The sequence below is a fragment of the Vibrio sp. A1-1 genome (assembly GCF_021728175.1).
In the GTDB taxonomy this organism is placed as follows: Bacteria; Pseudomonadota; Gammaproteobacteria; order Enterobacterales; family Vibrionaceae; genus Vibrio; species Vibrio diabolicus.
Window position 1 is genome coordinate 1 of sequence record NZ_JAKKCL010000012.1, and the last position, 115343, is coordinate 115343.

The 115343-nt window shown below is 45.1% G+C and carries 102 protein-coding genes, 2 tRNA genes and 1 rRNA gene (1 of these 105 running past the window's edge); 59 read left to right on the plus strand and 46 right to left on the minus strand.

The features are described 5' to 3' along the window. Positions 1-4 precede the first annotated feature (4 nt). The 4 genes from rrf to L3V30_RS16435 all read left to right on the plus strand — a co-directional run bounded on the left by rrf (position 5) and on the right by L3V30_RS16435 (position 2486). Positions 5-121: ribosomal RNA gene (rrf, locus tag L3V30_RS16420) — 5S ribosomal RNA — on the plus strand. A gap of 100 nt (positions 122-221) precedes the next feature. After that, positions 222-312 (plus strand) — tRNA-Ser (locus L3V30_RS16425). A gap of 277 nt (positions 313-589) precedes the next feature. Beyond that, positions 590-1351, plus strand: a complete 762-nt coding sequence (locus tag L3V30_RS16430; protein WP_237309322.1) for a cytosolic protein — start codon at positions 590-592, stop codon at positions 1349-1351. 103 nt (positions 1352-1454) lie between these two features. Next, on the plus strand, positions 1455-2486 hold the full coding sequence (locus L3V30_RS16435) for a cytosolic protein (protein WP_203342659.1): 1032 nt from the start codon (positions 1455-1457) through the stop codon (positions 2484-2486). 156 nt (positions 2487-2642) lie between these two features. Here the strand turns inward: L3V30_RS16435 and L3V30_RS16440 are convergent, their stop codons facing one another. After that, positions 2643-2999: a YibL family ribosome-associated protein gene (locus L3V30_RS16440; RefSeq protein ID WP_005374274.1), complete on the minus strand. Its 357-nt coding sequence runs from the start codon at positions 2997-2999 to the stop codon at positions 2643-2645. Between the two features lie 85 nt (positions 3000-3084). Next, positions 3085-4080 carry a 2-hydroxyacid dehydrogenase gene (locus L3V30_RS16445; RefSeq protein WP_047007948.1) on the minus strand — a complete coding sequence of 332 codons (996 nt, stop codon included), beginning with the start codon at positions 4078-4080 and terminating at the stop codon, positions 3085-3087. A gap of 289 nt (positions 4081-4369) precedes the next feature. Here L3V30_RS16445 and L3V30_RS16450 point away from each other — a divergent pair, with 289 nt between their 5' ends. Further along, on the plus strand, positions 4370-4852 hold the full coding sequence (locus L3V30_RS16450) for a L,D-transpeptidase family protein (protein WP_041853100.1): 483 nt from the start codon (positions 4370-4372) through the stop codon (positions 4850-4852). Between the two features lie 35 nt (positions 4853-4887). Here L3V30_RS16450 and L3V30_RS16455 read toward each other — a convergent pair whose 3' ends face one another. After that, positions 4888-5598 carry a glycerophosphodiester phosphodiesterase family protein gene (locus L3V30_RS16455; protein WP_237309323.1) on the minus strand — a complete coding sequence of 237 codons (711 nt, stop codon included), beginning with the start codon at positions 5596-5598 and terminating at the stop codon, positions 4888-4890. 239 nt (positions 5599-5837) lie between these two features. Here L3V30_RS16455 and L3V30_RS16460 point away from each other — a divergent pair, with 239 nt between their 5' ends. The 10 genes from L3V30_RS16460 to L3V30_RS16505 all read left to right on the plus strand — a co-directional run bounded on the left by L3V30_RS16460 (position 5838) and on the right by L3V30_RS16505 (position 16235). Continuing rightward, complete coding sequence (locus L3V30_RS16460) at positions 5838-6791, plus strand: L-lactate dehydrogenase (RefSeq protein ID WP_237309324.1); 954 nt, start codon at positions 5838-5840, stop codon at positions 6789-6791. A 147-nt stretch (positions 6792-6938) separates the two neighbouring features. Beyond that, positions 6939-7604: a response regulator transcription factor gene (locus L3V30_RS16465; protein ID WP_006741214.1), complete on the plus strand. Its 666-nt coding sequence runs from the start codon at positions 6939-6941 to the stop codon at positions 7602-7604. Further along, positions 7604-8977, plus strand: a complete 1374-nt coding sequence (locus L3V30_RS16470; protein ID WP_237309325.1) for a sensor histidine kinase — start codon at positions 7604-7606, stop codon at positions 8975-8977. Before L3V30_RS16465 ends, L3V30_RS16470 begins: the two co-directional genes overlap by 1 nt. A gap of 207 nt (positions 8978-9184) precedes the next feature. Next, a complete protein-coding gene (locus tag L3V30_RS16475) occupies positions 9185-11281 on the plus strand; it encodes a TonB-dependent siderophore receptor (RefSeq protein WP_237309326.1) in 2097 nt (698 codons plus the stop codon). 74 nt (positions 11282-11355) lie between these two features. Next, positions 11356-12123, plus strand: a complete 768-nt coding sequence (locus tag L3V30_RS16480) for a DUF3450 domain-containing protein (RefSeq protein WP_053807981.1) — start codon at positions 11356-11358, stop codon at positions 12121-12123. Then, positions 12124-13491: a MotA/TolQ/ExbB proton channel family protein gene (locus tag L3V30_RS16485; protein ID WP_048624654.1), complete on the plus strand. Its 1368-nt coding sequence runs from the start codon at positions 12124-12126 to the stop codon at positions 13489-13491. Beyond that, entirely contained in the window at positions 13491-14045 is a 555-nt protein-coding gene (locus tag L3V30_RS16490) for a MotA/TolQ/ExbB proton channel family protein (protein ID WP_006741219.1), read from the plus strand. The genes L3V30_RS16485 and L3V30_RS16490 overlap by 1 nt, the downstream gene beginning before the upstream one ends. After that, positions 14042-14446, plus strand: a complete 405-nt coding sequence (locus L3V30_RS16495; protein WP_005374257.1) for a biopolymer transporter ExbD — start codon at positions 14042-14044, stop codon at positions 14444-14446. Before L3V30_RS16490 ends, L3V30_RS16495 begins: the two co-directional genes overlap by 4 nt. Next, the gene (locus L3V30_RS16500) at positions 14446-15066 is read left to right on the plus strand and encodes an energy transducer TonB (protein WP_005393542.1); all 621 of its coding nucleotides are present in this window, start codon (positions 14446-14448) and stop codon (positions 15064-15066) included. The genes L3V30_RS16495 and L3V30_RS16500 overlap by 1 nt, the downstream gene beginning before the upstream one ends. Continuing rightward, positions 15063-16235 (plus strand): hypothetical protein, encoded by a 1173-nt coding sequence (locus L3V30_RS16505; protein WP_237309327.1) that lies wholly within the window; start codon positions 15063-15065, stop codon positions 16233-16235. Before L3V30_RS16500 ends, L3V30_RS16505 begins: the two co-directional genes overlap by 4 nt. A gap of 67 nt (positions 16236-16302) precedes the next feature. Here the strand turns inward: L3V30_RS16505 and L3V30_RS16510 are convergent, their stop codons facing one another. Then, positions 16303-16791, minus strand: coding sequence for a hypothetical protein (locus tag L3V30_RS16510; RefSeq protein WP_237309328.1), 489 nt, complete (start codon positions 16789-16791; stop codon positions 16303-16305). 378 nt (positions 16792-17169) lie between these two features. Between L3V30_RS16510 and L3V30_RS16515 the strand changes: the two genes are divergently transcribed. The 10 genes from L3V30_RS16515 to L3V30_RS16560 all read left to right on the plus strand — a co-directional run bounded on the left by L3V30_RS16515 (position 17170) and on the right by L3V30_RS16560 (position 24802). Continuing rightward, positions 17170-17799, plus strand: a complete 630-nt coding sequence (locus tag L3V30_RS16515) for a PepSY-associated TM helix domain-containing protein (RefSeq protein WP_139060115.1) — start codon at positions 17170-17172, stop codon at positions 17797-17799. Between the two features lie 21 nt (positions 17800-17820). Further along, complete coding sequence (locus L3V30_RS16520; protein ID WP_237309329.1) at positions 17821-18360, plus strand: DUF2271 domain-containing protein; 540 nt, start codon at positions 17821-17823, stop codon at positions 18358-18360. 15 nt (positions 18361-18375) lie between these two features. Next, on the plus strand, positions 18376-19206 hold the full coding sequence (locus L3V30_RS16525; protein ID WP_237309330.1) for a DUF4198 domain-containing protein: 831 nt from the start codon (positions 18376-18378) through the stop codon (positions 19204-19206). A gap of 42 nt (positions 19207-19248) precedes the next feature. After that, positions 19249-19569, plus strand: coding sequence for a hypothetical protein (locus tag L3V30_RS16530; RefSeq protein ID WP_065645581.1), 321 nt, complete (start codon positions 19249-19251; stop codon positions 19567-19569). Next, on the plus strand, positions 19566-20120 hold the full coding sequence (locus tag L3V30_RS16535; RefSeq protein WP_237309331.1) for a DUF6162 family protein: 555 nt from the start codon (positions 19566-19568) through the stop codon (positions 20118-20120). The genes L3V30_RS16530 and L3V30_RS16535 overlap by 4 nt, the downstream gene beginning before the upstream one ends. Before the next feature lie 22 nt (positions 20121-20142). Then, positions 20143-21069 (plus strand): zinc ABC transporter substrate-binding protein, encoded by a 927-nt coding sequence (locus L3V30_RS16540; protein ID WP_005393555.1) that lies wholly within the window; start codon positions 20143-20145, stop codon positions 21067-21069. After that, positions 21069-21797: a metal ABC transporter ATP-binding protein gene (locus L3V30_RS16545; RefSeq protein ID WP_104972215.1), complete on the plus strand. Its 729-nt coding sequence runs from the start codon at positions 21069-21071 to the stop codon at positions 21795-21797. Before L3V30_RS16540 ends, L3V30_RS16545 begins: the two co-directional genes overlap by 1 nt. After that, the gene (locus L3V30_RS16550; protein ID WP_104972216.1) at positions 21797-22672 is read left to right on the plus strand and encodes a metal ABC transporter permease; all 876 of its coding nucleotides are present in this window, start codon (positions 21797-21799) and stop codon (positions 22670-22672) included. The genes L3V30_RS16545 and L3V30_RS16550 overlap by 1 nt, the downstream gene beginning before the upstream one ends. Positions 22673-22694: 22 nt before the next feature. Beyond that, positions 22695-23564, plus strand: a complete 870-nt coding sequence (locus L3V30_RS16555) for a zinc ABC transporter substrate-binding protein (RefSeq protein ID WP_124007443.1) — start codon at positions 22695-22697, stop codon at positions 23562-23564. A 215-nt stretch (positions 23565-23779) separates the two neighbouring features. Further along, the gene (locus tag L3V30_RS16560; protein WP_150917201.1) at positions 23780-24802 is read left to right on the plus strand and encodes a porin; all 1023 of its coding nucleotides are present in this window, start codon (positions 23780-23782) and stop codon (positions 24800-24802) included. 214 nt (positions 24803-25016) lie between these two features. On the opposite strand, the gene L3V30_RS16565 is transcribed toward L3V30_RS16560, so the two are convergent. The 4 genes from L3V30_RS16565 to speA all read right to left on the minus strand — a co-directional run bounded on the left by L3V30_RS16565 (position 25017) and on the right by speA (position 31942). Next, positions 25017-27182 (minus strand): S9 family peptidase, encoded by a 2166-nt coding sequence (locus L3V30_RS16565; RefSeq protein WP_237309332.1) that lies wholly within the window; start codon positions 27180-27182, stop codon positions 25017-25019. A gap of 310 nt (positions 27183-27492) precedes the next feature. Further along, the gene (gene emrD / locus L3V30_RS16570) at positions 27493-28698 is read right to left on the minus strand and encodes a multidrug efflux MFS transporter EmrD (RefSeq protein ID WP_237309333.1); all 1206 of its coding nucleotides are present in this window, start codon (positions 28696-28698) and stop codon (positions 27493-27495) included. A gap of 411 nt (positions 28699-29109) precedes the next feature. Beyond that, positions 29110-30030 (minus strand): agmatinase, encoded by a 921-nt coding sequence (speB, locus tag L3V30_RS16575; RefSeq protein ID WP_005393578.1) that lies wholly within the window; start codon positions 30028-30030, stop codon positions 29110-29112. Between the two features lies 1 nt (position 30031). Further along, positions 30032-31942 carry an arginine decarboxylase gene (speA, locus tag L3V30_RS16580; RefSeq protein WP_237309334.1) on the minus strand — a complete coding sequence of 637 codons (1911 nt, stop codon included), beginning with the start codon at positions 31940-31942 and terminating at the stop codon, positions 30032-30034. A 323-nt stretch (positions 31943-32265) separates the two neighbouring features. On the opposite strand from speA, the gene L3V30_RS16585 reads away from it, so the two are divergent. After that, on the plus strand, positions 32266-32991 hold the full coding sequence (locus L3V30_RS16585; RefSeq protein ID WP_046873896.1) for an MBL fold metallo-hydrolase: 726 nt from the start codon (positions 32266-32268) through the stop codon (positions 32989-32991). A gap of 66 nt (positions 32992-33057) precedes the next feature. On the opposite strand, the gene L3V30_RS16590 is transcribed toward L3V30_RS16585, so the two are convergent. The 4 genes from L3V30_RS16590 to L3V30_RS16605 all read right to left on the minus strand — a co-directional run bounded on the left by L3V30_RS16590 (position 33058) and on the right by L3V30_RS16605 (position 36439). Then, on the minus strand, positions 33058-33486 hold the full coding sequence (locus tag L3V30_RS16590; RefSeq protein WP_005393584.1) for a RimK/LysX family protein: 429 nt from the start codon (positions 33484-33486) through the stop codon (positions 33058-33060). Between the two features lie 62 nt (positions 33487-33548). Continuing rightward, the gene (gene rimK / locus L3V30_RS16595; protein WP_005393586.1) at positions 33549-34454 is read right to left on the minus strand and encodes a 30S ribosomal protein S6--L-glutamate ligase; all 906 of its coding nucleotides are present in this window, start codon (positions 34452-34454) and stop codon (positions 33549-33551) included. 301 nt (positions 34455-34755) lie between these two features. Next, positions 34756-35664, minus strand: a complete 909-nt coding sequence (locus L3V30_RS16600; protein WP_065645588.1) for a LysR family transcriptional regulator — start codon at positions 35662-35664, stop codon at positions 34756-34758. A 529-nt stretch (positions 35665-36193) separates the two neighbouring features. Continuing rightward, positions 36194-36439, minus strand: a complete 246-nt coding sequence (locus L3V30_RS16605) for a hypothetical protein (protein ID WP_237309335.1) — start codon at positions 36437-36439, stop codon at positions 36194-36196. A gap of 167 nt (positions 36440-36606) precedes the next feature. Between L3V30_RS16605 and L3V30_RS16610 the strand changes: the two genes are divergently transcribed. Further along, positions 36607-37473, plus strand: coding sequence for an AraC family transcriptional regulator (locus L3V30_RS16610; protein WP_237309336.1), 867 nt, complete (start codon positions 36607-36609; stop codon positions 37471-37473). Between the two features lie 631 nt (positions 37474-38104). Here L3V30_RS16610 and L3V30_RS16615 read toward each other — a convergent pair. Beyond that, complete coding sequence (locus L3V30_RS16615; RefSeq protein WP_005393599.1) at positions 38105-38443, minus strand: 50S ribosome-binding protein YggL; 339 nt, start codon at positions 38441-38443, stop codon at positions 38105-38107. A gap of 266 nt (positions 38444-38709) precedes the next feature. On the opposite strand from L3V30_RS16615, the gene L3V30_RS16620 reads away from it, so the two are divergent. Continuing rightward, complete coding sequence (locus L3V30_RS16620) at positions 38710-40746, plus strand: PhoX family phosphatase (protein ID WP_237309337.1); 2037 nt, start codon at positions 38710-38712, stop codon at positions 40744-40746. Positions 40747-40884: 138 nt separating this feature from the next. Here the strand turns inward: L3V30_RS16620 and L3V30_RS16625 are convergent, their stop codons facing one another. The 3 genes from L3V30_RS16625 to L3V30_RS16635 form a co-directional block, all read right to left on the minus strand. After that, a complete protein-coding gene (locus tag L3V30_RS16625; protein WP_237309338.1) occupies positions 40885-42237 on the minus strand; it encodes a family 1 glycosylhydrolase in 1353 nt (450 codons plus the stop codon). Between the two features lie 191 nt (positions 42238-42428). After that, the gene (locus L3V30_RS16630; RefSeq protein ID WP_006741246.1) at positions 42429-43556 is read right to left on the minus strand and encodes a conjugal transfer protein TraF; all 1128 of its coding nucleotides are present in this window, start codon (positions 43554-43556) and stop codon (positions 42429-42431) included. A 213-nt stretch (positions 43557-43769) separates the two neighbouring features. Further along, positions 43770-45842, minus strand: coding sequence for an ATP-binding protein (locus L3V30_RS16635; protein ID WP_237309339.1), 2073 nt, complete (start codon positions 45840-45842; stop codon positions 43770-43772). A gap of 169 nt (positions 45843-46011) precedes the next feature. On the opposite strand from L3V30_RS16635, the gene L3V30_RS16640 reads away from it, so the two are divergent. Continuing rightward, positions 46012-47361, plus strand: coding sequence for a sigma-54 dependent transcriptional regulator (locus tag L3V30_RS16640; protein WP_237309340.1), 1350 nt, complete (start codon positions 46012-46014; stop codon positions 47359-47361). Positions 47362-47406: 45 nt separating this feature from the next. Here the strand turns inward: L3V30_RS16640 and L3V30_RS16645 are convergent, their stop codons facing one another. Then, entirely contained in the window at positions 47407-48615 is a 1209-nt protein-coding gene (locus L3V30_RS16645; RefSeq protein ID WP_006741249.1) for a diguanylate cyclase, read from the minus strand. 103 nt (positions 48616-48718) lie between these two features. Then, positions 48719-50029: a branched-chain amino acid transport system II carrier protein gene (gene brnQ / locus L3V30_RS16650; RefSeq protein WP_237309341.1), complete on the minus strand. Its 1311-nt coding sequence runs from the start codon at positions 50027-50029 to the stop codon at positions 48719-48721. Between the two features lie 836 nt (positions 50030-50865). Here brnQ and L3V30_RS16655 point away from each other — a divergent pair. From L3V30_RS16655 to lhgO, 3 genes are all read left to right on the plus strand, one after another. After that, a complete protein-coding gene (locus L3V30_RS16655; RefSeq protein WP_005374185.1) occupies positions 50866-51876 on the plus strand; it encodes a TAXI family TRAP transporter solute-binding subunit in 1011 nt (336 codons plus the stop codon). Between the two features lie 88 nt (positions 51877-51964). Then, positions 51965-54088 (plus strand): TRAP transporter permease, encoded by a 2124-nt coding sequence (locus L3V30_RS16660; protein ID WP_047007972.1) that lies wholly within the window; start codon positions 51965-51967, stop codon positions 54086-54088. Between the two features lie 8 nt (positions 54089-54096). Continuing rightward, complete coding sequence (gene lhgO / locus L3V30_RS16665) at positions 54097-55323, plus strand: L-2-hydroxyglutarate oxidase (protein ID WP_237309342.1); 1227 nt, start codon at positions 54097-54099, stop codon at positions 55321-55323. 47 nt (positions 55324-55370) lie between these two features. Here the strand turns inward: lhgO and L3V30_RS16670 are convergent, their stop codons facing one another. The 3 genes from L3V30_RS16670 to L3V30_RS16680 form a co-directional block, all read right to left on the minus strand. Continuing rightward, complete coding sequence (locus L3V30_RS16670; protein WP_237309343.1) at positions 55371-55775, minus strand: cystatin; 405 nt, start codon at positions 55773-55775, stop codon at positions 55371-55373. A gap of 174 nt (positions 55776-55949) precedes the next feature. Beyond that, a complete protein-coding gene (cydB, locus tag L3V30_RS16675) occupies positions 55950-56948 on the minus strand; it encodes a cytochrome d ubiquinol oxidase subunit II (RefSeq protein ID WP_005393631.1) in 999 nt (332 codons plus the stop codon). An 11-nt stretch (positions 56949-56959) separates the two neighbouring features. Beyond that, positions 56960-58348 carry a cytochrome ubiquinol oxidase subunit I gene (locus tag L3V30_RS16680; RefSeq protein WP_237309344.1) on the minus strand — a complete coding sequence of 463 codons (1389 nt, stop codon included), beginning with the start codon at positions 58346-58348 and terminating at the stop codon, positions 56960-56962. 162 nt (positions 58349-58510) lie between these two features. On the opposite strand from L3V30_RS16680, the gene L3V30_RS16685 reads away from it, so the two are divergent. Further along, positions 58511-59755 (plus strand): NADH:ubiquinone reductase (Na(+)-transporting) subunit B, encoded by a 1245-nt coding sequence (locus L3V30_RS16685; protein ID WP_047007977.1) that lies wholly within the window; start codon positions 58511-58513, stop codon positions 59753-59755. A gap of 298 nt (positions 59756-60053) precedes the next feature. Continuing rightward, positions 60054-61454, plus strand: a complete 1401-nt coding sequence (locus tag L3V30_RS16690; RefSeq protein ID WP_048624681.1) for a tryptophanase — start codon at positions 60054-60056, stop codon at positions 61452-61454. 74 nt (positions 61455-61528) lie between these two features. Here L3V30_RS16690 and L3V30_RS16695 read toward each other — a convergent pair whose 3' ends face one another. Beyond that, positions 61529-62140 (minus strand): DUF2913 family protein, encoded by a 612-nt coding sequence (locus L3V30_RS16695; protein ID WP_237309345.1) that lies wholly within the window; start codon positions 62138-62140, stop codon positions 61529-61531. 32 nt (positions 62141-62172) lie between these two features. Then, positions 62173-62256 (minus strand) — tRNA-Leu (locus L3V30_RS16700). A gap of 562 nt (positions 62257-62818) precedes the next feature. Between L3V30_RS16700 and L3V30_RS16705 the strand changes: the two genes are divergently transcribed. Beyond that, entirely contained in the window at positions 62819-64027 is a 1209-nt protein-coding gene (locus L3V30_RS16705) for a NupC/NupG family nucleoside CNT transporter (protein WP_005393641.1), read from the plus strand. A gap of 54 nt (positions 64028-64081) precedes the next feature. On the opposite strand, the gene L3V30_RS16710 is transcribed toward L3V30_RS16705, so the two are convergent. Both L3V30_RS16710 and L3V30_RS16715 read right to left on the minus strand, forming a co-directional pair. Beyond that, a complete protein-coding gene (locus L3V30_RS16710) occupies positions 64082-65170 on the minus strand; it encodes a DUF3541 domain-containing protein (RefSeq protein WP_237309346.1) in 1089 nt (362 codons plus the stop codon). Between the two features lie 69 nt (positions 65171-65239). After that, positions 65240-65845: an alpha-ketoglutarate-dependent dioxygenase AlkB gene (locus tag L3V30_RS16715; RefSeq protein ID WP_104973364.1), complete on the minus strand. Its 606-nt coding sequence runs from the start codon at positions 65843-65845 to the stop codon at positions 65240-65242. Positions 65846-65976: 131 nt separating this feature from the next. Between L3V30_RS16715 and L3V30_RS16720 the strand changes: the two genes are divergently transcribed. Next, entirely contained in the window at positions 65977-67332 is a 1356-nt protein-coding gene (locus L3V30_RS16720) for a diguanylate cyclase (protein WP_237309347.1), read from the plus strand. Between the two features lie 388 nt (positions 67333-67720). Here the strand turns inward: L3V30_RS16720 and L3V30_RS16725 are convergent, their stop codons facing one another. Beyond that, positions 67721-69277, minus strand: a complete 1557-nt coding sequence (locus tag L3V30_RS16725) for a DUF3612 domain-containing protein (protein ID WP_237309348.1) — start codon at positions 69275-69277, stop codon at positions 67721-67723. A gap of 175 nt (positions 69278-69452) precedes the next feature. Here L3V30_RS16725 and L3V30_RS16730 point away from each other — a divergent pair, with 175 nt between their 5' ends. After that, positions 69453-70031, plus strand: a complete 579-nt coding sequence (locus L3V30_RS16730) for a malate synthase (RefSeq protein ID WP_005393653.1) — start codon at positions 69453-69455, stop codon at positions 70029-70031. A 104-nt stretch (positions 70032-70135) separates the two neighbouring features. Here the strand turns inward: L3V30_RS16730 and L3V30_RS16735 are convergent, their stop codons facing one another. Then, positions 70136-71149 carry a GGDEF domain-containing protein gene (locus L3V30_RS16735; protein ID WP_005393654.1) on the minus strand — a complete coding sequence of 338 codons (1014 nt, stop codon included), beginning with the start codon at positions 71147-71149 and terminating at the stop codon, positions 70136-70138. A gap of 366 nt (positions 71150-71515) precedes the next feature. Here L3V30_RS16735 and L3V30_RS16740 point away from each other — a divergent pair, with 366 nt between their 5' ends. Genes L3V30_RS16740 through L3V30_RS16750 form a run of 3 tightly spaced genes read left to right on the plus strand, consistent with a single transcriptional unit; the run spans position 71516 to position 75105 of the window. Beyond that, positions 71516-72850, plus strand: a complete 1335-nt coding sequence (locus L3V30_RS16740; protein ID WP_237309349.1) for a DASH family cryptochrome — start codon at positions 71516-71518, stop codon at positions 72848-72850. Positions 72851-72853: 3 nt separating this feature from the next. Further along, positions 72854-74398 (plus strand): cryptochrome/photolyase family protein, encoded by a 1545-nt coding sequence (locus tag L3V30_RS16745; RefSeq protein WP_237309350.1) that lies wholly within the window; start codon positions 72854-72856, stop codon positions 74396-74398. Then, the gene (locus tag L3V30_RS16750) at positions 74398-75105 is read left to right on the plus strand and encodes an SDR family oxidoreductase (RefSeq protein ID WP_237309351.1); all 708 of its coding nucleotides are present in this window, start codon (positions 74398-74400) and stop codon (positions 75103-75105) included. The genes L3V30_RS16745 and L3V30_RS16750 overlap by 1 nt, the downstream gene beginning before the upstream one ends. Positions 75106-75176: 71 nt before the next feature. Here L3V30_RS16750 and L3V30_RS16755 read toward each other — a convergent pair whose 3' ends face one another. Beyond that, positions 75177-75323, minus strand: a complete 147-nt coding sequence (locus L3V30_RS16755; protein WP_237309381.1) for a DUF2256 domain-containing protein — start codon at positions 75321-75323, stop codon at positions 75177-75179. Positions 75324-75374: 51 nt separating this feature from the next. Further along, positions 75375-76517: a peptide-methionine (R)-S-oxide reductase MsrB gene (gene msrB, locus L3V30_RS16760; protein ID WP_237309352.1), complete on the minus strand. Its 1143-nt coding sequence runs from the start codon at positions 76515-76517 to the stop codon at positions 75375-75377. Positions 76518-76720: 203 nt separating this feature from the next. Here msrB and L3V30_RS16765 point away from each other — a divergent pair, with 203 nt between their 5' ends. The 5 genes from L3V30_RS16765 (at position 76721) to L3V30_RS16785 (ending at position 84177) form a co-directional block, all read left to right on the plus strand. Next, the gene (locus tag L3V30_RS16765; RefSeq protein WP_005393675.1) at positions 76721-77119 is read left to right on the plus strand and encodes an OsmC family protein; all 399 of its coding nucleotides are present in this window, start codon (positions 76721-76723) and stop codon (positions 77117-77119) included. A 129-nt stretch (positions 77120-77248) separates the two neighbouring features. Beyond that, positions 77249-77803: a sugar O-acetyltransferase gene (locus tag L3V30_RS16770; protein WP_005393677.1), complete on the plus strand. Its 555-nt coding sequence runs from the start codon at positions 77249-77251 to the stop codon at positions 77801-77803. 87 nt (positions 77804-77890) lie between these two features. Next, positions 77891-78124 carry a hypothetical protein gene (locus L3V30_RS16775; RefSeq protein WP_005393681.1) on the plus strand — a complete coding sequence of 78 codons (234 nt, stop codon included), beginning with the start codon at positions 77891-77893 and terminating at the stop codon, positions 78122-78124. A 1033-nt stretch (positions 78125-79157) separates the two neighbouring features. Further along, positions 79158-80027, plus strand: coding sequence for a hypothetical protein (locus L3V30_RS16780; protein ID WP_005393683.1), 870 nt, complete (start codon positions 79158-79160; stop codon positions 80025-80027). 31 nt (positions 80028-80058) lie between these two features. Beyond that, the gene (locus L3V30_RS16785; RefSeq protein WP_225460828.1) at positions 80059-84177 is read left to right on the plus strand and encodes a M66 family metalloprotease; all 4119 of its coding nucleotides are present in this window, start codon (positions 80059-80061) and stop codon (positions 84175-84177) included. Between the two features lie 70 nt (positions 84178-84247). Here L3V30_RS16785 and L3V30_RS16790 read toward each other — a convergent pair whose 3' ends face one another. The 4 genes from L3V30_RS16790 to L3V30_RS16805 form a co-directional block, all read right to left on the minus strand. Then, complete coding sequence (locus tag L3V30_RS16790) at positions 84248-84430, minus strand: hypothetical protein (protein WP_005393690.1); 183 nt, start codon at positions 84428-84430, stop codon at positions 84248-84250. 164 nt (positions 84431-84594) lie between these two features. Continuing rightward, positions 84595-85281, minus strand: a complete 687-nt coding sequence (locus L3V30_RS16795) for a YafY family protein (protein ID WP_023583886.1) — start codon at positions 85279-85281, stop codon at positions 84595-84597. Between the two features lie 47 nt (positions 85282-85328). After that, positions 85329-85643, minus strand: a complete 315-nt coding sequence (locus L3V30_RS16800; protein ID WP_225460829.1) for a hypothetical protein — start codon at positions 85641-85643, stop codon at positions 85329-85331. 115 nt (positions 85644-85758) lie between these two features. Continuing rightward, a complete protein-coding gene (locus tag L3V30_RS16805) occupies positions 85759-86682 on the minus strand; it encodes a LysR family transcriptional regulator (protein ID WP_005384329.1) in 924 nt (307 codons plus the stop codon). A gap of 138 nt (positions 86683-86820) precedes the next feature. Here L3V30_RS16805 and yjjG point away from each other — a divergent pair, with 138 nt between their 5' ends. Next, the gene (yjjG, locus tag L3V30_RS16810; protein ID WP_029800868.1) at positions 86821-87495 is read left to right on the plus strand and encodes a pyrimidine 5'-nucleotidase; all 675 of its coding nucleotides are present in this window, start codon (positions 86821-86823) and stop codon (positions 87493-87495) included. A 51-nt stretch (positions 87496-87546) separates the two neighbouring features. Beyond that, positions 87547-88086 carry an NUDIX hydrolase gene (locus L3V30_RS16815; RefSeq protein ID WP_005393699.1) on the plus strand — a complete coding sequence of 180 codons (540 nt, stop codon included), beginning with the start codon at positions 87547-87549 and terminating at the stop codon, positions 88084-88086. A gap of 78 nt (positions 88087-88164) precedes the next feature. Here the strand turns inward: L3V30_RS16815 and L3V30_RS16820 are convergent, their stop codons facing one another. The 5 genes from L3V30_RS16820 to L3V30_RS16840 all read right to left on the minus strand — a co-directional run bounded on the left by L3V30_RS16820 (position 88165) and on the right by L3V30_RS16840 (position 93345). Continuing rightward, positions 88165-88599 carry a hypothetical protein gene (locus tag L3V30_RS16820; protein ID WP_005393700.1) on the minus strand — a complete coding sequence of 145 codons (435 nt, stop codon included), beginning with the start codon at positions 88597-88599 and terminating at the stop codon, positions 88165-88167. A gap of 20 nt (positions 88600-88619) precedes the next feature. After that, complete coding sequence (locus L3V30_RS16825; RefSeq protein ID WP_005393701.1) at positions 88620-89171, minus strand: YtfJ family protein; 552 nt, start codon at positions 89169-89171, stop codon at positions 88620-88622. 79 nt (positions 89172-89250) lie between these two features. Beyond that, on the minus strand, positions 89251-89970 hold the full coding sequence (locus L3V30_RS16830) for a carbonic anhydrase family protein (RefSeq protein ID WP_225460830.1): 720 nt from the start codon (positions 89968-89970) through the stop codon (positions 89251-89253). Between the two features lie 78 nt (positions 89971-90048). Beyond that, entirely contained in the window at positions 90049-91377 is a 1329-nt protein-coding gene (locus L3V30_RS16835; protein WP_237309353.1) for a porin, read from the minus strand. A gap of 711 nt (positions 91378-92088) precedes the next feature. Beyond that, the gene (locus L3V30_RS16840) at positions 92089-93345 is read right to left on the minus strand and encodes a type 2 secretion system lipase (protein WP_145534286.1); all 1257 of its coding nucleotides are present in this window, start codon (positions 93343-93345) and stop codon (positions 92089-92091) included. Between the two features lie 466 nt (positions 93346-93811). Here L3V30_RS16840 and L3V30_RS16845 point away from each other — a divergent pair, with 466 nt between their 5' ends. Both L3V30_RS16845 and L3V30_RS16850 read left to right on the plus strand, forming a co-directional pair. Then, complete coding sequence (locus L3V30_RS16845; protein WP_006741281.1) at positions 93812-95845, plus strand: S8 family serine peptidase; 2034 nt, start codon at positions 93812-93814, stop codon at positions 95843-95845. Between the two features lie 9 nt (positions 95846-95854). After that, positions 95855-96202, plus strand: a complete 348-nt coding sequence (locus tag L3V30_RS16850) for a hypothetical protein (protein WP_005395359.1) — start codon at positions 95855-95857, stop codon at positions 96200-96202. A gap of 109 nt (positions 96203-96311) precedes the next feature. Here L3V30_RS16850 and L3V30_RS16855 read toward each other — a convergent pair whose 3' ends face one another. The 3 genes from L3V30_RS16855 to L3V30_RS16865 form a co-directional block, all read right to left on the minus strand. Continuing rightward, positions 96312-97568: a PTS ascorbate transporter subunit IIC gene (locus L3V30_RS16855; RefSeq protein ID WP_075984400.1), complete on the minus strand. Its 1257-nt coding sequence runs from the start codon at positions 97566-97568 to the stop codon at positions 96312-96314. Between the two features lie 9 nt (positions 97569-97577). Next, on the minus strand, positions 97578-97865 hold the full coding sequence (locus L3V30_RS16860) for a PTS sugar transporter subunit IIB (RefSeq protein WP_046873863.1): 288 nt from the start codon (positions 97863-97865) through the stop codon (positions 97578-97580). A 67-nt stretch (positions 97866-97932) separates the two neighbouring features. Next, positions 97933-98376, minus strand: a complete 444-nt coding sequence (locus L3V30_RS16865; RefSeq protein ID WP_005463973.1) for a PTS sugar transporter subunit IIA — start codon at positions 98374-98376, stop codon at positions 97933-97935. Positions 98377-98625: 249 nt separating this feature from the next. Here L3V30_RS16865 and L3V30_RS16870 point away from each other — a divergent pair, with 249 nt between their 5' ends. Next, positions 98626-99654, plus strand: a complete 1029-nt coding sequence (locus L3V30_RS16870) for a LacI family DNA-binding transcriptional regulator (RefSeq protein WP_025501411.1) — start codon at positions 98626-98628, stop codon at positions 99652-99654. Between the two features lie 76 nt (positions 99655-99730). Here L3V30_RS16870 and phnX read toward each other — a convergent pair whose 3' ends face one another. From phnX to phnW, 3 genes are all read right to left on the minus strand, one after another. Next, entirely contained in the window at positions 99731-100546 is an 816-nt protein-coding gene (gene phnX, locus L3V30_RS16875) for a phosphonoacetaldehyde hydrolase (protein WP_021452381.1), read from the minus strand. An 89-nt stretch (positions 100547-100635) separates the two neighbouring features. Beyond that, positions 100636-102015: an aspartate aminotransferase family protein gene (locus tag L3V30_RS16880; RefSeq protein ID WP_237309354.1), complete on the minus strand. Its 1380-nt coding sequence runs from the start codon at positions 102013-102015 to the stop codon at positions 100636-100638. A gap of 26 nt (positions 102016-102041) precedes the next feature. Then, on the minus strand, positions 102042-103145 hold the full coding sequence (gene phnW, locus L3V30_RS16885; RefSeq protein WP_237309355.1) for a 2-aminoethylphosphonate--pyruvate transaminase: 1104 nt from the start codon (positions 103143-103145) through the stop codon (positions 102042-102044). A 266-nt stretch (positions 103146-103411) separates the two neighbouring features. Between phnW and L3V30_RS16890 the strand changes: the two genes are divergently transcribed. The 5 genes from L3V30_RS16890 (at position 103412) to L3V30_RS16910 (ending at position 109276) form a co-directional block, all read left to right on the plus strand. Beyond that, on the plus strand, positions 103412-104422 hold the full coding sequence (locus tag L3V30_RS16890) for a putative 2-aminoethylphosphonate ABC transporter substrate-binding protein (RefSeq protein WP_010645353.1): 1011 nt from the start codon (positions 103412-103414) through the stop codon (positions 104420-104422). A gap of 325 nt (positions 104423-104747) precedes the next feature. Further along, complete coding sequence (locus L3V30_RS16895; RefSeq protein WP_237309356.1) at positions 104748-105854, plus strand: putative 2-aminoethylphosphonate ABC transporter ATP-binding protein; 1107 nt, start codon at positions 104748-104750, stop codon at positions 105852-105854. A gap of 8 nt (positions 105855-105862) precedes the next feature. Further along, the gene (locus L3V30_RS16900; RefSeq protein ID WP_237309357.1) at positions 105863-107587 is read left to right on the plus strand and encodes a putative 2-aminoethylphosphonate ABC transporter permease subunit; all 1725 of its coding nucleotides are present in this window, start codon (positions 105863-105865) and stop codon (positions 107585-107587) included. A 9-nt stretch (positions 107588-107596) separates the two neighbouring features. Continuing rightward, positions 107597-108301 (plus strand): phosphonate utilization transcriptional regulator PhnR, encoded by a 705-nt coding sequence (phnR, locus tag L3V30_RS16905; protein WP_005395341.1) that lies wholly within the window; start codon positions 107597-107599, stop codon positions 108299-108301. 66 nt (positions 108302-108367) lie between these two features. Further along, positions 108368-109276 carry an EamA family transporter gene (locus L3V30_RS16910; protein ID WP_237309358.1) on the plus strand — a complete coding sequence of 303 codons (909 nt, stop codon included), beginning with the start codon at positions 108368-108370 and terminating at the stop codon, positions 109274-109276. A 47-nt stretch (positions 109277-109323) separates the two neighbouring features. Here the strand turns inward: L3V30_RS16910 and L3V30_RS16915 are convergent, their stop codons facing one another. Further along, entirely contained in the window at positions 109324-109875 is a 552-nt protein-coding gene (locus L3V30_RS16915; protein WP_104970264.1) for a porin family protein, read from the minus strand. 52 nt (positions 109876-109927) lie between these two features. Beyond that, positions 109928-110836: a VirK/YbjX family protein gene (locus L3V30_RS16920; protein WP_046873855.1), complete on the minus strand. Its 909-nt coding sequence runs from the start codon at positions 110834-110836 to the stop codon at positions 109928-109930. A gap of 424 nt (positions 110837-111260) precedes the next feature. Here L3V30_RS16920 and L3V30_RS16925 point away from each other — a divergent pair, with 424 nt between their 5' ends. The 4 genes from L3V30_RS16925 to L3V30_RS16940 form a co-directional block, all read left to right on the plus strand. Next, positions 111261-111620 (plus strand): DUF3316 domain-containing protein, encoded by a 360-nt coding sequence (locus L3V30_RS16925; RefSeq protein WP_005395335.1) that lies wholly within the window; start codon positions 111261-111263, stop codon positions 111618-111620. Between the two features lie 216 nt (positions 111621-111836). Beyond that, positions 111837-113237, plus strand: coding sequence for an FAD-dependent oxidoreductase (locus tag L3V30_RS16930; protein WP_237309359.1), 1401 nt, complete (start codon positions 111837-111839; stop codon positions 113235-113237). Positions 113238-113350: 113 nt separating this feature from the next. Next, the gene (locus L3V30_RS16935) at positions 113351-114475 is read left to right on the plus strand and encodes a M14-type cytosolic carboxypeptidase (protein WP_046873853.1); all 1125 of its coding nucleotides are present in this window, start codon (positions 113351-113353) and stop codon (positions 114473-114475) included. Between the two features lie 457 nt (positions 114476-114932). Beyond that, positions 114933-115343, plus strand: the start of a protein-coding gene (locus tag L3V30_RS16940) for an OmpA family protein (protein ID WP_005395330.1). Its footprint extends 570 nt past the window's final position; the window shows 411 of its 981 coding nt (coding positions 1-411); it begins with the start codon at positions 114933-114935; its stop codon lies off the right edge, out of view.

Consider the following 115343-nt stretch of genomic DNA (forward strand, 5'->3'; position numbering starts at 1 on the left):
TTTGCTTGGCGACCATAGCGTTTTGGACCCACCTGATTTCCATGCCGAACTCAGAAGTGAAACGAAATAGCGCCGATGGTAGTGTGGGGCTTCCCCATGTGAGAGTAGGACATCGCCAGGCTTTAAACATCGCTTTCAAGTTTCTTTTTAATTAAGATAACTGAAGGCAAAACTAAAAATTAGCATCGATAGTATAAGACTAAGTTTTAGTGACAATTTGTGGAGAGATGGCTGAGTGGTTGAAAGCACCGGTCTTGAAAACCGGCATACGTTAATAGCGTATCTAGGGTTCAAATCCCTATCTCTCCGCCACCTTTAAAAAACCGCTGTTCTTACAGCGGTTTTTTTGTATCTGCTGTTTTTTAACAGCTGTTATCGAAAACTTCTAATTGGCTTTTCTCCGGCCCTTTCTCTAAGTTCTTTAGCGTACTCACTTTGGGTGTAGTTTACGCAGTAATATCTTCAATCGAAGACATTTCCATAGGTCATTTGGGCTTTAAGTAGAGCTTTGTTAAGTCTCAACGTGGGATGCTTAAAAGCATTTTGATAGAGTTTCAGTCTAAATACTGCTGATGTACTTGGAGAAAAAATGAAGCTACTTTACTGGTTAGATGAATGGCAAGCGTTTACTCAAAAAGAGCAAAATGCTGCTTTACCAATTTCTGGCTACGATTTACTTGATGATGTTTTTGTGAAGTATGAATTCGTCGATCTTAACAAGCCATTGTTGTTCACATTTTCTCCTTCCGGTACTGATGCTCAGGTACAAGACTTAACTCCGGATTTTTCTCCTTGGGGCTACGACCTCGGAATACAACAACAAGTAAACATTATTGCCTTTCAACATTTAGGTAAAAGCAATTGGTTCCGTAGCCGGAATTTGATTTTCTTTCTGGAGCAGTTGTCTGAGTTGCTTAAGCCCTTCAAATGTCGTTTGGGTTATGGGCAGAGCCGAGGTGGTTTTGCTATTGGCGCATTCGCTGACTTACTGAAGTTGGATCATCTTTTGTTGTTTTATCCTGTTAGCTCAAAAAATAAAGCGTTAGTGCCATGGGATGATCGGCCCAGCACTGAGCTTGCTCAACAGTTCGATTGGGAAAGCGGCTACCATGATCGAGATTTGGGCAATGCCAAAGGTTACATTATTTATGACCCCACCAATCGTATTGATCGTCTTCATGCTGAACGTTACCCAGAGCTAACTCATTTAAAAGTCGTCGGTATGGGGCACGGCACTCAATCCACACAATTAGATAAATTAGAATTTTTTAATCTGGTGGCGAAGGAGTTTGTTCGTCATCAAACCATAGATATTGACCAATTTAATAAGCAAATTCACGCTTTGTTTTAAAAGAGGACTGATATCAGAGTCCCCTGTAACCAGGGGGAGATGATCACACACTAAAAACTAGATTTTTAACACAATTGCTAGGCGCAATTTAGATGGAGGATTAATGAAGTTACTGTACTGGTTGGATGAATGGCTGGCTCTTTCTCGTGAAGAACAGCAAACCAGGCTACCGATGTCCGGGGAGGACTTACTTGATGATGTGTTTGTTAAGTATGAGTTTGTCGACCGAAATAAACCGCTGTTGTTCACCTTTTCCCCTGCTGGTACGAATCTACAAGTACAGGACTTACACTCAGACTTTGCGCCTTGGGGCTATCGCTTAGCCCAGAAACAAAAAGTAAATATTATTTCTTTTCAGCACCTTGGGAAAAGTAACTGGTTTCGCAGCCGTAATTTGATTTTCTTTCTAGAGCAGTTATCGACATTACTTGAGCCTTTTGAATGCCGTTTAGGTTATGGCCTTAGCCGCGGTGGTTTTGCTATTGGCGCCTTTTCCAATCTATTAAAGTTGGATCAAGTATTGATGTTTCACCCGGTCAGTACAAAAAACAAAGTGCTAGTGCCATGGGATGACAGGCCCAGTACTGAACTTGCCCAACAATTTGATTGGGAAGGAAAGTACCACGACCTCAACCTTGGAGATGCAAAAGGTTACATCATTTATGATCCAACCAATGAAATCGACCGCCTTCACGCCAAACGCTACCCAGAGCTCACTCACTTGAGAGTCTTCGGTATGGGACATGGTACCCACGCGACGTATTTGAATAAATTCGGTTTTTATAAGCAAGTGGCTGTAGACTTTATACGTTATCAGAAGATAGATATAGCGCAGTTTCGTCATCAGACCAAAACGCTGCGATTAAAAGAAGATTACTATCAGTGCCTTAACAAGGCGAATGCGAGTTCACAGCATCGTTTGAACTTACTGAGTACCGCTCATAATGTGTTAATTGAAGAAAAGAAAGAACATGTGAAGGAGCATCAAGCGCAAATCGATATTCAGCCACTTGTTGATATTGCGATGAAGCATGAGCATGATAATCCGCAAGATGCATTACAACTTTTGGAAGTGGCTCAGCAGTTAGTTCCGAATGACCCCGTTGTGGAGCACAAGTTGCAGCAACTGTCGTAGGCGAGTAATGCAGACTGGCATTTTGAATTTGGTCAGTGGCTTTTGTCGCTGGCCTTTTTAAGAGCTTATGGGTTGATATTTCGATGAAATTTAATGAAGCAGTACAAAATAAAAAGCCCAAGCAAATGCTTAGGCTCAACGAGTATTAATATGAGTTTAAAACTCTTTTGGCGCAAAGCCTGTCATGACATCGAGGCGAAGCTCTTTACCAACTTTTGTTAGTGGGTGAACGATTACTAAGCCGCGTACGCGTTTTTTCAGTTTGCCGATGTCCGCTTGTTCTGCTTTGGTGATTTCACGAGAGAATGGCATATCAAGTAAGCTTTTACGTTCTTTGTTCAGCTCATAGTTTTGCTTATGCTTTAACTGATTAAGCTTTTTGGTTAGCTGTTCTACTTCATCCGTGAACTTTGTAATCATTTCGTGATCACCACGAGAACGTGCCGCATCAAGTTTACGTTGGCATGTATCTAAACGGTTGTGCAGCTTTTGAATATCAGTTTTTATGCTCATGGTAATTTGGCTCAAATTTTAAATAGTCGAGAAGTATAGCATAGCTGAGATCACACGCTCTACTATACTTCTCGATTGTCTGGCTTTAGTTAATCAGTTCATTGCCCGATACGTTACCAGAGAAGAAGGCTTCGACGTTATCAAGGGTCACAGAGGCAATATTATTAAGTGCTTCGTGAGTCAAGAATGCTTGGTGGCCAGTAAACAGCACGTTATGACAAGCCGATAAGCGACGGAAAACATCGTCTACGATGACATCGTTAGATTTATCTTGGAAGAACAAGTCTTTTTCATTGTCATACACGTCTAGACCAAGCGCGCCAATCTTACCTTGTTTCAATGCTTCTATCGCTGCTAGTGAATCCAGCAACTCGCCTCGACTAGTGTTAATGATCATCACACCATCTTTCATTTGTGCGAAGGCTTTTTCGTTCAATAGGTGATAGTTTTCTTCACTCATTGGACAATGGAGAGAGATAATATCCGCACTAGCGTAGATTTCTTCAAGCGAACAGTAACGCGCTCCCATTTCTAGTGCTAATGGATTTTCGTAAGGATCATAGCAAAGCAGCTCCATGCCAAGCCCTTTGAAGATACGCATCGTCGCGATACCAATCTTACCTGTACCAATGACACCAACGGTTTTCCCGTAAAAGTTAAAGCCAACTAGGCCCTCTAGCGAGAAGTTGGCGTCACGTGTGCGTTGGTAGGCTTTGTGAAGGCGACGATTTAGGCACATCATCAAACCGACTGTGTGCTCTGCCACCGCCTCTGGTGAGTAAGCTGGAACTCGAACTACTTGTAAGCCAAGTTCTTTAGCAGCTTGTTGATCCACTTTATCAAAACCCGCGCAGCGCATGGCAATAAGCTTAGTTCCGCCCAGAGAAAGCTGTTTAAGAACGGGAGCTGAAAGGTCATCATTGACGAAAGCACACACGACATCGCAACCATGTGCCATTTTGGCGGTTTTTTCGGTTAGCCGGAAGTCGTGATAGTGGAATTCAAAATCTCGGTTATTTTTAATTTTATTAAAAGAGGCCTCGTCGTAGGATTTTGCACTAAAAAAAGCAATATTAATCATGGTTCCCTCTCAAAAAGTGCGGACTTTATAAATAAATATACTTATAAAGTAATGCAACTTAGGCGGAATGAATAGAGAAATCTTCTCTTTAACTTTTGCCATATCAAACAACGATCACGATCACGCCTTTCAATGAGTATTATCTTACGATTCTGCACTTGCGGATTCATCCCATTAGCTCCTGAGGTAATACAGGTTCTACCCCAGATACTGTTTGCTTTACGGGCGCTAACTGACTAGCATAATCGCTCTTTTCTTGTTCACTTTAGTTAGGTTAGGCGTTCCGGCAATGTCAGTGAAATGGTGCTCTATGTTCTTGTGTTGTGTGTTGGCTTCTGGCGTCCATGCAGCTGTAGATCTTGTTAAAGTCGACAAGTCAAAGCGTCGAATGTATTTAATGGAACAAGGCACAATACTAAAAGAATACCGCATTGCTTTAGGGGCGAGCCCTAAAGGGCATAAACAAGAAGAGGGAGACAATCGTACACCTGAGGGCGAATACACCTTAGATTACGTTATAGAAGACTCGGCTTTTTATCGTTCTGTGCATATTAGCTATCCTGATGCGATTGATACGTTGGAAGCGAAGCGCCGAGGTGTGTCCCCTGGCGGGAACATCAAAATTCATGGTTTAAAAAACGGTGAGAGTCAGTTGCCGATTTATATCCAAAGCTTTGATTGGACCAATGGGTGTATTGCGATTACCAATGAAGAGATGGATGAATTTATCCAGCTTGTAGAGATGGGGACACCAATTCAGATTGAGTGGTAACGAAATGGTGCCTCTGAAGCTCAAGGTGGTATGTGCTATGGCATAAAGCGTTGTGGATGATCACTGAATATACCGTCTAACTGAGGTAGGTACTTCAGTTTGTTTGGATTGTTCACTGTATAACACATCACTTTGTAACCCGCCTGCTGGAGTTTGTTTATTTGGCGCGAGCGAACCCAGTTAATGTTTAGGTTGCAGCTATAGGCGTTAACTTCTTCCAAAAGGCGTTTATCTTTTCTCGTTAAGAATTCACTCAATACACCTAATCGATACTCATTGCAGTATTTATGCAGCGCTCTAATGACATCATGACTAAAACTGGAGAGTAGTACCTTCTCTTGCGGCATGGGACTTTTTGCTAGTATGTTGGCGAGAGCTTGTGCCACTTCTTCTGCTGGGTGGCGATCTACCTTAACTTCAATATTCAAGTTAAGCTTGTGCTCAGTAGCTAAAGTGAGCAGCTCATCTAATGTCATGATTTTCTCACCTGAAAAATCTGTGCTGAACCAGCTACCAAAATCCAACGCCTTTAACTCTTCCAGAGTCAGTTCATCGATACGCCCTTGTCCATTACTGCATCGATTTATGGTGTGATCATGGCAAACCACTAAAACATTATCTTTGGTCGGTTGTACATCAACTTCAACCCAATTTAATCCGAGGTCAATGGCGGCCTGAACGCTCACTTTTGTATTTTCTGGGTATGAGCCAGCAACACCACGATGACCAATTACTAATGTTTCCATGTTCTTCATCTTCTGCTTTGTTATGAGCAGATTGTACTCGCTTTTTGCTTTGAAGATATACCTCAAGGTGCATGTTGTAAGATCGTCTTAATAAAAGCTACATCGCCCATTCGTCAAGGTAGGTCGTTGGAAGCACTCCTGTCGAATCATGAACCAAAGTTGGACTTTTATTCTCCTGCCGCTCATTTTTAAAGAGCAAGGTAGTTGCGAGTGCATCATGGTTATCGGGAGAGAGAAATATGAAGATCGGTGTTATTGGTGCAGGAGCTGTTGGTGTGGGAGTATGTAATTACTTACTCACTCTGGGTGGTTTTAGTGAGCTTGTTCTACTTGATAAAAATTTAGAACGTGCCGAGGGTGAAGTGTTTGATTTTCGTCACACGATGGCACTGACTTTTTCAAAAAACACACGCATTATGCCGTCGGATGATTACTTAGATTTACTCGAAGCCTCTCTTGTTGTTATCACCGCTGGTACGCAGATTAAACAAGGACAAACTCGTTTAGATATTGCTGAGGTTAATGTTCAAATTGGAGTTGATATTGCGCGTCAAATAGAACGCGTAGCGCCAAATGCGGTGTTGATTGTTGTGTCAAACCCATGCGATATCGTGGCGCACTTTATTGTCACCAACACCGGTTTTGAGCCGAGTAAAGTTATTAGCAGTGGCTGTGTAGTTGATACCGCTCGTTTAATGAGTATTGTTGCTGGCCGTGTAGACCTAGACCCGAAGAACGTGTTTGGTTATGTATTAGGAGAGCATGGTAGCCATTGCTTTACTCCTAAGAGCTTAATTTCTATCGCTGGGCAACCGGCCGACTATTACTGCGATACCCATAACATTGAGAGAATTGATCCGCACGCACTTCTTGAGGCGGTGAAACAGGCGGGATACGAAATCTTTCGGCGTAAGCAGAACACCGTTCATGGCATTGCCGCCAGTGTCTTTCGAATCATTCAAGCCGTGACGATTAACGAACGATCGGTGTTGCCCGTCGGTACGATGATGTCGGGGCAATATGGTTTGCATGATGTTGTTCTCAGCCTACCTACGGTTATTGGAAAAAACGGAGCAAATTCAGTTCTGATGCATCCCTTCACTGAAGAGGAGCTTGTCACATTAAAAACGATCAGCGCCCACTTAAAACACATCGTAGAAAATGTCGCTAAGGAGACGAAGCTAAAGCCCTGATCTACCCTCATTATCAGGTGCTAGTTAGCTTAGCACTCCGGGCTACTGCTATAGAGCTATTTGTACTAAAGCCCTAGGGTGTGTAGTTGTTTAATTTGTAAATGAGTAATAGAATGCGAACCATTTTTATTTGAATGGTGAGTGGTAATGTCTCGAGTTTTGATAGTGGATGATGACGTTCCTTTGTGTGAGCTATTAGAAGCAGTTTTGCAAGAGGAGGGCTATATTGTCTCTTCTGTACATTGCGGTGAAAGTGCTTTGCAATATATGGAAAAAACGCCGGTAGATCTTGTACTGCTTGATGTCATGTTACCAAACCTTAACGGCATGCAAGTTGCCCGTAGAATCTGTCAACGCTTCGCGACACCTATTCTAATGCTTACTGCTCTTAATGATGAAAACTCGATGCTTGATGGCTACCAAGCGGGAGCCGATCAGTACATAGGAAAGCCTTTTAATGTTGCTGAGCTTCTGATGCGCATCAAAGCGATTCTTCGTCGTGTTGGTTTAGAGCGCCAACGTCAGACGATGTGCAGTACCGTTCAAACGATCAGTGATCAGCTCAATAGCTTACCACTCACAAGCACGGAAGCCGAATTACTGAGCTATTTAGTCAAAAACCAAGGTGTGGTGATTTCAAAAGCGGAACTCCAAACCGAAGTATTAAAGAAAGAGCTAAGCCCTTTTGACCGCAACCTTGATATGCACATCAGTAATATACGTCGCAAGCTAGTAGAAGCAGGGCTCTCTAAGCAACATATCAAAACCTTCCGTGGCAAAGGTTACAGCTACCTAGAGGCTGTAAACAATTAATGAAGCTCACGTGCCCACCTTTTATCGCGAAACGTAAAGACAGCTTAGCGTTTAAGTTGTTTAGTTATATGACTGCAATTGTGATAAGTATTTTGGTCGTACAAGCAATGGCGGAGCAAGCTCTCGTGAAAGCCATGCTAAAAGTGCCGGACAGTGTGCGAGAAGAAATGCTCGATCTTGCACATCAAGCCAATGTGCTGATTGAGCACGGAGACATGGATGAACTTGCTGACTGGGCGAACGCGCAAAACTTTTATCTGTTTGTGCTGAATGAGCACCAGCAACCCGTCACTCACCGTTTAATGCATCCACACTTCGAGTTCAAACTTCAATTTAAAAGAAGTATTGATGATCAACTTGAGGGAAAGGTAAATCGCCCGATTATCAATATCCCTTTGGTTAAAGATAATAGCTTGGTGATTCAACTGCCACATCGACTGCATCCCGCACATGACTTCATTTTATATTTCTCTATTCTCAAAGTGGTGATTGCGGTAGTTATTTTGGCGTTGTTCTCATTGCTAATGGCACGCAACTTACAACAGCCGCTTGATCGCTTAAGAGAAGCAAGCAAAAAGCTATCTAACGGCGACTTTAATGTCAGTGTGGTGAAAGAGTTAAAATCGAATACGCGCGAGTTTAACGAGCTGGCGCAAGACTTCGACCACATGACACAGCAAATTCATTCTCTTGCCGAAAAGCAGCGATTGCTTATAAGAGATGTCTCCCACGAGCTCCGAACGCCGTTAGCAAGACAGAATTTAGTTCTACACCTTTTACGGAAGCGAGTTGGGGTGAACGAGCAAAGCTTGGTGACCAGGCTAGAAGACGAAGCTAAAGAGCTAAACCATTTGATAAGCGATATCTTGGAGTTCAGTCGCTTGGAAAATGCGCGTTTCGACAAAGGTGCGAAACGCCGTGATTTAGAGGTGTTGCTCGCACCGCAAGTAGAGCGGTGCAAAATCGATTTAAAACCAGAACAAACATTGTCATTCCGTTCAGAAGCAACATGCGCCAAAGCTTTTTGCGAAGAAACGCTCATCATTCGATGTTTGAATAACCTTGTTGGAAATGCCATCAAATATTCAGGGCAAGCATCTCAGATAGAAGTTTCTCTGGCTAATCATGTCAAAGATGGGCAGCAATTGATTTCCATGTCTGTATCCGACAATGGGCCAGGTATTCCAGAGAACAAGTTGGTCGATATTTTTGACCCGTTTACTCGCTTAGATGCATCAAGAGATAAGAAGCTTGGCGGCTACGGCTTAGGTCTCGCGATTGTCAAAGAATCCATGCGCATTATGGGTGGATCCGTTACGGCGAAAAATCGTGAACAAGGAGGTCTAAGTGTTACGTTGGTGTTCAAGCAGTAAGTATGGTTAAGTCTTATTAACTGTGATTTTGATCACGTTATTGTGGCTCATCATCAGAGAGTACTTTACAAAAGTTTGCAAATGCAAAGAATGTAAATTTAATGCAAATGGTAATACTTATCACTTATATTCACCCGCGAAATAATTAAGAGGGAATCGCATTCAACAAGCATGTGACCCGAAAAATAATAATCGGAGTGAAAGGATATGTTTACTAAGAGCCATTTGGCGCTAGTGATCGGTGCGGTGTTAGCAACACCTGCAGTGGCGGACGTTCAAACAGACGAACATGTAGTTGTAGAAGGTCGAGAGTTCGGCTACAAGGCGGATACAAACAGTACAGCAATGCGTATGGAAATGACGCAGCTGGAAACGCCAGGACAAGTAGCGGTTATCGATGAAACGGTAATTGATGAGCAGCGTGCAAGTACACTTGGTGAAGTGCTACGTAACGATGCAAGTGTTAGCGCGGGTGGTACAAGCCGTAACCGCGAACGTTTCTCTCTACGTGGTTTTGAGCTTAGCAGTTCAGACGGTTTTCTTCGTGATGGCCGTCAACACTGGTCACACTACCGTCAGCCAATTGAGCTTTTAGAGCGTGTTGAAGTGCTTAAAGGTCCATCAGGCTTGCTATACGGTAAATCTGAGCCGGGTGGCTTGGTAAACATGGTTTCGAAAAAACCAACAACTCAAACACAAGCTAGTTTGAGTCAAGATCTAGGTTCGAATGATCACTCACGCACGGTGCTTGATGTGAGTGGCGCGCTAAATGATGCAGAGACACTGCGCGCGCGCGCAATTTTTGCCAAAGAAAGCTACGGCTCTTGGCGCAGCTACGGCGATGGTACCGAGCCAGAAACGGATCGTACGGTTGCGGGCCTAGTGGTTGAGTACGACATCACCGACAACTTTATGGTGTCAGCGCATTACGATCGCACGAAAGACGATGGTAGTGTGGACTCTGGTGCATACATTATTGATGGCAAAGCGGTTCGCGGTGATAAGTATATCTGGGATGCGCAGTGGTCTGAAATTGATAACGATGTAGAAAACTATGGCATCGATATTAATGCTCAAGTGACTGACAATGTAAACGTAAAAGCGGGTTACAACCGCCAAGACTTTAAGCGTTTTGATGTAGAGTCTTACCCAGGTTTCGATACTTATGACCAAGATACTAAGATCGACCATTCTGGTAACGAACGCAAAGATAATTGGGTGTTTGATACTGCATATATAGATGTGACGACGGACTTTTCTCTGTTTGGTACAGATAACACGTTTTTGGTAGGTGCGAACTATCTAGAGTATACCTATGACCGTTTCCAAAAGTATTACAACCCTATAAGTATAGAAGCCGGTCAGTCTGTGCCTCGTCCTGGATACTCTGGGAAAGTTAAACAGTCCACAAGCGAGCACGACGCTTGGGGTATCTACGCGCAAAACATGATGACGATTAATGATTACTGGCAAGTGCTTGCAGGTGTTCGTTATGACGAAAAGCGTGACGATGACCTGACTGAAAACCAGGTTTCTCCAAAATTTGGTGTAATTTTCCACCCAGCGACGAATGGCTCGGTTTACGTTCAGTACTCTGAAAGCTTTATGCCGCAAGGTGAAGTCAGCAGTGGTCGTGGCAAAACTTACGTGAACGATGGCGAGAAGCTAGATGCAGAGCGCGGAATTTCTTATGAAATCGGTACGAAGTGGGAACTGTTTGATCAGCGCTTATTTGTATCAGGTGCTGTGTTTGATATCACATTAGAGAACATGTCGCTGGATGTTGAAAGTGGTAAAGATGCTAGTAATAAGGTTCTACATAAGAAAACTCAAGGTGGTGAGCAAGTACACAAAGGTGCTGAGCTAATGGCCCAAGGTTTTGTGACCCCTGAGTTGTCGCTAACCGCTTCTGCAATGTACTTGGATGCAGAGCTTAAGAAGGCAGAAAGATATGAAGGCAACCGCCCTGTAGATGTGCCAGAGTTCTCGGCAAGTCTATGGTCTAGCTACAAGGTTCAAGACAACACTAACTTAAACCTCGGTTTGATTTATGAAGGTGATCGCTACGGTGATGCAGCGAATACCTTCAAGAAAGATGGCTACGCTCGCGTTGATATGGGCGTGTCATACAAACATAAGTACGATGAAAACTTGGATATCATTGCTCGATTCAATGTCGAGAACTTATTCGATACCGACTACTTCGCAGGTGGCGGTAGCACGAATAGCGAGCAAAAAGGTGCGAGTGGGGTAGTGGTTGGAGAAGACCGCAACTACATGGCAACAATCCAGTTCAAGTACTGATAACAATTTGATTATTAAAGGGGAAGGGTAGTCTTCCCCTTTGGTCGTTTTTGGAACACAGAAATATAACTCGTATGAATCTAATGAAATCAAGTATCGCTCTGTTGATATCATCGGTTTTGATTCCCGCTCACGCGGCGAACTTAAACGATGCACAAGCTGTGCAGAGTAAAACAAACCAGTCGTCGGCGGTAAGCCAAAAACGTATTGATGCAAGCGCAGAAAAATCACTTACTCTAGAAGCTGAAATTGAGCAGCTGCAAGAGGAAGTCGGTAACTTGAAGATTTATCGCGATCATCTTGCAAGCCTTGTTGAGAGCCAAAATCAAGAAGTTGATAGCTTGAACGAGCAAATTGAGCAGATTGCTCAAACTCGTCAAGGTGTCGTGCCTTTGATGTATCACATGCTTGAGGGCTTAAAAGTGCTCGTCGCTAACGACAAGCCTATACGCAAAGCGCAACGTGAGGAGCGAATAGCAAAGCTGGATTCCATGATGACGCGTGCAGACGTTGCGGATGCAGAGAAGTTTCGTCGTATTTTAGAAGCGTACCAAATTGAAATGGATTACGGCACCAAGCTTGGCGTTTACCAAGGCAAGATTAACCTGGGTGACAATGAAGCTGTGGAGGCGGACATTCTCTATTTAGGGCGTTTGTCTTTGGTAGCACGTAGCTTATCTGGTGAGACATTCTGGAGCTGGTCACAGCAACAACAAGCATGGCAACAAGTGGGTTCTGAGCAAAAATCAGAGCTAGATAAAGCGTTCGCTATGGCGAATAAACAGATCGCGCCGAGTATGTTAACTCTGCCAGTGTCGTTAACCGCTGCGGAGGGCAAATAAATGATGAAAAAATGGTTATCGGTTGCATTAATCTCGACAGCCGCATTAATGCCTCATACAACTTTTGCTAGTGATGCGTTGTTACAAAAGGCGCAGCAAGAAAATCGTCAACAGCAATCGCACAATGTCGCGCGCGAATCAGGTTTTAAGAAAACAGAGCAAGAGCTACAGGCTATAAAGAATAAATTGGCCGCAGAGCGAGCGGCTCTTCAAGAAGAAGCGGACTCATTAAGTGTTACTTTCGGTGAAAACGAAGCGGAACTGGCGCAGCTAGAAGAAAAGCTACGTCTAGAAACCGGGAGCTTAGGTGAGCTATTTGGCGTCGTTCGCCAGAACGCAAAAGAGCTAGAGTCAGAGCTCAAGAGCTCAGTAACGGGTGTTGATGCAAACTCATATCAGAAAGATATCGATGCAATTGTTGCAGCTAAATCACTGCCAACGTTGACCCAACTTCAGGCGATGTGGCGCAGCATGGAAGAACAAATCAAAGCAAGTGGTGAGATGGCAAACGTCTCTTTCACACTGCTAAATGGCGAAGGTCGTGAACAAACGGTTAATGGTGTTCGTCTTGGTTCTATGGCGCTGCTGGATGACACTGGCTACGTTAAGTGGAATGGTCAACGCGGAGATGCGGTAAACTATCTTCGTCAGCCTGAAAGCGGTCCAACAGCGAATACTATTTCCTCTGGTGACATTGATGCGCTTGTCATTGACCCGTCACGCGGCATTCTTCTTGAGCAGCTCGCAAACTCACCGACTTTGGCTGATCGCCTAAATGCAGGCGGCGTTGTCGGTAAAATCATCCTTGGTTTATTAGCTATCGGCCTATTGATTGCTCTCGTACGTGGTGCATCTCTGATGATTTCGCGCCAGAAAATCATGAAGCAACTGAAAACTCCAGCACAGCCAGGAGACAACCCTTTGGGTCGTGTGCTTGCGGTGTATCAGAAAGACAAGCATCGCAGCGTAGAAGCGTTAGAGCTACGTCTTTTGGAAGCCGTTGTTGATGAGCAAACCCACCTAGAAAAAGGGTTATCGATGCTGAAGCTTCTTGCTGCGCTGGCCCCTATGCTTGGTCTACTGGGCACCGTAACGGGTATGATCGAAACCTTCCAAGTCATCACTCAATTTGGTAATGGTGATCCGAAAGTAATGGCGGGTGGTATTTCGATGGCGCTTGTAACTACTGTACTTGGCCTTGTTTCAGCCATGCCATTGTTATTGGCGCACAACGTATTGAGCTCTCAAGCAGAAAATATTCGCAGTATCTTAGAAAAGCAAGGTATCGGTTTAGTTGCAGAACAAGCTGAGCGAGATATGCCGAGCAACAAAAGTCACTCTAACACCTTAGCGGAGAACGCAGCGTAATGGAGCAGATCCTACTCAACACATTGGGTTTGATCAGTGAGGATTGGGCCACAACCTTGATGAGCTTTATGCAGCAAGGTGGTCAAATCCTATGGTGGCTGGCAGCCGTCGTGGCGGTGTGCTGGCTGTTGGTTATGGAGCGAGTTATTTATCTCACAACGGTTTTCCCTGGGGTAAAGAAACAGCTTTGTGAGCAGTGGCAAGCAAGATCAGAGCACCACTCTTGGTACGCGCATCAAATCCGTGAAGGATGGATTGCAAAAGCGCAAATCGAACTGCGCCAAAACCTATCGACTATTAAACTACTTGTGGCGGTTTGCCCAATGTTAGGGTTGTTAGGGACGGTGACGGGCATGATTACGGTGTTTGACGTAATGGCATCGCAAGGCAGCAGCAATCCGAAATTGATGGCTTCTGGTATCTCACTTGCTACGTTGCCAACCATGGCGGGTATGGTAGCAGCGCTGGCGGGCATGTTTATTCATGCTCGCCTTAGCAAAGTGTGTGAACGAAAAGCTATCCAGTTAGAACAATCTTTAAGGAGTCAAAAGTGAGACTCGGACGCAGACCTAACCAACAAGATGAAGCTCAAGTCGATTTAACGTCGATGCTTGATATCGTCTTCATCATGTTGATCTTCTTCATTGTGACTAGTTCGTTTGTACGTGAATCCGGTGTAGAAGTGAACCGCCCTCAGGCTTCTAATGTGGTAAGCCAAAAAGATGCGGGCATTTTTATCGCGGTAACGGCAGCAAATGACGTGTACATCGACAAACGAGTGGTTGATATTGAGCGTGTTGAGGCCTCTATTGAGCACCTGTTACTTGATCAGCCTGATGCTTCGTTAGTTATCCAAGCTGACGAGCATGCTTACAATGGCACTGTCGTGAAAGTGATGGACGCTGCAAAAGCGGCGGGCGTGAAAAACATCGCATTGGCGGCGGAGAAACCTTAATGGGCAGGCTGTTACTTGCACTACCAGCATCATTGTTAATTTCTGTGAGCCTGTTTAGCTTTATGGCGTGGATGGTTGATAAAGGCAACCAGCGTGCGCCAGAAGCTTCGGAAGCGGTTCGTTTTGATATGGTGATGGTAGAGAATGAAGCAGACGTGCAGCGTCGTCAACGTTCAGTGCCGGAGCAACCAGAACCACCCCAAGCGCCGGAGCCAATGGATCTGTCTCAAGCTGACACTCAAATGGAGCCAATGAGCCAGATGACGCCAGTCAGTGCTTTAGGTTTGAACACTGCCCTTGAAGGTATCGCGATCAGTGCGCCAAACTTGAAGGGAACAATGGGCAACCAACAAGCACTGCCGTTGTATCGTGTTGATCCTCGCTATCCTAGTAAGGCGCTGAAACGTAGAGTTGAAGGCTATGTCATTATGCGTTTCACGATCGATGCAACTGGACGACCAAAAGATATTGAAGTGATCGAGGCTGAGCCACAGCGTATGTTCGAAAGGGAAGCAATCCGTGCGCTTAAAAAATGGAAGTATCAGCCAAAAGTTGAGGATGGTGTGTCAATTGAGCAGTTCGGACAAACCGCTAAAGTGGAGTTCAAGTTAGCCAAATGATGAAAAAATTCTTAATCGGTACGGTATTAAGCCTGAGTGCACTTTCAACCATTGCCAGTGAGTTAAGCCAATACACTGCCGCGAGAGTTCAACGAGCACACAACTTGGCTCAAGAGGAGAAACTAAAAGAAGCGATTTCATCTCTTGAAGCTATGGAGCTTTCTCGTGGATATGACCAAGCTTATGTCGCTCGAATGTTGGGTATTTTTTACTGGCAGAATGAACAAACTCAAGCAGCAATTAAGCAACTTGAGTTGGCAGTCAATAGTGGTTTGCTACAAGATGAGCAAGCATGGCAAACCCGAAAAATGTTGGCAGATATACTGCTGAACGAGCAACGCTTTTCTAAGGCGTTACCTCATTACTATGCCTTGAGCAAAAACATTCCTAAAGGTCAAAAAGCGCATGAGCTATGGCTGCGTATTTCCCAATCTCATTATCAACTGAGTCAGTGGCAAAAAGTGCTTTCAGCAATGGCTCGTTATGAGAAGTTTGGTCAGCCAGACAAGCTTGGCGCATTGTCGATAAAGCTTTCTGCTGAGCTAGAACTGAAAAAGTGGAAGCCGGCAATCTCGACCATCAATCGCTTGATCGCGATTGAACCTGAGCGAATTGAATGGTGGCGTCAGCTTGTTGCTCTTTACCTGCGTGTTGATGACAACAAACGTGCTCTGGACTCTTTGGCGTTGGCAAAACTGAAAGGATTACAACTTAGCCAAGATGACTTAAAGCTGCTGGCACAATTGTACGCGAAACGAGGTATTCCAGAGAGAGCTGCGTTGGTAATGAACGAGCTAGAGGATGTAAACTCGAATAGTAAACTGAAAGCTCAGCAAGCGACGTATTGGCAAATGGCAAAAGAGTGGGAAGAGTCTATCGATAGTTGGCGTGTTGCTGCTCAGTTAGACCGACAGTATTACTGGAACTATTCTCAATTATTGGTGCAAGAAGGCCACTATAAAGATGCCCTTGCCGCGCTCGATAAGGTCAGTGGTCGTAAGGCGGATGTCGCACTTATCAAAACTCGCGCTTACTACAAGCTTAAGCGGTTTGACGATGCACTCGCTAATGCCAAAAGAGCGAATGAGATTAAACCGTCGAATCAGGCAAAAAGTTGGGTTAAGTATCTATCACAGCTACGCAAAGTAGAATCGACGCAGAACTCATAGCGAACATTTTTATTAAATACCCGAGCTCAGTCTCGGGTATTTTTTTGTCTAAAGTCATAAAGGCTATTTATTGTATGAGCTTTTCATAAAAGGCTAATGCATCAAATGGTCGGGAGAAAAAAGGGCTTTTCTCTATATATTCTTGATGTACTTTGCTCAGTGTTTCAAACTTTTCTCTCGATGTAGGTTCGATATGAAAAGTAAGGCTTTCAGTCGATTCTACAAGCTTTAATGTTGAGGTTCTTGAAGCGTTATTTTTTGCTATTAATAGATAATATGCTAGCTCTTGCTTCTCTTTTAATACACAAGCCTCAAAAGCTTTCTCGCTTAAAAACGGCAGAACAGGAGTTAATGCTTCTATATGCTTCTTTGAATACTCTAGGGTTTGTTTGTCAGGGGTATTCTGGTCTGCCATAGATTCGCACAGCTTTATCTTAGCACCATAATTATCAATAGATTGGCTTACGTTGTTAAACAAACTGGCTTCAAACTTTTCACTTGCGAAAGTGACACTTGAGAAAAGTGATAAGAGAGTTATTACAACATTCTTGTCCATATTTTTCCTTCTGAACTGCACCATAACGTTTGGCTAGCATCAGAAAATCTTCTCTATCTAACCCAACACTAACTTCTTAGCTTACCTTTTTAATCTAGCTTATCGATAGCTTTAAGTTTTTCATTAAATATATATAACGGCGCATTTTGGTGGAGTCTATCCCACTTTTTAGTATTGGAAATATCATTAAATTTTGAGTCATTAAAATTAATAGGGTTATTATCTAGAGGGTAGGCAATTGGTCACTCATATTGGCGCAAATAGTTACAACATGCGCCAGCCAAGCTGAATTGAAAAAGTAAACAATGTAAATTAAATGCCAATACGAATGATTATCACCTAAATTATGCCCCACATTTATTGGTGATGATTGTTTCTATGTTGCTTAAAAGCAAAGGTGTTCAAACTTGGGCTCGACGCCTACATATCTATATTTCGATGGCTCTTCTCTTAGTTACGCTGTTTTTTGCAATAACTGGTATTACCCTCAATCGCCCCGAATTATTTGAACGCCGTGAACCTATCATTCAACAACATACTCTTACGGTTCCACACTCAGTGCTATTTTCACATTCAGATACTTTTCAACCTAACCGTGAAGAACTGCTTGCTTTCTTGACTAAAGAAACCGAGCTTCGCGGTACTCCCTCCGCGTTAGATGTGTATACCGAAGTTGAGCAAGGTGAGTTGTTACTCGGAGAGTTGTCTATGGATTTTAAAGGCCCGGGTTATAACGCTACGGTCTTTATTGATATGACTACTGGTGCGGCAGAGGTTGAAACGACGCACTACGGTATTGTTGCGTTGTTGAACGATCTACATAAAGGTCGCAACAGTGGTGGGATTTGGAAGTGGTTTATCGACGTCACTGCGCTTTTGATGGTGTTTTTTGTTCTAACAGGTGTGTGCTTATTACTGCCTAAGAAGAAGACGCTTAGAACGTCAATGCAATGGATGAGCTTTGGTACGTTACTGTCGCTCGTGATTTATTTTGTTGCTGTTCCATAACAGCTTTTTTAGAGAACACTTATGTTGAACACAGGAAGATTTTTCCGCCGTAATCACTTTTGTAAAGCCGCTTTGATCGCGGCTTTTGCTCCTTTCTCTCTTTCTGCAGCTCCTCTACCAGATAACGCGAAGATCGATTTCGAATTCGAACTTCCAAAGATAGACACTTCAATGTACGCACGCCCTTATGTGGCGGTGTGGGTTGAAAATGACCAGCGTAAACCGGTTAAAACCATTCAGCTATGGGTAGGAAAAGACGAATGGCTAAAAGACCTGCGCAGCTGGTGGAGAAAAGCGGGTCGTTATGATCGTGAACTTGTTGATGCGGTGACGTCAGCAACACGTCCTGCTGGTCAATACCGCTTTGTCTGGGATGGAACCAATGACGCAGGGGAGCGTTTGGAGCAGGGAAATTACACATTGTACGTCGAAGTTGTTCGTGAACATGGTGGGCGAAACTACTTACGTCAAAAAATAACGCTAGCGGACAGTGAAGTGCGCTATGAGCTTAAACCAACACAAGAGACGGGTGTCATCACCGTCAATTATCAAGTTAAGTGATTAAAGGACACAACAATGAAAACCAAAATGAAAGCAGTGGCATTGGCGAGTGTAATGGCAATGGGATTGGCTGCAACAACCACCGCACAAGCGCATCCACGTTGGGTTCTGCCTTCTCACTTTACGGTTTCAAAAGAAGGTGGTGACTGGCTGACATTTGATGTTACTGCTTCTCACGGGACGTTTGTTTTTGATAAGCCTGCGGGTAGTGACCAAGCGTTCGTGGTGATGCCGGATGGCCGTTCTGAGCGTCCTAACTTTGTTGTTCGTGGCAAACGTCGTTCTATGTTTGATTTCTTTTTTACGGAAGAAGGCACGCACAAAGTCGCGATCAATAATCAGCCGAGCTACTACACCCAATACAAAGCGGGTCGTCGTGATACGGTGAAATGGGCGCGAGCAAACAAAGCTGAGCGTCATGATGTACTTCCAGAACAGGCGCGTGATGTGGTTACACAACTGAGCTACACCCGAGCAGAAAGCTACATCACGGTTGGTATGCCAACGGAAAAAGCGTTGGAGATTGAAGGAAAAATGCTGGAGATGAAGCCAGTCACGCATCCATCGGACATCATTGAAGGTGAACCAGTCACTTTCCAGTTTTTCTTCAATGGTGAGCCACAAGAGGGCGTCACAGCGGAGATCACACGTGAAGGCACCATGTACCGAAACCATCAAGAACAAATCGATGTGGTGAGTGATGAAGATGGCAAAGTGATCTTCACGCCAGAGGTCGCAGGGCGCTACTTAATGAAAGCGAACTACAAAGGCGAATTAAAAGATAATCCATTAGCGGATAAAGCGAGTGCCAATGTTCACCTTACGTTTGAAACTCAACTTAACTAATCGAATTAGGCTCAGCAATCGCTGGGCCATTTTGGAATCATCATGAATAACACTTCTCTTCTCAAAGCTGCTTTGATTTTTTCTGGATTTACTTCTTTTCACGCTGCTGCACATTTCCCTCTGATGAGTTGTCACTTGGCGCAAGATAAAGTGATTTGTGAAGCGGGCTACTCGGATGGATCGACAGCGGTCGACTACGATGTCGAAATGTACGATTACGACGACAATCTGATCGCCAAAGAAAAAACAGATAAGCGTTCCATCGCAGAATTTACTCACCCTGAAACAGATTTCTATTTGGTATTTGATGCCGGACATGAAAGCCCGGTGGAAGTGGATATCGTTGAGCTGAAAGAGAAATGAGTGTACAGAAAGTTCGCCCTGATGATGGTAACCGAGAAGGAAAGTGGGTCGCACTGACAATCGCAGCGATTCTCAGTTCAGCAGCCATACTTATGCCCTACCATCAGGTTGCGACTGAAAAGCCAGACATACAGGCTCATCAAGTTTTAATCACGGACTTACATCAAAACGAGTTGGGTTTGATCGCTGAACTTAAGCTTGCTCATGAAGAGATTCGTGATTTGCAGCTAGAAACTGGAACTTGGCCTGAGGTCTCTGACATGGAGGCGATTTGGATTGCTCCATTCGTGAAAGACCAAAACTGGAAGCGTAAAGGTTCTCATCAGTGGCAACGAATTGATGACGGTGTCTACATTGGCGTGAAGACCAGTGCCCAAGGCTCTGCTTCCATGCTGTTGGATAGCCGCAGTTCTCAAGCTGATATTTGGTTTAATGATTCTAGCCGATCGTTAAATGCGGAGGTACTAAGCGATCTAGCAAAACGCCGCCAGCATGGCTGGCAACAAATCGTTCTGTCAGATTCCTCTTCTTCCCATTCTCACGCCCATTAAGACAACATAATTGATAACTACTATGATCAAACGCTCTCTTTTACGTCGTATTCTTACAGCCACCGCGTTATTGACGGTGTCTTCTACTGGCTTTGCTGCCGATAAACTCAGTATTGGTATTACGCTTCAACCTTATTACAGCTATGTTAAAGCCGTTGTTGGTGAGAAGGCGGACATCGTTCCTTTGGTTGATGCCGGTTTTAATCCTCACAACTATTTGCCACAACCTAATGATCTTAAGCGCTTAAATGAAATGGACGTAATAGTGATCAATGGTATTGGTCATGACGATTTTGCACTGAAAGTGATCAAGGCTTCTCAGCGTGATGATCTCGTGGTTATCGAAGCGAACAAAGAAGTGCCTCTGTTACCGGCGATGGGGCAGTCAGTTGGTCAAGGTGCAGTGAACCCTCACACCTTTGTTGGTCTATCGACCACTATTCAAAAGGTTTACACCATCGCGAGTGAGCTAAGTAAACTGGACCCAGACAACGCTACTTTTTATCGCCAAAATGCTCGTAAATACGCAAAAACATTTCGCCTGATGAAGCGTGATGCAATGTTGTCTCTTGGTGAGTTGGACACGGCTGGTATGAAGGTGGCGACAACCCATAATGCTTACGGCTATATCCTTCAGGAGTTTGGTGTTGACGTCGCAGCTGTCATTGAGCCTGCTCATGGCGTTGAACCAAGTGCCAGTCAGTTGCAGGAAACGATTGAGAAAATTCGTGAATCCGGCATTGATGTGCTGTTTTATGAGCTCAATATGCCGAACCGTTTTGTTGATACCATCGAAGAGGCGACAGGGGTGCAGCTTTATCGCTTTTCTCACATGACTCACGGTGAGTATGAGGCTGATAAAGTCGAGGTTGAGATGCGAGATAACGTGGAAACGCTCATTGAAGCAATGAAGTTTGTTGCGAGCAAGCGAGCAGGGGAAAAGGCGTAATGACAGGTCCTTCCGTTTCCTTAAATAACGTGGGCCTGAAATACGCCGACAATATTATTTTGCAGAACATCAACGCTGAATTCGAGAGTGCGAAATGCCACGTGATTATGGGGCCGAATGGTGGTGGGAAAACCTCTTTGCTTCGTTCGATACTTGGGCTAACACCATTTTCGGGAAACATTGCACTCAATTGGCCAGAGCAATCAGCTGCATCGGGTAAGATAGGATATGTACCACAAAAGGCGATGTTCGAGGCAAGCCTCCCGTTAACCGTGATGGATTTTGTGCTGCTTAATCAAACCCGTATCCCTCTATTTTGGCGACGTAAAACAAAGCAAACTCAACATGCTCTGGCCCAGCTGGATCGTGTGGGCATGGCAACGCGTTGCGATCGTCGTATGGGGCAACTCTCTGGCGGAGAGCAACAGCGTGTTTTGTTTGCGCAAGCTTTACTGGATGAGCCCAATTTATTGGTTTTAGATGAACCTACAACTGGGATGGACGAGCAAGGTGTTCGGTACCTTGAAGGTTTGATTCATGAAGTCGTTGGAGAAGGCAAAACGGTACTGGCAGTACACCATGACGTGACCGCAGTGCGCCGTTTAGACGCGCAGGTCCATGTCGTAAATCGTCAAATTGTGGCGTCAGGGCACCACTCAGATGTGTTAAGTCCTGATCGTATAGAAACATTATTCAAGCACTACACAGCAAAAGTGGAGGCTGCATAATGGATTGGTTACGAGAGTTAGCGGTTAGCGGCGTTGAAGCTGGGTGGTTAAGCGATAGCTTTTCTTATGCCTTCATGGTGAACGCAATTGTGGCAGCGCTGATATTAGGACCGTTACTTGGTGGCCTTGGGACATTAGTCATCGCCAAGCGACTGGCTTTTTTCTCTGAAGCGGTTGGGCACGCTGCGCTTACCGGAATCGCGATTGGTGTGTTGCTCGGTGAGCCGCCAGAGAATCCGATCATCGGATTGTTTAGCTTTTGTATGATTTTTGCGCTGTTGCTTCACTTTGTTCGTAATCGTACGAATGTACCTTACGACACACTGGTTGGGGTTTTTCTTGCGCTAGCGTTAGCGGTTGGTGCTGCGCTGTTAATGTACGTTGCTCGTAAGATCAACATTCACATGTTGGAGAACGTGTTGTTTGGCTCGATCTTAACTGTGACGGACAACGATATCCTTATTTTAGCGATCAGTTGTTTGATCATATTACTGCTTCTTATTCCTACGTTTAACCGCATTTTGCTGACTTGTATCAGCCCGGATATTGCACGTGTACGCGGCTTTAATACCAGCTTTTATGATTACTTATTTGTCATGATGATCACCTTGGTCACCATCGCCGCGGTAAAGATTATTGGCGCGGTATTGGTTGGTGCATTGCTACTGATTCCTGGAGCAACGGCTAGGTTATTGACTAAACGCATGGGCACTTTCGTTCTCCTTTCTTCTTTATTGGCAACCATTGCGTGTTTAGTCGGAACCATACTGCCGATGGAGCTTGAGCTACCAGTGCCATCAGGCGCATCCATCATCATTGTTTCTGCGGCATTTTTCCTAACAGCAACGGTTTACCGAATTATCCAAAAAGCGTAACCCTTTTTATAAAGTAATGAACATGAAGATAAAAAAATTAGCGATAACTTTTGGTTTGGTTATAGCGACGACACTTCCATCGTTGGCAAGCGCCAAAGACATTTTAACCAGCACTCCCGTCACGTACATGTTGTCTGAGCAACTCATGAAAGGTACAGGGATAGAGACTCAGTATCTGCCTCCAAAGCGTTACGGCGTTGAGCGTCTTGAGAACTGGTTCGCAAATAAAGGTACAGAGCAAGTTAAGCAAGCGGGTCAAGCCGCGACGGTTGCTATTACTCTTGGTGCGATTTGGAAACAAGACCCGACTTATGTTTACGCTCGACAGGGCAACATTCACTTGATTGAAATCGATGCATCGCAGGCCATTTCTCCTAGAGCTCAAGGAGTTGCAGTACTGACATTGGAAAACGGGTCAACATCGAAGTACGCGTGGCTGAACCCTACAAACTTAATCCGAATGGCGGGCATTGTTGGAGAGGATCTACAACGTGTATATCCTGAACACCAAAAGGCGATTCAAACGAATCAACAGGCTCTTATGCTCAATGTGCGTGAACTGATCAACCAACAACAGGCAGAGATCTTCGATAAAGGCATCGATTCAGTGGTACTGATGAGTGAGTCACTAGAGGACTTTGCCTCTGGCAACCAATTGTTTGTGGTTGGGCGCGAATTTAAGCCAGAACTCGAGTGGACAGAAGAAGACAAATTATCTTTAAAAGCTCAGTTTGAACAAGATAAAACGCTATGGTTAGTTACGGATAAACGACCGTCGAAAACCTTGACATCGCTTATTAAACCGAGTCGTATACTGCAAATTGATGTTATTGACCGCTGGGGCAGTAAGGGTATCAAAACTGAGAAGCCACTCGCACGTTGGGAGATGTGACACGTAAAAAGCCACAGATTTTATGATGGGGAATGAAAAGTTCCCTATTTTTTTGTGACTTAGTTCAAAACGTGAGCATTAATACCACTGGTTGCATAAGAAAGTGTTTGTTTCATTTCTATTTCATTACTACTTTGTTATGTGTTCGTTGCGATTGATTCGGATTTAATCTGTCTCTAAGCGAACCGGTACAAACAACTATACGGATGTTAACAATGAAAATGAAAACTCTAGCCGTTGCAGTGGCGGCACTAGCATGTGGTTCACAGGCCTTCGCAGCAGAAGTTTACAACAGCGATGGTACATCTTTATCGATCGGCGGTCACGTTTCAGTTGGCGTGGGTGAGTATTTCGAAGAAGAAGTAAAAGTTCACCAAGTGTCTCCACGTATCAATGTTGCGGGCAAGAAAGACATTGGCAATGGTATCACTATCGACGCTAAAGGCGAATGGGCACTTAACTACCTTGACGGTGGTGATCAGTCATTTTCTACGCGTCTAGGTTACATCGGTGCAACTCATGAGCAGTACGGTCGCCTTGTTGCGGGTACTCAATGGTCACCGTACTACGATGTAGCTGGCGTTGCGGATCTACCAATCGCGTTTGCGAACGATTTCTTGTACAGCAACCACGGTAGCCTAGGTTCAGCTCGTGCTGATAAAATGCTTAGCTACCGTAAAGGTTTTGAATTTGGTGAAGGTTTTGCTTTCAACCTTGGTCTAGGTTGGCAGGGTAAGCAAACTAGCGAATACAAAGTAACAGATCAAATTAAGCCTGAAACAGTATTTGAAGATCGTGGTCAAATCGCACTAAGCGGTTCTGTTGCGGGCTTCGGTCTTGGCTACGTATACAGCGGCGGTGATGTTGAGAATTCTTCTATAGGTACTAAGACAGCTGAATCACACTTATTCTCTGTAAACTACGGTCAATACGGTTCAGGCCTTTACGCAGCGGTAGTATACGGTATGAACGAGTACTTCTACCAAATGCGTAAAGACACTTCTCAACTTGAAGCTCTTTTGGCATACGGCGTAAACGATTGGACATTCAGCGTTAACTACGAAGGCGTAGAAGACGAAGAAGACAACAAGACAGTTTCAAGCGAAACTGCGCTACAAGCAGAGTACGCTGTAACTCCTGCTTTCGTAACGTTTGCTGCTTACCAGTTTGACCTAGGTAACGATTACACTAGCGAAGAGAACGACTACTGGACTCTAGGTGCTCGTTACTACTTCTAATAAATAGGCCAGTTTCTACTGCCTAAACACATTTATTGTGTTAACGCCTACTCGTTGTGAGTAGGCGTTTTTCTTTCTGCTTTCCGTTGGCTATAAGAGACACTGGTAATGATGTGCTTAGGTCCCCAACTCTCTGTTTAGAGAGCGCGTCTATAAAAAATGCCCGCAAGTTGCGGGCATTTTTGTTGTTAGAGATGCAGTTCTATTAATACGCTTATTTTTTATCGAGTAAATCGAGGAAGAACGCGTACTCTAACGCATCTTCTTTCAAGCGCTTAAATCGACCAGATGCGCCGCCGTGTCCGGCTTCCATATCGGTTTTGAACAACAAGACGTTATCGTCAGTCTTCATTTCACGAAGTTTGGCGACCCACTTCATTGGTTCAAAGTACTGCACTTGAGAGTCGTGCAAGCCAGTCGTTACCAACATGTTTGGGTAGTTTTGCGCCTTGATGTTGTCGTAAGGCGAGTAACTCAACATATAGTCATAGTATGTTTTGTTATTTGGGTTACCCCATTCATCATATTCATTGGTGGTCAATGGAATTGATTCATCGAGCATAGTGGTTACCACGTCCACAAACGGAACATGTGCACCGATACCGCGATACAATTCTGGTGCTTGGTTGATGACTGCCCCCATTAAGAGACCACCTGCAGAGCCACCAACAGCGAAGACTTTATCTTTCGCGCCGTAGCCTTGTTCAACCAAACCTTTAGTCACATCAATAAAGTCGTTGAATGTGTTTTGCTTGGTGAGTTTTTTACCATCTTCATACCAAGGACGGCCAAGCATTTCAGATCCACGAATATGAGCAATGGCGTAAACAAAGCCGCGGTCTAATAGACTCAAACGTGTCGAGCGGAAAGTTGGCTCAATGGTTGCTCCATAAGAGCCATAACCATATTGGTAGAGTGGATTCGTACCATCCTTCTTAAATAAGTCTTTACGATACACCAAAGAAACGGGTACTTCTTTACCGTCACGGGCTGTGATCATAATGCGTTCTGATTGGTAATTGTCAGGATTAAAATCACCAAGTACAGGTGTTTGCTTCATGATTTCTGACTCGCCCGTTTTTAGATCGAAATCGTAGTAGGTTCCTGGAGTGGTTAAACTGCTGTAATAAATACGAACTCTCTCGTTATCCAGCTCTAGGTTACCTGTCAAATAGGCAGCAAACGCATCGTCATTAAATGTGAGGGGGAATTCTTTTCCTGTAGAGAGCTGACGTACAGTGACGCTTGCTAGGCCGTTAGAGCGCTGCTCATAGACGAGGTGATCATCGAATAGCTCGAAGTCGACAAGTTGAGTGTTGTCATCTGCGGCAATCACGTCTTGCCACTTAGAGCGATCGTGCATCTCTTCTTGCTTAACTTTCATCAAACGGAAGTTCACGGCTTGATAGTTGGTATAAATGTAATACCAATCGCCTAGCTTAGAAATGCTGTATTCAATGCCATTTTCACGAGGATAAAAAGGCTTCGCCTTTGCTTTAGGGTTGTTCGCATCGATGATGGAGACGCCGCTGGTTTCTGTACTGGAATGCCAGATATAAATATCTTCGCCATCTTTGCTTTTGCTTAGTGAGGTGTAATAGGCGCTGTCGGTTTCTTCAAAAATCAACTCATCACTGCTTTGTGGCGTGCCTAAAACATGACGATACACTTGGTAGCCCAGCAAGGTCTGTGGATCTTTTTTGATGTAGTAAAAGGCGTTGTTATCGTTCTGCCATGCAATCGCGCTTGAGGCGCCTTCGATTTCATCTTGTAGGTAATTGCCTGTTTTCAGGTCTTTGATCTTAAGAGTGTAAACGCGGCGGCTTAATGTATCTTCGCCATACGCTAGTAAGTTTTCATTCGGACTAACGTACAAGCCGCCAATACTGAAGAACTCATGTTCTTTTGCAAGTTCATTGACATCTAAAATGACTTGCTTGTCTTTGCCTGCAAAGTCTTTAGCTCGAAGGTGAACTTCGTATTCGTTATCTCCGGTCACTTCACTTGAGTAGAAGTAGTTGCCTTTACGCACAGGAACGGAGTTGTCGTCTTTTTCTATGCGACCTTTAATTTCTTCAAATAGCTCATTTTGAAGAGCTTCAGTGTGCTTGAGAACGGTTTCCGCATACTGATTTTCTTGCTCTAGGTGCTGCAAAATTTCCGGATCTTTACGTTCGTCGTCACGCATCCAGTAGTAGTTATCAACGCGAGTATCACCATGAATAGTCATCGCGTGAGGGACTTTTTTCGCAACCGGAGCTTGAGTTTGTTGAGCAACGATCTGTGATTGGGAGTATTGAGTCATGCTGGGGGTTCCTTGATTGCTGCATCCGGCGACAAGCGCGACCGAGACGGCCAACGTAGTTAAAGTGAAACGCATCTGTTTTTGTCCTTATTATACGCCCAAGTGGCCTCATCCTGAGGGCTGGGCTTTCATTTCGTTAGTGGTTTTCAGTTGTCCATTCTTTGTTATGGGGTGTGCCGAAAAAGTGAGAATTCTCAATATTTCCGAGTTGGCTACTCAATTTGAAGGGAGCTGAAAACACATTGTGTAAGCAGCTGTTATTTTTAACAAATATCAATTCGAAAGTTAAATCATTCTCATCGGTAAATCGATATAGTGTGATATGAAAAAGGGACGCACTAGTTTAGTGTGTCCCTTTTGGATTTTGAACGTTAGTCGATAATGATCAGATGACTTGCGGCACTTCGTTTGAGTGGTTGTGCGCTCGATTTACCCACATGAGCCCAAGCATTGCAATTACCGACATTGCCATCATCAAAACACCTAGTGGCATCTGGTTATGCGCTGGAAATAGTGATGCAAGCAAGGTCGTAATACCTGCTCCCAAGTTTTGCATGCCACCCAATGTCGCGCCTGCTGTTCCTGCATGGTATGGGAATGGCGCAATTGCTCCGGTTGTTGCGGCTGGGAATAGGATACCCGCACCCAAAAAGTACACGGTTGCGCCACCAACCAGCGTTAACGCCGTGGTTAAACCAAACAAGCCAGGGATGAGCACAATAGCTGAACCAACAAAAATCGATACCAAGCCCACATTTAAAGCACGACGCTCAGAGCGACGCTGCGCGATGTAGCTAGATAAGCCCGCACCCACCAAGTAACCAGGGATTGGCAAGATAAACAGCAAACTTACTGTGGTCGCTGGTAATGCCAATACACCACCTAGCAATACCCCAGCGGCTGCCTCGAACACACCTACGCCAGCAAACGTCGCAACTAGGCAGATCAAAAAGCCTTGGAAGCGGCGGTCAGACAAAACGTGTTTGTAGCTTTTGGCTACTGGTTCGAACTTGCGTTTCTCTTTTGGTAGCGTCTCCATCATGCTGGTCATCATGGTAATCACCACTGCAATGCCAAACAGCGCTAAGAATAGGTAGCTAGAGCGCCAGCCAAACGCTTCGGTTAAGTAGCCGCCAAGTACGGGAGCCAACAATGGTGAGAAAATCACACACATGCTGATTAAGCTATTTGCTCTGTGTAGCTCAGAACCTTCAAAGCAGTCGCGAGTCAGAGTACGTGACATCGCACCACCGCAGCCAATACCTAAACCTTGGATGAAACTACCAATCAAGAACCATTCAAATTGGTGTGCAAAGAGCGCCACCAATGTACCTACGATGTAGATAAGTAGGCCTGCTATGATGATTGGCTTGCGACCTAAGCGGTCTGATAGCGTGCCGTACACGAATTGCGACAAGCCATATGGAATCAGGTAACAAGCCATCACAGCTTGAAGTGATGACGCAGACACCAAAAACTCACCCGCCATATGACCGATTGAAGGCACGTACATTGTTTGGGTCATTTGACCCACGGCAGTCAATATTGCGATTAAAAAGGTAAGTTTCGCTAATGGAAACGAAGCAGACATTTGCGTATCTCTCCAAAAAATTTAAGACGTAAAAACCCTTAGCGCTCTAATGCAGAGTGCCAACAGACTTTTGGTGTTACGGGGCTATTTGCGCGAGATATTAGTCTTTGCGTGTACAATTAGCAATCGAAAAGTGTGAAGTTGAGCAAGATAAAAATCTATAATATGCATTAGAAAAACTAATCTTAATTTGCATTCGGAAATAGGCTGCTTTTCTTTGTTGAATTACGTTAAATCTCTTATTTGTTGTGAATGTAAACCTACTTATAGGTCATTGGTTTTTATGGTTAAAATCGAGGGGAGAAGAATTGTTTTGGTTAGCCAGAGCAAGACATGGTTCGAACGAAGAAAAGACTGGAGAAGGCACCATGAACAAAAAGGGAGCCGAAGCTCCCTTAGAAATGATTATGTTTATTCGCGGCCAGATGCGTATGCGTAAAGCATTTCTAGCGCGATGGTTGCTCCCGCTAATGCGGTAACATCACTGTGGTCGTACGGAGGCGATACTTCTACAACATCCATACCCACAATATTCATACCGGCTAAGCCACGAATGATCTTCAGTGCTTTGTCTGAGTTCAAGCCACCACAAACGGGTGTACCTGTTCCTGGTGCGAAGGCTGGATCCAAGCAGTCGATGTCAAAAGTAACATACACTGGCTTGTCTGCGACGGTGCGACGAATCTCTTCTAAGATCTCGTTCACCGACATGTCATTCGCTTGCATCGCATTAATCACATTGAAGCCGTGATCTTGCTGTTTGTATTCAGTACGAATACCGATTTGTACTGAGTTCTTCGCAGAGATCAAACCTTCTTTCGGCGCATGGTAGAACATTGTACCGTGGTCGTATGAACTGCCATTTGCGTAGGTATCCGTATGAGCGTCAAAGTGAATCAGAGCCATTTGACCATGATGCTTCGCGTAGGCACGCAGGATAGGCAGTGTGATGAAGTGGTCACCGCCCAATCCCAACATGGTTTTACCGCTTTTTAGAATTTCACTGGTTGCCGCCTCTAGACGGTAAGTGAAATCTTCCGCATCACCACAGTCAAACACGAGATCGCCCGCGTCGATCACTTTCAGCTTATCCAATACGTTGAAGTCCCAAGGGAACTTCTTACCTTCCCATGCCAAGTTGACTGAGGCACGGCGAATCGCATCTGGACCCATGCGCGCGCCTGGACGACCAGATGTAGCCATGTCCAGAGGAACCCCTAGCACCACAACGTCTGCGTCTGCCGATACCGGATTACGAATGTACGGTAGACGTAAAAACGACATAGAGTTGGAGTAAAGCGAATAATCGGTTTTAGTAAACAAATCATTCATATCAGAAGTCCTCTAAATAGGTGTATCCCGCTAGACCTTGTTCTAGTTCTGCTAGGATTTGTGCTTGTTCATTGGCTTCAACTCTTTGGGAAACCAATTGTTTGTAATTGTCACGAATCGCATCCACGTCGATATGAACGTAGCGCATCATGTCTTCTACACTATCACCTTCATTGATGTAACTGATCTCAAATTGACCGTGTTCATCAACATTGACTACTGCACTGTGGGTGTCACCAAATAGGTTGTGCATGTCACCAAGGATTTCTTGGTATGCGCCTACTAGGAAAAAGCCCATTAGGTACGGTTTGTCTTTGCTCCAAGCTGGTACAGGTAGCGTACTCTCGATGCCTTGACCATCAACGTAGTGATCGATCGCTCCATCAGAATCACAGGTGATGTCCAACATTACCGCACGACGCTCTTCCGCATCGCCAAGACCAGAAAGTGGCAGAACAGGGAACACCTGATCAATACCCCAAGCATCTGGTAGAGATTGGAAGAGAGAAAAGTTCACGAAGAACTTATCTGCAAGACGTTCGCTCAACTCGTCCAGAATTGGACGGTGGAAGCGATTTTTAGTGCTCATCTTGCGGCTTAGTTCGAAGTAAATGCGCAGTGACAGTTGCTCTGCCCACGCACGTTGCTCCAAGTTAAGCACGCCAGTTGCGAATTGAGAGTGTACCTCTGCCAAATCACTTTGGGTATCGTTGTAGATCTCAATTAACGCACGAGCGTCGGTACCATCTTGTAAGTTTTCCCAGTTTCGCCACATGTTTTGTAGTAAAAGTGGAGCATCTGCGCCAAGTTCATGCACTTCTTCCGGTTGGTACGTTTCTGTACCAATTACGTTAGAAATCAACACAGCGTGGTGCGCTGTTAGTGAACGACCGGATTCAGAAATGATCACTGGCATTGGTTGTTCGTATTGCTGACACACGTCGCCCACTGTGTTGACGATATTACGTGCATACTCTGCAAGGCCGTAGTTCATCGAGTTCGATGATTGGCTGCGTGTGCCGTCGTAGTCGACTGCCAAACCGCCGCCCACATCGAAGTATTCGATGTTTGCACCCAGTGCGCGCAGTTCGCAGTAGAAACGTGCAGACTCATTCACACCATTACGTACGTCACGGATGTTTGCCATCTGTGAGCCAAGGTGGAAGTGAACCAGTTGCATCGCATCTAGGCTGCCTTCGCGTTTCAGACGTTCAATAACGCTAAGCACTTGCGATGCAGACAAACCAAATTTCGATTTTTCACCGCCACTTGCTTGCCATTTCCCCGCACCTTGAGAGGCGAGGCGAATGCGCAAACCAAGGCGCGGTTTTACGCCCAAGCTTTTCGCTTCTTCTAGCACCAGATCCAGCTCAGAAAGCTTCTCTAGTACGATGAATACCTTGTGGCCCAGCTTTTCACCGATCAGTGCAAGACGCACATACTCACGGTCTTTGTAGCCGTTACACACGATCACGGAGCTGCCTTGTTGAGCCAATGCAAGTACTGCCAACAATTCTGGCTTGCTACCCGCTTCAAGACCAAGCTGTTTGGTTTCTAGTTGAGCTTGGCTCGCTAGAATTTCATCCACCACTTCACGTTGCTGGTTTACTTTAATTGGGTACACCAACAGGTATTTGTTTGGATATTGGTATTCTTCAATTGCTTGGTTGAAAGCGTGGCAAATTCCATGCACACGTTGGTGCACGATTTGCGGGAAGCGCACTAATACAGGCAGATTTAACTGCTTCGCTTCTAGCTCATTTACAATGGCACTGAAAGGGATTTGATGTGCACGCTCACTACGAGGTGATACGTAAACCTCGCCTTGGTCATCAATACCGTAGAAACCTTGGCTCCAGTAGTGAACATTGTAGTCCGCGCGGATGCGGTCTAATTTAGTTGCTTTTTCCAACTCGATTCTCACAAAAATGTACTTAAGTCCTTAATTAATTAGAAGGAAAAGTACAAAAAAGCAAATCATGAGGCATTAACCTCATACCCTGACACGAACTCCGTGTGCGCGCATTAACGGATAAAAGTGCCGCTGAGTCTAATGATTAAAATCTATCATCTCGATTATGATTTCTTGTCGTGCACTGGTGTGAACATTTGTTTACCAGTGCGTCCATTCAGCTGTTATAGTTGGTCTGACCAGCATGGAAGCGGTCATGAAAAATCTCACTCAAATAAGGACATATTTTGCAGCTGCACAGAATTCAGGGATACATTCAGACCATGTATCTCGCCGAATATCCCGATAAATTAATGTTGCTTGATGGTGCAAGTCGAGCAGATATTCCTCACCTTAAAGATTTTATTGAACATCAACTCCATCGTCCTTTTTCTGACCTAAAGTTGGTCGTTGTGACACACATGCATCCAGACCACGCTGGTGGCGCGCACAAACTGCGTGATTTAACTGGATGTAAGCTATTGGCCGCAAAGCGAGAGAGCCAATGGTATAGCGGTGTAGATGGTTGGCTAATGCATTTGACCGATTTGATGTTAGCGCGCTGGATGGCGAACCGGATGCGTAAACCAAAGCAAAACCTGTGGTATTCGCGCAAGTTAAAGCCCGATATAGAACTCATCGATGGTGAGTGTATTCCGGGGTTTGATGATTGGCAGGTACTAGAAACGCAGGGACATACCGATAGAGATTTGTCGGTTTATCATTCTGAACAAGATGTATTGTATGTGGCGGATTTGATGGTGCAGGTTAAGAAACATCTTATTGCGCCGTTTCCCATATTTCATCCAAACCAATATCGCCAATCATTAAAGCGTGTGTTTGAGATGAATCCGCAATGTTTGCTTTTGGCGCATGGGGGAGAGGTGACTTTTGATGAGAAAGCGTATCAGCACATTCTGCATACTGCGCCAACTAAGCCGATGACCCATTGGCGCGTTACAAAGGTCAAAGCGAAGGGATTGTTGTTTGCGCTATTTAGTAGGAAGTAGACGAAGATAAAGCCAGACGAGTGATGCTCAACAAAAACGTTCGATCACTCATCTGAAGCTACGGGGTTAAGATGCCAATAAGTGAGATTGGCTAGGGTCTACCAGCACTTTGTCTGCCATGCCCTGACGACCTAACAGCATCATGTAAGTCATTTTTTCACGGTTGGTCAACGTAATGTCGATTGGCCATTGTTTGTCACCCATGCGCAGCATGGTGGTGATAACGCAGCGATGCTCAAAGGTACCGTTTGAAGATTTCACTTTACGGTTTGCCTTTAGCTTCGCTGTGCAGCGAACCACTTGTTCTAAATGATAAACATCCGGGTGTAGATCGAATGCAACGTAAGACTGACCATCTTTTTCAAAGCAATCAATGTTATCTACATGCAATGAAGAGGTTTGTGCGCCCGTATCAATGCGCGCTTCAAGGTGAGTAATCCCTAACTCAGGTAAGCAAATAGCTTCGGCGTTCCCAATGATCATTTTCTGATTCATAGTGTCATCCTAGCGATGAGTAATACGAGAGCCTACTAAGCAGGCTCTCACTCAAACAATTATCAACCTTTACCACGAGTACGGTTTGCGTGTGGTTTTGCGTTTTTCTCGATAAAGTCGAAAATCATACCAGCAACGTCTTTTTCTGTTGCGAGCTCGATACCTTCAAGACCTGGTGAAGAATTCACTTCCATTACCACTGGGCCGTTTTTAGATTGAAGGATATCTACACCGCATAGGTTTAACCCCATGACTTTTGCCGCGTTAATCGCAGTAGCGCGCTCTTCTTTGCTTAGTCGCACTAACTGTGCAGAGCCGCCGCGATGTAAGTTAGAGCGGAACTCGCCTTCTTTCGCTTGGCGCTTCATCGCTGCAATCACTTTATTACCGACAACAAAGCAACGTATGTCTGCGCCTTTAGCTTCTTCGATGAACTCTTGCACCATGATGTTTGCTTTCAACCCCATGAATGCTTCGATCACGCTTTCTGCTGCTTTGTTGGTTTCAGCAAGCACAACACCGATGCCTTGAGTTCCTTCTAGTAATTTAATCACTAGAGGTGCGCCACCAACATTTTTGATCACGTCCTGAATGTTATCAGGGTGGTGAGCAAAGCCAGTGCGCGGCAAGCCGATGCCTTTACGCGATAACAGTTGCAACGAGCGTAATTTGTCACGAGAGCGGCTGATCGCGACCGATTCGTTGACACAAAATGTGCCCATCATTTCAAACTGACGTACAACCGCGGTACCGTAGAATGTGATGGATGCACCGATGCGAGGAATCACAGCGTCGTATTGTGGCAATTCTTCACCCTTATAGCGGATCTTAGGGTTGTTGCTCGTAATGTCCATATAACAGTGCAGAGTATCGATGACGTCTACTTGATGTCCACGCTCTTCACCTGCCTGTTTTAGGCGCATGGTTGAATATAAATTCTCATTACGAGAGAGAATAGCAATACGCATGGCAATTCCTTAGTAAGTCAGTACCAAATTAAAAATATAAGTATAGAGTATAGAATGCAGCAGGTATGTGATATTTAGGTGATATTACCTACTGACTTCAACGATTTAGATGTGTGGTTGGACAACCACTTCGTTAGAGGTGCGCACCTTAGGTTTTTTTCTCGCGAGAAGAAAACGAAAAAAACTCGTCGTTACGACAAAAATAATTTGTTGAATCATCGGACATTCCCAGCGTTGTAAGCTGGAAGTTGTCTGTGGGCTTTTTTAAGCAAACGGATTACAACGAGTTTAAAACGTTAGGCTATTCTGTAGTTTGTTTTGAGTTTGTGATGACGTCCAATAACACATCTTTAATTGTTTGATAGCGCAGTGGCAGAACACGACTGCGTTTGCGAACTAAAAATAACTCTTCACACACGGTGTTTTTCAGTTGTGCGATGTGCAAGGTATCTTTTTGTGGGAAGTTGTCGACAGCACTTTGAGGCAGCACGGTGAAGCCGAGTCCTTTACTCACAGGTAGTAAAATTTGGCTTAATTGATTCACGTAGCCGGATAATGGTAAATCGCTCATCTTAATTTCTTGGAGCTCTTGTTCCGCGCATTGGTCAAAAAACAGCGTCATGTAGTGCTTGGCATCAGGATGGGCAATGACACCACAGTCGTGCAAGAGTTGTGGTGTTATCTGCTTTTCGCGGTATTGATTAGGTAGGACTAAGCACAACTGCTCCTTACCAATTCTTTCACTGTGAAATAAACCTTTGTGAGGAACATCAGTTACGATACCAATATCAATGCTCCCTTCCGTTATTGCATTGAGAATCGAGTGATTGGGTGCGGCTTCTAAATGCAGCGATAAGCCTGGGTGCTGTTTTTGCTTTTCTAAAAGAGGGCCATACAGCATCAATGCCATTGCGCCAGAACAGGCCAGTTTACAGTGACCTGAAAATGCATCATCAAAACTGAGTTCTTCGAGCAACGCTTTCTCTCTTTCTTCTAACTCCAGCGCGTAGGCGTAAACAATCCGACCTTGCTCTGTTAATTCGAAGCTTTTGTTTTCACGTTTGATCAGCGCATGCTGACAACTTTGCTCTAACTTTTTGATGTGTTGGCTGACACCAGGTTGGGTCATAAAAAGTTTTTCTGCCGTTTGTGTGAAATGACCGACTTCAATCAATGTCTTAAATGTATGTAACCAAACAGGATTAAGCATAATGTGAGATTTGCTTTGAGCTTGCTGAAAGACGTAGAGAAAATGATAGCACGGCACGAAATAAATCGACGCAAGAGAATCGGGTGCCTCGCGAATAATAAATAGCAGACAAAATAAAACCCCGCCTGGTTTCCCAGACGGGGCTTATTCTTTTTCGCAGCAATCCGGCTACTATAGGTGCTCCCTGCATCTATCCTTGATTGTGGTTAAGTCCTTTAACCGAGTTCCTTGTTCATCGCCTTCCTAGCGGTGTCCATTCTTGCCTATCATCCTGACGGGCGAACTCTATCCTAGAGCTTAACTACATCCTTGCTGATAACTCATCCTAAGCTACCAAATCTTCATCCTGAAGATACCTAGTCCATTAGGTTTTTGTCCTGTTCCCGCCAACATCCTGTCGACACAATCAGTATTGATGTTTTGCTGATTACTCTCAATTAGCTAGGTAAAAAAACTTTGGCAGCGAATATTGTTTGAAATGATATAACTGATAATTTTCAATGGCTTATGTTAATTTTTCGATTTTGTCTTAGTCAGTGATGGTCGTTTTGCTTACATTGCTTGTAAGAGATCTCGCATAAGGTGTCGAGCAAATGTCCGAATTGGCGTCGTTTACATCCTGTTTAAGAGTTTGCTCAAGATCACAACTCGATTTGTAGCCATAAAATTTGGCGATAGTGTTAGGTGGAATTTCCATTTCTTTGATGGCGAATGTTGCCCATTCATTACGTGTTTTGTGCAGGACTTGGCGTAGCTTGACAGTGAAGTGACTCATGAAAGTCTCCTTAGTTATCTTGTCTTTCAAGGCAACAATAAGGAGTGTGACGACACAAAGTTGATAGTATGCCGCTTAATATCAATACTATTTCGGCGTGATGAAGATTAAGCTGGCAATACTGATATTATTTGAGCGTGAAACAATACTATTTTGTGGAGTAGCCAATGGCACACATCGAAAAAGTACCGCAAAGACCAGGTTTTTCTTGGCGCTATCGTCGCATTGATGAGCCAGAAAAAGAGTACGATCTCCATTTTCACGATGATGTGTTTGAATTAGTCATCCATCGCCACTTCACTGGCAGTTTGCATATTGGTCATCACGAATTAGAAGTGACTCACAACCAAATGCTATTGATCGCGCCTGGTGTGCCTCATTCAATTCACTCCACATTGGTCGAAAGCAAGTGCGAGACTCATGTGATTTGGTTTAAGCGTGAGTGGATTGCCAATTTGATGTTCTATTGCGCAGAGCTTAGAAAGCTTGATCCGCTTTTAAAGGCGGCCAACAAAGGTGTGCTGTTTTCTGAGCGGACAGCTCAGTACGTTGTGGATCTTCTGCATGAGCTCATGACGTTTCCTGCAATGGAGCAACTCTCTAGATTCCTCCATGTTTTGTCTCTGATTGCTCACGATGAAGGGGCGAAAACACTGATGACTCACTCTTATTTATCGATGAGTGAACACGAATTACAGGAAAGAGAGCGAGTGGCAAGTATTAACGCGTATCTCGAACAGCACTTTGCTAGCAAAGTGACGCTCGCGAACTTGGCGAACCATTTATCACTGAGTGACAGTGCGCTCACAAGATTGTTTCAAAAGCACTTTAAAGAGCCGTTTAGCCAACGCCTAATGAAATTGCGGATCAATCATGCCGCAGATTTGCTGCAATCAACGCCTTTGCCGATTGGAATTGTGTTTGAGAGAGTAGGGTATCGAAACCAAGCCCTGTTTAATCGTCACTTCAAAACGTATAAAGGGCTTACGCCACGCGAGTACCGCCAGCAATATCAGCAGCGAATCCAGCCGTAATTGGGTTGCACACAACTGCGATCACGAACGCGAAAAGAGTTACTCGGCTGAAAGTGAAGGGCAATTGATATCTTACTTGCAAAATTTTTCAGGAATCATTATTAAGATTCAGTGACAGATAATATAGGGAACTTGATTGCCATTTTTCTGTCATATCTGGTGAGTAAGTTAACCGTGTCAGAGAGATAATACGCCGTTTACTAGTCAAAGATGACTGCAAGAAATCGGTAATTATCATTATGTTGTGAAATTGGTCACGGTTAAATAATTGGTTCCCTTATAGATTGAAGGGGATTCGACCTTAGACAATAAGCTCCATAAGGAGCGTTACTTATATAAGATGAGGGATTTTACTATGAAAAAGACTAGAAGAGCTCAGCTACATCGTGTGCGTATTCAATACTGGAAAGACACGAAAGACGCACCAGCTAAAAAATCATAGTTAATGATACCTAAAGGCACGAGCTGGCAGTGGAACGCCGTTTCCCGCTGATTGCCAGCTCAAAAACGCCACAATCACATTCACTCCGCACAACCTCCCAGCACTCTACTTTTACTATCACACACTTCCAAAAGTAAAAAAGCCAGTCCGGAGACCAGCTTTTTATTATTGTCAGTATGACTCTGTAACTTACAGGTAGTTTGCGTCAACCAAGTCGCCAGCTTTTGCGCTTTTCACTTCTGGACGCGCTTCTAACCATGCAATGACTTGTGCTTTTTGCTCTTCAGTAGCACTGCCGTAACGGTCTGTAGAGCATAGGAAGCCTTCAAACAGTTCTAGACCACCGCCGCCGAAGCAAAGGCCAAGCCCATCAATATAGTCGATAAAGTCATCAACGAATGCATCGTAACGGTCGAAGTCGTTGATGTCTGTTTCACAGCTGATCTCGAAACCTAGGATTGCGAACTCACCTAAGAACAGCTTTTTACGGATACGACGGCTCTTGTTATCGATCTTGTCTAATTTCATGATTATCTCTCGTAGATGATTTGAATTCGTACACCTTATACCTTCTATCACACTTTAGCCCAAGTAAAATCAGAATGAAGCGATACAGTTGGTGATTATGTGACCAAAACTTAATTGCTCAATTGGTAACGCTGCTGAGTTTGCTGAACTGCTGAAACACAAGTTTCATATGTTTTAAGCACTTTTGTCATTTTTCTTCTCCAAACTTCTTGCCGTTCAACTAATCACTTATTTATTAATTAAACTATAAGATCGGGAAAGTAAAAATGAGCAAGGAAACCTTTGACGCGACGCGTTATAACCAAAGTGAAAACAAACCATTTGAAGAAGTATTAGAAGCGAGCCTATCTCGACGCAGCATTCTGAAAGGTGGTTTAGGCATCAGTGCGATGACAGCGTTTGGTGCTTTCGGGTTGGCTGGTTGTAATTCATCGGACTCAGGGAGTACAGTAAGCAGTGGCTCGGGCGTATCTAAAGCCGTTCTTAACTTTGAATCTATCCCTGGCTCACTCACTGACGCCGTTTCAATTCCACAAGGCTACACTGCACAAGTATTGGTACCTTGGGGAACACCACTTAATGCACAAGGCAGCGCATGGCAAAATGATGGTACCAACACCAGTACCGATCAGTTAAATGCGCTAGGCATGCACCATGACGGCATGCACTTTTTCCCATTGAACGATAGCACCACAGATGGCTTGCTATGTATTAACCACGAGTACATTGATACATCAGCACTGCATCCAAACGGTCCGACGGTTGAAAATGGCGTACGTACCATTGTAGATGAAGTGCGTAAAGAGATTAACGCGCACGGTGTGTCAGTGGTTCGTATTCAGCTTGAAAATAACATGTGGAAGCTAGTCGATACCGATCCACTAAACCGTCGTTATACTGGTGCGACAGCAATGGACTTATCTGGCCCGGTCGCGCACACGTCACTAACCGTCACTCGTTTCTCGCCAGATGGCAGCCAAGCACGTGGTACGTTAAACAACTGTGGCAACGGCTACACGCCATGGGGCACTTACTTAACTTGCGAAGAGAACTGGCCAGGTTACTTTGTTAACGTCGGGACTCGTACAGAAGAACAAGATCGCATTGGTGTTGATGACCAAAGCACACGCTACTTGTGGGAAACACTTGCAGGAAATGCAGAAGAGCGTCTCGATGAGTTCTCTCGCTTTAATGTGGCTCCAACAGGAGCAAGTGCAATGGATGATTACCGTAATGAAGCCAATGGTCACGGTTACATCGTCGAAATAGACCCTTACACGCAAAACTCGCGTGCGAAGAAGCGTACTGCACTAGGTCGTTTCCGTCACGAAGGCTGTACTTTTGGTAAGCTTGAAGAAGGCAAACCAGTGGTATTCTACTCTGGTCACGACTCTCGCTTTGAGTACCTATACAAATTTGAATCTGCGGCAGCGTGGGATCCAGCAGATGCAAACTCGGAAAACCGCCTAGCGACAGGCGATAAGTATATGGACGAAGGCACACTGTATGTTGCGCGTTTCAATGAAGACAGTACAGGTACTTGGTTGCCGTTGACTCTTGATAGCGTAACAAAATCTGGTGGTACGTTAGCGGATCACTTCAACTCATTGGCTGAAATTATCATCAATACTGCAGGCGCGGCTGACCTCGTTGGGGCAACTCCAATGGATCGCCCAGAGTGGTGTACGGTTGATCCATTCACAGGCTCGGTTTACTTAACATTGACGAATAATACGCGCCGTACTGATGAAACCAATCCTGCGAACCCACGTTTGAACAATAAGTTTGGTCACGTTATTCGTTGGGATGAAGGGGCTTCAGCTACAGACTTTACTTGGGATATCTTTGTCTTTGGTTCGCCAGCACATGGTGATGCAGATACTAACCGTTCTGGCCTGAATGAGCTAAACCAGTTTGCTAGCCCTGACGGATTAGCGTTTGATGGCCGTGGTATTTTGTGGATTCAGACCGATAACGGCGCAGATGAAGTTACGTCTTACACTAATGATCAAATGTTGGCCGTTGTGCCATCTAAGCTGACAGATGAGAATGGTGACCAAGCAGTGATTGGTGCGGATAACCAAGCGGAGCTTAAACGCTTCTTTGTTGGACCAAATGGTTGTGAAGTGACAGGCTTTACTATCAGCCCTGATTACAAATCATTGTTTGTGAATATTCAGCACCCAGGCAACTGGCCATACAGTGAAGATGCCGCCGAAGAAACGCCTGCTGGTGTTTCTGTGCGCCCACGAGCGGCGACGGTTGTCATTCGACGTGAAGACGGTGGAGAGATTGCAGTTTAATCTCTAAATGCATTAACACCTTAAAATTCAAGCCCTGCAAATGCAGGGCTTGATGGTTTAGGCGAATGCCCAGTCGCACTTTATATCCAGACAACAGGCTTAGCTTTTCAATGAACCGCCTGAAGTACGAATCACGTCTTAATACCAGTAGAAGCTCTTCTTGCGTTTACGCTCTAGCGTTCCTTGCCCATCATCATGACGATCGACATAAATATAACCGTAACGCTTGCTCATTTCGGCTGTTGAGTTAGCCACCAAGTCGATTGGCCCCCAGCTGGTGAAGCCCATCAACTCAACGCCATCAAGAATCGCTTCGTGTGCTTGAACCAAATGATCATTAAGGTATGAGATTCGATAATCGTCTTGGATTTCCCCGTTTTCATCGAATTCATCGCGAGCGCCTAAGCCATTCTCGACGATAAATAGCGGCTTTTGGTAACGATCGTGAAGGAAGTTAAGCAAAACGCGCAGGCCTTTTGGATCGATCAACCAGCCCCATTGGCTCTTTTCAAGGTATGGGTTTGGTACGCTATCGACGATGTTACCCACTTCTTTCTGTTTCGGATCGGCACTCGCACAGCCACTTGCGTAGTAGCTGAAGGAAATAAAATCGACACTGGCCGATGCAATTTCTTCTAAGTCGCCAGCTTCCATTTGTATTTCAATGCCGTTTTCACGGAAGTAACGTTTCATGTAGCCTGGGTACTGACCACGAGTCTGCACATCACCGAAGAACAACCACTTATTGTTTTCATGCATAGCAGCAAGCACATCATCAGGGTTGCAGGTGTATGGGTAGTTGATTGCGCCAAGCAGCATGTTACCAATCTTGCCGTTTGGTACGATTTGCTGACACAGTTTTACCGCTTTCGCGTTTGCTACAAGCTGGTGGTGAATCGCTTGATAAATGTCTTGTTCACTGACGTCTTCTTGCAAGCCCACTCCCGTAAATGGCGCATGAAGTGACATGTTGATTTCGTTAAAGGTAAGCCACAGCTTCACTTTGTCTTTGTAGCGTTCTAACACGGTTTTAGCGTAACGCTCGAAAAACTCGATCACTCGACGATCGCCCCAACCACCATAATTCTCAACCAAGGCGTAAGGCATCTCGTAATGAGAAAGTGTTACAAATGGTTGCATATCGTGTTTGGCCAGCTCATCAAAAATTTTGTCGTAAAACGCCAGTCCTTCTTCGTTTGGCTCAAGCTCATCGCCATTAGGAAAAATACGACTCCAAGCGATGGACAAGCGCAGGCAGTTAAATCCCATCTCTTTAAACAGGGCAATATCTTCTGGATAGCGATTGTAGAAATCGATCGCAAGATCTTTGATGCCAGGCGTTCGTTCTTCACGCGTTTGATGCGGGCTTAGAATGCCGTTTGGCAACATATCTGATGTTGATAAACCTTTCCCCCCAAGGTTGTATGCCCCCTCTACCTGGTTTGCCGCAATGGCACCACCCCAAAGGAAATTATCTGGAAACTTAATCATGTTTCTCACTCTTTATATCTAGGAAATGTTTGTGGATTTATTGCTTGAGAATAGTGTAGGAGACATCTCGATACTTGTAGCGAGATCGTGTTTTTATCAGTTCATCACCAAACGTCAGTAATGATAAACATTGAGATATAGGATGGTTGTTAACAATGCCAACCTAAGTGAATTTAGGTTGGCATTCGTATTCAAAACGTAAATGCTAAATTCGCCGCCGCGCCAAACTGGTTATCGCCAGCGTAAGACCCTGCTAGGTCTACACTGATCACATCAAAAGGACTGATGCCAATGCCACCTGTCACCGAGTTATCGAGATTATTTTCTAGGTCAACTTCATAACCAGCGCGGAGTTGCGCCCATCCCCAAGCATTCCCCTCGATACCAACTCGAATAAACTGGGTGTCATCGTCGAGCTCTTTAAAGCGCTTTTGTTTGGTGAGATCGGCGTCTAGGCTCAGAGCGACATAATCCCCGACATAGCCGATACCAAGGGTCGCTTGTGGCGTGAGTTCGTAGGTATAGTTGCCTAGTTTTGTTTCTATATCTTGCTCGAAGACGTCTTTTAACGAGAGACCAGCTCTAAATGCGTTGTGATACCAAGCGACCCCAAGATCCATATTGAACGTGTTCTTTGATACTTCACTTTTGTCGTAATCCTCGATATCAAAGTCATCTAGTGTTGTACGCTGCGTATAGGTTTTAAGTTGTTGGTATTTGGGCGTAATACCAAATGCGAATTGCTGCCCACCTATCGTGTATGCGCGAGCTAAGGCAACGCCATATTCCGCACTACCGAAAGCCGCTAGGTCGACGGCAGAATTGAGGTATCGATCTGCGGTGTTTGTTGAATCTGAGATATCGGGTGCCGCAAGTATCTCCACATAACCAGCGCTAAAAAGGTTTACCGACATGTAGCGTGTCGGAATCGCAATCGCGAGGCTCAGACCTCCGTTAATGACGACTGGAGCACTCTTATCTAATTGATCGAGTAGTCGATTAAGTTCGGCTTCGTTCGCAGGTGTGGGAATGCCCTGAATACTATCGTAAAGGTCTTGAACATCATCAACGGCTGATAAAGCTTCATCCTCATCGTGAATATTGACGCCGAGAGCAGGAATGAGTAGGCCGATATCGTCATTTTCTCGATAGAGAGCGCCTAGGGCTGGGTTGTGTAGAGGAGCGGTTAAATAGTCAGCGGAAACGACGCCTGTATTTCCCATTCCGTGACTTCGAGCGTCTGCTGCGTAAGGTGCTGCAAAAGCGTGAGGTGATAAAATAAAAAGCGCCCCTGTTGCTGCTAAAGTTAGTTTTCTCATAACGCATCCATTCTTACTTTAAATAATTACTTATCAATAAATTAGATGGTGGGAGCTAAAACTTGGTGTCAACCACCAAAAATTGTGCTGATGAATAGCATGTGGCGATTCATCAAGTTAAGCGTAGGTTAGGCAACTCGCTTTATAAAGTTGATTAAGATTTATTGCTCTTTAATTGTGTGGAGAAAAGCTGGAGAGGTGGATGGCGTTGGATTAGCTACGATGAGGAGCGAGCTCAAACATTAAGGTGAAGGACATGCCTTTATCAGCGTTGAGCTGCGCACTGATTTTCCCTTGCATATCTCGCATATTGTTGGCGGTGATGGAAAGTCCTAACCCCAGTCCTTCACCAATTTTTTTACTGGTTTGGAAAGGCTCGAACATGGTATCGAGTCGGTCTGAAGGTACCCCACACCCATTATCACTTACCACGACCTCAACATTATCGGTAGTGGGTGTAACGGCAATCATTAACTGGGGATCTTGGGTCTCTTTCATCGCATCTAATGCGTTGGAAATTAGGTTGCCGAGCACTTGTTGTAGGCGTTGCTCTTCACCAATGATATTGGGTAAATCGTTGGGAATGCGTACCCGAACATCTACCTTCGCGAGTTGAGATTGATAGACGCGTAGCGTCTCTTCTAAAGCGTTTGTCAGCGATATCTCGTGCAGTGTTTCTGGTTTATTGTAGGCAAACGTTTTTAGCTGACTGGTCATGCTTGCCATGCGGTCAATCAACTTTTGAATTAACTTGTTATTGGCTTTCATCATGTCTGTTTGTCCACGTTCTGCTAGCAACTCGTTGGTGGTTAAAAGGGTACGCAGGCCAGTCAATGGTTGGTTTAACTCGTGGGTAATCGCGCTCGACATTCTGCCCAATGCTGCCATTTTGCTTGATTCAATCAATTGCTCTTGGGCTTGTTTTAAAGCTTGAGTTCGCTCTTCCACCCTTTGAGCGAGCTCTTGGTTAATCAGCTGCAGCGATTGTTCCGCTTTTTTACGTTTGCTAATGTCGATTATGGTAGCAAGGAAATACTGCTCACCGTGCCATGGGAAGCTCGTGAGTGAAAATAGTACAGGAAATACGCTGCCATCACTGCGTCGCGCCATGGTTTCTACAGCGCTAATCTCTGCTAGTTCCTTATGCTTTGGCAGATCTCTAAGCAAAGTGAGTGTGGTCGAATTTGAATTACCTGCATCAAATAACTCCCAAGCGAAGGTATGACGATTCACACTTTCAGGAAGACAAAAAAGGCGTTTTGCCATTGGGTTGAGGTCGAACAATAGACCTTGTTCGTCAATCAACAACAAACCAACATGTGTTTTATTGATCATCTGTTTAAGTCGGCGTTGCGATTCTTCTAGTAAGGCTTGAATACGCTGCTGATTGAGATGTTTTTGTCGACGCTGTAAACCAATGATCACCAATAGGATAAGGAGCAGGAGGAGCGCTGCGATGCTCCATCCAATGACACTAATCGTTTGCTGAACAGGTTTGGTCGGAATAAGGTAACTGACAAACCAGTTTAAGTCGTCCAGCTTTACTGTGTGTGCAAAGTAGCGCTGCTGATTGAGAGTCCAGAAATGAATCACCGTATTGTCATACAGTGTTTGAGTTTCGACTTTGACTTGGTTATTCGGTTCATTAAACCAATCGGCGTTATAGTTTGTACTGCTGGAGAGGAAGAAGCGTTGATGGCGATTTTGTAGCGTGATGATGTCTTGGCTGGTGATGGTCTGCTCCGTTAGCAAACTCAGGTTGATTTGAACAACAACGATGCCCGCTATCTCCAAACCATCAAAAATTGGTGCAGAGAGGTAGTAAAGTGGACTAGAACCTTTTGTTTTATTCACTAGTGAGACGCCTTCTCCCTGACGTTGTATTTGTTCGACAATCGCACGGCGGTCAGAGCGACTGAACCGTTCATCGATCAGACTCGATACCAACACTTCTCCCGAGGTTGAAAGTATCAACCAACCCTCTGTATTCGCGGCTTTATCGAGCTGTGTCAGTTGTGCTTGAAGTGGCTCGTAGTAGTTTAAATTGCCTTTAACAAACGCAATTGTTTCTGGGTTATTCGTGACGAGATAGGGAAGGTGATAGAAACGTTTTAATGCTCGGCGGACTTCACCAATGTAGTCGAGGAGTTTCTGTTGTGCTTCTTGTTGAGTTTGGACGCTCAGCCATTGATGGGCCACCTCTCGGCTAGCACCGTAGAAAAAGATCACCAGCGCACTGATCAATACGGCGGTTAGCCACATTTTCCCATTCTTAGTGCGCTGCATTCGGACTCCGTTTGGCTGAATATAGTTATCGTAGTTGGTAGTGAAAGAGTGCGCTTAACTGATTGGATGTTAAAGAATTGTGATTAAGAAGTGGGATCTAGCTCCTTTTCTATAGCATGGTTTTTGCTAACTTTAGCAAAGACTTCTATCACCGATCAGGCAGTAACTCATGACTTTTGACGACATTCCGCGTATCGCCCTAATTGAAGATGATGACATCGTTCGTCAAGCAACAAGCCAATGGCTGCAATTGGCGGGGTTTGACGTCATAGCTTTTAGCTCGGGGGAGGAAGGCAAAACCGCCATTCTGAACCAAGAGTTTGATGCGATAGTTAGTGATGTTCGTTTGCCAGATACTGATGGAATTTCGATTTTAGAGAGCCTTATTGCGAATCACATTCCAACACCAATGATACTAATTACTGGTCATGGTGATGTGGATATGGCGGTGAATGCGCTACAAAACGGCGCGTTTGATTTTATTGAAAAACCTTTCCAGCCGGAGCGTTTGTCTCAACGCGTCACAGATGCGGTCGAGAGCCATCGCGCGCAAACATCGACGCTTCACCGCCAAGAGTATCTAGCTAGCGTGAGTGGTTTAGAAGAGGTGCTCATTGGTCAAAGTCGAGTGATGCAGCAATTACGCGAGCAAGTTGCGAAACTGGCGAAAATCGATACTAACGTGATCATTTACGGCGAAACAGGTTGTGGTAAAGAGCTGGTGGCGACCAGTTTGCACAATGAAAGCCAACGCAGAACCCATCATTTTGTGCCAATCAACTGTGGCGCCATTCCTGAGAACCTGTTTGAAAGTGAGCTGTTTGGGCATGAAGCTGGGGCATTTACCGGAGCGGGTAAAAAGCGCATTGGCAAATTGGAATACGCGGATAAAGGCACCTTATTCTTTGATGAAATCGAGAGTATGCCGCTGTCCATGCAGGTGAAAGTGCTGCGTTCATTACAGGAACATACAGTTGAGCGCGTTGGAGGCAATCAACAGATCTCGGTTGATTTACGAGTGATCGCGGCGGCGAAAGAAGATCTCAATGATCATGAAGAGTTTCGGCGAGATTTATACTATCGGCTCAACGTCGCGCAAATTTATTTGCCGCCACTCAGGGAGAGAGAAGAAGATTCACTGATTTTGTTTGAGCACTTCACCTTGCAAACTAACCCTGAAACCCGACCATTGAGTGATGCCGACAGAAACGCTGTGCTTTCCTACGCTTGGCCTGGAAATGTTCGAGAGCTGCGAAACGTGGCTATGCGTTTTGCTTTGGATGAAACGGTATCTGTGATGGAAATTCTCTCTAGCCGTCCTTCGTCAACCACGGAGGAGACGCAAGTGGGTGTTCCTCTGGTTATTCAATTACACAATTTTGAGCGCAAGGTGCTGCATGATTCATTGGTCAGGCATCACGGACGCATTAATGAGGTGATGCAGGAGTTGGATTTACCTCGTCGAACTTTGAATCAAAAGATGCAAAAGTTTGGTTTAAATCGTTCTGATTATACTTAACGCAATTTTTAAGCTGACTTACCGCTATGGGCGTCACAAATATGATTATGCGCTCTTTGAGGGAGTTGGGACAAACTTATAAGTTAGGCCTTTCCCTTCTCCAAACAAGGTGACTTGGTTTCTGCCCGTATGTTTAGAGCTATACAGCGCTTCGTCTGCTTCAGCAACGACCTCGTGAAGCGATTGTCCCTCAGATAACTCACTGATTCCAAAGCTCATGGTGATCTCATTCTCGAATGACTGCAATGAGGCTTCAGTTTCCACCGCCAGGCGAATTTGCTCGGCAACAATTTTGGCGCGTTGTGCTTTTTCAAGTAAAACAATCATGAACTCATCACCACCAAATCGTACTGTGCAAGCTGACTCTGGGAGGTGTTTCTTAAAGATAGCGGCAATCGTAGCCATGACGGAATCTCCTACCGTATGGCCGTAGTGATCATTAATCGCTTTGAACTCGTCCATGTCGGTCATGATGATGCTTATTGATTGCTTCCGTTTGTGCGCTTGATTAACAAGGTTTGGAACAATTTCTTCCATCGCGCGACGATTATGAAGCCCTGTGAGGGCGTCTAAATGTGAGAGATCATTGATTGACTGTATCAAGCGGCCATTAATTAGCCACAACATGCTAAAGCTCATAGCGACAATCAGACAGATGCTAAGTAAAAACGTCATCTGGTGGATAAAACCTGCGGTCATAAAATTTGGCACTTCATTGGCGAAAGCGCTCCAAAGTGCTCTGAAGCCCATAAAAATACTGAAGCAAAAGAAGGAGCACGCCATCACTATGGTTGGGAGTTTTTGGTCTTGCTTGGTGCCTTTCAGCATGGCGATCCCACTAAAAAACGTAACGATGCAGATATAAACACTTAAGTAAATGATACGGCTTTTAATTGAATGGTCATGGAAGGTGAAATAATAGAACGAACCGCTGAAAATGGGCGTTAAAAAAGCGAGTGAGTGGGCCAGTTTTAGAGGGAATTGACGAAAAATGCTCACACTGTAAAGCGTAAGCAAGAAGCCGATTAATATGAGCGTATTCGCTATGACGATGGTAAGCCAATCTGGTGCAGAGCCTCTAAATCCTAGTAAAAAAGGCCCAAAGCCAATAAATAACAGCGAGAGAGAGAAAGTCTTTAAACCTTTGATCTTTTTTTGTGTGTATTGGTAACAAAGTAGACTGATTGAGTAAATGCAAGAGAACAGAATAACGATAAAGTTGAGCGTTCTGATGTCTAAATACTGATTGTCCATAAGCGCTCCACATCAATCCATAGTTCAGGCAACTCCTTTGCCTGATATCAATAAGCGAACTACATATTAACTTACTTATTGAGTGATGTCTTATGTTAAACGGCTATTCATTTACCAGCTCGAATTGTTCGGTTTGGCTGGTTTTCGTCGTAAACAGCAGACCAACAATCATCATCAATACGCTAGGCATAATCCAGCTAGCAAAGTCATTGTACAGAGGCATGTAATTACCCATCCACTCATCGGTGGAATCTGGCATGTAGCCTAGGATGTGCAGCGCATCAACACAACCAAACGTTAGAGCAGTGAACGCCGTCGCGACCACCATGATTTGCGACATCTTGTTACGCACTGGTGCCATGATCATCAATGCAATCGCTACTGGGTGAAGCGCCACAACCGCTGGCAATGTGATAGCCAATAGTTGCTCTAGACCTACGTTAGCGATTAAACCTGCCAATACCATAGTCGTGACAACGCAGCCTTTGTAGTTCACTTTGCTGAAAGTGTTGTCGTAGAACTCACTGCCTGCGGTGGTTACGCCGATAGCAGTAGTCAAACACGCCAATACCATCACGGCACCAAGTAATAGTGAACCAAATGCGCCGAAGTGGCTGAAGGTGAATGCCGTTAAAATGTCGCCACCGTTACTGAATTCAGAACCCAAGTATGAGCTCGTCGAGCCAATGTAAGCCAATGAGATGTAAACAAATGCCATGGCAACCGCGTACATCAAAGCAGCAATTAGTGTGTATTTTGCAGTGGCTTTCGGACAATCCACACCCATGCTGCGAATCGCACGGAAGATAATCCAACCAAAACCGATAGAACCTAGCGCATCCATGGTCATGTAGCCTTGCGTTAAGCCTTCAGCAAATGCACCAGATACGTATGGTCCCGTTGCGGCAGTTAGCTCGCCTGCAGGAGAAACCAAAGCAGTCACAGACATGATGATCAAGATCGCCATCAATGCAGGCGTTAAGATCTTACCTAGGTTGTCGACCAACTTACCCGGATATAGGGCAAATAGAATGGTGATAGCACAGAAGGCAATAGTGAAAGGCACCAAAGCGGCATCACCAAACATTGGCGCAAAGCTGAACTGGTAAGCCACGGTAATTGCGCGCGGAATCACGAACGCAGGGCCAATCACGATAAACACCATCACCCAAAAACTGGTCGCCAAAGGTTTAGGTAGGGCAGCGGTTAATTTGTCTGAACCGTTTACGATAGCCACCATCACCAGTGCCATCGCAGGCAGACCTACACCCGTCAAGAGGAAGCCAGACATCCCGCTCAGAAAGTTTTCACCTGCTTGGTAACCCAAAAATGGAGGGAAGATCAGGTTACCTGCGCCTAAGTACATGGCGAAAGTCATGAAGCCCAAAGCGGCGATATTGCGTGCGCTTAACATTGTTATTCCTCTTATGTTTCGCTTGGAAGAAACTGAAAGGAATGGGAGGAGTATGTGGTGTTCCCGTCAGCTTCTTCTCAAGCTGACAGAAAGTTTAGATATAGCCTGTCAGCTCTGAATCAGTTTCAGAGAGAGCAGGAGGATCGCAGCAGCAACGCCAGATGGGCGTTTTAAAGCGAATTGTAATTGCGCAGTTGCTGACATGGGTGATCCTTAATGACGAAAAAATACCAAGGAATACGTTTGCCTTGGTGTGTTGTTACCCTAACGAACATAGGGCTATTGGCACAACCCCGAAGTAGAAAATAAGTTGATACGGTCAATGTTTGTTTCTGAACTGGTGGATTGAACTGCTTTTTAAATTCAAAATTAGAATAAATAACTTTTCATTTCTGTAACATGGCTTGTTTTGCTGTATTTTTGTGCTATTTGTAGTCGTTTAGGCTATAAACCTCCGCTGATAAAGTGAGCAGTTTAGAATGATGCGCTTTTTCTTCTTATTGTTAAGACGCTCATTAGTTGCAGTTCAATCCAAAATTGCATCGGCAAAATATTGCTTATTAGTGAATCGTGCATTTATTTTGTCTTGATCACATTTTATTAACCTTTTGCGTTCTAGGCGTGCAACCTTCTTCTCTTCAATGAGCAAGATCTTGCTCATTACTTTGCTATCAAATCAGCATGATTTTGCTCATTTTTGATGTCTTTCAGCACTTAGTTTAATAAATACAAAGGGTTAAGAGTTGGCATTTCAATTGCTCTAGGGAATGTGTTGTTAATAAAGATTTAACATGATGTAAATCCCCAATCGTGAAACGACTACACGGAGAGTAATAATGAAAATGAATAAGCTGGTAAAAGCTTTGGCTGTCGCTGTGACTTCTTTTGGTATTGCTGCTAACGCTGCGGCAGAAGATCGTAGCTACATTCTTGCAACGGCATCGACAGGTGGCACTTACTACCCTGTGGGCGTAGCGTTGGCGACGTTAAGCAAAGTGAAATTGGCACCAAAGCACCACTTCTCCCTTTCTGCAATCAGCTCTGCGGGCTCTGGTGAAAACGTCAAACTACTGAACGAAAACGAAGCACAGTTCGCGATTCTACAAGGTCTTTACGGTGCGTGGGCTTGGTCTGGTGAAGGTCCTTATGAGAAGAGCGGTCGTCAAGAACAACTGCGTTCAGTTTCTATGCTGTGGCAAAACGTTGAGCACTTTATTGTTCGCTCTGACTTAGCAAAAACGGGCACAGTGACAGACCTGAACAACCTAGATGGTAAGAAGTTCTCTATCGGCAAGAAGAACTCTGGTACTGAGAACTCTGGTCGCCAAATCATGAAAGGTCTGAAGGTAGACCCTGATAAATTCAATCTTGCTTACATGGGCTACGGCGGTAGTGCGAGTGCACTTCAAAACGGCACCATTGACGGTATGAACACGCCTGCAGGTGTACCTGTTGGTGCGGTTACTCAAGCTTTTGCTGCGCTGGGTAAAGACATTTCGATTCTTTCGTTTACTGACGAACAAATCAAAGAGGCGAACGGTAACTACAACCTATGGACGAAGTACGAGATCCCAGCGAACACGTATCCGGGTCTAGATAAGCCGATCACCACCATTGCACAGCCAAACTTCTTGGCTGTTCGTGAAGATATCTCGGAAGAAGACGTTTACCAGCTAACCAAAGCGATCTACGAGAACCTGCCTTTCTTACAAGGTATCCACAAAGCAACAAAAGCAATGGCGATTGAGAAAGCAATTGCTGGCTTGCCAGTGCCTCTTCATCCCGGCGCGGCGCGTTACTACAAAGAAATGGGCATCGAAATCCCATCAGATCTAATGGCGAAATAATGCCTACTTCGCCCCGAGTTTTGGCTCGGGGCATTTTATCCCTACCGATTTCAAAGATGGAAAAAGCCGCCAGAGCTTGGAGTATGAGATGAGCGACTCAATAGAAAAGGAATTGCAGAAGTTTGAGCTGCCCACGCGCACTGATTTTCCGTGGGTAACCACCACAATCACAGTGTTTGGCGTGGTTTTGTCTGCTTTGCACATTTGGTTTAATACCTTATCGACGTTACCAGAGTTATGGATTTCCGCGACCCACTTTGCTGGCTTTGCGGTGATTTGTGCGCTTTGGTATCCGGCTCATATCTCTCTCAAGCAGAGTAAGGTTGCACTCGGCATCGATGTGTTAATTGCTATGGGCGCGGTCGCGTGTTTGCTCTACATTCCCTATGCCGAAGATGCGCTGTATGAGCGTGGCGTGAAGTTCGTGACCAGCGATTGGGTCTTTGCCATCATGGCAATTTTGATTGTTATTGAGCTGATCCGACGCACCATGGGTTGGTTTATTCCAGTGCTGATTGTGGTGTGTTTAAGCTACGTTGTGCTTTGGGGTAAGTGGGCGACAGGCATTTTCCATTTCCCGGGGTTGAGCATGGAAACCTTGCTCTACCGCAGCTTCTATTCTTCTGAGGGCATGTTTGGTTCTATCTCGCGCATCAGTTGGACTTTCGTATTCATGTTCATTCTGTTTGGGGCGTTTCTTGTTCGCTCTGGTGTTGGTGATTACATCATCAATGTGGCACGTGCTGCGGCTGGTAAAATCATCGGTGGTCCCGGTTTTATTGCGGTGATTGGCTCCGGTTTGATGGGCTCAGTATCTGGATCTAGTGTGGCAAATACGGTTTCAACCGGTGTTATCAGTATTCCTTTAATGCAAAAAGCAGGTTTCCCTTCGCGCTTTGCGGCGGGTGTTGAAGCGGCGGCGTCGACAGGTGGTCAGTTGATGCCACCAGTGATGGGCGCGGGTGCTTTCATCATGGCGTCTTACACGCAAATTCCGTATGTTGATATCATTGCGGTGTCTTTCATTCCTGCTCTTATCTATTTCTTGTCTGTGGCGTTCTTTGTGCGTATTGAAGCCAAACGCAGCGGCGTTCAAAAAATCACGACCAGCGATGAATCATTACTTAAAGTGCTGATCAGCGGTTGGCACAATCTTATCCCACTGGCGGTTTTGGTTACTTTATTGGTTCAAGGCTTTACACCGACTTACGCTGCTGGTTTGTCGATCATTTCTGTGGTGGTGGCTTCTTGGTTCTCGAAAGATCACAAGATGGGACCAAAAGCGATCATCGAAGCACTTTCGCAAGGTGCGAAAAACATGGCGACAACAGCCGTATTGCTGGTGGGTATTGGTTTGGTGATCAACGTGATCAGCACAACGGGCATCGGCAACACATTCTCATTGATGATCGACGGTTGGGCGAATGGCGACTTGTTCATAATGATCGTTCTGATTGCACTCGCTTCTCTTGTTTTGGGTATGGGTTTACCCGTGACAGCGGCGTATATTGTGTTGGGCACACTGTCTGCCCCCGCGCTTTACAAGTTGATTGCGGAAAACCAATTGCTTGAATTGATGGTGTCGGGTCAATTGCCTGAACAAGCAAAAGCCATTTTTATGTTGGCGGCGCCAGAAAAGCTGGAACTGCTTAATGCACCAATGGCGTTGGAAACCGCGAAAGAAATGGTGGCGCTAGTACCTGCGGACTTTATGGAAACCCTACTCGAGCAAAGTTTGGGTATGGAAGCGGTAGGCTTGGCATTGCTGGCTGCTCACCTCATCATCTTCTGGTTATCGCAAGACAGTAACGTAACGCCTCCAGTGTGTTTGACCGCATTTGCAGCAGCAACCATAGCGAAAACACCGCCAATGCGTACTGGTTTGATGGCATGGAAAATCGCCAAAGGTTTGTATCTTGTGCCGCTACTTATTGCTTACACAGGCTTAGTCAGTTGGGATGTAACGTCGGTAATTACCGTGGGCTTTTTTGCCATCATCGGTACCTATGCATTGATTGGTGCGATTGAAGGTTACTTAGAAGGCCCTCTAAACATTCTTACGCGTCTCTTGTTGGTAGTGGTGGGTACATTGCTGGTTTGGCACGACATACCAATGTTGGTTCGTGTGGCAAGCTGCGCGGTATTTGTCGCGGTGTTCATTTACAGTGGTCGCAAGTTCAAATTGCAACAATCTCAACTATCGGTTTTATAAGAGGTCGTATGAAATCAGTCTATGACTACATCATTGTTGGTGGCGGTATCGTTGGTGTGTCGACGGCATGGCAACTGCAGCAGCGTCACCCAGACAAATCCATTTTATTGGTTGAGAAAGAGTCCGGTTTTGCCAAGCACCAAACCGGACACAATAGTGGCGTGATTCATGCCGGGGTGTACTACGCTCCGGGCAGTTTAAAAGCAGATTTTTGTAAGCGCGGGGTAGAGCGAACCATTTCGTTCTGCGCTGAGCACGATATTCCGGTGGAGAACTGTGGCAAGTTACTGGTTGCGACCAACGAGCAAGAAGTCGAACGCATGAATGCCCTCTATGAGCGCTGTCATGTCAACGGCATTGACGTAAAGCTACTCGATGAAGTTCAACTCAAGCTGGCTGAGCCAAACATCACAGGCTTAGGCGCGATTTATGTCAAAACCACCAGTATTATCGATTATCGTTTGGTTACTGAGCAGATGGCGGAAGAGTTCAAAAAGCTCGGCGGTCAAATCAGTCTGAGAACCAAAGTGGTGGCTGCCGAAGAGAAAGACGAAGAAGTTCAATTGACCTGCATTTCAGACGGTCAAACCATGCAGCTTAATACCAAGTTCTTGGTTACTTGCAGCGGCTTGATGGCGGATCGCATGACTAAGATGATGGGTATTCCAACTGACTTTCAGATCATCCCTTATCGTGGTGAATACTACCGCTTAGATAGCAAACACGACCAAGTGGTGAATCATCTTATTTATCCAATTCCCGACCCTGATTTGCCATTCTTGGGCGTCCACCTGACTCGCATGATTGATGGCAGTGTGACCGTAGGTCCAAATGCGGTGCAAGGCTGGAAGCGAGAAGGGTACGACAAGGTTAACTTCAGCTTGCAAGATACCATGCAAATGCTCAGCTTCTCCGGCTTTTGGAAGGTGACACAAAAGCATCTAAAAACCGGCCTGGATGAGTTTAAGAACTCGTGGTGGAAGCCGGGCTACCTCAAGTTGGTCAACAAATATTGCCCAAGCATCAAGGTAGACGATCTCAAACCATATCCTGCGGGTATTCGTGCGCAAGCGGTGTTATCCGACGGAACCTTGGTTCATGACTTCTTGTTTGCCGAAAGCGCCAGAAGCCTGCACGTTTGCAACGCACCCTCTCCCGCAGCGACATCTGCGATGCCAATTGGGGAATACATTTGCGATAAAGTGAATGAGAAGATAGAGGCGAAAACGGCATAAAACAAAGGCGACGGAACTGTCGCCTTTGCTATATTTGAAGCGAGGTTTTATGACTCGCCTTCTTTAGGGCAAAGCTTACCTTTCTTGGCGTGCCTTTCGATCATGTAATCGCCTCGGGCACTGTGCAATACAATTGCATTCCAGACTTGGCCATCTTGCAACTCGAACTCAAACGCATAATGGGTGCCGCCGACCATTTTCGTTCTCACCTCATGAATTGCTTTCAATTCATCATCGGCATTCATTTGATAAAGCACCATGTTAAGTGAGCGTCTGGCGTCAGGAGTTGCCTCAGCAAGTTGCCAATGGCTCTGTTCGTTTGTTGCGGAGCAAATAGACCGCATTTTACTTTTCATGGCGGATGACATCTGCTTGTCTACGGCCAATGCATTTGGTGAAAACAGTGGAACCGTCAAAGGAATCAAAGTTACCAGAAACCGCTTTAAGGTCATAAAAACACTCCGTTGTTTTACTCTTGCTTGAGTATAGACCTCAATGACTTCAGATGTGGTGCAGTAGACTCTTGGCCTACAATATCGCAGCTCGTATCAGCGAACTGACGATAAACAAGGCGACCACGCTTGCCAGCCAAATGCCAATGAACCACAAAATGGGTTTTAGTTTCATTAGTGATATCCCTCTCCACGTTTCATCTTACCGCGGAAAACCCAATACGAATAAGCCGTGTAGGCTATGATCAGAGGAAGTAATACCACCGCACCGGCAAGTAAAAATGCCAAACTTTTATCTGGCGCGGCGACGTCTTGATAAGTGAGTGCGAATGGGACCAAGTAAGGAAATGTACTGACACCGAAACCCATCGCGGAAACGAGAAACAGGCCGATGGCAAGTACATAGGCACGAACAGCTTTGTGGTCGAGTAAGGCTTTGAATAGCTGCCAAATGAGTGCCGCTGCAATAATTGGTAAGATGAAAAACAGCAGCGAGTTTGGTAATGAGAACCAACGTTCAAAGACGATATGTTGGCTCAATGGCAACCACAAACTGGCGATGAATATACAGGCTACCATTGCTAGCCCCCATCGTCGCGCGACCACGTAGTAACGCCCCATCAGCTCTTCTGGAAGCTTGATTAATAACCAGCATGAACCAAGCAGAATATAAGCACAAACAAGCGCCAAGCCACAAAATACGCTAAATGGCGAAAGCCAATCAAACCATCCACCTGCGTATGCTCGTTCACTAACTTCTATACCTTGGAGCAGGGTTCCAAGCATAATGCCTTGCATCAATGCCGCGGTGAGTGAACCAATGAAAAAAGCGCTATCCCATAAAAACTTTCCGCGTTGTGTTCGGAAGCGATACTCAAAAGAAACCCCGCGCAGAATTAACCCGAGCAGCATTAAAATCAGGGGAGCATAGAGTGCTGGCATAATGACCGCGTAGGCGAGGGGGAACACGGCAAAAAGCCCACCACCGCCAAGAACTAACCAAGTTTCATTACCATCCCAAACAGGAGCGATGCTGTTCATCATCATGTCGCGCTCTTCATCGTCATTAGCGCTGAGGAATAGGATACCAATACCGAGATCAAAGCCATCTAACACGACATAAATCAGAACGGCGAGCCCAATCAAAGCGTACCAAATTAATGCGTAATCCATGAGCTAGCCTCCTAGGTTAGATGGTTAGAGTGTGTGATGGCATCGGTTTTCGTGCCATCAGGAAGTCGGCTGTCTAAGCCTTCTTCATAACGAGTTGGAGATTTGCGCATCAAACGCAGGAGATAGAAGAAGCCAGCTCCAAAAACCACAAAGTAAACCACGATGAACGCCGTCAGGGAGACGCTCACCGCGGCGGCATCAATAGGCGATGCCGAATTGGCTGTGGTTAAAAGACCGTATACGGTGTAAGGCTGGCGACCGACTTCGGTGGTTATCCAGCCTGCTAAAACTGCAATGAACCCCGCTGGGGCAAACAGGACACAAATACGTTGAAGTGCCCTTGAATCAAAAAGTTTGCGACGTTTTCTTAGCCATAGGCTCCACAAACCAATAACAAGCATGGCAAAACCAAGCGCGACCATTACTCGGAAAGACCAGAAAACGATGGACATAGGAGGGTGTTCTTCCTCTGGAAAAGCATCTAAGCCCTTTACTTTGCCGTTGAGGTCATGAGTTAAAATCAAGCTACCGAGTTTGGGGATTTCTAGTGCGTATTCCATACGTTTTTCTTCATCGTTAGGGATACCGAAGAGAATCAATGGCGCGCCTTGGTGAGACTCATAGTGCCCTTCCATCGCGGCAACTTTGGCGGGTTGATGTTCAAGGGTGTTTAATCCGTGCATGTCTCCAGCAACGATTTGAATTGGTGTCACGATGGCTGCCATCCACATTGCCATCGAGAACATAATTCTGGCTAGTGGATTATGGTTTGCTTTTAATAAGTGATAAGCGGCAACGCCCGTTACAACAAAGGCGGTAGTGAGGTAAGCCGCGAGCAACATATGGACGAGCCGATAAGGGAAGGAAGGGTTGAAGACAATCGCCCACCAATCTTCAGGGATAAACTGTCCGGCTTCTTTGATACTATAGCCCGCTGGTGTTTGCATCCAACTATTAACCGAAAGTATCCAAAACGCAGACAAAAACGTCCCGAATGCAACAATACAAGTCGCGGCGAAGTGAAGCTTCTTACCTACCTTATCCATACCGAAAAGCATCACGCCTAAAAACCCCGCTTCGAGGAAAAATGCAGTGAAAACTTCATAACCCATTAGCGGGCCTAGGATTGGGCCTGTTTTGTCGGCAAACACGCTCCAGTTGGTCCCGAATTGATAGCTCAACACGATGCCACTTACCACACCCATACCAAAACTGATGGCAAAGATTTTGAGCCAGTATTTATAGATCTGCATGTACTGTTTGTTGCCCGTTTTTAAGTACAAGCCTTCTAACACGGCGAGGTAACTTGCCAAACCAATCGTAAACGCTGGAAAAATGATGTGGAAAGAGACAGTAAAGGCAAATTGGAATCTGGCTAAATCGATGGCGAGTGTATCCATGGGCATTCCCTTTTAAGTTTCGAATTAACAGTTCGCCGAATTAGAAGAGATGAGGGAAGAGCGACGAACAAAATGGAATACGAAGAAGGAAGGCTAAGAGATTAAAAAACGATCGCTTTTTACGGTAGTGCGTACCATCTTTTAGATAAAGGAGGAGTTGTTATGAGCCTTAAACACTACTTTGAGAAAGCGACACCTAAGTTTGGCCCAGGTGGGAAGTATCACAAGTTCTATCCATTGTTCGAAGCTGTCGAAACCATTTTTTACACGCCTGGTAAGGTTAACCAGGGCATGACTCACGTTCGAGATAGCATCGATTTAAAACGTATTATGATCATGGTGTGGCTGGCGGTCTTCCCTGCCATGTTCTGGGGTATGTACAACATAGGTCAGCAGTCCAGCGATGCTTTGTTGTATGGAATGGATCAAGCCTCAGCTCAGCAAGCGCTGGCCTCTTCGTGGCAACTGAGTTGGGTATGGGGCTCGTTAGATGCGGTTTCACAGGCGGGGTGGGCAAGTAAAATGTGGCTTGGCGCCACTTACTTTATTCCGGTTTATGCGACGGTGTTTATCGTTGGTGGTTTCTGGGAAGTTCTGTTTGCTATTGTTCGAAAGCATGAGGTGAACGAAGGCTTTTTTGTCAGCTCTATACTATTCGCGCTGATCCTTCCTCCGACAATTCCACTGTGGCAAGCGGCTTTAGGTATCACTTTCGGTATTGTTGTGGCGAAGGAGATTTTCGGTGGTACGGGGCGAAACTTCTTAAACCCGGCACTAGCAGGGCGAGCCTTCTTGTACTTCGCTTATCCCGCTAACATGTCTGGCGGGGCTGTTTGGGTTGCGGCAGATGGTTACTCTGGCGCTACACCGCTGAGCCAATGGTATGAAGGTGGACAAAGTGCCTTGATAAATAGTATGACGGGACAGCCAATTTCATGGGGAGATGCTCTTGTTGGTAATTTGCCAGGCTCGATGGGTGAAGTCTCCACGCTGTTGATTGCATTAACAGGCTTTATTCTTATCTTTATGAAGATAGCGTCGTGGCGAATCGTTGCAGGCGTGTTGGTTGGTTTAGTGGCGGCTTCATTATTATTGAATGCGATCGGTTCGGACTCTAACCCAATGTTCTCCATGCCGTTTTACTGGCACTTCGTGATTGGTGGGGTCGCGTTTGGTACCTTCTTTATGGCGACAGATCCTGTCTCGGCGGCTTTTACCAATGGCGGTAAATGGGCATACGGACTATTAATCGGTGTGATGACGATTTTTATCCGAGTGCTGAACCCAGCTTATCCAGAAGGCATCATGTTAGCGATTCTATTTGCTAACTTATTCGCGCCACTTTTCGATTATTTAGTCAAAGAAAGTAATATCAAACGCAGAATGAAAAGGGCGAGACCTTCTTAAAATGAGGGTGACTTCACTGAAAGTTGATTGAAAACTGCACTATATTGAAAAGGTCAGAAACATGGGGTTTCTGGCTTTTTATTTTTATCAGGAGGACGAAGACGATGAGAATAAAGGATATTCTCGATAGCCGTTTGGTGCTGTCGTTCTGGTACAACCTAGACTACTGCTTGTCTCTTCTTAGTAAAATCTCTTCTCGTTGATTTCCTCAATGCAACCGCATTGAAAAGCATTTTATCTATTTGTTTTTTAGTCTTACGTGATAGCGCGTAGGACAATGCGTATAAGGAAATTAACAATGAAACGTATTCCAGAACCTTTCCGTATCAAAATGGTTGAGCCAATCAAAATGACCACTTTGGCAGACCGTGAAGTCGCGTTAAAAGAAGCGGGTTATAACCCATTTCTTCTTCGTAGTGATGATGTTTATATCGATTTGCTGACTGACTCTGGCACTGGTGCCATGAGTGATAATCAGTGGGCTGGCATCATGATGGGGGATGAATCTTATGCGGGTAGCCGAAATTACTACAACCTGTGTGATGCAGTCGAGCACTTCTTTGGTTACAAGCTCACCGTGCCTGCGCACCAAGGACGTGGTGCCGAGCAAATTTTGTTCCCAGCTTTGATTGAGCGTATGCGTCAGGTGCGTGGTGGCGAAACGCCAGTATTTATCTCGAACTACCATTTTGATACCACCGCGGGTCACATTGAACTCAATGGCGGTAAAGCGATTAACGTGGTAACGGAAGAAGCATTCGACACCACTACGCCTTATGATTGGAAGGGCAACTTTGATATCGATAAGCTGGTGGCAACAATTGAAGCGCACGGTTCACATAACATTTGTGCGATTATCACCACGATTACTTGTAATAGCTCCGGTGGCCAGCCTGTGTCGATGGAAAACATGCGCAGCGTGTACGAAATCGCAACCAAGTACGATATTCCAGTGGTGATTGACTCGGCTCGTTACTGTGAGAACGCCTACTTTATTAAGCAGCGTGAAGAAGGGTACGAAGATAAATCGATTCTGGAAATCATTCGCGAGATGTATCAATACGGCGATATGCTCACTATGTCGGCTAAGAAAGACCCGATGGTAAACATTGGTGGTATGTGTTGTATTCGTGATCATAAAGAGTTGTTCCAAGCAGTGCAGACACGTTGTGTACCCATGGAAGGGTTTGTGACATACGGTGGTATGGCTGGGCGTGATATGGAAGCGCTCGCTCGAGGTTTGTATGAAGCGGCAGATGAAGATTTTCTTCACTACCGAATTAGCCAAGTTCAATACTTAGGTGAGCGCTTACGTGAAGGCGGTATTCCAATTCAATACCCAACGGGTGGTCACGCAGTGTTTGTGGATGCCGCTAAGATTTTGCCACATATTCCAACGGATCAGTTCCCTGCGCAGGTATTGTGTAATGCCTTGTACTTGGAGGCGGGTATTCGGGCAGTAGAGATAGGATCACTACTGCTTGGTCGTGACCCTGATACGGGTAAACAAAAAGCGTCAGAGTTAGAATTAATGCGTTTGACCATTCCACGCCGCGTCTATACCAACGACCATATGGATTACATTGCGGATGCGATTATCGAGCTGAAAAATCGTGCACATGAGTTAAAAGGGCTCACTTTTGAGTATGAACCACCAGTGCTGCGCCACTTTACTGCTCGGTTTAAAGAAATCGATTAATTAACGTTTGAATATAGAAAAGCAAAAGGCCGCGAGTTTCGCGGCCTTTTTCGATTTGTTTCTTAGCGTTACAGTTACGCCAACTCTAATGTAATGCGAACAAACTGATCGTCCTGGTACTGCACTTCATAATTGAATGAACCACTGGCGTAAATGCTGCCAAGGAAAAGTGAGCGTTGACTCATTGGTCCACGGAACAGCATCGAAATAGGAGCGATTAGGGCGTTATTATCATCGAAATGCTGATTTAAGTTCTCAGAAAGCACACACAGCAAACAGCCGTGTTGGTCGTGAGATAAGTCGACGTCTTCCGGTCGAGATAATAATACGGTAGTCCCCAACTTCTTCTCAATCTCGTTAATCAACAGCAAGTAGCTATCTAGATCGGGTTGAGGATTGCTGGGTTTGTCTGCACCGACGCAGCGCTCGAGTAATGCTTCCAGATTTCCGTTCTCACCTTTTGCCTGCTGAGTCAAAGATTTTAACGGCTTTTTAATCAGCTTATAGCGATTACTCTTCAGTTTTGGTTTCAGCCATTTCTGAAGTAAGTCATTACGTTCTTTAAGGGAGAGGCCATGCGAGGACGCGTGAATTTTAAAGTGCAGGTGCAATAAAGCGTGAACCGCAAGCTCACTCAGAAGTTGGTTAGCATCTGTAGACTGTCTTGCCTGCTTAGAACTTTGCATTACACTCGAACAAAATTAGGGAAGAAGGATAATGGTGCCGAGAGAGGGACTCGAACCCTCACACCAAAGGCACTAGCACCTCATGCTAGCGTGTCTACCAATTTCACCATCTCGGCATCATGATGCTCTGAATACTCAGAGGCCTCGAAAAGAAGCACCGCGAATTGTATAACCAAAATCCATCTGTTGGCGAGAGCAAAATGACGAATTTTGTATCTTTCGAGTTTGATTGCGTATTTATTGGTCACTTTTGCGTTTTTTACCATCAAAGTCTGTCCTTATGCCCTTACTTTTATTAACAGTATGACGACAAAAGAACGTTTTTGCCTAAATTTTGAACGCTTGAACGTTTGCGTAAATAAATGTGATGAATATCTCTTTTTGTTGGCTATACTTGCGTCCCGTTTAAGCGGGAATTAGGGTTTAGTTGTTCAGGACCCTTACCCATACAAGCCGTCACATGGATCAGGCCAAGCAATACGCTCGCCAGCAGTGAATGACCCCACGGACCGGACCAGCTACGTTCAATTGCTTGTATAAGGTAAAAATAAGATGTCGAACTATTCGTTCTGTCTACATTCTGGATCTGAAGGCGAGTTATCACTCGCTGCGTTGTCCCTTTCTTCTGCCAATTCCTTTGGCTCTTTTTTCTTTTTCAACGTTCAGTAGGTCCAGGTCATGAGTGTTCTATTTAGTCTATTTGGTATTGTTGCACTGCTAGGTTGTGCTTTCCTACTTTCTGAGGGCCGTTCTTCCATTAATTGGAAAACCGTATCTCGCGCCTTGATGCTACAAATGGGATTTGCTGCCTTAGTGCTTTATTTCCCGTTAGGTCAGGCGGCGCTGGCGAGTTTAAGTAATGGTGTCGCGGGGCTACTCAGCTTTGCTGATGAGGGGATTAAATTCCTCTTTGGTGACCTCGCTTCTTCTGGCTTTATCTTCGCTATTCGTGTCCTTCCTATCATCATCTTCTTCAGTGCTCTTATCTCCGCCCTTTACTACTTGGGCATTATGCAAAAAGTGATTCAATTTATTGGCGGTGCTATCCAGAAGTTCTTGGGCACCAGCAAAGCAGAGTCTCTGGTTGCAACAGGCAACATTTTCTTATCTCAAGGCGAGTCCCCACTTCTTATTCGTCCATTTCTTTCGAACATGACTCGCTCTGAACTGTTTGCTGTGATGGCTGGTGGTATGGCTTCAGTGGCGGGCAGTGTGCTTGGTGGTTATGCCGGTTTAGGTGTTGACCTAAAATACTTGATTGCGGCAAGCTTTATGGCAGCTCCAGGTAGTTTGATGATGGCAAAAATCATTGTTCCTGAACGCCAAACGCCAAGCGATTACAACGATATTGAGCTAGATAAATCAGAAGAAAGCAACGTTATTGATGCGCTAGCAAGCGGTGCCATGGGCGGTATGAAAGTGGCCGTTGCTGTTGGTACCATGCTTATCGCTTTTGTTAGTGTTATCGCGATGGTGAACACGGGACTAGAAAACTTAGGTGACATACTTGGTTTCTCTGGTGTGACGCTACAAGCGATTTTTGGTTACTTGTTTGCACCTCTAGCGTGGTTGATTGGTGTGCCAAGCCATGAAATTCTTGCTGCGGGTTCATACATTGGTCAGAAAGTTGTGATGAACGAGTTTGTTGCGTTCATCGATTTTGTACAGCACAAAGCGACGCTGTCTGAGCATACTCAAGTCATCATCACTTTTGCGTTGTGTGGCTTTGCAAACATTGGTTCAATTGCTATTCAGCTGGGTTCTATCGGCGTGATGGCGCCTGAGCGCCGCAAAGATGTAGCAAGCCTAGGTCTAAAAGCGGTTGCTGCTGGCACACTCGCTAACCTGATGAGTGCGTGTTTAGCGGGTATTTTCATCTCGCTCTAATTTAGATTGAAGATGCACACTAAAAACCCGCCTAAATGGCGGGTTTTATTATTTCTAAGGCTTAGGGTTTAAGCCGTAGGGTATTGATTTAAAAGCGTCAGGGTGCTCTTGATAAGTTGGCGCTTTATGTACCCCTTTCCAATCGAGCAGCATGATGGCTAGCACGTTACGGTGCTCGCCGTACTTGAGATCAAAACTCCCATCGACCGATGGAATCATCCCTTTTTCAGCGTTGATTGCGTGACGAATGGCTTGGCGGGTTTTCTCGACGACCGGATCGTGATCCAAGCCTGCTAATAAAAACGAAATGCCGACTTCCGCAATCACGTCTTCTTTGGCGCGCAGTAGGATAGTGTCGATGTTGTTGCGAAAGTAATCATAAATCCATTGGTGTTTCTTTTCGCTTACCCGCACTTGATAGTACTGTGAGTCGGCAAAGATGATGTGCGTCATACCATAGAGTTTATTCCAATACTGCTGAGCTGACAGCATCTTATCTTTATCGTCGGGATAGGTACTGCGAAAGGTTTGAGCAAATTCGTCGACCACATCTTGCTCACCTAGCTGGCGAAGCCAGTAGACTTGGTTTGCGAGCTGAGCTGCCCACGCCTCTATCATTTCTTTGTCCGTAACGTAACGCGAGAAATCGTAGCGCCTCAGGATCTTTCTTAGCGTCTTGTCTTGCTTATGTTTCAGACCATATTCGTTTGCTCTTGCCATTGCGCCAAGCAAATCCACGCCAAGATAAAGATATTCAGGATGGTGTTTAGTGACGGTATAGCGTCGTTGCCCTCGCTCACTTTCTTTCTCTTGATACGCGGTCAATCTTTGTGATGAATAAAGAATAATGTCTTCAGGTTCAACGACTTCATTAGCAAATCGGTTTAATCGGCTAGCTACTTGTGCCATGTCGGTCCAAACGGCAGCGAGATATTTCTCATCTAACGTCTGACGGTACATGCGTAAGCCAAAGTGCCCCTCTTTAAACGCAGGTAAAGTGAACAGTTCCTGCTCGTAGGTACTACGAATCAACTGTGCTGATTGAGCATTATCTAGGAGCGGTATCTCTTCTTGTGATGCCTGAACAGCAAAGGTAAGTGAGCAAGAGAGTAAGACCGCTAAGCTAAGAGGTTTGATACGCATAAATCCATTCCCTATGAAGTCCTGAATCTAAACCTACCATCAATATTAATTAAGAATGTAAAAGCTGAGTCAATAGTTAAAAATCTGTCGAAAAGTCAGATTGATACGTTCACCTTTGGTTTTCGCGGTTTTTGGTACACAGTGTTTCCAGTGATGTTGGAGCTCGCCAGCCATAACCAGTAAGGAGCCGTGAGAAAGCTCATATTCAATCTCAGTTTTACAATGTAAATTTCTGAGCAAAAATCGACGTGTTTCACCTAAATTCAAAGAGGCGATAACCGGGTTTCTACCTAGCTCTGGTTCATTGTCTTGGTGCCAGCCCATCGAATCTTGGCCGTGTCGGTATAGGTTGGCAAGTACAGAGTTGAAGGCTACATCCGCAATCGTCTCACAGCGCACTTTGAGCTGAGTTAACTCAGGAGTCCAAGGGTGAGGCTGCATGGTCAAGCCAGAGTAAGTATATGCTGCATCACCATGCCACGCTTGTAAACGAGGTTGAAGTACTGACTTGCCGAACATGGTAATGCGCTCTTGATGCCATGGCAGTGTTTTCAGAAGTTGGTCAAAGTAGTGATCCGCTTCTAGATGGCTAAGAAAATAAGGATCGTAATAGAGTTTCCCCCTTTCTACTTCTTGCCACTGAGTACCGTCAAATAAATCGCCTTGTTGATGCATCATCTCATACCTAAAACATAAAAAATTTTAATCACTGTTACCTTTCCGATTGGGATTGGTTATTCTTGTAATAATAAGAATTTTAACAATAAATAAAAATCTCGTAACGATATACGAGTTGTGGGGAGAAAATGCGTTATTTACCCAGAAAGCGATGCTATTTTGCATTGTTCTTCCTCTGTTTTTTCGCTTTATGCGTTGGGGTTATTGAGCTGTTGCATCGAAATCAGCAAGAGCTTCACCAAGAGCGAGTTCAAGTTGAGGCCAAAGAACAACTTTCCACCCTCCGTTCCAATTTGGAAGCGGTACTTATGGCGGATATCTATAAAGCCAGTACCTTGGCGACACTCATTACTTTGCTGCCTAAAAACCAAGAAGACGAATTGAACATTGCGGCTCACCGCATTCTGAACAAAAGCAAACATATTACGATCATTGGCATCGCGAAGAATGATGTTATCAGTCATATATTTCCCCGCCAAGGTAATGAGCGTTTAATTGGCCTCGATTACCGAACGGTGCCACAGCAGTGGGTGCAGGTGCAAAAAGCCAAGGATATACAAGAAATATTTATAGCAGGGCCTGTCAACTTGATTCAAGGCGGCAAAGGCTTGATCGTGCGGGTTCCGGTTTTTCTTGATCCACCGTTGAACCAAGATTATTGGGGTGTGATCAGTGCGGTGATTAATTTTGATGCTCTGATGCGAGAAACTGGCGTGATCGATTTCTCTTATCGCTATCCTTTGATGATTCGTGGTTACGACAGTGGCGGTGCTTTTGGTGACGTTTTCTTTGGCGCACTGAGTGAAACCAAAACGCCATACGCGAAAGAAATGGTTCATTTTCCTTATGGTGGGTGGAGTATGGTGGTTTTCTCCGGAGACAAACTCGACCATCAAATTCCTTGGCATCAGCTTTATTTAGCAAGGCTCATCGGTTATCCCATTGTTTTTGCACTGAGCTTCGCGCTTATTGCGATTTATCGCTTGTACACCATTGCGGATGATAGAGCACTGCATGATGAACTGACACACTTACCAAACCGTCGCTATTTTATGAAGTTTTACAAGCAGCAGTTTGAAATAGCGAAACGTTACAAAAAGCGTTACAGCTTCGCCTTAATCAATATAGATCTGGATAGGTTTAAACATATTAACGATACCTATGGTCATGACGCAGGCGACAAGGTCTTAGTCGCTACGGCTGAAAGAGTGAAAAGCTCTCTGCGTAAATCAGATATTGTGGCCCGAATGGGAGGGGATGAGTTTTTAGTTGTCGTTCATAACCCTGGGACGGAAGAAAATGTTCAGTCTCTGCTACAAAAGCTCAGGTTAGCTTTATGTTCGACGCCCGTGATTTACGATGAAGCGCTCATCTACCTGAGAACCAGCATTGGGTACGCGATATTTGATCCGGACATGTCATCTCCAGAGCAAATGATGAAAATAGCCGATGAGAGAATGTATCAACAAAAACATGGCGGATGAACCTGAGCCCAGTTTCAATCAGGGCTTTGGAGCAGTGGTAAGGTTAAGAATCCGAAATCTCACCATCATTTGGGTATAAGAATATATGACTTTACATGTTAATAGACTCTTTGCTGAGAGAGTCATTATTAGCAGTGCATGAAGTGGCATATTTGCATGTTATTGCATTTTGCAAATGCAGTTTGCGAAATTCATGGTCAATAAAGCAACGATATGCATCTGGATCTATTAAAAAACGGCCTTTTTAAAGTTGGCACGCATCGTGCTTTATCTAGAGTGACCCTTATTAAGCCGAGGGTCACCTAGCCAACTGACGTTGTTAGTGAATACACATTGTTCACAAGTATATACCGCCAATCACGATTATTGTGATTGGCGTTTTTTCTTTCTAGAGACCAATAATATTCACGTCGTCACCTGTCTCATCGGCTTCTCCGCACTTACTGTAACAACTAGGCTGCCTTGGACAAACTGCCCCTCTTGAGCAGATTAGCCTAGCTTGGGTTTGAATACCTCGTTCTATCCAATTGATGTTTAATATCTTAGCGATGGTTGTTAAGTCTTTTTTGATGTGGGGAGGAATGACACTACTTCCGCCGGAAGCGACACAAAGTGACTTTAGCTCTTCCGCAATAGAAACTGCATCACCACCTTGCGCAGAAATCGCAGGGTTTAAATCTATCCCCGCGCACAACACTCGGTTGTTCCCCGCAGGGTCAAATACGTTGACTGATTCACAACAGTAAATACGTGGCTCGTCGCCAACATTCAAAATCGAAATTTGCGCTGAACTGGTATCCAAAGGTTGGGCTAGACGTCTAAATACGGCCCAGTGTTGGCAAGGATCGTTCACTTTGCGCATATTGCCCCAAGGAAGCGGGATGCCATTTCCACGATATACCGCTTTCAACTTGCCCGGACCATAGGCATCAAAGTAGTGCCAATGAGGGTACGGAGAAACCACGGTCATACGACGCATCGCAACGGAAGGAGAAACGCCAGCCTTTTTGTGAACATCAATTTCGTAACCGGAACGGTCAAGCAACTGACGAAATGGTACTTTGGGGCAAAGCAGGGCACCAGCAAAAAAGCTGGACTCAAAATCGCGCCAAGCTTGTAGGATATCTTGCGAGTTGAGCTCAGAGTTGGAAACTGGGCTGTCCATTTGCTCCCAGTTGTTTTGATGCCCAATAGATAAAACGTTATTCATTGCATCACTGCTATGGAGCACGCGATGGCCGATGTATACCGCCAAGTCATATTTCAATCGGGTTGGGTAGTCACGCATTCGTTTATTGAGATAAATGGTGCCAGGTGGCTCCATGAAAGACGTAATCAACTGTTTGGCGCTGACGCCCAGTTCATCAATCACATCCTGTGGTGCTCGGTCTACCCAGCGAATATCCAACCCCATGCTTTTCGCAATATCTATCAGATCTTCTACCGATAGATTCAGGCGTTTCAAGCCGACCTCTTCGGCTGCGCGTTCTAAATCAGGAAAATGGTTTTGATGGTTTTCTTGGTGCGCACGGATCAATAAGTGGGCGAATTGACGTCCAGTAATACCTGTTTGAGACAACATCTCTGGAATCGCGATTTGGAGAATATCATTGGAGAACAAAAAGCTCGGCTCCAATGCCATACCGTTGATACCGCCACGATTCCCTTTGTTGGGTGTAATGGCTTCTAGTTCCGGTTCATCATCTAAAAACCACGTAGGATCTTTTTGAAAAACTTCCGCGATTACTTCGAGCATATCAATACTCGGAACGCGTTTTCCGCGCTCTATCATCGAAAGGTAAGATACCGACGGTGCGTACTCAGGATTGATCCTTACACAGCGTGCAGATAAATCCTCCATCGTTAAATGGTTGTTTTTCCTTAGGTTGCGAATTTTCGTACCTAGAAAATGGGACTGACGGATAAGGCTTTTTGACACAGACATTTTGTAAAATTCACATTGTAAAATTTTTGTTGTGAAATTGTAGTCAATATTTCGCTAGTCTACATAATAAGCAGGCAAGGAAATTAACCATCAACTTCACAGAATTGCCTGAAACTTAAACGAAGGAATTAAGTTTTTACTCTAGGACGAGTTTTTTAAGTGCGAGGATATGACGATGAATATGCTGAACTTCGATAAAAAAGAGATGCAACAACAACAACGCCCATTTATCGCTGAAGCTGTATTTGCCGTCGAAGCGGTAAGTGCTGAGCAGCAGAGCGAGAAGCAAGTAAAAGCGAAGCAACTACTAGACCGCATGTTCCCATTGGAGAACGGGTCGCACCAAGATGTATCAAGTTACGTAATTGATTACCGCCATGTATTGGCTTACTTCAAAGACGGCACACACAGCGGCCTGAAAAGCCCAAAACACTTTGTGGCGTATACGGGTGAGAAAGAAGATCCAAAATCGATCTTGTTTAAAGACGATTCAGGTAACCACGTAGAAGTGCTATTTGGCTGTCATAAAGGCACCGGTTGTGTGGAGTTGATGGATATTGATGACATTCAACTGGAAACACGCACTACGTTTAATCCTGAACTGACGGGTAATGCGCCGACGGCGATGCGCCACTGGATCAGCTTAATCAAAGGCGACAAAAAAGGTAAGCCGATGGCATGTAGTGAAGATAAAGAATACACTGCGAAAAACGGTGACGACTATATTCTAAGCTACTGCTACAGTGTCGATTAAGATGTGAAGCGCCAGATAAATAGACCCCGCACTCAATAGTGCGGGGTTTTTATTCTATTTCGAAAAAGTCGGTCCTATTAACCAAGCTTACATAACAAGTTGATTTAAATGGGCATTACGCGGTTACGACCGAGTTGTTTTGCCTCATAAAGTTGCTTATCGGCTTTATTGACCAGAGCTTCAGGTGTATCACCCACCTCATATTCTGCTACCCCAAAAGAAGCGGTAATGCTGTGAACTTGTGTACCAGAACGCTTATCTCTGATGCGCAGTTTTTCTATCATGCGGCGTAGGGTGTCTGCATATTGGCGAGCAATTCGCAGAGATTTATTGGGCACAATTAAAGCGAACTCTTCACCACCAAAACGATACGCGCATATTCCATCTCGACAGCTTTGTTGTAGTCGACGGGCAATGGCTTTTAGTACCGTATCGCCGAAAAGGTGGCCATAATTGTCGTTAAATGACTTGAAATGGTCGATATCAAGCATGATCAAGGTCATTGCTTGATTTGATGCGATAAGCGAAGACAGATCTTTATCAAAAGCTCGACGGTTGTAAAGGTTGGATAGACCATCAAATAATGCGTCTTGCTGTACTTCAGCCAGCTGATTTTTGAGGCGAGAAATTTCTTCACTCGCATTAGTTAATTGGCTATTCAAAAACTTTGTCGAGTGACGAATTTCGTGTGACTCTGCGACAAGTTGACGAATCACCACCATCACTTCTTCAATACTTAAGCTGTTGTCTTCAACTTTTTCTAGCTTATTAAAACTTTTGTCTACCATTTCAGAAAAGGAAGAAGTATCTGAAAGTGTATCGCTCATCGAGCTGGACACTTCATGCAGCAGAACTTCTACATTGGTTCTAAGATCTTCAAGGCTAGTTTCTGCTTTACTGGCAACATAGTTGTTATAAAGCTGTTTATTGGTTGCAGGCGGGCAGATACCGTAGTTTTCTAACACCGTATCCAACTCAAAGTTGAGTTCAGGAATGGTCTTGTCAACGTAGGTATACCAAAGCGCATAGTTGGCTGGCGTGGCAGCAACATGATTTTTGATCATTAGTGGGACCGCTTTTTTCAAATTAGCGGTCGATTTTTTAAACTCGTCGGTCATTTCTGCGATGGTACTAGCAAAATGGAATTGGACTTAGATTAACGGATATTAACCAATATCGCTTTAATTTTTATCATTTTTGCATGGTTTATATAAAAAATGAGTGATTAAGACCGTTATCAATATCGCCAAATTTTAATTTTATAAAATCTTAGTATGAAACATGTGCAAACGATGTTTTGGTGTTAAGGGCTCTAAGATGACCAGCCAATTGGTTTAGTGAGATTGTCAGTAACCTAATGATCGTAAAGCCCTATTGCCCGTACAACAACGAGTGGAATAAAAGACTTAGCGCTTAGGCTATTTGCAACAAGAACGCGGGACTCCGAGTTTACAAAAAACGAGTTTACAAAAAGAGGGTGCGACTTGGATAAGAAAATAGGACTGTATTGGTTCACTAATGACCTGCGTTTGCATGACAACCCGCTGTTGATAGACGCTTGTGCAGAAATGGATGAGTTAATTTGTTTGTATTGTCGCCCCTCGGTGACACCTTACTTGCAGCACTTTGCGCAGGAGACCTCTTTAGGGCGTGCGAAATTGCAGTTTCTCGAGGCATCGCTTAATGAACTTAATCAATCTTTAGCTAAATTGGGGCAACGATTATGGACGGTTGAACTGACGCCCTATCAAGCGATCAAATATGCCATCAGTCATTTCGGTATCACTCATATTTATGCTGATGCGTTTGCTGGTTCGGATGAGCAACAGGCACTAGAGCGTGCAATTGAAGGCACTCCCCATGTGAACATAAAACAGCAAGCGATCCGTACTTTGTTGTGCGAAGAACAGTTACCATTTGAATTAAGGCAACTGCCTGCGACCTTCACGAAATTTAGAAAGCAGGTCGAAGGTTTAGACCTCTCTCAACCTTACGAGAGCGTTCATGCTTTACCGCCAGAACCTTCAGGTATGAATTTTCCTACCGCCACGACATATTACTTTGACACCAAACCAGCATTTGATGGCGGAGAACTGAGCGGTCTTGAACATTGTCGACGCTATTTTGCTTCAAGTTTAGCGAGTGAATATAAACAGACGCGCAATGGGCTTGATGGGGTGGAGTATTCAACTAAATTTTCACCTTGGTTAGCTCATGGTTGCGTCTCTCCTACAATCATTTATGCCATGCTCAAACAATATGAGCAGAAGAACGGAGCAAATGATTCAACCTATTGGATCTATTTCGAGTTGTTGTGGCGGGAATACTTTTATTGGTACGCGAGAAAGTATCAACAGAAGTTGTTTCGATTTGGCGGTATCGCCAACCAGCCACCACTGACCAGTTTTTATGCGCAACGCTTCAAGCAGTGGAAGAAAGGCGAGACACCTTTTCCAATCGTTAACGCATGTATGCATCAGCTTAATAAAACGGGTTATATATCTAACCGAGGACGCCAACTGGTCGCGAGCTGTCTGGTTCATGAACTCGGACTCGACTGGCGCTACGGTGCTGCTTATTTTGAAACTCAGTTGATTGATTACGATGTCGGCTCTAATTGGGGCAACTGGCAGTATTTGGCTGGTGTTGACGCTGACCCACGTGGCTCACGTCAGTTTAATCTAGAAAAGCAGACACAAACTTATGATCCAGATTTCTCATTTATCGACAAATGGCAGGGGAGATGCGTAGGCGTACATCTTGATAGTGTCGATATGGTGGATTGGCCGATTGCGCCAAAAAAAGAGAGCGGGAGATAACCAATGCATTACGAGACGGTTCGGCTCATTCTTGGTGACCAACTTAATAGCGAGCATTCGTGGTTTCAACGTGTAGACGACTCGGTGCTTTACCTTGTCGCTGAGTTAAAACAAGAAAATACTTACGTTACGCATCACATTCAAAAGGTGTGTGCTTTTTTCTCTGCGATGGTGAATTTTGCTAACGAGCTGCAGGAAGAAGGGCATCAAGTTTTACACCTCACGTTGGATGACACACAATCTTTCGAGGATCTTGCGCAAGTCTTACAACACTACGTGAGTGAAGTTGGTGCAAGTAAGTTTGAATATCAACGCCCCGACGAATACCGTTTACTAGAGCAGTTAGCCAAACTAAAGCTTGATGGGGTCGTGATGCGTAGCGTCGATTCGGAACACTTTTTGTTACCGTTTGAGGAAATAGAATCGCAGTTTCCTCAAGGTAAACACATCATGATGGAGCACTTTTATCGCCGTATGCGTAAGCGCTTCGACATCTTGATGCAAGACGGTAAGCCTATTGGTGGAAAGTGGAACTACGACGCCAATAACCGAAATAAACTTAAAGCAAAAGACATTGAACAGCTGCCAAAGCCATTAATGTTTAGTCATGACGTCAGTGATATTGTCGAGCGCTTAGGTCGGCACAACATTCAAACCATAGGTAAATTAAATGGTGATTTACTTTGGCCAGTAAATCGCTCTCAAAGCTTGTCTTTACTTGCGCATTTTTGTCAGGTCTGTTTGCCACTGTTTGGTCGTTTTCAAGACGCCATGACAGGTCAGCACGATGCTAAATGGAGCTTGTATCACAGCCGGATTTCGTTCTCGCTGAACAGCAAGCTGCTGAATCCGCGAGAGGTGATTGACGCTTCACTAAAGGCATTTCATGCCAATGCCGACATCGATATTTCTCAGGTAGAAGGTTTTATTCGTCAGATCTTGGGATGGCGAGAGTACATCCGAGGCGTTTATTGGGCGAACATGCCTCATTACCCGAAACAGAATGAACTGGAAGCGAGTAGAAAGCTGCCAGACTTCTTCTGGAACGGCGAAACCAAAATGGCCTGTATGCGAAACGCGATTGGCCAGTCTCTTGATTACGCTTATGCGCACCACATTCAGCGCTTGATGGTAACCGGTAACTTTTGTTTATTAACCGAGATCGACCCAGACCAAGTGGATGAATGGTATCTCGGTATCTACGTTGATGCGATTGAATGGGTAGAAATGCCCAATACGCGCGGTATGGCACTGTTTGCAGATGGTGGGATTGTTGGCACCAAACCGTATGCGGCGAGTGGCTCTTACATCAACAAAATGAGCGACTACTGTAAGGGTTGCCATTACGACAATAAGGCGAGGAGCGGGGAAGGATCGTGTCCGTTTAACAGCTTGTATTGGCGCTTTATGAACAAACACGACAAACGCTTAGCAACGAATCCACGTATAGGGATGATTTTCCGATCTTGGGACAATATCGAAGAGCAGCAACGCCAAGCGATATTAGATACCGCAGAGCACTATATGGAAAACTTGGAGAGCTTGTAATGGACATACTGATCGTTGGTGGAAATGGCGGCATTGGATTGGCGATGGTTCAACAAGCGCTAGTTCGCTTTCCCCAAGCTCGCGTGCATGCCACTTATCGTAAGCACCAACCAGATTGGCAACACCCAAATGTAGTTTGGCATCAAGTGGATGTATCGCAGGACGAGCAGGTGAAAGCACTCAGTGAGCAAATTGAACATGTTGATTGGTTGGTGAACTGCGTTGGTATGTTGCACACCCAAGATAAAGGCCCTGAGAAGAATCTTAGCTCGCTCGACGCAGACTTTTTTCAGCAAACCATCATGGTTAATACTTTGCCTAGTTTACTGTTGGCGAAATACTTCACGCCCAAGTTAAAACGCAGTACCAACCCCAAGTTTACGACCATTTCGGCCAAAGTTGGCAGTATTAGTGATAATCACTTAGGCGGTTGGTACAGCTATCGTGCATCGAAAGCCGCGTTAAATATGTTCCTCAAAACCATGTCGATTGAATGGCGGAGAATGGTCAAACACGGGACTGTACTCGCTCTTCACCCAGGCACAACAGATACGGCTTTGTCGGCACCTTTTCAAGCGAATGTACCTGAAGGAAAGCTGTTTAGCCCAGAGCGTGTCGCGCGAGACTTATGGGGATTGATTGACAAAGCAACCCCGCAGGATAGCGGGGCATTTTGGGCTTATGATGGTGCCTTGTTACCTTGGTGAAGCGCAGCTTGGTCTGAGCCACGTTACCTTGGAAAATAAGGCTAGCAGTGCGGCATAAAGTTTTTGTGGTTCTAACTTTTGACTGATTTGTTTCTTCGGCAGCGCTCAGAACAGTAAACGACTTCGTCCCAATTTCTTGTCCATTTCTTTCTCCAAGAAAATGGCCGATGGCAAACAGAGCAGATTTTGGTTGGTAATTGTGTTTTAAAACCTTTCAGCTGGTACTCCCCATTCGCCATCGTATGCCCTTGAAGTTGAATGAATAGGAACTAGTTATCAAAGAGATAAAGATACTCTTCATACCCCTGCGTTTTCATTTCACTTACAGGTACAAATTTCATTGCCGCAGAGTTCATGCAGTAGCGTAATCCTGTTGGCTTCGGACCGTCTTTAAACACATGACCAAGGTGAGAATCACCAAACTTACTGCGAACCTCCGTTCTTGGATAAATCAGCTTGTAATCGGTTTTTTCAACGATGTAACCTGGGTTGATTGGCTTAGTGAAACTTGGCCAACCCGTCCCCGATTTGTATTTATCGGTAGAAGAAAACAACGGCTCACCAGTTACGATATCAACGTAAATCCCCGCTTCTTTGTTGTCCCAATATTCGTTGTCGAACGGACGTTCGGTGCCTTCTTCTTGTGTTACGTAGTATTGCAACTCCGTTAAGTTTGATTTGATCTCGGACTTAGCAGGCTTACTGTACTCTTTCACTTTTGATAGCAACTTTTTTTCTTCGATCAACTGACGAAGCGTTTTTGGGGTCTCTTTACGATCATCACCAAATACTTCATCCAAGTATTTATCTCGACCAGACGCATAGCGGTAATACTTATACTTTAAGCTGCTCTTTTTGTAGTAGTCTTGGTGATACTCTTCTGCAGGATAAAACTTCTCAAACTCGATCAGTTCTGTTTTCAACGGTTTTGGATAGATCATCGCCTTGTCGATTTCCATCATAAACTGTTCTGCGATCTGCTTTTGTTCCGCGTTATGATAGAAAATAGCAGGGCGATACTGTGGGCCACGGTCGACAAAAGAGCCTTTATCGTCAGTAGGATCGATATGACGAAAAAAGTAGTCCAACACTTGCTCGTAACTAACCACTTTAGGATCGTACTTAACTTCGATCACTTCTATGTGACCTGATTTACCTGATGAAACTTGGCGATAAGTTGGGTTTTCAACATGACCACCAGAATAGCCTGATATGACATCGACTACGCCAGTCAACTGTTCCAAATCCGATTCTGTACACCAGAAACAGCCGCCAGCCAGTGTGGCGATTTCTGCATTCTCTGAAGCCTTCATCTTATCCATCGTATCGGCGGTGCCTGCTTTACTCAAAAGTAGGAACAAGACAGGAAGTGCGAAAGAGAATCCGACCAATAACTTAGATATATTCTTCATAGCTACCTCAACGTTGTTTTTCGTAGAAAGTGTGACTGAAATAAAAAGTGTTACGTATAGAGAAAGGCAACCGAGCGAAAAAATTACAGCAATGTTGAAAATTCCGTTGCCCTTTTATGCGAGAAAGCTAAAGTATCGACACGAAATACACCGCTTGATAGGGCAACGATGTCTTCAACGAGCGATGCTAAATGAGGTAAATCATGCAAGCAGAAGTTAAATGGGTAGAAGATTTTAAATTCCTTGGGCAATCTCAGTCGGGTCACTCCGTAGTGATGGATGGCAATGGCGGTGCAACGGCACCAAGCCCAATGGAAATGGTACTAATGGCCGCTGGTGGCTGTAGCTCTGTCGATGTTGTCGACGGTTTGAAAACGGCAGGCCAAAAGGTCTTGTCAGTTAATGCCAAGCTAACCACAGAGCGTCGTGAAACCGCACCACGTATCTTTACGCAAGTGAATATCCACTTTGAAGTTTCAGGTGACGAGCTTGACCCTGAAGTCGTAGCAAAAGTGGCGGCTGACTCGCTAGAAAAATACTGCTCGGTTTGCTTAATGCTAGGTGAAGGTGTTGAGATGACCCACAGCTGGGAAATCGTGTAAGTCGACAGACTCCACAAAATATAAAAACAGGAAAGAGAAAAGTGCAGGCTTTTCTCTTTTTTTATTCCGCAATTCACGTACCGTGTGATTAATCTGAAAGTAGTAATTGCAGGTTTTAGGAGTCTCCCAGTGACAGAACTCGAAAAAATGATGTCTGGTCAAATCTTTGATGGCATGGACAAAGAAATTGACGCCATTAGAAGTCATGCTCTTCAAGCACTTAGAGCGCTCAATAACAATACCGACGAAAGTCAGCGCGACGAATTACAAAAACAGCTGTTTGGCAAAGCGGGTCTTTGCATTGTTCAAGCACCTTTCCATTGCGAGTTCGGTAAAACCATCGAAATCGGCGAAGAAACCTTTATCAACATGAATGTGGTCATGCTTGATGGCGCTAAAATTACCATCGGGAACCACGTGCTAATCGGTCCAAGCGTGCAATTGTATACGGCTTCTCATTCTGTTGATTACCGAAGTCGCCGACGTTGGGAGACGTTTTGTAAACCTATCACGATTGAAGATGATGTGTGGATTGGTGGTAACTCCGTCATTAACCAAGGTGTAACGATTGGTGCTCGCTCGGTGATTGCGGCGAACTCGGTCGTCAACCATGATGTGCCGCCAGATTGTCTATACGGAGGCACACCTGCTAAGTTGATTCGTCGTCTCAACGAAGAAGAGTAAGAATCGATAGTGATGGTATGATGACTCGCTTTACAGGCATAAGAGAATCATGCCATCAGAAAGGGGTAATTCGCCAAGGAGTCTAAGATGTCGAACAAGACAGAAGTCCTCATGTGCCCTACATGTGGGGTAGAAACGCATCATGTAGTGGTGTTAGTCAGAAAGAAAAGTGGCTTTGAAGGCGATAAAAATCGCAACAAGAAAGAGTTCATCGCTGGATTTCTCAAAAGTGTAGTGTTCGGCGCCTTCCTTGCTTCTATGGATGAATTTGAACGTCACTTGATCTGCGAAAACTGTGGTCATAAAACCATTCAACAGTAACTGATAGTCCTTCTTTCTCTGCATAAGTTCATAAGTGCGGTTTGAAGCACTGGTTATTCAAATCGTATTATCCTCTTTTAGTGCTTTTGCTCTTCTTATGTTCCTCTCTCAAAAATGAGTCACATTAGTACGCATTTTAACCGCTTGGATACAGGTAACTCACTGCTATGTATAATAAATTTTGGTGGGAAATACGTGTTTCAGCTCGATGTTTAGCCTCTGTTCTATCGACACGTTTTGAGTCAGTAAACACTTAAATTTCGTTTACTTTATGTTGTACGTAGTGCAATTGTGTGAAATTGGTCACATTAATGTTTAATTTATAAAAAAATAATTAATGAATAGTAATTCACAAATATGCTGACCGTGTGTGCTATTTAGTTTTGACTTATCTTTTTAGTATTCACTTGGTGAATGTTTTGTTGTTTTTAGATTGACTGAAGGTTTGACTTTCTATTCAAACTTGTGAAAGGTTGAATCGATATATTAGAAAACATGAATTTGATCTTGTTTCTATCTTTTGTTTTAAATGCGAAATTCATTATTAACAACGGATGGTTTTGATGATTTCTCTTATGTGTATCCCTCCAATTTTAGAAATTGAAAATTAAACTTTTTCAATAAAATAACGACTAAAATTAAACAGAATGATGTTCTTATGTTTTTTATTGTATTTTAACTTATACATTTTTACTCATTCATTTTAACTGTTTTTGTTGGTTTTAAGTTGTTGATAATAATTGTCTTTTGACTTTTGTTTTAATGGCGTTGCTTTGCTGCTTCTTTAATGTTGTGGTGAGTGGCTTTATTTATAAAAAGTCATTTTAAAGTACGTTTTTAAGCAAAGTGGAACGCGACAATACTCAGATAAATAGTATTAAAAAATTAAATAAGGATTTAACCATAAGAGTAATTTTATGGTTGATAGGTTTATTGAGGTTGATTATCTGAATTTTTATGGAATTTCATCCCAATAATCTGTTTGTCTTTAAGTTTATTCTAATAAACTTAACTCTCATGGAAGTTTCAAAACATGCAGCACACAACAAAGTGGATGATGACGCCGCTTGCAATGTTGTTGGGTACGCTGTTTTCAGCGCCATCATTCGCGGTGGAAACGAGTGTAATTGATAGCACTAGCACGCCTGAATCTACACAAAATGAAGGAGATGCGTCCTGTATTGTTTGTAAGTTTAGTGGGGCCGTTTACCTATCTTACGATACAAACATTTACGATAAAGACGACTACCGTTCTGTCCGCAATTTCTCGTGGGGAGGCGATCTCGTTTATTCCTTTTCGAGCGACACAAAAGCCTATTTTTCTACGGGGGGCTATCGTGCCCTAGAAGATGAAGTCGGCACCTACGCGACAGATTCGGTGTTGGGCTTGCAATACACGAACCTATATCGCTTTGGAGATACAGGGAAAATCGGCGTTGCGGGTCAGCTCACCATTCCAACTTCAGAAACATCTCGTAAAGATGAACTGCACACCGCGGTTCGTTTAGATGTGCCGATCTCTTTTTCAGCTTGGAGCGTCGATTTTTCGGTTTCGCCAAGACTGAGAAAAAATTTCCACGAATACAAAACCATGGGTGGACGCTCGCTGACTGAGTGGACTTACTCGTTGTTTGCTGTTGCGGAAAAGTCGTGGGAATCGTTCGCAGTGGGGATCACGGCGTTAGGTGGTAACAGCATCAGTTATCAAGGTACGCGCAGAAGCAGTTGGCAGTATGAGGGGGCGTTGTACGGCACATACGAGTTTGATGAAAGCTGGTCATTGCTACTCGCGGCGTCATCAACGGGTTTCTATCAAGATGCAGAGCGAGGCACCTTGGGCAACATCGATTTGTTGGACCAAGAGAAAGCATCTTACATCGCGACAGTGACTTACTCCTTCTAGGAAAATAACAACAATTAAGGATATCCAAATAATGTTTAAAAAATTGACTCTGGTGTCAGCAATAACGGCCGCACTTGCAGGCTGTGGCGCAGATGATCAGGCGTATGACTATGTCGAAAGAGATGCAAAAGAAGTCGCAGTAAAAGATCTTAAAGACGGTCGTTGGTTTTACGTTCCGACGACTGGTGCCGCTCCACGCTTTGCTCTGAACCAATTCCCATTCTTGCAAGGTTCACCTCGTTACGTTGAGCTTTGTTTTACCAAAGAAGGTCTGGAAGTTCGCAGTTACGATAAAAACTACCCAGACGCGCATCTAAGCAAAGATGCTAATAACTACTGCGGTGAAGAGAAATTTGTCGCAGACGACGACGGCGTTAACTTCGCGCAAGTGCTGACGATTCCGGGTGACTTTGCGGCGTATCGCTGTCAAGAAGACGCGCATGGTGATTGCACCAACAAAGAAGAAACCAACGAAGACGCAAGCTTAAACTACAAGAAGAAAACCCACTTCACTCCTCGTCCTGAAGATCTCGAAATTGCAGAATTCAATATGGAAGATCTGTATGGCATTACCGAGGGTATTGATGAAATTGGCGCACCACGATTGATCTCGTGGGACTTTGACCCTAAAAACGGTCTTCTCAATTTCGAACTAGAGCGCACGTTCCGTATCGATTTAGATAATATTTCTGACTACATCAACTTTGCAACGAAAGCGAGCTTGGATGAAGCGCTTGTGGATGGCGCGTTTAAATCTCGTTTCTACTACTCGTTAGTGCACGAAAGTGAAGTGGCAACCGAAGGTTACCAACCGATCTTGTACCCAGTGGGTGATGAGAACGACATTGGCTTCTTCACTACGTCGACGAAAAAGCTTAACCCAGTCACGAATAAATACGACCGTGATGTGGTTTACCTTAATCGTTTCAACCCAGATCAAGGTTCTATCAAATATTACTTGAGCGACAATTTCTTTGAAGAGAAGAACAAGTTGTTCTTGGATGCAACGCTGCAATCGATCGACAAGATGAACCAAGCGTTGAATGTATTTGGGGCGGATGCAGGCAAGCCTGAAATCGAGATTGTGAACAAAACCAAAGCGGCTGGTATTCACCCAGGAGATCTGCGTTACAACGTGATTAACCTGATTGACGAGCCTCTAGCGAACGGTCTGCTTGGTTACGGCCCATCGGTTTCTAACCCGATGACAGGGGAAATTATCAAAGGTCACGTGAACCAGTACGCAGGCGTTGCAAGAACGGGGGTACCTTTCTACTGGGATAACTTGGCGCGATTCTACAATCGTAATCAGCTGGACTTAGATGGATTGGATCCACTGCCGACTAATAGTGAAACGGTGAAAACAGAGGTCGAGGATAGAGTTGAAGCCCTCTCGACAATGGCAGCAATGGCGAGCCTGAAATCGGATGAAAACATTTATGCGCCTTTCGTATCAAAAGAAGACATCGTTTCTGGCAAGGCGGCGACAAAGAGCCCAACTCAGCTAATGAAAAACTTCAATGATGATATGGAGTTTGAAAAGGTGGTTGCCGCTGAAGAGAACCGTTTGTCTTTTTGGGCAGAGAACAACGTCTATCCAATTGAAGCGTCGTGGGTTTCTTCAACTAACAAGGCCATGTTGGACAACTTGAAGCTGGATGACGAGCGTTACTTTGAGATCAAACTCGATGACGCAGGCAACGAAGTATCGCGTCAGCTTAAGCGTTGGAAATACCTGCCAAAAGAGTTGCAAGTGAAAGCCGCAGATGCGATTACGGTTGCGACTTACAGCAATACGCTCGTTCACGAGCTTGGCCACAACATGGGTCTGCGCCATAACTTTAAAGGCTCAAATGACAAAGCGAACTACTACACGCTAGAGCAAGCGCATCAACTTGGTTTGAACAACATTCCTGCTTACAGTTCGACGATGGACTACGCGCCAAGCATGTTGGATGAAACGCCAACTTGGGGTCTGTACGACATTGCGGCCTTTAAGTTTGGTTATGGTCGTAAAGTCGAGACGATTCAAGATTCTTCAGGTTCAGCTCCCGCGCCTGTTGCGAAACCGGCAGACAGTGCGAGCGATGAAGACAAAGCGGCATACGCCCGTTACCTCGCTGATCAGCAAGCCTACCAACAAAGCTTTGCATACAAGTTTGGCAACAATCCAGACAATACATCGCTGATGGTGTGTTCTGAAGTGAAGGCACTAACGGGGAACGAGAAAGGCAAATCACTCTACAACTGTGATTTCAGCCGATTCGATACTGCTGCATTGTCTGATGATCCTGAACTGAATGCGAAAACTCGTTATGGCGCACTTTACTACCTAGATAAAGTGAATGAAATTGAGCGTAAGTCTTACGATTTCTGTACCGATGGGAACGTTTCTCTAAACAGCGACTGTAACCGTTTTGACGAAGGTACAAACCTAGAAGAGATTGTTTCTTACGAGTGGCAGAACTATCTCGATAGCTATGATCGACGCAACTTGGAGTTATATGGGACGACGGGATTATTCTCATCCGACTATCCTGGTTACTTAGTGCGCCGTTACATGGAAATGAGCGCTATCCGTGACAAGATGGAAGATCTTGAGCGCATCGATAACCTGTACACCAATCTGGGTTACACTTCGTCAACGGATAAGCCGGGTGACTTCTTATTGCGCCTTGCTTCAAACCCTCAATACTGTAGCGAAGGTAAAGCCGATAACTCATGGTTCTGTGATTACGCGAATGGGGCGAAAAAATCCGCGGCGTTCTTCCTTGATATCTTGCGCACACCAGAGCATCAATGTGTGATAGAAAATGCGGCAGGCAACCAAAAAGTGATTTCTTTTGGTCAACTGTTAGACAACAACTCACACCAAATTCCGGCTGATTACGATCTTTCAACAGCCAGCTGTTTTGATGATTTGGCAGCACGCTTTATCGAAGATTCAGATGAGGGCTATATAGCTGTTGCGGAAACTGCGAATGGACGCTTCCTAAACTCAATTGGTAGCTTTGACCCGGATTACCCTTGGTCAAATGCGGTGTCTGTGTTGGGTAACTGGCCAGACAAAGCGCTTGCGAGCTATTTCTTAGCACGTCGATTCTCGAACCGTTTTACTGATGAGGTGAGCTTTGCATCGCTGCTTGATATCCCTGGGGTGCAAGCTGAATACGAAGACATCATGGGCAACATCGTGGCAAATGATGCGTTAAATACGCCAGTTAAATTGGTGGGTAAAGACGGTAAGGAATACACCAATCTAAAAGGTGTTACCGTGAACCTACACATCACTGAGCAAATGGAGTCCCTACCACCAATGCCTCGTGGTATTGCAAGATTCCTTGATATTGGTGCAGAAGGTCGCGGACGTGTTGGCGATGTCATCTTGAGAATGGGTGTGAACCAAATGAAGTCTTACGACTACACGGTGAAGACTCGTGGTCAATCTCAGTTTGATACGTTTACGAAGCAGCAAGACCGTTACGGTATCATCGCGGGTGACAAGGTTGAGTTTGTTATCGACGGCGAGAAGTTTGTGGCAACAAAAGCAAACAAGCTGGCTTACGACTACGCAAATCAACTGGTGACGTCCAAAGGTTACGATCTAAAAACGTACCTAGATAGCTATGAGCCTGCAACACTAAACAAGGTTGCAGAGAGCATCGATAGTGCTTGGGGGCCATTCCGAACAGCGATTGTCCCAGCGTTCCACGATCCTGTATTGCTGCTGGATGCGCCAATGGTCAACGCAATGAAGCGAACCATTGATGCGGATATCGCGGCAGGTGTGCTGTCGTTTAGCCAGTCTTTCATCAACTTTACGACAGCGAATGTGACTTCGGGTGATTTGGTCATCGATGCAACTTCGGGCACATTGAGCTACAAAGGTGGTAAAGCGCACGATGAGCTGAAAGCGTTCGAAGCTTACACTGATGCGATGCTTTTGATTTACAACGATCACGCCGAAGACATGATGTTCGCGGTCGACAATGTGTACGCAGGGTACATGGCGTCTTCAGATGCTGACAAAGAACTTTGGCTGAAAGATCTCAATATGATCCAAGCGTATTTGCGTGGTGATATCGGCGCTGTGGCTGGTGATTACTACAAGATGCTTGATCGCCTACCAACGGCAGTGAGTTTCCAGTAAATAACTCTTAATTCACTCATACAAAGGCCTGCAGCAATGCAGGCCTTTTTCGTCATAGGATTGATGGAATTTAGGAGTGAAAGATGATCTGTCCGTCTTCTGTCATCACAAGTGTCGCTTTGCTTTGTTCGATAAGTTGGGCTGCATAAGAAGGGGTAACGGCCTGCATATCACCTTTAGATCGAAGAGTTAAAGACTCCCACGCTTGATCTCGATATTTCCCTGCTTGGGTGTATTGAATCAGTACTTTCATAGCTTCACGCTCCGGTGTGGTTGACGTGCTACTTAAGTTAACGATCTTAGGTTGGTTACGCATCTGTTAAAAGTGAAACATTAGTTTAACCAAATGTGCCTTTCCAAATATCACGCATTGAGCAGAGCAATTTAGAATCCTTGTGATGGAAGGATGAAAAACACTCAATCTTTCGATTCATACTGCGCAATATAATGTTTGAGAGATTTGGTTTCCGCACTCTGAAACTCTTCATCATGCATACGCAGTGCTTGGATACGGTCGAGGCGGAACTGGCGGTAGTCATCGCGCAATTCGCACCAGGCGACCAGTGTCCAGACTTTGCCCCAAAAGAACTGGCCTAACGGTTGGATTTTTCTCTCGGTCACTTGTCCGTTTTCATCTTGATAATCCAAACTGACCTTAAACTGATGATCAATCGCGTGGCGCAGAAGCTGCCCTCGTTTGGCAGTCTCGGATTGGGTGTGATAATCGGGCACAATCAGCGGACAATCTTCCACTTGTTGTTTGAGCTTATCGGGCAATACCGAAAGTATTTTGGTGGACGCAGAGTGAGACGCTTCGGCAAGTTCGGCATCCGACCAGGCTCGAACCATCCGCATACCCAGTTCAAGCGCCATCATCTCTTTTTCTGAGAACATCAAAGGCGGCAGATGAGAGCCAGCTTGCAACAGGTAGCCGACACCTGCTTCACCTTGAATAGGAACACCAGAACTGAGCAACGACTGAATATCGCGATAAATCGTACGTTCGCTAACTTCCATTCTTTCTGCGAGCTCTTTCGCTGTCACGGCGTAACGCTTTGCGCGCAAAAGCGTCAGTAGCTCAAACAGTCGTTCTGATTTGCTCATGATGTTCCTTATCTAGACCTACTGGTTGTTAGTGGTAGTGCGGCTGATTACTTCTCTAGCTCACTGCACATTTTTAAGTTGTGATGTTTAAGCTCGAAGCTTTCGCAGTCAATCATTGATAACAGAGGCTGAAATTCAGCGGCTTGCTTAAGCTGTTTTCCCGCCTGTTTTGCATCGTTCATTGAACGCCAGTAAATGATGTCTGTCCACACATCGTCCGTCGCTTCGTGACTGAGTGAGCGATACAAAAAGCCTGGCAGATTCTTCACAAACGTTTGTGACTGTTTGGCAGCGGCGATCACGTCTTGTTCTGTTGTGCCTGCGGTTAGACGAAATTGCACAGTTTCGATAACGGTTTCCATATTGTGATTCCTTATTGGTTTTGGCGGATTGCCTGTTGAGTTCCAAATAAGGTTACGCGGATGGAATGTCAGAACATGTCAGTAGTGAAATCTCACTCACTTATCATCAATATGGTTATTTTTCTGGGCTGTTGTAACGATCCCAGTAAGGTAAATCTGTGCCGAGTTTTTCGCTGATAAAATCGATAAAGGCTCTTACTTTCAACGGCATGTGTTTGCGCTCAGGGAACACCGCATAAATGGCGTGTTCTGGTAGAGAATACTCTTCCATCACTGGTTTTAGATTTCCTGCGGCAAAGTCTCTTCCTGCAATAAACGTCGGCAGTTGCGCAATGCCCGAACCTCTCAACAGCAACTGGCGAATGGCTTCGCTGTTATTGACGATAAAGTTTCCTTTTGGAAGCACCTTGTATTCGCTGCCATTGTTGATGAACATCCATTCGACGCCGCCACGGAAATAGGAATAGCGCAGGCAGTTGTGACTGACTAAATCACTTGGTTTTTGTGGTGTTCCAAACTCCGCTAAGTAATCTGGCGAGGCACAAAGCACACTTTTACAAGGGGCGAGACGTTTTGCGATTAGATTGGAAGAGGTGAGTTCACCAATACGGATCCCCAAATCAAAACCGTCTTTAACCAAATCGACCATTTTGTCTTCGAGGTTTAAATCCACTTCAATTTTCGGGTAACGAGCGAGAAACTCGCTGATCAAAGGCGCGATATGCAGCACACCGAAAGACATCGGCACGGTAATTTTGAGCCGACCTTGTGGAGAGCCTTGCAGTTCCGATACCGCGTCCACGCCTTGCTGGGCCAGATTGAGCGCTTGAGAAGCGTACTCAAAATAGCGTTCTCCCGCTTCGGTCAGGCTCAGCTTACGCGTGGTTCGGTTAAGGAGACGAATACCCAAATCGTCTTCTAGTTGGTTGATGCGTTTGCTTATCGCCGATTTCGTCAGATTCAGCTGTTTGGCCGCAAGGGAAAAGCTGCCGCATTCGACAACAGCAACAAAAACGGGCAGGGAGGCAATCGCGTTCACATCAATCTCCTATCATCGTGAAGCATTTATTGTTGAGCACAAGGATACAATTAATTTCCAATTATAGAGATTATCTTCAAGAAGAAAACAATCTAGACTATGCATCAGTATTACGACCTTGATTTTGGGAAGAAGAAAATGAAGTACGATTGGATCCTGTTTGACGCTGACGAAACCTTATTCCACTTTGATGCTTTCAAAGGTTTGCAGCTTATGTTTTCTCGCAAAGGCGTAGATTTTACTGAACAAGATTTTGCTCATTACCAAACCGTAAACAAACCGCTTTGGGTGGATTACCAAGACGGCAAAGTAACGGCAGATGAGCTAAAACATAACCGCTTTACCGAGTGGGCTGAGAAGTTGAATACCACAACAGCAGATCTCAATAGCGCATTTTTAGAAGCAATGGCCGATATTTGCAGTTTGTTGCCAGGTGCAAAAGAGCTGATGGAAGCGCTGCAAGGCAAAGCTAAAATGGGCATCATCACCAACGGTTTTACAGAGTTGCAAGCAATTCGCCTTGAGCGCACAGGGATGACTGAGTACTTCGATAAAGTGGTGATCTCTGAACAAGTGGGCGTCGCAAAACCGGACTTAGGCATTTTTGAATACGCGATGCAGCAAATGGGCAACCCATGCAAAACGCGTGTACTGATGGTGGGTGACAACCTGCATTCCGATATTCTTGGTGGCAATAACTTTGGTATTGAAACTTGCTGGTTAAATACCACAGGCGCAAGTGTCGATGAGCGTATCGCACCAAATTACACCGTTGAGTCTTTGAGTGAACTAAAGAACATTTTGGTGGCGTAACCGAATCGGGTATTATTCCGCAGTAACCCTCAGAAAAATCAAGGAATAACCATGCCAGACATCAAACAGCTAGACAGCAAAGTCGTTTACCAGAATAAGTGGATGACGGTGCGTGAGGACAAAATTTTACGTCCGAGCGGCGCAGAGGGCATCTATGGTGTGGTCGACAAACCTGATTGTGCTGCGATTCTGGCTATCGATAATGGGATGATTCACTTGGTTCAGCAGTACCGTTACACCGTAGGTCAACGTTGCTGGGAGATCCCACAAGGGGCGTGGGAATCAAACCCAGATGCGGATCATCTTGAGCTTGCCAAAGGTGAGCTACGTGAAGAAACGGGCATGCAGGCGAGCGCCATGGCGTATGTCGGCGCGCAGTTTATCGCATACGGCTTTTTGAATCAGACATGTCACGTCTACTTCGCCAGTGATTTAACGGACGTGGGCAATCAACTCGACAGTGAAGAAGAGGATTTGATCACGCGCGCTTTTTCTGTTGAGGAGTTCGAACAAATGATGATCGACGGCACGATCAAAGATTGTGTCACTATCGCGGCTTATGGTTTGGCGAAGCTGAAGAAATTCATTTAGTGAGCAATGACAATTTTTAATAAAAACAGCGGCCTAGTGCCGCTGTTTTTAGTTTGGGTGAGCTCGTTGAGCCATCGCTTACTCGTCGATTTTCTTACCTAAAATTTCTACTTTCGCTTTCTTAGTCACCCCCGCGACTTGCAGCGCTGTGCTGCCAACCGATTCATAGTTCAACTCGATCTTGTCTAATTTCGCGTTATCTTTCGTTGGTAGGCTTAAGCTTCTTGATGACATGCCTTTAGTCAGAACCCCTAAACTGTCGAACGTCTTTTCCTGACCATCTTTCATGATCACTTTAACGCTTTTCAGATCGACCGTACCTTGCGTACATTTGATTTTGATGTGGCTGAAACGAGCGTTAGCAAATGGGGACAGTGGATTGACTGTGTCGGTTTCCGATTTAAAACTGACGGTTTTATCTGCAATCTTGTCCCAATCGTTGTCTCCAGCAACCGATTGGAAAGAGGCTACAGCCGCTAAAAGACAGAGTGCGATGGTGTTGAACAGTTTCATAGCTTCTCCTTACCTTAGGTTTAGATATTCTGTTTAATCAGTTCGATGACGTGTGTGACTTCGTCTTGAGTTAAAGCCCCTTCTTTCACGAATAAAATTTCGCCTTGTTTATTTTGTACGATAATCGCAGAACTTTCTTGCTGTAGATCCCAAGTTGTTGCTAATACGCCATTTTTGTCTAACACCATGGAAGACCAAGAGAATGTCTTTTTGCTGTCCTCTGCCGACGATTTCACAAATGTACCGGTTCCCCAAATGGCGTCTTCTTGGTTGATCACGGTTGTGGTCTGATACTGATCTTCAGGAAAGTGAGCGGCAGTGATTGCTGACATCAGCGGCGCGTTCATCTCTTTAGCTTTACTACGACCTGCAATGGCTTGTATCACACGGACTTTGCCTAACATCTGCTGAGTTGCCCAAGGTTGATAAGCCACATCGTCTCCTTGCAGCGTCATTTCGCCATAGGTATCAATGCTGATGGATGGGCTAGTTTGACCGACAGAAAGGTTATGAGAGAAGGCGAGTATCGGGGCGAGTGCGAGTAAGAGTGACAGAACAGATGGAGTTTTCATTGGGGGTTCCTGTAACGAAGTGAGGTTAGAGCGAATCAAAATAAGGGGCAAATACGATGCCCCTTATCGGATTTGGCGATTAGTTAGAAAGTACAACGCGCGCATTTAACGGTTGCAGCGGACGATTGTTTTGTCCCATGACTTCCATCAGTTTCTCGGCTTGATCTTTGGATAAGGTTTGAGTGTCTTTAAGCACAAACCAGCGCACACCTTCTGAACATGGCGGTGTGGTTAAAGATCCGTTAAATCGATAGTAGTTTGCAGTTTTTGGCAGTAAGTCGTTAATCTCAAACGTATCTTTAAAGAACGAGGTTTGATTCTCTTGTGGGATTGCGTTGATCAGTTTAGACAGCGCTGCGTTTTGATCGCCTGCATCAAACATCACCGAAATTACCGCCAACTCGCCGTCTGCGTTGGCGTGTACAAAGTGCGCTTCAAGTGGATATTGGCGGCCTTTGATTTGGTTTTCTGAAGGTGTGTGGAAATGGAACTGTTGCAGCTCGAACGTCTCGCCATCGATGGTGAAGCTGTTACGTCCGTTCACTTGCGCTTGCAGCGTATGACCATTGTTGGTTAAACCAATGACCTGACCAGTGTACGAAAGGTTCAATGCTTCCAGTTTTGCATCGGCAGGGTTGTCGATGTTGATTGGGCTTTGGTTTTTCGTGGTTGCGCAGTCTTTGGCGATTTCTCCCCAGTGCTCTGGCCCGTGTTTGTCATTGCCATAGCCCCATTCCGAAGCCTGAGCCGCGCTTAGAGTGAGAAGTGAGAGTGAAAAAGCAAGTAGTGTTTTCTTCATAATAATGTCTCTGTTCGGTCGCTTTGATAAGCGTTGTTACAAGGCAATGACCTAGAGGTTTGATCACTGCCTGACAAATTAGAAACGGTGGCTGAGTTGGGCACCAATTAGGAACGCATTTGAATGGGTCACGCCCGTCACCATAGGTGCAGGAACACCTTCATACGCGTACTCTTCTACGTTGACATCTTCACCAATCAAGTACGTCATGCCGATGTCAACCGTGGTATCTGATGACCATTGGTAAGAGGCACCCGCAGATAACCAGTGACGGTTCGAATCTGGGATAGAAAGCGAAGTCAGCTCATCGACAGGTGTTTTGTCGAACATGTAACCCGTGCGAAGTGTCCAACGTTCATTGGCGTACCAAGTCGCACCGATGGAGTAGTGCGCGGAGTCTTGCCACTGAAAATCTTTTAGCAACTGATCATCAGCTTTCAAGCTGTCAAATGCTGACCAACCAATCCACTGCACAGAATAGTGCAGGGCAAATTTAGGTAAGACGCGGTGATAACCGGAAAACTCCGCAATATCCGGTAGCGGCATAGCAAGTGAGTCGTACGATTCGCCAGCAAAGTGGATGTCGCCCTTGGCATCAATGTTAGGGCTGTGCTTGTAGCTTAAACCTAAGCGATGACGCTCGTTAAACTCGTACATCATGCCAATATTCGCGCCAAGCCCAATGCCGCCAGCTTCCACATCAAGTGCGTTGCCTTTTACGGCTCCGCAACGTTGTTCTAGTTCGTTTCCAACGCAAACACCCACGTCCATGTCGCGGTACAGCTCACCAGAGCCGTAAATCACATCAATACCACCACCGATACTAAAACGGTCGTTCACCTTGTATGCCAAGCTTGCACCAAGGTTGACACTCGCTACGCTGGTGACACCGCCAAAAACAGGTGCGCTATAGTTTGGTTTAAACTCCATGTCGGTTCCGAAGTTGGAGTATGCCGATAAGCCTAGATACCAGTCGTCGTTGATAGGGTGAATAAAGTAAAAATTGGGTACAACGGCTGGTTGACCAACGCCATCGACGTCATCAATGTCGGTCACGGTTTGAGAGAAGGACGGGGTAATGTCAACTTGAGGGGACGGAGGAAAACCGCCCATACCAACATTGACATCTGCATTAATATTAGCTCGATGATATTGCGCATTTTTTACGGTAACGTCAGGTTTGACGTAAGTGACACCGAACGATAAGGCACTTTGTTTAAACAGCGTCATCGCTGCGGCGTTGCGGCTGACTACAGAAGCATTATCACCAATGACGGCATCACCAGCAAAAGCACGACCAAGACCCGTCGCCGAATGTTCGTTAATTTGAAAACCACCGGCATACGCCGTCGAGGAGGCTAACCCGATTAATAAATAAATCGGTGAAAGAGTTAATTGTCGCTGCATGTTTTTCTCATGAATTAATTAGAAGTTGTATTGCAACGAAAATCAGTAAAATAAACAAATCTGACCAGTATATTTAGGGGTAAAACTAACAGTATGTTGACAATAAATAAATTTAACTTAATAAATATTTATTGGTGAATTTATTAATGGTTCATGTCGTGAATGTGGTGGTTATTTTACGTGTAAATTAAACTCAGAGCCTCTATTTTTATTTTTGCGGTATTACTTCTCTATTTTTATTGTGCTGACTGTTCCCTAACAAATAGAGGGAAATCCAGCGATAAAGTGTCCGTGATGGAAACTCTGAGTCATTTGTATTTCCATTGCATCCCAACGTTGGTAGTTCGAATCAGCAAGAGAACTATCGTTTAAACCCACATGACACACTCCTCTCGGTCTTACCTGTGTTATGTGGGTATTTTTTATTTAACTTGCCACTTAACTCCTCTTTAAATACATAATCAAAATTACCATAATCAAATTTTAATGGATGGCATATTGAATAATTTTTTATTTTACTGTTTTATTGGTATTTAAAAGTTTTGTTTATAATACTTATAACTTGAAATTTTGTATTTAAATTACTGTTCATCTATATTTAAATATAAAAGTAGACTCATATATATAAAAAATGACCACGAAATATCGTGGCCATTTTTAATCATCAACGTATTTATGATGATTAAGAGTTTAACCTATAAGAAAGTCTTATTAAAAGCGAAACTCTTCTAAGTTATTGCTGCTTTCCAACATTTTTTCAGCAACATAACGATGCGTGGCTGTAGTTGGGTGAGTTACATCCCAGAACACAAACTTATCTGCGCCAGATGCCGCACACTCAGAGCGTAATGAATGGGTGTACATGTAATCCACAGAAGATGAGCGGTTGATGTCCAGACAAGGATCACTTGCATTCACGAACCCGTGTTCTTCTGGTGCCGAGGTTAACGTCTCAAACAGCGCGTGCGTATCAAACAATGAAATGTTGTAACCTTGAGCTTTATAGTACATCGCTTGTGCTTTGATGAACTCGTTCATTTTCAATACTTTCGCGCGAATCGTTTCAATTTCTTCCTGCGTTGAGTATTTGAACTGTGGTGCTTTGGTTGCGTCTGGCAGTGTCATCAACATGAAGTTCTTCGCGCCCGCGTCTGTTAGACGAATCAGAGCTTCAGCGTAATCCGCTTTTACTTCCGGCACGCTACGGTTGTAGTTCATGAAATCATTTAAACCAAACTCCAACGTAAACAATGTGTTTGCTGGGTTGTAGTTTTTCGCCAGTTTTGTGTAGGTCAAGTAAGAAGAAACTTGTTCGCCGACACCTGTTAGCGCAATGTATTGGTTCTCACCTGCTGCGCCGCCAACTGCCCAGTTATAAAGCGGTAAGTTTTTGGCTTTAGCCACGTATTCCGTCCAAACAAAACCGTTCGAGAAGTGACCTAAGAACCAGCTGTTTGGGTTAGGGAAGCGCCATTGGGAAGCGTTAAAGATGTTGCCTGTATCAGATAAGCTGTCGCCCAAAGCCACTACTTTGTTGATTTGATCTGGTTGCATTGCAGCATCATTGCTCCAGATCGTGTGGTTATAAGAATAGCGATTGTCAGCAGCAAAAAACGTAATGTCTGCGTTCTCGTTCGCCAGATCTAGTGTTTCTTCACAGCGCTGGCGAATCACGTTTTGTGAAGTGTTGGTGTAGAACATGTTTTTAAATGAAACAGAGCTCCACCAATAACCGTCGATAGTGAAGTCACTACCATCTTCGTTTTTCGCCCATTTCCAGTCGGTAGCCGCATCATCCTTAGAGTGGCTCGTACGATACCAGCAGCGAACGTAAGTATAGGTTTGATTTTCTTGCGTGCTGACCACTTCAGACGCAGAAACCATTTCTGGTGATAATGTTGGCTCCTCTGCAACGGCAGAGGCAAGCGGAAGTAATGCAGTTAATAGTGTGATTGTTTTTTTCATCATTCACTCTTCTTGTAATGGTTATGGTTCCGAATACGTGAATACGCTCGGCTATAACAGTATTTAGATGAGAATTTTTCTCACTAAACCTTCTAATTCTGAGTAAATACTCAAGACAGTCAACAACTAAATATTCAATATTTCAGTTTTGGCACCACAGTCAAAAAATCCATTCAGCATAGCAATCGATTAAATGTGTATTATTTAGAATAATTACTCACTAACATTAATTTAACATGCACTTTTTGTTAATTAAGTGATTGCTTTATAAGGTTTTGTTTATGCTTTTTGATGTTAACTAAAAATGTTTATTGAATGATCTTTTGTACAAAGTTGTATATTCATGAAACAAATTGTTTGGCATTTTTGGCCTATAAACTATAGCTGAAGCTCTCATGCGAACATCATGGTGATGACTTTTCATGAGAATATAGTGAATAAAAATTAGCTCAAATAAGGAATAGGGCAAATGCACTACACAACAAGTAAAAAACAAGGCTTATTTTCGTTGTCTGCCGTAGCGATAGCACTGACCACTTCTATGTCAGCGTTTGCGGCTCCACCAATGGGATTTGATGAATCTAAGTTACCGACGAAGTACATCGTCAAATTCAAAGAAGATGCAGTCAGCCGATCTTCAATGGGTGGTAACTCTTTTTGGGGACCACGAATCGCGCAGGAGTCTGTTTTAGAACAGGTGAAGGCACGTAAGGTGGAAAAACTAGGTAATCGCGCCATTTACAGCGTTGAGTTGGATGGTGATGACTTAGAACCACTTCGTAATCGCAGTGATGTGGAATATGTCGAAGTCGATCCGCCGCGCTATTTGCTAAGCGAAACTACCCCGTGGGGTTATGAAGCGGTTAATGCTCAACAGTTAGATGACTTCAATGCTGGTAATCGCACTGTATGTATTATCGATTCAGGGTACGACATCTCGCACAACGACCTAAGCGGTAACCGTGTTGCAGGTACCAACGATAGTGGTACAGGATCATGGAGCGATCCGGGTAACAATAACGCCCACGGTACTCACGTAGCAGGTACTATCGCAGCGATTGCCAACACCGAAGGTGTGAAGGGTGTGATGCCAAACCAGAATGTGAATTTGCACATCGTGAAAGTATTTAACGAATCAGGTTGGGGTTACTCATCTGGGCTTGTTAAAGCGATCCAAACGTGTGCAGATAATGGTGCCAACGTTGTGAACATGAGTCTTGGTGGTAGTCAATCAAGCCGAACTGAGCAAAATGCACTGCAAAACATTTACGATCAAGGCGTTCTGCTAATCGCCGCAGCTGGTAATGACGGTAACACCGCACACAGCTACCCAGCTTCTTACGATTCAGTTATGTCTGTTGCTGCTGTCGATAACCAAAATGATCATGCGGCGTTCTCGCAATCTACTGATCAAGTTGAGATCTCTGGCCCAGGTGTGGCGATCTTATCAACGGTTACGGTAGGCGAAGGTAAACTTTCTGATATTACATTGAATGGCGTAAGCCAATTTGATCGCGGCATTGTCCCTCACAATCGTTTGATCAATAACGGCTCTTCGTATGTGCCAGATCCAATCGCTGGTTCAGTAACAGCAATGCTAGATAGCTGTGATGTATCTGGCGGTAACTTTAACTGTGGTGATATGTCGGGCAAAATTTGTTTGACTGAGCGTATTGGCAACCAGTCTTCAGGTAACTACCCAGAAGTGGATGCAGTTCAGGCTTGTTACAATGCGGGTGCGCGAGCGGCAATCGTATACAGCAACTCTGAACTACCTGGTTTACAAAACCCATTCTTGGTAGACACAAACAACGCTTATCGTATGGTTTCGGTAACGGTTGATCGTGCATTTGGTCAAGAGTTGCTGGGGTATGTAGGTCAAGAAATTACGGTTTCAACTACCTCTGGTGAAGATTACGAGTACTACAATGGTACATCGATGGCAACACCTCATGTAACTGGCGTAGCAGGCTTGGTGTGGAGTTACCACCCAACGTGTACAGCAGCGCAAGTACGTAATGCCCTAGTTCAAACGGCAACAGACATTGATGTCGCTGGACGAGACAACCGCACAGGTCACGGCCTAGTGAATGCGGAAGCAGCGAAACTGTTCTTGGATGCGGGCTGTAACGGTCCTGACGGTGGCGGTAGCTCTTCGGACTCTAGCTTCTCAAACACCAGCCCTGTTGCGATTCCTGACAACAAATCTTCTGGTGCAATCAGCGCTGTAGATGTCGATCGCTCTGGTGATTCAGGTACAGTAAGTATTGACGTTGATATTAGCCACACTTACATCGGTGACCTACGAGTGACGCTAACTTCACCGACTGGTGGAGAAGTCGTGCTTCACGATAATACTGGCGGCAGTGCTAACGATATCAAAGCCACTTTCCAAGCGGATTTCTCTGGTTTTGAATCACAAGGTTCTTGGGAACTAAAAGCGGTAGACAGTGCCAGAAGAGACACAGGCACAATCAACAGTTGGACTCTGACTTTTCAATAAGGAGTGGCTATGAAGAAGTTGACCTTACTTTCTTTGTCTGCGGTGAGTGCTACCGCACTATTGGCAATCGGACTAAGCTCGGCCAGCTTGGCGAACAATCAAGGATTTCCGCTCGTGGATGAACGTTCTGAACAAGCTGAGCAACAACCTACGCGTTACTTTGTTAAGTATCACAAAGGGAAAGAGAGCGAAGTGAGAGCGCTTCTTCGTCAACATAACCTTAAAGTGGTTGATGCGTTGGTGAAGCAACAGGTACTGGTGGTGAGCGGCGAACAAGCGGACGTCGATAAGCTATCTGGTAATGAATCCGTTGAATACACCGAGCAAGAACCAACGAGAAAGTTGTTGTCTCAATAAGATAGCCTCAATATGAAAAACGCCCCTCACGTGAGGGGCGTTTTGTTTGAGTGCTTTTCTTAGAGATGAATGCCGACGAGCCTAATTCTGCATTCATAAGAATAAAAGCTTAGCGCACAATCAGGCCAAGTAGGATACCTACAATGCCGAAGTCAGCATCACTGAATGTTGTGTTTGCAAAGCCAAGATCACCCAGTACTGGCATTAGGAAGACAGGTAGGAAAGTAATCAGTAGACCTTGTGCAAACGCACCTAGAATTGCGCCGCGACGACCACCTGTTGCGTTACCAAATACACCCGCAGCCGCACCCACGAAGAAGTGTGGAACTACACCAGGGATAATCACAGTAAGACCCATCACGTAAAGTAGGAACATGCCCACTAGACCGGCTGCAAAGCTCGATAGGAAGCCCACCAATACCGCGTTTGGCGCGTATGGGAACACAACCGGACAATCCAGTGCAGGTTTTGCGTTTGGAACCAGTTTGTCTGAGATGCCTTTAAATGCAGGAACGATTTCTGCGATAACCATACGTACACCTTGCAGGATGACGTACACACCACCGGCGAAAGTGATGGATTGCATTAGCGCAAACATAGACCAATGTTTACCACCACTGACTTCACGGACAAAATCACCGCCAGCGAACAAACACGTCACCATAAAGATGATGCCCATTGTGAACGAGATAGCCACTGGCGTATCGCGTAAGAACAACAAGCTCTTAGGGACATTCATCTCTTCAGTTGAGTGCTCTTTGTTACCAAACTTGCTGCCAATAAAGCCAGCTAGCACGTAAGAAAGGGTAGAGAAGTGACCAATCGCAACGTCATCAGAACCTGTAACTTGCTTCATGTACTTGTGAGCGATCGCAGGGAAGAACACCATTACAGAACCCACAACCACAGAGCCAAGCGCGATCAGTGGAACACCTTTCATGCCGCTAGATGCCAGAATCGCTGCTACCATCATCGACATAAATAGTGTGTGGTGACCGGTTAGGAAGATGAATTTCCATGGCGTGAAGCGAGCGATCAAGATGTTCACTAACATACCGAAGAACATGATCATCGCCATCTCTTTACCAAACGCTTCTTGCGCGATAGAGACGATAGCTTCGTTGTTTGGAACCACGCCTGTAATGCCAAATGCGTGTTGGAAAATCGTCGCGAAGTCGCCTAGCGAGCTCACAACTAAGCCTGCACCTGCGCCAAGCACGATGAAACCAAGAATGGTTTTTACCGTGCCTTTAATGCACTCGGTGACTGGTTTTTTCTGGGCAATTAAGCCGATTAGAGCGATGAGACCGACCAGAACCGCTGGCTCTGATAGGACATCGTTCATTAAGAAACTGAAGAATTCCATAACGCCACCTTATAGAGCGCCAAGCTCTTGAAGTGCCACAGATAAACGCTCTTTCATTGCGACTTTGTCGACCATGTTATCAAGCGCTACGATACGCTGCTCAACGCCAAGAGCTTCCAACTGTTCTGCAATGTCTTTTGTGCCGATGAAAATGTCGCAACTTGTGCCTTTTGCTGAGCCAAGATCGATGTGATCCACAGCGGCATTGACGTTCAATTCTTTTACGATGCTTTTGATGCTCATTTCCATCATTAGGCTAGTACCAAGACCGTGACCGCAAACAACCATAATTTTCATAATTCAGACCTTTTCTTTTTTATAGGGGGTATACCCATTTGTGAATGGGGTATGTCAGGAGTAAAACTTAGTATTTGTCGATGATCGCAAGAACATCTTCTTTGCTTTGAGCGTTGCAGATGGCCTCTACATGCTCTTCATTCATAAACAATTCCGCCAGTTTCGAAATCGCATCAACGTGGCTATTACTGTCCGTTGCCGCTAGCGTGACCAGCATTTTTACTGGGTCATTTTCTTCAGAGTTAAAGTTGACGCCGTTTTGGATCACCGTGATCGCCAGTGATAAACGGTTAACGCCATCTTCAGGGCGAGCGTGTGGCATCGCCATGCCAGGACCTACCACGTAGTAAGGGCCAAGCTCTTCGTGCGAGCGGTAAATTGCTTCAACGTAACTTGGTTCTATCGCGCCATTTTCAATCAAAGCTTCACAAGATTTGCTGATCGCATCTTTCCAGTCGGTTGCGTCAGAATGGATGCGAATGACATCAGAGGTAATCAGTTCACGTAGCATTGGAATGTTTCCGATTTGTTGTTTTGTTGCTGCGTACTTTATCGATCAATTTGCCAGAAAAACCTGAGAGTGATCACAAATGGTAGCGCTATCTGATAGCGCTACCATTAATTGTGATAGCGCTATCATTTTTATCAGGCATCGAAGTTTCATGTGCTGGTGTTCGAGTTCTAATGCGCTAATATCAAAACCATTAAAGCGCTGTGATAAGATGTCGCAGCTGAAATTAGAGAACATTAAATAAAAACAATGAGCGAACCTCGCAAACGAAGAAGTACCGGCAATGTCACTTTGGCTGATGTCGCCAAACAAGCAGGCGTAGGCACTATGACGGTGTCGCGAGCATTACGAACGCCAGAGCTGGTATCCGATAAGCTGAGAGAAAAAATTCAACAAGTGGTTGATGAGCTCGGCTATATCCCGAACAAAGCCGCAGGGGCACTCGCATCTGCAGAAAGTTATTCCATCGCTCTTATCATTCCGTCACTGTTTGAAAAAGCATGCGCGCATTTCTTACCAAGCTTCCAACAGGCGTTAAACAAAGCGGGTTATCAATTATTACTGGGTTACAGCGACTACTCGATTGAGCAAGAAGAAAAGTTGCTTTCGACTTTTTTAGAGAGCCGTCCTGCGGGCGTGGTACTGTTTGGAAGTGAGCATAGTCAGCGAACGCATCAACTGTTAGAGGCATCAAATACGCCAGTGTTAGAGATTACCGAACTGAGCTCAAAGGCCAGTTATCTCAACATTGGCGTGGATCACTTCGAAGTGGGTAAGGCCTGTACCAGACACCTGATTGAACAAGGTTTTAAGAACGTTGGTTTTATTGGGGCGCGCGGGAATCATTCAACGTTGCAACGCCAGTTACACGGTTGGCAAAGTGCGATGATTGAAAACTATCTCACCCCAGATCATTTTCTAACGACTCATGAAGCGCCATCTTCACAATTGGGTGCGGAAGGATTGGCGAAGTTATTGCTGCGCGATTCAAGCTTGAATGCTTTGGTGTGTAGCCATGAGGAGATAGCAATTGGTGCGCTCTTTGAGTGCCATCGCCGCGTGCTCAAAGTCCCGACCGACATTGCCATTATTTGCCTTGAAGGTTCTTCTATGGGGGAGCATGCTTACCCAAGTTTGACATCGGCAGAATTTGATTACGAGCGCATGGGCACCAAGGCGGCAGAAAAACTGTTGCATGCCATCAAAGGTGAGCCAGAAGAAAGGCCAACCAGTATGGGCTTTAAGCTAAAGCGTCGAGCAAGTACCGCGATTAATTGACCCCTCCGCTTTCCATAAATACAAAAAGCCTCTCAATATGGAGAGGCTTTTTACATTCTGAATTCACGAGCGAAAACTACGGACGTTCGCCCGCGGCTAGGCGTTGTTCGATATCTACGATCACCTCTGGCAGATCGGAGATGGTGTCGATTAAGTAGTGAGGTGCACTTTTGATAAACTTCGCGCGTGCTTTTTCACGAGCTTTCTCTAAGGTTGCTTCGTCTGCGGCTTGGTATTCTTCAAATGTCAGACCCGCTTCGTTACCAGAAAGCAGCAGACCCACCGTCCACATGCCCGCATTGTGACCTTCAAAGATGCCTGGTGCTGAATCGTCCACTTTGACGCATGCTTTAACGTCGGTTACACCAAGCTCAATCACGTTTTTCAGTGCCATAAACGGCGCAGGGCGACCACCTTGGGGCAGATCGTCTGTCGCGACAACATAATCTGGTTGGTAGCCGTAATCCGCAGCAACTGGAATCAGTACGTCCATCACCTCACGCGGGTAACCCGAACAAGAACCGATCTTAATGCCTTTGTCTTTCAGACCGTTTACCACTTCAACTGCGTTGAGGATTGGTTCTGCGTGGTCAGCCACTTTTGCTTTTTGCAAAGGCATAAATGCTGCGTAGATAGTGTCGATGTCTTCGCTGGTCATTGAGCGACCAAACTTCTCATTCCAACGCTTATCAACGGCAGGAATACGACCCACAGCTTGGATGTGATCCCACTTACCAAGCCCCATTGGTTCACGTGCTTCTTCAAGGTCGATTTCGAAATCAAATCCTTGCTTGAACGCTTCCACAAAGATACTAGTTGGTGCAAAAGAGCCGAAATCGACGATAGTGCCAGCCCAGTCAAAGATCACTGCTTGAATTGGTGATTTGCTCATGTTCAATCCTTTTTCTTGCTTGCCAGAGCGCTTGCCTACACGTTGAACCGCGCTCTGGGTAAATTGGTTTTTGTTGAGGTCTATTGACCTTAAAAGTAGTTAAAGTCTTCACACACTTTGGCGATCGCTTCTTCGAAGATCGCCAACGCTTCTGTCAGTTGCTCGCGAGTGATGATCAGCGGTGGGCTGAGTTGAATCACGTTACCTTGCGATACTTTGAAGCTCACTCCGTTGTTGAGGCATTGGTACAGCACAGCTTCCGCTTCGTCATACGCCCGTGCTTTGCTTTCGTGGTCAGTGACCAACTCAATGCCCCATAACATGCCGATGCCACGCACATCACCAATCACTGGGTATTTGGCTTTCATCTCTAACATCTTTTCACGCATGAATTGGCTGTCGGCTTTAGCTTTCTCTAGCAAGCCTTCTTGCTCAATGGCCTCCATTGTGGCTAGCGCTGCTGCGCAACCAATAGGGCTTTTCTCATGAGTGTAATGACCCATGGAGATTTGCTCGGCAGTGTTGTATTTGTCTTTGGTTACCATGGCTGCGATAGGCACTAACCCTCCGCCTAAGCCTTTACCGATGCAGAGCATATCTGGCTCGATGTCATAGGCTTGGTAGGTAAACCATTCACCGCTGCGACCCATGCCATTAGGGATGTCGTCGATGATCAGCATGACATTGTGTTTGTCACAGATTTCGCGGATGCGTTTCCAGTAAGCTTTGCTCGGCACTTGAACATCCGTGTTGCGAACCGCCTCTGCGATAAACGCGCCCACGCCGCCTTCTTTCTCAATCACGTATTCAAGGTAGTCGGCGTAATGCACGTCGCTACCGTCCGGGACCGGGAAAGCGCCACGATAAGACACCGCTGGTGGAATGCGCTCAACACCTGCCATTAATGGTCCCATACCTTGGCGGAAACACGCTTCGCCGCCCACAGAGATGGCATCCAACGATGCGCCGTGGAAGGAATCCCACAACGACACCACCTTGTAGTTGCCCGTGATGTGGCGCGCTAGTTTAAGTGCCATGCCAACCGCAGATGTGCCACTCGGAGCAAACAACACGCGGTTCAATTCGCCACGACAGATTTGGGTGAGTTTTTCGGCACATTCAATCGCAGTTTCGTTGGTAAAACGACGTGGTGAAAACGGCAGTTTGGCAATTTGCTCTTGCACACGTTTAATCACATGCGGATGACCATAGCCCACCTGGTGGACGTTATTACCATGGAAGTCCATGTACTTTTTGCCGGTGGCATCTTGGATGTAGATGCCTTCTGCTGCTTCCAAGGTATCTAAGCAAGGCGTTGACATGGCTTGATGAAGAAAGACCTCCGAATCACGCTTCAGTAATGCTTGCGTGCGTTCGTCGTCCATCGATGCATTCCAAGCTTGGCGCGCTGGTGTTGTGTTGACATCGCCTTCGCTGCGGAAATGGGTCGGTTTGATATTCTGAGTCATAACGCTCTCTTAATCAGAAGGCTGCTTTACGCAACTTGCCAATACATTGCTTTTTCAATCGCACCGATTAAGCGCTCGATATCTGCTGGGTAAACTTCGCCAATGTTGCCGATACGGAAGCAATCTGCGTTCGATACCTTACCCGGATAAATCACGAAACCTTGCTCTTTCAAACGTGTGTAGAACGCTTTGAACTGGTAATCACTGTGCGTTGGAGAGTAGAAAGAAGTGATGATTGGCGAGTGAAGGTCATCACTCAGTAGTGGCTCGAAACCCAGAGAACGCATACCTGCAACCAGTGTTTTCTGGTTCGTTTTGTAGCGGTTATGACGAGCTTCAATGCCACCTTCTTGTTCCAGCTCTAACAATGCTTGGTAGAAAGCGCGAACCGTGTGCGTTGGAGACGTGAAACGCCATTTGCCGTGGTTCACTTCCATACAGTGCCACTGGTCGTAAAGATCAAGGCTCAAAGAACGTGCCTGACCTTGGCACTTTTCGAGCTCAGTTTGTTTTGCAATCACAAAGCCAAAACCCGGCACGCCTTGAATACATTTGTTCGCTGAGCTGATCATAAAATCGATGCCTAGCTCAGCGATATCGATAGGAATGCCACCAAAGCTCGACATGGCATCCAGAATCACCACTTTGCCGTGCGCTTTTGCCGCAGAAGCAAATGCCTCAATTGGGTTAAGCATGCCAGTGGTTGTCTCGCAGTGAACAATCGCCACGTGTGTGATCGCAGGATCCGATGCCAATGCAGCTTCCACCTCGTTCAAGTGTGGCTGTGATGTTTCGCCTGGGGAAACTACATGGCATGGAATATTTAGGTAATCAGCGATCTGAGCGATACGCGCACCGTAAGCACCGTTGTCGACAACCAACAATTTTCCATCTTTGCCAATAGCACTGCCAATCGTTGCTTCTACTGATGCGGTGCCGCTACCTTGCATTAGTACGCTGGTGTAGCCGTCTTGCTCCGTCGCCAGTTTTACAAGCTTAGTGCGGATCACTTCTACAATGTCTTTGTTGTATTCATCATCCCAAGTACACCAGTCTTTTAGCATGGCTTCACGTACCGTTTCAGAAGTAGATAGAGGACCTGGAGTCAGTAGTAGGTATTCGTTTTTCATCTCGATTTCCGTCAGAATAGGCTAATTGGTCTACACCAAATTTCCAGTTCACTCTAGCGAGGAAGAAAAGGGCAGTAAATAGGCGAATCTCCAATTTCATAAAACTTTAATATCCAGAAAATGGCGGATCAATTGAACGATTATTCATCGCAAATTTTCGTAAAACTGCCATTTAATGGTCATGATTTCGTCACAAAGGCTCAGTAGGGTGTATATCGTCAACTGGTACAGACCAAATTAAAACTTAGCCAAATTAACTGGAGAAAATGATGAAAAACCGTTTGATGAAAGGATCGCTGGCTGCACTTGTCTCTCTGCTAGCTACGAATGCAATGGCAGCACAGGAAGTCACGGTTTACACCGCTTTCGAAACTGACATTCTTGCTAAATACAAGTCTGCGTTTGAGAAAGATAACCCAGATATCAAGATTAAGTGGGTTCGCGATTCAACCGGTATCATGACGGCGAAATTGCTGGCAGAAAAGAACAACCCTCAAGCGGAAGTTGTTTGGGGTCTGGCTGGCTCGTCAATGGCACTGCTTAAAGATGAAGGTCTTCTTAAGCCTTACACACCAAAAGGTTTGGAAGAGCTGCACGCGAATCTAAACGACCCTCAATCAAACCAAGCTTGGTTCGGTAACGATGCGTTCTTTAACGCAGTTTGTTTCAACGAAGCGGTAGCGAAACAACTTAACCTGCCTAAACCAACGTCTTGGGAAGACCTAACAAAGCCGGTTTATAAAGGTCACATAGCAATGCCGAACCCAGCTTCTTCAGGCACTGGCTACATGCAGGTTTCTGCTTGGCTACAAAACATGGGTGAAGCTCAGGCATGGAACTACATGCGTGACTTAGACAAAAACATTGCACACTACACGCACTCTGGCTCTAAGCCATGTGTTCAAGCGGGCATGGGTGAAGTGGCTATCGGTATTTCGATGGCGAGCCGCGGCGCGAAGTTGAAAACACAAGGCGCGCCATTAGCGGTGATCACACCAAAAGGCATCGGCTGGGAATCAGAAGCTGTTGGTCTAGTAAAAGAGTCTGATGCAGCGAAGCGCGTTGTCGACTGGTCAATCTCTAAAGCGGCAAACGAGCTTTACGTAGAAATGTACCCAGTGGTTGCACATAAAGAAGTGAAAGCGACCGTATCTAACTTCCCGAACGTTCAAGAGAACATGGCGAAGATGGACTTCGCGCAAATGGGCAGTAAGCGTGCAGAGATCCTAGCTGCATGGTCTGAGAAGTTTGACGCGAAATCAGAGCCAAAGTCTTAATTGAATTTGCTTTGAGTTGAATACTGAAATCCACCTCGGTTGAGGTGGATTTTTTGTTTTCTCTTTTATTTTAGAGTTTGTTGAAAGTAGATTCCTAGTCTCACCTAGGTTCGCTGGAATGACGGACTTAAGAAAGTTGGGAGCTTCTATCTACACTCACAACGTCATTCTCGAGAGCGACGAAGGAGTGAGTCGGGAATCTCTAATTACCACTTAAACAAACCTCATCTCCCTTCATCTATTTGTCATCTTCTGGCTATAAATTTGTCATTGGAACGTAACACTCCAAAACTAAAGTTGGTATATACCATTTGGAGCATGTGTTATGTCAACTAACCAACATTACCTAAATATTGAAAATGTAGTGAAGCAATTCGGACAGTTCACTGCATTAAAGAAAATCTCGCTAGCGATTGAAAAGGGCGAGTTCGTTTGTTTTCTTGGTCCTTCTGGCTGCGGTAAAACCACTCTGCTACGTGCTATTGCAGGTTTAGACTTGCCAACGTCTGGTGCGATTTTTCAAAACGGTCAAGAGACCACATTTCTACCACCAGAGAAGCGCGATTTCGGCATCGTATTCCAATCTTACGCGTTGTTTCCGAACCTTACCGTGCAAGAGAACATTGCGGTGGGTTTGAAGAACCAAGGTATGTCGACCAAAGAAGCGTTAGAGAAGGTGGACTACTGGTTAGAAACCATTGGTCTTCCAACCTCTGGTGAGAAATTCCCTAACCAACTTTCTGGTGGTCAGCAGCAGCGTGTTGCTTTGGCTCGTGCATTGGCGTTGTCACCGGGTCTACTGTTACTTGATGAGCCATTATCGGCGCTGGATGCAAAAGTACGTGTTCACTTACGTGATGAGATTTGTAAGCTGCAACGCAAGCTTGGCATCACCACCATCATGGTTACGCACGATCAGGACGAAGCGCTGTCGATGGCGGATCGTATTGTGGTAATGAACCATGGTGTGATTGAGCAAGTCGGCACTCCTCAAGAGATCTACCAACAACCAGCAACGCGCTTTGTTGCTGAGTTTGTCGGCAGCATGAACTTTATTGAAACCTCAGTCGCAACTGACTCCCAAGTACGCATTGCAGAAACCCTGATGCCAGCACCAAGCTTGAGCAATCGTAAGATTCAACGTGGTGACCGCTTTGATCTTGCGGTGCGTCCTGAAAGCATCAAGTTCGTTGAAAACTACAACAACTCTTTACCTGTGCGAGTTACGGCAACCGAGTTTCTGGGTGCGTTTTTCCGTATCGATTGCGTATTGCAAAACGACAGCTCCACGAAAACCATCGTGGTAGATGTGCCTGTGGAGACGGTTCAAAAACTCAATATCAAAGCTGGCGATGTACGTTACATCCAGTTCGCTGAAGAAGGGCTGCATGGTTACGCCGTGCCCTCGGTTGATAAAGCGCTAGCGGCGTAGGTGTAAACATGGATGCGAAGACAATGACGATGAATAGCCTGACCACACAAGATAAAGCAAAATCCTTACTGGGACGTGTTAGCCGCGACAACCTTGTGTTGTTTGGTTTGCTCGCTGGCTTGTCGACCATGATGGTGCTGTTCATCTTAATGCCGCTTTGGGCAATGTTGACCAAGAGTGTGCAAAATACCAATGGCGAATTTGTCGGTCTGGCAAACTTTGCGACGTACTTTTCCTCTTCAAGCTTGTGGGTGTCGGTGGGAAACACCTTCACTTTGGGCGTGATTGTGACCTTGGTAGTGGGTGTGCTTGCGTTTGGCTATGCCTACGCACTGACTCGTTCATGCATGCCGTTTAAAGGTTTGTTCCAAATCCTAGGTACTGCGCCGATTCTCGCGCCTTCGTTGTTACCAGCGATCAGTTTAATCTTCCTTTTCGGTAATCAAGGCATTGCCAAAGAGATGCTGTTAGGAAACTCGGTTTACGGCGTGATTGGTATCTCGATGGGATTGATTTTCTGGACCTTTCCTCATGCATTGATGATTTTGACCACTTCGCTGCGCACTTCAGATGCCCGCTTGTATGAAGCAGCTCGCGCACTGAAAACTTCAACCATCAAAACCTTCTTTATGGTGACGTTACCTGCGGCGAAATATGGTTTGATCAGTACGCTTATCGTCGTCTTTACACTGGTTATCACGGACTTTGGTGTGCCGAAAGTGATTGGTGGAAGCTACAACGTTCTGGCGACTGACATCTTCAAGCAAGTTGTGGGACAACAAAACTTTGCCATGGGTGCGGTGACCAGCATTATGTTGTTATTCCCTGCGGTAATGGCGTTCGGCGCAGACCGCTGGGTACAGAAAAAGCAAAAGAGCTTGTTTGACACACGCTCGGTGCCTTATCAGCCAGAACCTAGCAAAGCGCGCGACAGCATTTGTTTGGTTTACTGCAGCATCATTTCTATCGCAGTGTTGGCAGTGCTAGGCATGGCAGTGTATGGCTCGCTAGTTACATTCTGGCCTTGGAACAAAGCACTGACGCTAAACAATTACAACTTTGCTGAAATGAGCACTTACGGTTGGAGCCCATTCTTCAACTCACTAACGCTGGCAGGTTGGACGGCAGTTATTGGTACTGCCATCATCTTTGTCGGTGCTTACTGCATTGAGAAAGGGCGTGCGTTTGGTCCAATTCGTCAAGTGATGCAAATGCTTAGCGTGGTGCCGATGGCGGTTCCAGGTATGGTGCTTGGCTTGGGTTACATCTTTTACTTCAACGATGCGAACAATCCTCTGAACGTGCTTTATGGCACCATGGCATTCTTGGTGATTAACACGGTAGTGCATTACTACACCGTGGGCCATATGACAGCACTGACAGCGCTAAAGCAGTTGCCATCGGAGATTGAAGCCACGGCGGCATCGGTGAAGCTTCCTCAATACAAGTTGTTCTTTAAAGTGACATTACCTGTGTGTTTACCTGCGATTTTGGACATTGCGACTTACTTGTTTGTTAATGCATTGACCACCACTTCTGCGGTAGTATTCCTTTACTCAACCGATACGATTCCGGCTTCGGTCTCGATTCTGAATATGGACGATGCAGGTCAAACTGGCGCTGCTGCAGCGATGGCTGTGATGATCATGATGTCTGCCGCAATTGCGAAGATTGTTCAGATGACTTTGGGTAAATTGTTAGAGAATCGCACACAAGCTTGGCGCAAAAGATAAGGACACTTCGTGCAATACGTAAAAATTAAAGATTCGATTGTTGAACAGATTGAAGCGGGCATGCTATCGCCGCGTCAAAAACTGCCAGCAGAGCGTAAGTTGGCGGAGTCGTTCGATACTACACGCGTCACTCTGCGTGAAGCTTTATCACTGCTGGAAGCGGAAGGTCGAATCTATCGCGAAGATCGCCGAGGTTGGTTTATCTCACCTGAGCCATTGCGTTATGACCCAACCCAAACGCTGAACTTCCCGAACATGGCGAAAGCGCAAAATCGTGTGCCAAAAACAGAAGTGATAGCCGCAAAAGGCACTTTGGCTAATAAATTGGCCGCTCGTTTGTTGGACCTTCAGCCGTTTTCAGACGTATTTCGTGTCGACCGCGTTCGTTACCTAGAAGAGCGTCCGGTGGTTTATGTCACGAACTACATTCGACCAGACATATTTCCCAACTTATTGTCTTATGATTTATCAAACTCGTTAACCGACATTTATCGTGAACACTACGGTGTGACGTATCAAAAAATTCGTTACCGAATTTCGACTAGTACTTTGTTGGGTGAGGTGGCACAGGCATTGCGCGCGACGTCTGGTACGCCTGCAATGGTGGTTGAACGTATCAACTACAACCAACATGGCGAGTTGATTGACTGTGACATCGAATACTGGCGTCATGATGCCATCAGCATTGAATCTCTTGCGGAACTCAATCGTTAAGTGGATTTTCCCATCATCTAAGGCTCCATCTCGGGGCCTTTCTTTTATTCAGACAGGAACGTTGAAATGGATTTGTTGGCGATTGGTCTCGTCGTTTTCTCTGCTGTTCTTCATGCGGGCTGGAATATCCTTGGCAAAAGCAACTCTGGGTCAGGGCTCGCGTTTACGATGGCGGCAAGTTTATCTGCTTGCCTTCTGCTCACGCCCTACCTTATTTGGTATCTCTTTAACATTGGCTGGGCGACGTTGCCCAGCGTGTTTTGGGGAATGCTGTTTATCAGTGGTTTATCTCAAATCGTCTATTTGGTTGGTTTGATCGTGGCCTACAAGCACGCCGATGTGGGAGTTATTTATCCGATTGCGAGAGCACTTCCTGTAATGATGGTGGGCGCACTCACCGTCGTCTTAGGTTATGAGTTGAATGCTCAGCAGTGGTTGGGTTTCCTGCTTATTACTTTAGGTTGTGTCCTAGTTCCAGTGACCAGTTTTCGTCAAATTACTCTTGGGGAGTACCTGAATGTTGGTGTGTTTTGGGCCTTGATTGCGGCGTTTGGCACGACGGGTTACTCCGTTGTGGACAAGCAAGCACTGAATCTGCTAACTCAACAAACATCGACCATTCTTAACGACCACTATAGCGCGATTTTTTATCTAGGCGTGCAGTTTTGGGTTATGGGAGTACCGGTTTTATTGTGGTGTATTGTTTCGGGGAGTCAGCAAGAACTACAAACCGCTTGGATGATTCGCAAAAGTGCGAGCATGGCTGGCATCATGATGGCATCAACCTACGGCTTGGTGCTGTTTGCGATGACTATGACTGATAACGTCAGCCTTGTTGTGGCTTTGCGACAAATCAGCATTGTATTTGGTTTATTAATGGGCGTTTGGTTGTTGGCTGAAAAATGGTATTTCACGCGAGGCGTCGGGGTGCTGTTGATCCTGAGCGGAATCATTCTGTCATTGAGCCATGCTTGAGGTATAAGGCACCGATGTCGATTCGGTGCCTTGGCACAGCTAAATTTTTAAAATCGCAATTGTGCACCAAACATCACACCGCCAGAATCAAAGTCGCTATTCTTGGCGTAGTTGTACTCCAAGTTCAAACCCAAGTGTTTATAGGCCCAAGCGACACCAGCAGCGGCCTCGCCTCCAAGGCTTGACTCATCATATTCTTTGCTCTGACCATTATTTTTAAATGTATAACTTAACGTGTAGTAAGTGATACCGCCCTTCCCGTAAAGCTCAAAGCCAGCTCCCAGAGGGTAACTTGCGTAACCGCTGAGTCGAGGTCCGCCATAACTGACATCGGTGATTTCTGTTAAGGGACTGATAAGTACAGAGCCAATGCCGTTAAATGCGCCCTTATAGCCGGCTTCAATACCAAAGTTGTGATCGAACATGTAACGGTAATATACATCACCAAGGAACATGTCACCTTCATCATGGCTATTGTTCACATCGTAACTAACATTACCGTAGCCTAAATTTGCTCCAACAACATGTTGGGTTGGTTGTGCATGAGCCGTTAAGGAAAGTGCGGACAGTAAGCATGCAACGGCGTACTTGTAAGACATAAAAACTCCGAATCATAAAATGAAAAAACAAAACGTCATGTGGTGCGTTGGGTTAACGTAGCCTTGTCATGAACTCCGCTTTGGTATTGTCTAACCATTCGTAACGACGTCGATACATCGAACGCTTAGAACGCGACATGCCTTCGATATCACGACGCGGGGCATTCACATCGAGTGAGTAGAAATGACGGTTGTATTCGGTGCCGCCCAACTCTTGCCAGAGTGCATCGTAATCCGTTTTGATTCGTCCTTTACTGTAGCGTCGTGCAGCATAAGTATGGGATTGTGTTTTTACCGCTAGAATCGTATTCACTTCCCAAATTTGCGCGAGTAAAGTGAGCAAACTCACCATCAAGCTTTTTGGTCTTTGCCCGTAAAGCTTACGAGTTAACTTTTTAATTTTCGCGTTGTTCTCTTCACTGCTGCGTGGCCCTTGCAAGCCGCCAATCATAATGCTGCGTCCAGATTCTATGTGGCCGAGAGTAAATGAGAGCGTATAGAAGTTGCCATCCTCCGCGCTGTGTAGCACTAGGCTCATGTCGCCTTCTTTTTGGTAACGCGCTTCGTACACCAATCGCACAGAGTACAATGTCTCGTCGATTTCAAATGATGTTAATGTTAAGCCAGTTGAATCGGTATAGATCTCTTCAATGGTCTGTTTAGAAAACAGCTCTGAAATGGTTTTGTAGTGATCAACCACTAGGTTTGAACGATCGAACGCTGAGTTATTTTTGATGATGTAGGGACGAAACGGTTTTTCTAAAAATCGGTGCGTACGTGCACAAAGCATCTCTAGCAATGACGATTCAATATTATCTGACAGGTGCTTAAACGCTCGTTTGTAGTAAAGTGCGCGCAAGATGAACTTAGCTCTGTAGGTCCAAATTGGCTTATAGACATCAGCATAATCATCTGAGTAAATTGATTTGCTATGGTAAAAAATGGATTTGTTCGCGGTCATTTTCACTCCAGATTAACGTGTGCTCAACAGCCACAATTAAGAACCGACGGACGAGCAGCGAAGAACCCGAAAAAGGGGGAAATGCAAAGCACTACTAAAAGGGGAGGTTTTGCTGTGCCCGACGTTTATATAAGGTTTTGAACACTGTTCTTTTGTTGGGATTCTAAGAGAAAATTGACCTTAGGTATTGTATGGGTTGGTAAGGAAATGTCAGTTTGGAAGCCACTTTGAACGTTGTGATTACGAGGTAGAAAAATGCTCGTGTTGGCAGAGTATGATGCCGTGTTGCTAAGTTAAAGTGAAATGAGTTGAACAAGAATTGAACGTTATTTGAAATTATTTTGACGTGTTTCTGGTCTTTATACGTACCTTATAAATATCGAGCCAATTTAGGTCCGATATAAAGGTAAGTAAGGAGAGGTTTATGAAACGCTTAATGACTTTAGCAAGTATGATTGCTCTGACTGCTGCACCTTCTGTTGTTTTTGCTGGTGGCTATCAGTGGACAAACGATACCGAAACGATCCATGGTGATGTTATGGATAGCAAACAAGCGGCTTATGAAATGGGTCGTGACATGATTCAGAACTATCAAAGCAAATCACCAGGTCAGCTTCGTGACGAGTTTACAAGCCTTACAGAGTATGTTGATCGCCAGTCGTTTTCTATCACTGACTCAAAAGTCATGGTGAATGAGTTCTTGCAAAGTGACGGGCAAGTTGTATACCAGCCTATTCTCAATGTTCAATACGAGTACCGCATGCGTGAAACCGGTAAATACTAACCAGTAAGACGGTCTCGATTTTCCGATAATTTATATCCTTGCTGTTTGTTTTGGGGAGCGCTGCTCCCCATTTTTGTATTCATTGATAGCAGAAACTTCCACTCTCTCAGCGCAACATTTGCTATCGCTCAGCGTTAGATATTCTTGCTCGTTGATTGTGCTCATCGTTTGTAAAGTGTTTACAGAAACGATGCAACGCACTAACAAGGATATCCGATGACACATAGTTCATACTGGTTCAAACAGGCCATTGAAGCTGAACAGCCAGAAACGCCGCAACCATTACATCAAAATATTGATACCGATGTTGCTATTGTCGGTGGTGGCTACACCGGACTTTGGACAGCGATTATGATTAAGCAGCAATCTCCTGAAAAACAGGTGGTTGTTATCGAAAAGGGCTTGTGTGGCAGTGGGGCATCTGGCGCGAATGGCGGCTGTATGCTGACATGGTCTACCAAGTTCCCGACGTTGAAACGGTTATTCGGTGAAGAACATGCTGTTTGGTTGGTAAAAGAGTCGGAACAAGCGGTGTTGGAGATTGACGACTTTTGTCAGCAATACAATATCGATGCGCAATTATCTTTAAAAGGGGTTTATTACACCGCAACCAATCAGGCTCAGAAAGGTGGAATGCAGCCAGTTGTCGACGAGTTACAACGGCTAGATGTGAACAGTTGGCGTCGTTGCTCGGTGAAGGAACTGCGTGCCAATGCGGGTTCACCTCGCCATATTGAAGGCTATCACTCTCCGGTTGCTGCTAACGTACAACCCGCCTTACTCGCGCGAGGGTTACGCCGTGTTGCTATTGATCTGGGTGTAGAAGTTTATGAGAACACGCCAATGACGCGTCTAGATTATGGAAAACCTGCCACCGTCTGTACACCTAAAGGAAACATTCAAGCACAGCAGGTGGTGCTGGCATTGAACGCATGGATGGTTGAGCAATTTAAGCAGTTCAAAAACAGTATCGTGGTGGTGTCTTCGGATATGGTTATTACCAAACCGCTTGGTGATACTTTGTCTCAATCTGGTTGGCAAGCGGGTTCGAGTGTCTTGGACTCACGCATCTTCGTACATTATTACCGAGATACGCCAGATGGCCGTTTGATGCTAGGTAAAGGCGGTAATCAGTTCTCTTTCAACAACCAAGTTGATGCGATGTTTAACAAGCCGACGCGTTATCAAACGCTACTAAAAAAATCATTCGACAACCTTTTTCCTCGCTTAAAAGGGACTGAATTTGAGTACTCTTGGACTGGCGGTTCGGATCGTTCCGCAACTGGGTTTCCTTTTTTTGGCCAATTGGATGAGCAAAGTAATGTCTTTTACGGGTTTGGTTATTCAGGTAACGGCGTTGCCCAAACTCGAATGGGTGGAAAGATTTTATCGTCGTTGGTGTTAGGGCTAGATAACGAGTGGACGCGAGGTGGTTTAGCGCAAGGACCGCTTGGGTATTTTCCACCAGAACCAATACGTTGGCTGGGAGCAATGATGGTACGAAATGCTGTTCGCCGAAAAGAGGAAGCGGAAGACAATGAGAAACATCCGTTTGTTTGGGATAAATGGCTAGCGAAACTCGCAGGACCAGCAGGCAAAGCGGATAAGCTCGACTAAACTGAAGACTTTAGCCACAAACGAGACAGTTTGCAGTGAAAGTCATTGGGGGGCGATGTAGCCTTGTGTTAGCCTCTGTCTTTCAAGCTCAGATTTAAAAGGTGAGTAATATAATGAAAGTATTCAGCAACTTCGATAGCGGCAGCATTCACGTAGTGAAAGCGGACGACAAAAATGACATCCAACTTAAAATCCCTAATGACAATATGTCGGAATTCTACCAGTGGTTCCATTTCCGTCTAGAAACCGAAGCAGAGCAGTCGCACACGATCAAACTGCTTGATTTGGCTAAGTCGGCTTATCCAGAAGGGTGGCAAGGTTATGATGTCGTAGCGTCTTACGACCGTGAAGAATGGTTCCGTATACCAGCAGAGTTCGATGGCGACACACTGACTTTCACTGTTATCCCTGAGCGTAGCTCAATTTACTTCGCGTACTTTGCGCCTTACACATACGATCGTCATTTAGATTTGTTACACATGGCACAAAGCGCGCACCACTGCCAACTAGAAACACTAGGCCACACATTAGACGGCAATGACATGAGCTTGCTAACGTTTGGTGAGCCAGAAGAAGGCAAAAAGAAAATCTGGATGATTGCACGCCAACATCCGGGTGAAACCATGGCTGAATGGTTCATGGAAGGCATGATCCAACGTTTACTGGATGAAAATGACACTGTTGCGCGTGCATTACTGGAAAAAGCAGTGCTTTACGTGGTACCAAACATGAACCCAGACGGTGGTATTCGCGGCCACTTGCGTACGAACGCGGTAGGCGTGAACTTGAACCGTGAATGGCAAACTCCGTCTATGGAGAAAAGTCCAGAAGTCTACCTTGTGCGTCAACGTATGCTGGAAACGGGTGTTGACATGTTTTTAGATATCCATGGTGATGAAGCAATTCCTTACAACTTCGTCGCTGGCTCAGAAGGTATTCCTTCTTACGATGAAAATCTTGCCACTTTAGAGGCATCATTTAAGCAAGCGTTACTGACTATTACACCTGAGTTCCAAGATGAGATTGGTTATGATAAAGATGAGCCGGGTAAAGCGAATTTGACGGTAGGCTCAAACTGGGTCGCGGAGCAGTTCAAATGCCTGTCGTACACGATCGAGATGCCATTTAAAGACAACAACAATCACCCAGATCCGCTTTATGGTTGGTCACCAGAACGCAGTGTATTATTTGGGCAAGATGTCTTAGCTGCAACGCTTACCGTGGCGGATAAAATCTAGTTCGATAAGTTCACGTCTGTTCATTATTTCGAAAACAGCTCATTTTAAATGAGCTGTTTTTTTATGCCTTCGATATCCATTCTCTCCTGTAAAAATTTGTTGCCATTCACAGGCTTAAATGTCGATTCTTAAATTTGAGAAAATGGGTTTTTATGGTGATTTGCGTCACAGAAAACTGGCTATTTTGTGATATTCTCCGCAACGAATTGACTATGGCTAAACCAACGCAACGAGACTTTATTTCTCGGTTGGGTATGCGGATGAAGCTCATGAATAGATGGTCTTGAGGTTATCTTTCTCCGTTTTACGTCATTGGCGTTTGAATATCATTTTTTGATTCTTTCCTACGCTATTTAGCTATTTCTGTTCGAAGAAAAGAGAAAGTTACGGCTTCATATTTTACGGCAGTATGCTGCCTCGATGTGTTGCTTTGTGTACAAGAAAAAGGAAAAGAATAATGAAAAAAATCGCTATAGCAGTGGCTACTGTACTTGCTGGTGGTGTGATCTCAAACGTTGCACTTGCTGACACTTACATGGGCGGTAAAGTAGGTTACAACTCTCTAAATGATGCGTGTTACCTAAACGAACCTTGTGACGACGACAGTTTTGCAGCATCTATGCACCTGGGCTACAGCTTCAACGAGTACGTTGCAGCAGAGTACGGTGTTGATTACCTTGGTGACTTCACTGCAAACTTCAAAAAGCCGGGCCTAAACACCGTTGACGGTGATCTTTGGGCGTTGACTCTTGCTCCTAAATTCAACCTACCGCTAACGGATTCTTGGAATCTATTCGCGAAAGTTGGTGCTGCATACATGATGGCGGGTGACGAAAAAGATTTCGTACCAACAGGTTCTCTAGGTGCT

Excerpts from the sequence above, each read along its gene's own strand:
- L3V30_RS16430 (WP_237309322.1), top strand. The coding sequence starts at position 590 with ATGAAGCTACTTTACTGGTTAGATGAATGGCAAGCGTTTACTCAAAAA.
- L3V30_RS16435 (WP_203342659.1), top strand. The coding sequence starts at position 1,455 with ATGAAGTTACTGTACTGGTTGGATGAATGGCTGGCTCTTTCTCGTGAA.
- L3V30_RS16440 (WP_005374274.1), bottom strand. The coding sequence starts at position 2,999 with ATGAGCATAAAAACTGATATTCAAAAGCTGCACAACCGTTTAGATACA.
- L3V30_RS16445 (WP_047007948.1), bottom strand. The coding sequence starts at position 4,080 with ATGATTAATATTGCTTTTTTTAGTGCAAAATCCTACGACGAGGCCTCT.
- L3V30_RS16450 (WP_041853100.1), top strand. The coding sequence starts at position 4,370 with ATGTCAGTGAAATGGTGCTCTATGTTCTTGTGTTGTGTGTTGGCTTCT.
- L3V30_RS16455 (WP_237309323.1), bottom strand. The coding sequence starts at position 5,598 with ATGGAAACATTAGTAATTGGTCATCGTGGTGTTGCTGGCTCATACCCA.
- L3V30_RS16460 (WP_237309324.1), top strand. The coding sequence starts at position 5,838 with ATGAAGATCGGTGTTATTGGTGCAGGAGCTGTTGGTGTGGGAGTATGT.
- L3V30_RS16465 (WP_006741214.1), top strand. The coding sequence starts at position 6,939 with ATGTCTCGAGTTTTGATAGTGGATGATGACGTTCCTTTGTGTGAGCTA.
- L3V30_RS16470 (WP_237309325.1), top strand. The coding sequence starts at position 7,604 with ATGAAGCTCACGTGCCCACCTTTTATCGCGAAACGTAAAGACAGCTTA.
- L3V30_RS16475 (WP_237309326.1), top strand. The coding sequence starts at position 9,185 with ATGTTTACTAAGAGCCATTTGGCGCTAGTGATCGGTGCGGTGTTAGCA.
- L3V30_RS16480 (WP_053807981.1), top strand. The coding sequence starts at position 11,356 with ATGAATCTAATGAAATCAAGTATCGCTCTGTTGATATCATCGGTTTTG.
- L3V30_RS16485 (WP_048624654.1), top strand. The coding sequence starts at position 12,124 with ATGATGAAAAAATGGTTATCGGTTGCATTAATCTCGACAGCCGCATTA.
- L3V30_RS16490 (WP_006741219.1), top strand. The coding sequence starts at position 13,491 with ATGGAGCAGATCCTACTCAACACATTGGGTTTGATCAGTGAGGATTGG.
- L3V30_RS16500 (WP_005393542.1), top strand. The coding sequence starts at position 14,446 with ATGGGCAGGCTGTTACTTGCACTACCAGCATCATTGTTAATTTCTGTG.
- L3V30_RS16505 (WP_237309327.1), top strand. The coding sequence starts at position 15,063 with ATGATGAAAAAATTCTTAATCGGTACGGTATTAAGCCTGAGTGCACTT.
- L3V30_RS16510 (WP_237309328.1), bottom strand. The coding sequence starts at position 16,791 with ATGGACAAGAATGTTGTAATAACTCTCTTATCACTTTTCTCAAGTGTC.
- L3V30_RS16515 (WP_139060115.1), top strand. The coding sequence starts at position 17,170 with ATGTTGCTTAAAAGCAAAGGTGTTCAAACTTGGGCTCGACGCCTACAT.
- L3V30_RS16520 (WP_237309329.1), top strand. The coding sequence starts at position 17,821 with ATGTTGAACACAGGAAGATTTTTCCGCCGTAATCACTTTTGTAAAGCC.
- L3V30_RS16525 (WP_237309330.1), top strand. The coding sequence starts at position 18,376 with ATGAAAACCAAAATGAAAGCAGTGGCATTGGCGAGTGTAATGGCAATG.
- L3V30_RS16530 (WP_065645581.1), top strand. The coding sequence starts at position 19,249 with ATGAATAACACTTCTCTTCTCAAAGCTGCTTTGATTTTTTCTGGATTT.
- L3V30_RS16535 (WP_237309331.1), top strand. The coding sequence starts at position 19,566 with ATGAGTGTACAGAAAGTTCGCCCTGATGATGGTAACCGAGAAGGAAAG.
- L3V30_RS16540 (WP_005393555.1), top strand. The coding sequence starts at position 20,143 with ATGATCAAACGCTCTCTTTTACGTCGTATTCTTACAGCCACCGCGTTA.
- L3V30_RS16545 (WP_104972215.1), top strand. The coding sequence starts at position 21,069 with ATGACAGGTCCTTCCGTTTCCTTAAATAACGTGGGCCTGAAATACGCC.
- L3V30_RS16550 (WP_104972216.1), top strand. The coding sequence starts at position 21,797 with ATGGATTGGTTACGAGAGTTAGCGGTTAGCGGCGTTGAAGCTGGGTGG.
- L3V30_RS16555 (WP_124007443.1), top strand. The coding sequence starts at position 22,695 with ATGAAGATAAAAAAATTAGCGATAACTTTTGGTTTGGTTATAGCGACG.
- L3V30_RS16560 (WP_150917201.1), top strand. The coding sequence starts at position 23,780 with ATGAAAATGAAAACTCTAGCCGTTGCAGTGGCGGCACTAGCATGTGGT.
- L3V30_RS16565 (WP_237309332.1), bottom strand. The coding sequence starts at position 27,182 with ATGCGTTTCACTTTAACTACGTTGGCCGTCTCGGTCGCGCTTGTCGCC.
- emrD (WP_237309333.1), bottom strand. The coding sequence starts at position 28,698 with ATGTCTGCTTCGTTTCCATTAGCGAAACTTACCTTTTTAATCGCAATA.
- speB (WP_005393578.1), bottom strand. The coding sequence starts at position 30,030 with ATGAATGATTTGTTTACTAAAACCGATTATTCGCTTTACTCCAACTCT.
- L3V30_RS16585 (WP_046873896.1), top strand. The coding sequence starts at position 32,266 with ATGTATCTCGCCGAATATCCCGATAAATTAATGTTGCTTGATGGTGCA.
- L3V30_RS16590 (WP_005393584.1), bottom strand. The coding sequence starts at position 33,486 with ATGAATCAGAAAATGATCATTGGGAACGCCGAAGCTATTTGCTTACCT.
- rimK (WP_005393586.1), bottom strand. The coding sequence starts at position 34,454 with ATGCGTATTGCTATTCTCTCTCGTAATGAGAATTTATATTCAACCATG.
- L3V30_RS16600 (WP_065645588.1), bottom strand. The coding sequence starts at position 35,664 with ATGCTTAATCCTGTTTGGTTACATACATTTAAGACATTGATTGAAGTC.
- L3V30_RS16605 (WP_237309335.1), bottom strand. The coding sequence starts at position 36,439 with ATGAGTCACTTCACTGTCAAGCTACGCCAAGTCCTGCACAAAACACGT.
- L3V30_RS16610 (WP_237309336.1), top strand. The coding sequence starts at position 36,607 with ATGGCACACATCGAAAAAGTACCGCAAAGACCAGGTTTTTCTTGGCGC.
- L3V30_RS16615 (WP_005393599.1), bottom strand. The coding sequence starts at position 38,443 with ATGAAATTAGACAAGATCGATAACAAGAGCCGTCGTATCCGTAAAAAG.
- L3V30_RS16620 (WP_237309337.1), top strand. The coding sequence starts at position 38,710 with ATGAGCAAGGAAACCTTTGACGCGACGCGTTATAACCAAAGTGAAAAC.
- L3V30_RS16625 (WP_237309338.1), bottom strand. The coding sequence starts at position 42,237 with ATGATTAAGTTTCCAGATAATTTCCTTTGGGGTGGTGCCATTGCGGCA.
- L3V30_RS16630 (WP_006741246.1), bottom strand. The coding sequence starts at position 43,556 with ATGAGAAAACTAACTTTAGCAGCAACAGGGGCGCTTTTTATTTTATCA.
- L3V30_RS16635 (WP_237309339.1), bottom strand. The coding sequence starts at position 45,842 with ATGCAGCGCACTAAGAATGGGAAAATGTGGCTAACCGCCGTATTGATC.
- L3V30_RS16640 (WP_237309340.1), top strand. The coding sequence starts at position 46,012 with ATGACTTTTGACGACATTCCGCGTATCGCCCTAATTGAAGATGATGAC.
- L3V30_RS16645 (WP_006741249.1), bottom strand. The coding sequence starts at position 48,615 with ATGGACAATCAGTATTTAGACATCAGAACGCTCAACTTTATCGTTATT.
- brnQ (WP_237309341.1), bottom strand. The coding sequence starts at position 50,029 with ATGTTAAGCGCACGCAATATCGCCGCTTTGGGCTTCATGACTTTCGCC.
- L3V30_RS16655 (WP_005374185.1), top strand. The coding sequence starts at position 50,866 with ATGAAAATGAATAAGCTGGTAAAAGCTTTGGCTGTCGCTGTGACTTCT.
- L3V30_RS16660 (WP_047007972.1), top strand. The coding sequence starts at position 51,965 with ATGAGCGACTCAATAGAAAAGGAATTGCAGAAGTTTGAGCTGCCCACG.
- lhgO (WP_237309342.1), top strand. The coding sequence starts at position 54,097 with ATGAAATCAGTCTATGACTACATCATTGTTGGTGGCGGTATCGTTGGT.
- L3V30_RS16670 (WP_237309343.1), bottom strand. The coding sequence starts at position 55,775 with ATGACCTTAAAGCGGTTTCTGGTAACTTTGATTCCTTTGACGGTTCCA.
- cydB (WP_005393631.1), bottom strand. The coding sequence starts at position 56,948 with ATGGATTACGCATTAATTTGGTACGCTTTGATTGGGCTCGCCGTTCTG.
- L3V30_RS16680 (WP_237309344.1), bottom strand. The coding sequence starts at position 58,348 with ATGGATACACTCGCCATCGATTTAGCCAGATTCCAATTTGCCTTTACT.
- L3V30_RS16685 (WP_047007977.1), top strand. The coding sequence starts at position 58,511 with ATGAGCCTTAAACACTACTTTGAGAAAGCGACACCTAAGTTTGGCCCA.
- L3V30_RS16690 (WP_048624681.1), top strand. The coding sequence starts at position 60,054 with ATGAAACGTATTCCAGAACCTTTCCGTATCAAAATGGTTGAGCCAATC.
- L3V30_RS16695 (WP_237309345.1), bottom strand. The coding sequence starts at position 62,140 with ATGCAAAGTTCTAAGCAGGCAAGACAGTCTACAGATGCTAACCAACTT.
- L3V30_RS16705 (WP_005393641.1), top strand. The coding sequence starts at position 62,819 with ATGAGTGTTCTATTTAGTCTATTTGGTATTGTTGCACTGCTAGGTTGT.
- L3V30_RS16710 (WP_237309346.1), bottom strand. The coding sequence starts at position 65,170 with ATGCGTATCAAACCTCTTAGCTTAGCGGTCTTACTCTCTTGCTCACTT.
- L3V30_RS16715 (WP_104973364.1), bottom strand. The coding sequence starts at position 65,845 with ATGCATCAACAAGGCGATTTATTTGACGGTACTCAGTGGCAAGAAGTA.
- L3V30_RS16720 (WP_237309347.1), top strand. The coding sequence starts at position 65,977 with ATGCGTTATTTACCCAGAAAGCGATGCTATTTTGCATTGTTCTTCCTC.
- L3V30_RS16725 (WP_237309348.1), bottom strand. The coding sequence starts at position 69,277 with ATGTCTGTGTCAAAAAGCCTTATCCGTCAGTCCCATTTTCTAGGTACG.
- L3V30_RS16730 (WP_005393653.1), top strand. The coding sequence starts at position 69,453 with ATGAATATGCTGAACTTCGATAAAAAAGAGATGCAACAACAACAACGC.
- L3V30_RS16735 (WP_005393654.1), bottom strand. The coding sequence starts at position 71,149 with ATGACCGACGAGTTTAAAAAATCGACCGCTAATTTGAAAAAAGCGGTC.
- L3V30_RS16745 (WP_237309350.1), top strand. The coding sequence starts at position 72,854 with ATGCATTACGAGACGGTTCGGCTCATTCTTGGTGACCAACTTAATAGC.
- L3V30_RS16750 (WP_237309351.1), top strand. The coding sequence starts at position 74,398 with ATGGACATACTGATCGTTGGTGGAAATGGCGGCATTGGATTGGCGATG.
- msrB (WP_237309352.1), bottom strand. The coding sequence starts at position 76,517 with ATGAAGAATATATCTAAGTTATTGGTCGGATTCTCTTTCGCACTTCCT.
- L3V30_RS16765 (WP_005393675.1), top strand. The coding sequence starts at position 76,721 with ATGCAAGCAGAAGTTAAATGGGTAGAAGATTTTAAATTCCTTGGGCAA.
- L3V30_RS16775 (WP_005393681.1), top strand. The coding sequence starts at position 77,891 with ATGTCGAACAAGACAGAAGTCCTCATGTGCCCTACATGTGGGGTAGAA.
- L3V30_RS16780 (WP_005393683.1), top strand. The coding sequence starts at position 79,158 with ATGCAGCACACAACAAAGTGGATGATGACGCCGCTTGCAATGTTGTTG.
- L3V30_RS16785 (WP_225460828.1), top strand. The coding sequence starts at position 80,059 with ATGTTTAAAAAATTGACTCTGGTGTCAGCAATAACGGCCGCACTTGCA.
- L3V30_RS16790 (WP_005393690.1), bottom strand. The coding sequence starts at position 84,430 with ATGAAAGTACTGATTCAATACACCCAAGCAGGGAAATATCGAGATCAA.
- L3V30_RS16795 (WP_023583886.1), bottom strand. The coding sequence starts at position 85,281 with ATGAGCAAATCAGAACGACTGTTTGAGCTACTGACGCTTTTGCGCGCA.
- L3V30_RS16800 (WP_225460829.1), bottom strand. The coding sequence starts at position 85,643 with ATGGAAACCGTTATCGAAACTGTGCAATTTCGTCTAACCGCAGGCACA.
- yjjG (WP_029800868.1), top strand. The coding sequence starts at position 86,821 with ATGAAGTACGATTGGATCCTGTTTGACGCTGACGAAACCTTATTCCAC.
- L3V30_RS16815 (WP_005393699.1), top strand. The coding sequence starts at position 87,547 with ATGCCAGACATCAAACAGCTAGACAGCAAAGTCGTTTACCAGAATAAG.
- L3V30_RS16820 (WP_005393700.1), bottom strand. The coding sequence starts at position 88,599 with ATGAAACTGTTCAACACCATCGCACTCTGTCTTTTAGCGGCTGTAGCC.
- L3V30_RS16825 (WP_005393701.1), bottom strand. The coding sequence starts at position 89,171 with ATGAAAACTCCATCTGTTCTGTCACTCTTACTCGCACTCGCCCCGATA.
- L3V30_RS16830 (WP_225460830.1), bottom strand. The coding sequence starts at position 89,970 with ATGAAGAAAACACTACTTGCTTTTTCACTCTCACTTCTCACTCTAAGC.
- L3V30_RS16835 (WP_237309353.1), bottom strand. The coding sequence starts at position 91,377 with ATGCAGCGACAATTAACTCTTTCACCGATTTATTTATTAATCGGGTTA.
- L3V30_RS16840 (WP_145534286.1), bottom strand. The coding sequence starts at position 93,345 with ATGATGAAAAAAACAATCACACTATTAACTGCATTACTTCCGCTTGCC.
- L3V30_RS16845 (WP_006741281.1), top strand. The coding sequence starts at position 93,812 with ATGCACTACACAACAAGTAAAAAACAAGGCTTATTTTCGTTGTCTGCC.
- L3V30_RS16850 (WP_005395359.1), top strand. The coding sequence starts at position 95,855 with ATGAAGAAGTTGACCTTACTTTCTTTGTCTGCGGTGAGTGCTACCGCA.
- L3V30_RS16855 (WP_075984400.1), bottom strand. The coding sequence starts at position 97,568 with ATGGAATTCTTCAGTTTCTTAATGAACGATGTCCTATCAGAGCCAGCG.
- L3V30_RS16860 (WP_046873863.1), bottom strand. The coding sequence starts at position 97,865 with ATGAAAATTATGGTTGTTTGCGGTCACGGTCTTGGTACTAGCCTAATG.
- L3V30_RS16865 (WP_005463973.1), bottom strand. The coding sequence starts at position 98,376 with ATGCTACGTGAACTGATTACCTCTGATGTCATTCGCATCCATTCTGAC.
- L3V30_RS16870 (WP_025501411.1), top strand. The coding sequence starts at position 98,626 with ATGAGCGAACCTCGCAAACGAAGAAGTACCGGCAATGTCACTTTGGCT.
- phnX (WP_021452381.1), bottom strand. The coding sequence starts at position 100,546 with ATGAGCAAATCACCAATTCAAGCAGTGATCTTTGACTGGGCTGGCACT.
- L3V30_RS16880 (WP_237309354.1), bottom strand. The coding sequence starts at position 102,015 with ATGACTCAGAATATCAAACCGACCCATTTCCGCAGCGAAGGCGATGTC.
- phnW (WP_237309355.1), bottom strand. The coding sequence starts at position 103,145 with ATGAAAAACGAATACCTACTACTGACTCCAGGTCCTCTATCTACTTCT.
- L3V30_RS16890 (WP_010645353.1), top strand. The coding sequence starts at position 103,412 with ATGATGAAAAACCGTTTGATGAAAGGATCGCTGGCTGCACTTGTCTCT.
- L3V30_RS16895 (WP_237309356.1), top strand. The coding sequence starts at position 104,748 with ATGTCAACTAACCAACATTACCTAAATATTGAAAATGTAGTGAAGCAA.
- L3V30_RS16900 (WP_237309357.1), top strand. The coding sequence starts at position 105,863 with ATGGATGCGAAGACAATGACGATGAATAGCCTGACCACACAAGATAAA.
- L3V30_RS16910 (WP_237309358.1), top strand. The coding sequence starts at position 108,368 with ATGGATTTGTTGGCGATTGGTCTCGTCGTTTTCTCTGCTGTTCTTCAT.
- L3V30_RS16915 (WP_104970264.1), bottom strand. The coding sequence starts at position 109,875 with ATGTCTTACAAGTACGCCGTTGCATGCTTACTGTCCGCACTTTCCTTA.
- L3V30_RS16920 (WP_046873855.1), bottom strand. The coding sequence starts at position 110,836 with ATGACCGCGAACAAATCCATTTTTTACCATAGCAAATCAATTTACTCA.
- L3V30_RS16925 (WP_005395335.1), top strand. The coding sequence starts at position 111,261 with ATGAAACGCTTAATGACTTTAGCAAGTATGATTGCTCTGACTGCTGCA.
- L3V30_RS16930 (WP_237309359.1), top strand. The coding sequence starts at position 111,837 with ATGACACATAGTTCATACTGGTTCAAACAGGCCATTGAAGCTGAACAG.
- L3V30_RS16935 (WP_046873853.1), top strand. The coding sequence starts at position 113,351 with ATGAAAGTATTCAGCAACTTCGATAGCGGCAGCATTCACGTAGTGAAA.